The following is a 113,118-nucleotide window of genomic DNA, read 5'->3' as shown; positions in this document are numbered from 1 at the left end:
GTGGCGGCCGAGGTCGCGGCGCGGCTCACGGCGAACGGTGCCGACACCGTGATCCTCGGCCGGAGCCACCTCCTCACCGGGTCCGACGGCCCGGTGGACGGCGTCGTGTACCTCGGCGCGCTGCCCGGCCCGGACCTCCCCGTGCTGCCGGACGCTTTCCCGGTGCTCCGGGCGGCGCTCGCGCGCGGCCCGCGCACGCTGCTCGCCGTCCGGGCCGCCGATCCCGCGGGCGCACTGCGTGCGGCCGGACTGGACGGGCTGTTCCGCAGCGTCGGCCGCGAGTACCCGGACCTATCGGCCCGGGTCGTCGCCGTGGCGGACGCCAGCCCGGCGGCCGTCGCCGACGCCGTACTCGCCGAACTGCGCGCTCCCGGAGCGGACCCCGTGGTCCTGCGCACGGCGGCCGGGGCCCGGCAAGGGCTTGCGCTGCGGCCCGCGCCCCTCGGCCCGCTCGCCGCCACCGGCGCCGGACCCGCCGGGCCCGGCGCCGCCGAAGCGGCCGCGCTCGGCCTCGACCGGGACTCCGTCGTGCTGCTGGTCGGCGGCGCCCGGGGCATCACCGCGAGGTTCGCCGCCACGCTGGCCGCCGCCTGCCGGTGCCGTATCGAACTGCTCGGCCGCACCCCCGCGCCCACCGCCCCCGAGGACCCGCACACCGTCGCCGCCCGCACCCCCGTGGAACTGCGCGCGGCGCTCGCCGCCGGGCCCGGCGCGCCGAAGCCCGCCGAGATCAACCGGGCCGCCGAACTGATCCTCGCCCAGCGGGAGATCGCCGCGACCCTCGCGGAACTCGGCGCACTCGGCAGCGAGGCGCGCTACCGCTCGGTGGACTTCCGGCAGCGGGACGCCGTCCTGCAGGCGGTCAAGGAGATCCACGCCGAACACGGCCGGCTCGACGGAGTCGTCTTCGCCGCCGGGGTGATCGACGACCGGCTGATCGCGGACAAGACCCCCGAGTCCTTCCAGCGGGTCTACGGCACGAAGACGGCCGGGGCCGCCGCGCTGTTCGCCGCCCTGGACGACCTGCCCGGCACGCCCGCGTTCACCGTGCTGTTCGGCAGCATCGCCGCCGTCCTCGGCAACCGCGGCCAGGCCGACTACGCCGCTGCCAACGACGCCCTCGAAACACTCGGCGCCGACTGGGCCGCCCGCACGGGCGCCCGCGCGCTGACCGTCCACTGGGGCCCCTGGGCGCCGTCCGGCGCACACAGCGGCATGGTCGGCGCGGAACTCGGCCGCGCGTACGCCCGGCGCGGCATCGAGCTGATCGACCCGGACGAGGGCACCGCGGCCCTGCTCCGCGAACTCGCCTGGGGCGAGCCGTCGGCCCGGGCCGTCGTCTACACCGCGTCGGGCTGGTGACATGGCAGAACGTCAAACTCCGGTCGCCATCGTCGGGATGGCGGTGCTGCTGCCCGGCGCCCCCGGCCTCGACGCCTACTGGCGCAACCTGCGCGACGGCGTCGACGCGATCCGCGAGGTCCCCACGGACCGCTGGGACGCCGACTACTACCGGCCCGGTACGGCCGCCGGGCCCGCCGCCCCCGACCAGGTGTACTGCCGGCGCGGCGGATTCGTGGACGGCCTGGCCGAGGTGGACGTCACCCGGTACGGCATCATGCCCGCCTCGGTGCCCGGCACCGAGCCCGACCAACTGATCGCCCTCGACGTGGCCGCCGCCGCCCTCGCCGACGCGGGCGGCGAGGAACGGCTGCCCGAACGCCACCGGATCGGCGTCGCCCTCGGTCGCGGCGGCTACCTCACCCCGGGCCTGGTCCGGCTGGACCAGCGGGTGCGCACGGCCGGACAACTCACCCGGACCCTGGGCGAGTTGTTGCCCGACCTCTCCACCGCCCAGCTCGCCCGGATCCGCTCGGCGTTCACCGAACGGCTCGGCCCCGACAGCCCGGAGTCCGCGATCGGCCTGGTCCCGAGCCTCGCCGCCTCCCGTATCGCCAACCGGCTCGATCTGCGCGGCCCCGCCTACACCGTGGACGCGGCCTGCGCCTCCTCCCTGGTCGCCGTGGACCAGGCGGTCACCGAACTCACCACCGGCCGCTGCGACGTGATGCTCGCCGGCGGAGTGCACCACTGCCACGACATCACCCTCTGGAGCGTCTTCGCCCAACTGCGCGCCCTGTCCCCGACCGAGCGCATCCGCCCCTTCCACCGCGACGCCGACGGCATCCTCATCGGCGAGGGCACGGGCGTCGTCGTACTGAAGCGGCTCGCGGACGCCGAACGCGACGGCGACCGCGTCTACGCGGTGATCCGGGGCACGGGCGTGGCCAGCGACGGCCGTACGGCGGGGCTGGTCGCGCCGGACCCGGGCGGGCAGGCCAGAGCCGTGCGCCAGGCCTGGCGGGCCGCCGGACTCGACCCCGCCGCGCCGGACTGTCTCGGCCTGCTGGAGGCGCACGGCACCGCCACCCCGGCCGGTGACTCCGCCGAACTCGCCACCCTGGCCGAGGTGTTCGGGCCCGCGACGGGTGACGGCTGCCGCCCGGTGCTCGGCTCGGTGAAGTCGATGATCGGCCACACCATGCCGGCCGCCGGGGTCGCCGGCCTGGTCAAGGCCGCCCTCGCCCTCCACCACGGCACCCTCCTGCCCACCCTCCACTGCGACACCCCGCACCCCGCGCTCGCCGCCACCCGCTTCCGCACGCTGGACCGGGCGCGCCCCTGGGAGACCGATGCCCGGCAGCCGGTCCGCCGCGCCGCCGTGAACGCCTTCGGCTTCGGCGGGATCAACGCCCATGTGGTGCTGGAGGAGGCACCGGGCGCCCGTACGCTCCCACCCGCGCGCTCCGCGCCCGCCCCCCTCCAGGTCACCGAACCCGAGCGGATCCTGCTGCTCGCCGCCGACGGCGTCGCGGACCTCGCGGATCTTCTCGGCGCCGACGACTCGGCCGTGCTCGCCGCCGGGCTCGACCCGGCCCGGCCGCACCCCGGCGCCGGTCCGGTCCGGCTCGGCATCGCGGACCCGACCGCCAGGCGGCTCGCCCTGGCACGCCGCGCGGTCGCCAAGGGCCGCGCCTGGCAGGGCCGCAGCGACGTCTGGTTCCGGCCGGGCCCGCTGCTCGGCCCGGCCGCCCGCGGCAGGCTGGCGTTCGTCTTCCCCGGCCTGGAAGGCGACTTCACCCCGCGCACCGACGACATCGCCGCCCACTTCGGCCTCACCCCGCTGCCCGGCACGGACGTCCGGGTCGGCGACGTCGCACGGCACGGCTTCGGCGTCGTCGGCGTGGGCCGCCTGCTGGACCGGGCTCTGCGCCGCATGGGAGTCGTACCGGACGCCGTCGCCGGGCACAGCGTCGGCGAGTGGACGGCCATGGCGGCGGCCGGAGTGTACGCGCCGGACCAAGTGGACGCGTTCATGGCCGAGTTCGACCCGGACGCGGTCACCGTCCCCGGTCTCGCCTTCGCCGCCCTCGGCACCTCCGCCGCACAGGTCCGCACCGCGCTCGCCGAGTCCTGGGCGGACTCCGGGATCGTGCTGTCCCACGACAACGCGCCGCGCCAGTCCATGGTCTGCGGACCCGGCACGGCGGTCGAGGAGTTCGTACGGTCCCTACGCGCGCAAGGGGTGATCTGCCAGCTGCTCCCCTTCCGGTCCGGCTTCCACACGCCGATGCTGGAGCCGTACCTCGCGCCCATCAAGGAGGCCGCCGACCGCTTCCGGCTCCACCCGGCGACCGTACCGGTGTGGTCGGGAACGACCGCGCGGCTCTTCCCGCAGGCCGAGTCGGCGGTGCGCGAGCTGTTCGTACGGCACCTGCTGGAACCCGTGCGCTTCCGCGAGCTGACCGAGGCCCTCCACGCCGCCGGGCACCGCGTCTTCGTCCAGGCGGGGCCCGGCCGGCTCACCTCGCTGATCGGCGACACCCTCGGCGACCGCGACCACCTGGCCGTCGCCGCCAACGCGCCCGAACGCAGCGGTATGTCCCAACTGCGCAGGGTCGCCACGGCGTTGTGGGTGGCGGGCGCGTCCACAGCCCCCGCGGTGCCACCCGCTGCCGCAGCACCCGCGCAGGCCCGCCACCACCGGCACCGACCTCCCGTGCGGCTCGACCTCGGCGGCGCCCTGGTCTCCCTGGACGGCCCGGTCCTCGACGCACTCCGCACGGAACTGTTCCCGGACCCATGTGCGATGCCGCCGGCGGCCCCGTACCCACCGGGATCGCCCGCCGCGCCGCCCGCGCTCCCGCGCCCCCAGGCGTCGCCCGCCGCGCCCTACGCGTCCTCACGCCGCCCGGAGGAGCCTGGCCTGGCCGAACTGGACGGCCTCGCCGCGCGCTTCCCGGTCGCCGCCGAGCTGACCGCCCTGATGCGGGACACCGCCGGCACGGCAGCACAGCTGCTCACCGCGGCCCGCCGCACCCAGGTCACGGCCGGGCCCCCCTCTGCCGGTCCCTCCAGCGCCGTATCCCTCGCTACCCCGACCACCACCACCGTCCACGTCTCCCCGCACACCATGCCCCACCTCCTGGACCACTGCTTCTTCCCGCAACGGCCCGGATGGCCGGACCTCGACGACCGCTGGCCGGTGGTTCCCGCCACCACGATCGTCCGGCACCTGATGGACGCGGCGGAGGCGGCGGCCCCCGGTCTGCGGGCGGTGGCCGTGCACGAGGCCCGCTTCGACCGCTGGCTCACCGCCACGCCACCGGTCGACGTACCCGTCACCGTGACCCCGGACCCCGGCCGCCCGACCCGCGTCACCGTCGCCTTCGGACCCACCGCCCGCGCCACCGTCGAACTCGCCCCGCACCACCCCGCACCGCCCCCGCCCGTCCCGCTCCCCGACGCGCCCGAGCGCCGCCCCGAGCACACCGCCGCCCAGATCTACCAGGCGCGCTGGATGTTCCACGGCCCCGGGTTCCAGGGCCTGACCGACCTCACCGCGATCGGCGAGCGGCACATCCGGGGTGTGATCACCGCGCCCGCCGCGCCCGGTGCCCTGCTGGACAACGTGGGCCAGCTCCTCGGCTACTGGATCATGGCGACCCGCAGCGAACGGACCGTCGTCTTCCCGGTGCGCATGCGGCACCTGCGGTTCCACGGACCGCACCCGGCTCCCGGCACCGAGGTGAGCTGCGTGCTGCGGATCACCTCCCTCACGGACACCGTCCTGGAAGCCGATGCGCAGCTCGCCGTCGGCGGCCGGGTATGGGCCGTGATCGGCGGCTGGCAGGACCGCCGCTTCGACAACGACCCGACCACCCGGCCCGTGGAACGCTTCCCCGAGCGCCACACCCTGTCCGAGGCCATGCCCGGCGGCTGGGCGCTGGTGCACGAACGCTGGCCGGACCTCGCCTCGCGCGAGCTGATCATGCGCAACACGCTCGGCGGCGCCGAACGGGCCGAGTACGCCGCACGCCCGCCGCGCGGCCGCCGCCAGTGGCTGCTCGGCCGGATCGCGGTCAAGGACGCCGTACGGCAGTGGCTGTGGCAACACGGCGAAGGGCCCGTCTTCCCGGCCGAACTCAGCGTGAAGAATGACGAGTTGGGGCGCCCCTTCGTCACCGGTGTGCACGGCCGCGCGCTGCCCGCGCTGGACGTCTCGCTCGCCCACCGCGCCGAGGCGGGCGTGGCCATCGTCCGGCCGCACACTTCGCATCCCGGCCCGGGCATCGACATCGAAGAGGTCACCGCGCGCGATCCGGCCACGCTGACCACCGCGCTCGGCCCGGCCGAACTGCGCCTGATGCGGGCCCGGTCGGCGGACGGCGCCGGCGCGGAGGCCGAGTGGTTCACCCGGTTCTGGGCCGCCAAGGAGGCCGTGGCCAAGGCCGAGGGCGTCGGATTCCGCGGCAGACCAAGGGACTTCGCGGTGCTGGAGACCGACCCGGACGGCAGCCGGCTGCTGGTCTCGGGCCGCCTGGAACGCATCTACACCGTGCACTGCGCGTCGGTGGCCGCTCCGCCGGCCCTGCCGGGGCGCGCCTATGTGGTGGCCTGGACGACCGGGCCCGGAGCCGACGACGGACAACCCCACGAAGCAGCCGAGGAGCACTCCCGATGAACCCGACCCACCCGGCCCCGACGAACCCCGCCCAGCCGGCCCCGGCCCGGCCCACCGCCGACACCGTGCTCGCCGACGTCACCGCCATGCTTCGCACGGTGCTCGCGGAGTACGGCGACGACGACGTACTCATCGGCATGTCCACCACCTTCAACCGCGACCTGGAACTGGAGAGCATCGACCTCGTCACCCTGGCCGGGCTGCTGGAGGAGCGGTACGGGCAGCGGGTCAACCTCGCCGAGTTCCTCGCCGGCATGGAGTTCGACGAGATCATCGAGCTGACCGTCGGCCGGCTCGTGGAGTACGTGGTGTGGAGCCTCAAGACCACGCAGGCGGGCTGAGCCGTGGCGACGGTCGACGCCGGCGGGATCCGGCTCCACGTCCAGCGCATGGGCCCGGCCGACGGCTGCCTCCCGCACGCCACGGTCGTCCTGGTGCACGGGCTGCTCACCGACAGCCTGGCCAGCTACTACTTCACCGTCGCGCCCGCCTTCGCCGCGGCCGGACTCGACGTCGTCATGTACGACCTGCGCGGGCACGGCCGCAGCGAGCGCCCGCCCGACGGGTACACCCTCGACCACAACATCGACGACCTGGAGGCACTCCTCGACCGGCTGGCGGTCACCGGGCCCGTCCACCTGGTCGGCAACTCCTACGGGGGCACCATCGCCTTCGGCTTCGCCGCCCGCCACCCGGAGCGCACGGCCACGCTGACGCTGATCGAGTCCGAACCCGCGACCCCCGCCTGGGCGGCGAAACTCGGCGGCATCCTCGACCGGGTCATGGCCCAGCTCGCCCACAACGAACCCGACGCGATCGCCTGGATCACCGCCCACCGCGGCCACAACACCGCCCGGCTGGCCAAGGGCGCCGCCCGGCTCGCCCGCGAGACCACCCTCGGCCGGGACATCCCCGCCAGCCGAGTGCTGACCGAGCAGCGGATCAGCGCCGTACGCTGCCCGGTCCTCGGTGTGTACGGCGGTGAGTCGGACCTCGCGGACCTGGTGCCGTCGCACCGGGCGCTGCTGGCGGACTACCGGGCGGTCGTGCTGCCCGGGCACGAGCACTCGGTGCTGGTGGAGGCGCCGGCCGCCGTCGGCGGGCACATCCTGGACCTGATCGGCGCCGGGGCGGGCGTCGGATGAGCGTCTTCCTCTTCGTTGTGCCGCCGCTGACCGGGCACGTCAACCCGGCCGTCGGCGTCGCCGCCCGGCTGTCCGCGCGCGGGCACCGGGTGGCCTGGGTCTGCGCGGACCCGGCGCTGGTACGCCGGCTCGCGGGCGCGGACGCCGAGGTGTTCGCCTGCGCGGGACCGGTGCCGGGCGCCGGGGGCGCCGTACGACCGCCGGACCTGCGGGGCGCGGAGGCGCTGAAGTTCCTGTGGGAGGGATACCTGCTGCCGCTCGCCGACGCCATGGCACCGGGCGTCCGGGCCGCAGCCGAGCAGGTCCACCCCGACGTGGTCGTGGCCGACCAGCAGGCCTTCGCGGGCGCCCTGGTGGCCGAGCGGCTCGGGCTGCCGTGGGCCACGTCCGCCACCACCTCGGCCGAGTTCACGGGCGCGTACGACGGTCTGCCGAAGGTCGCCGAGTGGCTGCGGGGGAGCCTGGCCGGGCTGCGGACCCGGACCGGTGACCCGTCCGGCACCGCCGACCCGCGCTTCTCGCCGCACCTCCTTCTGATCTTCAGCACACCCGAACTCATCGGCCCCCAGGCACCGTTGGCCCCGCACATCCACTACGTCGGCCCGTCCGTCGCCGGCCGCCCGGCCGGCCCCGGCTTCCCCTGGGAACGACTGGACCAGGGCCGGGCGAAGGTCCTGGTGACCCTCGGCACGGCGAACGCCGACGTGGGCGGGCGGTTCCTCGCCGAATGCCGCACCGCGCTGCGGGAACGCGCCGACCGGGTGCAGGCGGTGATCGCCGACCCCGGCGGCCTCCTCGCGGCGCCGCCCGGTGACAAGGATGTCCTGGTCTTCCCCTCGGTGCCCCAACTCCCGCTGCTGGAACGGATGGACGCCGTCGTCTGCCATGCGGGACACAACACCGTGTGCGAGGCCCTGTGGCACGGCGTCCCGCTCGTCGTCGCACCCATCCGCGACGACCAGCCCCTGGTCGCCGGACAGGTCGTCGACGCCGGCGCCGGGGTCCGGGTCCGCTTCGGCCGGGTCCGCGCGGCCCAGCTCGGCGCGGCCCTCGACACCGTGCTCACCGACCCCGCCCACCGGGCCGCCGCCGCCCGGATCCGCACCGCGTTCCGCGCGGCGGGCGGCGCCCGGGCCGCGGCGGCCCACCTCGAACACCTCGCAGACCTCGCAGCGGAGAGCCGATGAGCGCCCACAACGACCAGAGCGAGAAGACCGGCAAGAGCGACAAGGGCGAGAGGAGCGAGAAGGGCGCCAAGACGGCGCGCGTCGCCGCCCTGCGGCCCGCCTACCAGGACGACCTGGCCGCCGGCACGGACCGCTTCTTCGCCGCCCCCCGACCCGACTGCCCCTGGTGCGGCTCGGCCCGGCTCACCACCCGCCTGCGCACCACCGACCTGCTCCAGCACAAGCCCGGCCGGTTCACCCTCGACCACTGCGCCGACTGCGGACACACCTTCCAGAACCCCCAACTGACCGCGGACGGGCTCGAGTTCTACTACCGGGACTTCTACGACGGCCTCGGCGAACAGCGCATGAGCGGCACCTTCGGCGGTCGTGACGCCATGTACCGGGGCCGCGCCGAATCCATGCTGCCGCACGACCCCGCCCCGAAGACCTGGCTGGACGTCGGCACCGGCCACGGCCACTTCTGCGCGGCCGCCCGGACCGTGCTGCCAGGCACCTCCTTCGACGGGCTCGACTTCACCGACGGCGTCGAACTCGCCGCCCGCGAGGGCCGCGTGGACCACGCCTACCACGGCGCCTTCCCGGACCTGGCCCCCGAACTCGCCGCCCGCTACGACGTGGTGAGCATGTTCCACTACCTGGAGCACAGCACCGACCCGGACCGTGAACTGCGCGCCGCCCACGAGGCCGTGCGCCCCGGCGGTCACCTCCTGATCGAGGTGCCGGACCCGCAGAGCCGCTACGCCCGGCTGCTCGGCCGCTGGTGGCTGCCCTGGCTCCAGCCGCAGCACCTGCACTTCATGCCGGTCGCCAATCTCCGGCGGCGGCTGGCCGAGCTGGGCTTCACGGTGGTCGCCGAGCAGCACGCCGAGGCACACGATCCGGTCGACCTGCTCGCCGCGGTCTGGCTGGCCCTCGACCACACCGCCCCGGGCGAGGACGCGCCCTGGCTGCCCGAGCCGCCCGGCGCCCTGCGCCGTACCGCCCGCACGGCACTCCTGCTCGCAGGGGTGCCCGCGCTGCTCACCGCGACGCTCCTCGACCGGTTCGCGATCCGCCCCCTGTCCCACCGCCTCCGCCTGGCCAACGCCTACCGCCTGGTGGCCCGCCGCGAGTGACCGCGGCTCAGAGCACCTTCGCGCGGATCAGCGCCGACAGCGTCAGCGTGCCCGGCAGCAGCGGCACCCAGTCGGTCAGTACCCGGTAGCCGATGACCGTCGCGGTGGCCACCGCCAGGGAGGAGCCGAAGGTCACGAGCGTCCACACCAGCGCCGCGTCGACCGCGAACCCGCCCGGCGCCGGCACCGCCCCGACCGCCGTGCCCGCCGCGAGATAGGCGAGCACCACGTGCGCCCAGGGCAGCCCCAGCCCGAGCGAGGCACCGACACAGGCGAGGGTGGTCCCCTGCACCAGCGGCATCGCGACCGCCCCGCCCCACAGCGCGGCCACCCGGGCGGGCCGCGTGTGCACCTCCCGCGCATCGGCGAGGGCGGAGCGCAGCAGCCCGGTCACCGGCCGCCGCAACGGCCGTACGACCGTCAGCAGCACCCCGGCCACCGCGAGCACTCCGCCGACGACCGCGGCGACCGGGACCAGCAGCCGGCCGTCCGGGACCAGATCACCGAGGCGCCGCCAGGCCGGCGACGCCGCCAGGAACACCAGGAGCACCACCGTCTTCGCGCCGGACTTCGCCAGCGAGTACAGCCCGATCGACGCGGTGGCCCGGGCGGGCGGCACCCCGCGGCCGCGCAGAAATCGCAGGGTGACGGCATGGGCGCCGAGTCCGCCCGGCAGCGCGTGATTGGCGGCACCGGCGGCGAACTGCGAGGCCAGCAGCAGTCCCGGCGGCACCCGGTCCGGCAGGGCGCCCTGCCGGACACACGCGGCCGCCACACAGTTCAGGCAGGTGAAACCGCCCCCGGCCAGCAGCCACCAGGGGTCGGCCGCGACGAGCCGCCGGATCCCCTCGGCCATCACGGGCCGGTTGGCGACGGCCCAGCCGGCGGCCAGCAGCACGGGAGCCAGGCACAGGACCAGCCGAATGTGCCGGGACGCGAGAAGGGACGAGGGCCGTGCGAGGGCCTCGGGCCCGCCGTCCCCCGGATCACCGGTCGCGGCGGAAGCGGAGGATGCGGCGGAAGCGGGGGACGCGGAGGGAGGGGAGGGCGGCAGATCCGCCGTCCGGGGACTCCGGGTACTCCGGGAGTCCCCGGAGCAGGGAGCGGACGAGAGCGAGGGGGACGGGGACACTGAGGACACGGGGACGTCGTCCTTCCGCAGCGGGCCCCGCGGCGGGGACCTGGGGGAGGCGGGTCGGGCGATACCGCGAGGAGCCTTCCCCTCCCGCGTGACACCTGGATGTCCGAAATCCGAAGGCCCGTGGGCGGGACGGTGCCACCGGCGGGTGCGGGCAAGCCGCCGTTCACCGCCGACCAGGTAGCCTTCCCTTGGGACGCTCTTTACATGCGGCGCCCCGGCAGACAAGGACGGCGACAGGGGAGGATCCGGCGGTGCACGTCCAGGAATGGCTCGACTCGGTACCGGCGGCCGCCGTCTATGCCGTGGTGGCCCTGGTGATCGGACTGGAGAGCCTGGGCATCCCGCTGCCCGGCGAGATCGTCCTGGTCTCGGCGGCGCTGATGTCCTCCCACCACTCCGGCATCAACCCGATCGTCCTCGGCGCGTGTGCGACGGCCGGTGCCGTCATCGGCGACTCCATCGGCTACGCCATCGGCCGCAAGGGCGGCCGCCCGCTGCTCGCCTGGCTGGGCGGGAAGTTCCCGAAGCACTTCAGCGAGGGCCATGTGGCCACCGCCGAGCGGTCGTTCGAGAAGTGGGGCATGTGGGCCGTCTTCTTCGGCCGCTTCATCGCCCTCCTGCGTATCTTCGCGGGCCCGCTCGCGGGCGTCCTCCACATGCCGTACTGGAAGTTCCTGATCGCCAACGTCCTCGGCGGCATCTGCTGGGCCGGCGGCACCACGGCCGTCATCTACTACGTGGGTGTCGTCGCCGAGGGCTGGCTCAAGAAGTTCTCCTACGTGGGCCTCGCGGCAGCGGTCCTGATCGGCCTGGCCTCCATGCTGATCATCAAGCGCAGGGCGAAGAAGGCCCAGCAGCAGTGCGAACGGGAAGCGGAACCGGTCAGTGCCGGGGAGTGAAACCCCCTCACGCGCCTACTGGTGCACATCCTTGTGCGCCTTCGCCAACTCCGCGTACATGGTGCCGTTGAGGGTGACCCCCTGGCGCTCCTCCTCGGAGAGTTCCCGCCTCACCTTCGCCGGCACCCCGGCCACCAGCGACCCGGGCGGCACCACCATCCCCTGCGGCACCAACGCCTGCGCGGCCACCAGCGACCCGGCGCCGATCACGGCCCCGTTGAGCACGGTCGCCCCCATGCCGATCAGACAGTCGTCCTCGACGGTCGCCCCGTGCACCACCGCGTTGTGCCCGATGGACACCCGCTCCCCGACGCTGACCGGAAACCCGGGATCCGCGTGCAGGGTGACGTTGTCCTGCACGTTCGCGTTCGCGCCCACGCTGATCTTCTCGACATCACCGCGCACGACCGCCCCGTACCAGACACTGGCCCCCGCCCCCAGCGTCACGTCCCCGATCACGGAGGCCGTAGGCGCCACAAAGGCCTCCGGATCGACCTGCGGCTCCCTGCCCCCTATGCCCACGATCAGCGCCTGCTGCGTCATCACCGTCTCCTCGCGTCCGTAAGTACCCCGCACGGTACGACACCGCGTGGGGCAAAGATCACAGCAGCCCGCTCTCTCGCCGAAGGCAACCGCTGAGTAACGTGAGCCCGTGCCGAAGCCCAAGAACACGTTCTCGTCCTGGCGCCGCAGCCTCGCCCAACGTGCGGTGCACGCGGCCTGGGCCTGGGCTCAGCGCACGGGATCCGTCACAGCCGACCACCCCGGCCGCCTGAGATTCGGCGCGATCGGCGAAGCCACCCGCCTCGCCTTCCCGCTCGGCACCGTCTTCGGCGAGCCCTGGATCCACCTCGGCTCCCACTGCATCATCGGCGAGCAGGTCACGCTGACCGCCGGCCTGATGCCGGACCTGGACCTCGGCCCGGACCCCATCCTGCGCATCGGCGACGGAGTGGTGCTCGGCCGCGGCACCCATGTCATCGCGGACACGACGGTCACCATCGGCAGCGACTGCTACTTCGGCCCGTACGTCTACGTCACCTCCACCAACCACTCCTACGACGACCCGCACGAGCCGATCGGCAGGCAGTGGCCGCGCATGGAGCCCGTGGAGATCGGCCCCGGCTGCTGGATCGGCACCGGCGCGGTGATCCTGCCGGGCGCACGGATCGGCCGGAACGTGGTCGTCGCGGCCGGCGCGGTGGTGCGCGGCACGGTGCCCGATCACGCCGTGGTGGCCGGCGCGCCCGCCCGGGTCGTACGGCGCTGGACGCCCGAGGAGGGCTGGCAGCCGCCGCTGCGGACCCCGGCACCGGTGCCCATACCGGACGGGACGACGCCGGACCAGCTGCGCGCGCTGGCGGAACTGGACGAGGACGCGGTGGCCCGGCTCGCCCAACTCGAAACCGAAGGGTGAGTAAAATCCTTCGTTCCCTGTATTGAACTCCGGACTCCCGGACTCCCGGACTTCCGGAGCCCTTCTCGATGGACGTGATGTGTCGGACCTCGATCTGCTGACCCAGTCCCTGGCGCGCAACGTCAAGCGCTGGCGCACCGAGCGCGGCTTCACCCTGGACGCGCTCGCCGCCCGCGCCGGAGTCAGCCGCGGCATGCTCATCCAGATCGAGCAGGCCCGGACGAACCCCAGCATCGGCACCGTCGTCAAGATCGGCGACGCACTCGGCATCAGCATCACCACCCTGCTCGACTACGGGCAGGGCCCCACCGTCCGCATCGTCCCCGCCGAGCAGGCCGTCCGGCTGTGGCACACGGACGCCGGCAGCTACAACAGGCTGCTCGCGGGCACGGAGGCCCCCGGTCCGGTCGAGATGTGGGACTGGCGGCTGATGCCGGGCGAGTCCAGCGCCTCCGAGCCGCACCCGGTGGGCACGGTGGAGCTGGTCCATGTCACCGCCGGCGAACTGACCCTCACCGTGGACGGGGTGAAACACCTCGTGCCGACCGGCGCGAGCGCCACGTTCGAGGCGAGCACCCAGCACACCTACGGCAACGAGGGCGACGTACCGATGGAGATGGTGATGGCCGTCTCGGTGCCACCCGTTCGCTGAACGGCACCGGGGCGGGCTGTTAGCGTGCGGCCATGCGCGCACCCATCGGAGACTTCGACACCGCCACGCCCGTCCCGGACTGCCTGGAGGAGCTGACCGTCCCGGTCGCCGACGCCGTACGCCACTGGCAGGGCACGGTCCCCGCCGACCGTGTTCTCTACGTCGAGACCGACCCGCGGTGGGCGGACACCGCCGTCTTCGTGGAGCACTACGGCCGCGAGCTGCTTCAGCAGTCGGCGAACTGCGTGGTGGTCGCGGGCAAGCGCGGCGGTGAGACCACCCTGGCCGCGTGCCTGGTGCTCTCCACCACCCGGGTCGACGTCAACGGTGTCGTCCGTCGCCAACTCGGCGCGCGCAAGGCCTCGTTCGCCTCGATGGACACGGCGACCGGCGAGACCGGCATGGAGTACGGCGGCATCACCCCGGTCGGACTGCCCGCCGGCTGGCCGGTGCTGATCGACGCGGCCGTCGTCGACCTGCCCTACGTCCTCGTCGGCAGCGGCCGACGCCGCGGCAAGCTCCTGGTCCCCGGCAAGGCCCTCGCGCAACTGCCGGGCGCCGTGGTGCTGGAGGGCCTGGGGGTCGCCTGAGACCGGGCGGCGGGGTCTCGGGGGAGGGCGGACCGGCCATGCCGCCTCGCGGCCGCCCGCGGTCAGGCCGTCAGATGATGGGCCAGCGCCAGATGCGGGTCCCGCTCGCCCGGCACCGGTGCCGGATCGGCGTGCACCAGGGCCGCCGTCAGCCCCGGTACGGCGTGCAGCAGGGCGTGTTCGGCCTCGACGGCGACGGCGTGCGCCTGCCGCAGCGTCGCCTCGCCGTCCACCACCACCGCGAGTTCGGCCCGCAGCCGGTGCCCGATCCACCGCAGCCGCAGCTCGCCCACCTCGCGCACGCCCGGCACCGCCCGCACCGTCCGCTCGGCCCGGTCCACCAGCGCCGGGTCGACGGCGTCCAGCATCCGCCGGAACACCTCCCGCGCCGCGTCCCGCAGCACCAGCAGGATCGCGACCGTGATCGCCAACCCGACGACCGGGTCGGCCGGTCGCCACCCCAGGGCCGACCCGCCCGCGCCCGCCAGCACCGCCAGCGAGGTGAGTCCGTCGGTCCTGGCGTGCAGCCCGTCGGCGACGAGCGCGGCCGAGCCGATCTCCCGGCCCACCCGGATCCGGTACCGGGCCACCCACTCGTTGCCGGCGAACCCGACCAGCGCGGCCACCGCGACCGCCGGCAGGTGCGTGACCGGGCGCGGATCGAGCAGTCGCCCCATGGCGGCCCACGCCGCGAAGGCCGCCGAGGCGGCGATGGTCAGCACGATCACCAGCCCCGCGAGGTCCTCGGCGCGGCCGTAGCCGTAGGTGAACCGGCGCGTCGCCGCCCGCCGCCCCAGTACGAAGGCGATGCCGAGCGGTACGGCGGTCAGGGCGTCGGCGGCGTTGTGCACGGTGTCCCCGAGCAGCGCCACCGAACCGGAGACGGCCACCACGGCCGCCTGCGCCAGCGAGGTCCCCCCGAGCACGCCCAGCGACACCCACAGCGCCCGCATCCCGCGCGCCGAGGACTCCATGGCCGGGTCCAGCTTGTAGGCGCTGTCGTGGGAGTGCGGGGTGAGGAGATGTGCGAGGCGGTGCCGCAGGGCGGCGGCAGGGGTGCGGGCATCGTGCGCGGGTTCATGCCCGGCCTCGTGCCCGTGGTGTTCATGCCGGCGAGGATGCTGGTCGTTCACGTGGGTCCCCCTTCCGGTGTGCGGGGGTGGGCGCGGGGCGCCCACGGGACCAGTATGTGCGCGTGAGCGCATGCATGCACCTGTCACCTGCACAGATGACCGGCGTACCCCCGCATCACGACGGTGTCCCGTCAGCCGGATCCGGCTGACGGGACACCAGAGGGGAGGGGGTGATCAGTGCGCCGGAGCGTCGGTGACCACGACCTCCTCGATGCTGCGCTCGATCGCCTCGGGGTTCGAGGCGGTCGCCTTGGCCCAGTAGTAGATGCCGAGCGAGAACGCGGCGACGACCAGGATGTCCCACCACAGCGGCAGGTCACCGTTGCCGCCGAAGGTGCTCAGGTAGGAGAGCACGCCGATGCCCACCAGGTAGGGCGGCATCCACTGCGCGGCCTTGAAGTCCAGCCGGGGGGCGTCGGGCAGGCCCTTGCGGATCGCGTAGGCGGCGTAGGAGCCGAGCAGCACGTAGCCGATCAGGATCGCGCAGCCCAGGCGCCACAGGGTGTCCCAGCCGGACCAGAAGATGATCAGGTTGGCGACCACGAACGACAGCGGCGAGATGATGTTGCCGAAGGGCAGCTTGTACGGACGGTCGTGGTTCGGCAGCCGGTCCTTGAAGACGCCGTAGGCCAGCGGGGCACCCGCGTACATCAGCACGCTCGCCGAGGTGATGAAGCCGACCAGCGTCTGCCAGCTCGGGAACGGCGCGAAGCAGATCACACCGGTCACGAACGACATGGCCAGGCCGAACCACGGCACACCGCGCGAGTCGGTCTTGGCGAAGATCTTCGGCGCGTAGCCGTTCTTGGCCAGGCCGTAGGAGATACGGGACGTGGCGGTGGTGTAGATCAGGCCGGTGCCGCCGGGGGAGATGATCGCGTCGGCGTACAGGACCCAGGCCAGCCAGCCCAGGCCGACCAGCGAGGCGAGACCCGCCCAGGGGCCGCTGATGCCGGCGTAGGCCAGGTTCGCCCAGCCCTTCGCGAAGGAGGCGTGCGGCAGGGCGGCGATGAAGACGACCTGGAGCAGGACGTAGATCGTGGCGCCGATGGCGACCGAACCGAGCGTCGCGCGCGGCAGGTCACGCTTCGGGTTGCGGCTCTCGCCGGCCAGCTGGATCGCCTGCTCGAAGCCGAGCAGCGCGAAGATGATGCCGCTGGAGCTGATCGCGGTGAGGACGCCCTTGGCGCCGAACGGGGCGAAGCCCTCGGAGGTGAAGTTCGACGGGTGGAAGTTACCGATGGCGATGATGAAGATCGCGGCGAGCGGGACGGCGATCTTCCACCAGGTGGCGGCGCTGTTGGTGTGCGCCAGGACGCGGACACCGAGGAAGTTGACGGCGACGAACACCGCCATGAGGAGGACCGCGACGACGATGCCGCTGGTCGTGAGCGTGCCGTTGGCGTTCTGCAGCCCGTCGGCGAAGCGCCAGTGCTTGGCGTAGCCGATCATGGCCTCGACCTCGATCGGGGCCACCGTCGCGGCCTGGAGCCAGGAGAACCAGCCGAAGGACATACCGGCCAGTCCGCCGAAGGCGTAGTGCGGGTAGCGCGCGGTACCGCCCGCCACCGGGAACATGCCGCCGAGTTCGGCGTGCACCAGTGCGAGCAGCACGATCGCCACCGCACCGATCATCCACGAGATGATCGCCGCGGGGCCAGCCGCCACGACCGCCTTCTCGGCACCGAAGAGCCATCCGGAGCCGATGATGGAGCCCACCGAGGCCCACATCAGACCGATGAGTCCGACGTCTCGGCGCAGACCACCACCGGTGTCGCTTGTGGCTACCGGTGCAGCCTGGTCGACGTTCGCCATGTCAAGGGGCCTCTCAGATCGTAAACGCAGGATTAACGAGCAAGGAGGCCACAGGCTAGGGAGCCTTTCCGAGTGAGCAAAAGAGTGTTAACCAAATTTTGACCTGGGATCTTAGGTGTCTTGGACGCACGCCCGGTCACCGTCTTGTCACAGCTCAGATGCCCACTCGGAATGTCAATATTCAGCGGCGAATTGTGAGTAGAAGGAGAGATTCGCTGAGTATCGCTACTGCAGAACGGGAATTTCGATGGCCGGGCAACGATCCATCACCATGTCCAGACCGGCTGCTCGGGTCCGCTCGCAGGCGGCCTCGTCCACGACGCCGAGCTGGAACCACACCGCCCGCGCCCCCTTCGCCACCGCCTCGCCGGCGACCGCTCCGGCCAGCTCGCTGTTGACGAAGACGTCGACCACATCGACGTCGAAGGGGATGTCCGCGAGGGAGGCGTACCCCCGCTCGCCGTGCACCGTCTCGGCCCTGGGGTGCACGGGCACGATCCGCTTGCCGTACCGCTGCAGCACCCGCGCCACCCCGTACGCGGCCCGGCCGCGGTTGGCGGACAGGCCCACCACGGCCCAGGTGTCGCCCAGCTCGGTCAGGATCCTGCGGATCGTCGCCTCGTCGCCGTACACGGCCGCCTCCTCGGGCTGCGGGGAACTGTTCCCCACGGCAACAGCACCCTGGCAGGTCCGGATTCCCGGCCCCGCCACCCCGCCACCGCGTCCGAATCGGCGCAAGGTGCCTGCGTACGGCCGTCCACGCGCCTACGCTCAGCCCGTGCTGCGCATCCTCGACGCCCGAACCGGTGAGCCCGTCCCCGCCGCCCCCGCCCGCCGCGGCCTGACCCGCATCGAGGCCCGTGCCTTCGGCCTCGACCCGACGGCCCTGCGGGTGCTGCTCACCGCCGACCTCCTCGTCCGCGCCCTGGAACTGGGCGGCACCCCGGTCTGGACGATCCTGACCGCGCCCCACCGCCACGCCGAACTCCGCGCGGCCGCGACAAGCCTGTCCATCCGCCCCTTCGAGGACGGCCGCGACCTCGCCTCGGGACTCGGGGAGGCGCAGGCCATCCACGTGACCTCCGAGACCGCGGACGTCCCCGGCGGCGGCCCGGTGGTGGGGGTGGCGCCGGTGGAGTGGACGGGCAGGCCGGCGGGAGACCGGGGCGCGGGCTCGTCCTCGGACGGGGCCGGGTGGTCCGGCGGCGATACGGAGGCCGGTCTTCCGGACCAGGCGCGGCCCTCCGCAGGAAACCCCGCCCTCTCGGTCCTGCTCGCCGACCCCGCCGCCCTCCGGCTCGCCCTGCTCTCCGTTCCGCGCGGTGAACCCGTCCGGTTGAGCCCCGTCACACTGGAGGAGGCCGGTCAGCGGCTGGCGCGCTGGCGGCGGGCCGTGGCCGGGTGGGCGCGGCGGCCGTCGCGGCCGGTGCCCGACGAGGTGCGGGCGCGGCTGCGCTCCGCGTGGGAGGACGACCTCGACCTGCCCGCCGTACTGGACGTGCTGCGGGCCGTGGAGAGGGCCCCGGACCTGCCCGACGGAGCCCGCTTCGAGACGTATGTCTACGCCGACCGCCTGCTGGCCCTCGACCTCGCGCGCGACCTCGGGAGGCTCGTATGATCACTCGGGCGGGCACCGGCCCGCTGCGCCGGCTGGTGGTGCTGCGGCACGCGAAGTCCGCCTGGCCCGAGGGTGTCGAGGACCACCGCAGGCCGCTCGCCCCGCGCGGTCTGCGCGACGCCCCGGCCGCCGGACGCGCCCTCGCCGAGGCCGACTGCCTGCCCGACCTCGCCCTGTGCTCCACGGCCGTGCGCGCCCGCCGCACCTGGGAGCTGGCCTCCGCCGAGTGGGGCACCCCGCCGCCGGTGCGCTACGACGAGCGGCTGTACGCGGCCGACGTGGCGGATCTGCTGGAGGTGGTCCGCGAGGCGCCGCCCGAGGTGGAGACGCTGCTGGTGGTGGGGCACAACCCCGGGCTGGAGGAGCTGGTCCTCGAGGTGGCGGGGGACGGGCTCGACGACACCCTGGACCGGGTACGGACGAAGTTCCCGACGTCCGCGATCGCCGTCCTCTCCTGGCACGGCCCCGGCTGGCCGGCCCTCGGTCCCGGCACGGCCCTCCTGACGTCGCTGACCGTGCCGCGCGGGAGCAAGAAGTAGCGCCACGCGCGCGTGGCCGCCCCTCCCCGTCACCACATAGGCTGACCGGATGCAGGACGAGTACCGCACAGTCGCCCACGCGGGCGTGCACGAGATCGAGATCAACCGCTCCCGCTTTCTGTGCGCCCTCGCCCCGGCCGCCACCGAGCAGGAGGCGCAGGACTTCATCGCCGCCGTGCGCAAGGAGCACGCCGACGCCACCCACAACTGCTGGGCGTACGTCATCGGCGCCGACGCCTCCGTACAGAAGGCCAGCGACGACGGCGAACCGGGCGGCACCGCCGGGGTCCCCATGCTCCAGATGCTGCTGCGCCGTGAGATGCGCTACGTCGTCGCGGTCGTCACCCGCTACTACGGAGGCGTCAAGCTCGGCGCCGGCGGACTCATCCGCGCCTACGGCGGCGCCGTCGGCGAGGCCCTCGACGCCCTCGGCACGCTCACCCGGCGCCGCTTCCGGCTGGCCACGGTGACCGTCGACCACCAGCGCGCGGGCAAGGTCCACAACGACCTCCGTGCCACCGGACGCGAGGTGCGGGACGTCCGCTACGGCGAGGCCGTCACCATCGAGATCGGCCTGCCCGACGCCGACGTGGACGCCTTCCGCGCCTGGCTGGCGGACGCGACGGCGGGCACGGCGGAGTTCGAACCGGGCGGGGAGGCGTACGGCGACGCGTGAGTCAGGACGGTGACGGATCCGGGGTCAGCTGCTCCTCGCCGATCTGCCTGCCCGACTCGTACACCGTCACGACGCCGTCGTGGATGACGTAGCGGTACTCGCCGTTGCGGGCCTCGTAACCGCTGCTCGCCGCTGTCGCCCTCATGGCGATCCCCTTCTCCCGGCCGTCGCTGAACTCGCCGTAGTAGTACAGCGAACCCGACGTCGTCCGGCACAGGGTGATCTGCTTGTTCTTCGTGTGGAACGCCTGGACCAGCTCGGCCCCGTCCCCGTCGGGCAGCTCCGCGGCGATCCGGTCCGGGCAGGACGGTGTGCTGCTGGTGCGGGCCGAGCCGCCGGTCTCCTTCGAGCTGTCGCAGCCCCGGGCCACCAGACCGAGCAGGAAGAGCACGACGAAGACCCCGATGCAGCCGCTCAGACAGCCGCCGGTCCTGGACCTCCTGGCGGGCGGGGTGTACCGCCCTCTGGCAGGCGTGGGGTAGACCGGCGCCGGACGCGGGGGCGGTGCGGCCGGGACACGCGGCGCGGCCGGCCGGTAGCCGGTGGTGGCGGACGACGGGAAGAAGACGCCTTCGTCCGTGCGCGGCCGGTAGGGGCCCGGTGCCGTCCCGCCCCGCCCGCCCGTCGTACCCGACGTGCCCGATGTGCCCGGACGGGACGTCCGCGGTGCGCTCCGGGGCGTCGAGGGGGAGGAGGGCGTGCTGCGCGTGGTCCAGGGCGAAGCGGGGGAGGTCGGGGTGCTGCGCGTGGTCCAGGGCGAAGAGGACGAGGTCGGGGCGCTGCGCGGGGTGGTCCGGGGTGTCGAGGACGACGGCGGCGGTGTGCTGCGGGGCGTGCTCTTCCTGGGCGGTGTCTTGCGGGGCGCCGGTTTCCCGGCGGCCGGGTCCCCGGACGGCGGCGGCTTCGGGGTGCGACTCCGCGCGGCCTTCCAGGCAGTGCCGCACGCGATGCACACCACATCCGTACGCGCGTTGTTCGTGTCGCACTCGGAGCAGCGCCAAGGACCCGGCGGGCGTCCGGCACCGCCGGGCCGCTTGGCGCCGGGGCGTGCGACACCCCCACCGGACCCCGACTTCTTCGCAGCCGGCCCGGTGCCCGGCTCCGGCCCCGGCTTCGCGGCCGGCTTCGGCCCGGACCCGCGCGGAGGCGGCGTGGTGGCACGCCGGGTCTCGCCACAGGTCGTGCAGGACCTCTCCGCGGGCGCGTTGAACGTGTCGCAGTCCGCGCAACGCCAGTTGGCCGATGCCGCCACGTCGTTCTGTCCCTCCTTCTCGTGCTCGTCCGGCGCGCGGTCAGCCCGTGTCGCTGTCGACGCGGGCCGTCACCGCGGCGAACAGCTCCTCCGACGCGGGGGACGCGGGCGCGTTCAGCCACCCCGGAGCGTCGAGCGGCACCCGCTGCAGCTCCGACTCCTCGGCGGTGTCGGGCGCGTGCTCCGGGATGCCGAAGCTCTGCTGCAGCTTCTCGGTGTACTCCGCTGCCTCCTCCTGCCGGTCCGCGGGGACGTCCACCCGGACCACCAGGAGTCCGGGTGTCGGCCCCTCGGGGAAGCGCAGATGGAAGACCCACTGGGACAGCCCGTCCGCGCCCTGCGGCACCAACCGCAGCTGGGAGCAACTGCGTACGTGCGACCTGACCTTGCCGTAGCGGAGCCAGTGGAAGACCAGATGGCCCGTTGGGTCGCACTCCAGCTCGAAATCGGGCCAGTCCAGCTTCACAGGCTGTTCGCGATCGTCTCGATGATCTCGTCCATCTCGAACTCCTCCAGGCCCTGGCCGGCCTTGGACGCGAAGTGCAGCGTGAGGTCCCACTCCTCGGCGATCGGATCGGACCACGGCGCCTGGTCCGGAGCGAACAGCACCAGCCGCTTCGCCGACTGCTCCATCACCGCGGTCTGGCTGCGCGCGTACCCCCACTGCTCGAACAGTTCGTCCAGGCTGCGCGGGATGCCCGCCGGATACGACGGCACGTCGGCGTGCCTGCCCAGCGGATGCGCCGGGGCGTCGGTGAACATCACGATGACATGACGCCTGCGGTCGAGGCCCTGTTCCCAGGGCGAATTGACGGCCAGCGCGAGCGCCTCCAGACCCGACTCGGGAATGTCGCCGCCACCGGAGGCGTCGATGCCGCGCACGAACTCCTCGAAGTCCCGGCCCTGTTCGGGCAGGTGGAGGAACCCGGTCTGCTGGATGGCGTTCGAGGCGTCGTCGCCGAAGTCACGGAAGGCGATGACCTTCAGCCGCAGCTGGCTGATCGCCTTGCCCTTCTTCGCCATCACGTCGTTGAGCCGGTCGTGGAACTGCAGCGCGCTCGACTTCACGTTGTCGAGGACGGGGAACATGCTGCCCGTCGCGTCGACGCACAGCACGATGTCGACGGCGTACTGCAGATTCCCCTGGTACTGCTCGATGTTGCTCATACGGAGTCTCCTGGGTGGTTCGGGCGGGGTGCGTCGGTCGACGGCGGCAGCGGGGTCAGGACGAGCCGGGGCGCGGACGCCGGTCACCGAGGTTGATGCGCACTCGGGAGGTGCGTTCCGCCGGGGCGTCGGTGGCCGGCGGTGGTGTGGGGGCCGCCGGCGGTGTGGGCGGTGCCGGCGTGGCCGGGGGTGAGGGGCTGTCGTCCGCGGAGGGAGTAGGGGGCCGCTCCGGCGGGGGCGTCTCGGCTCGGGGTACCGATGCCGAGGTGAGGTTCTTGGCCTTGATCCGGCTGGAGCGCGCACCCGGAGCGGAGGGCTTCGCGGCCCCCGGCGCCGCGGCGGGCGTGCCCGCCGGGGACTTGGCCTTCGCGGTCCCCGGGCGGCGATGCTGCAGGGTGCACACCTTCGGGTCGGTCAGCGCCTTGAGGAACGTCGTGATCCGCGGGCGGCTGCCCGGGGCGCGGGCGGTCATGGCGCGCAGCAGGCCGAGCAGGTCGTCCGACAGCCGGGTGTCCAGGTCGAGGTGCTCGCCCGCGTTGACGGCGTCGGCCGGCGAGCCGTACCGGCTGTCGTGGTGCGGCAGTTCGCCCGTCAGGTACAGATGGGTCATCAGCCCGAGCGCGAAGACGTCCACCGCGCAGGTCAGGTGCTGGGGGCCGACCGAGTCGTCGCGCTGCATGTAGCGGCGCCACTCCGGGGCCCCGTACACCGAGTCGCCCGCGATGTCGTCGGGCTCCGGCGGCTTCCCCGAGACATAGGAGTCGTCGAAGTCGATCAGCTTCGCCGTGTGGAACGCGGCCCCGTCGCGCTTCTGCACCAGCACGTTCAGCGGCTTGAGGTCCCCGTGCACGACGTCGATGTCGTGCAGCTGCTTCAGACTGTTGCCCAGCGTCTTGAGCAGCACCATCTTGTTGCGGGGCTCCAGGGCCTGCGGCTTCTCCAGGCTGGTGGTGTCGATCCGCTCGGTGACCTTGTAGTAGGTGCTGCCCTCGTGGAAGAAGTCGGTGGCCAGCACCAGGTTGCCGCCGCCGCGTGCGTCCGGGCGCAGCCGTTCCATGATCGTGCGGTGCCGGTCCTCGAACTCGCGGGCCACCTGGCGCCGGATCCGCACGCTCGGCGAGTCCGCCGCGTCGTCACGGGGCCGCTTGGGCTCCAGGAACCGCTTGACGAAGTACTGGTTGCCCCCCTTCTCGGCGAACGCCCATATGCATTTGCCGCCGTTGGCGTTCGTGGGCTCGCTGATGATGCGGTAGCCCCCGATGACATCGCCCTGTTTCATGCGTGCTCCTCGAGTGCCGGAGGCAGATGGGTCTCGTAGCCGGGGCGGTAGACGTGCCAGGTGCTGTCCTGCCAGGTGCGGACCCGGGCCGGCAGGTCCGCGGAATCGTCCGGCGCGGCCGCGGGGCCGGGCCCCGCCCCGCCGCCGGGGGAGAGGCGGTCCAGGCCGCGTGGCCGGGTACGGACATACCGAGCGGTCAGCTCGTCCAGGCGCGGGGCGAACTGCTCGCGTAAATGCTTGAAGCCGTGGTAGCCGAGTGCCACGAGGGCGAGAGAGGCGTCGTCCGCGGTGCAGGCCTGTACCGCCCGGCGGATGAGATCGGCCCACTCCTCGACCGTGCCGGCCTCGTGCAGGGTGCTCAGCAGCAGGTTCTCGAAGTCGGCCGGGGTGTGCACATAGCCGAAGAACCCGTCGGTCGCCGACACCAGCACACACGGGAACGGCTGGAACAGCCGCTGTCCGTCGATGGCGAAGTCCCGGTCCGCGCACACCAGATTGGTCATCGGCGGGTCCGTGCGCAGCAGTTCCAGGGCGTCGCTCTCCCGGGTGTGATCGCGGGTGAGTACGTGGAGTCCCGTGTCGGGACGCAGCACGTACGCGCGTGAGTCACCGGCCCACAGCGGTCGCAGCTCCAGCTCCGGCTCGGCCTGACGGCGCACCAGGCGGTAGTGCACGGCCGCGAGAGTGGTGGGCAGCTGGCGGCGCATGGTGCCGCTGATCTTGCTGCGGCGTTGCGGTGCATGGCCGAGGAAGTACTGGAGATAGCGGTGCAGGGTCTCCGGTGTGGCCGGTTCACCCTCCGCCGCGACATCGTGGAACCAGTGGTCCGTGGCCAGCCGGGCCACCCGCGCGCCCACCCAGGCGCCGGTGCGGCTCTCCCCGTCGGACGCCTGCCAGACGGGAGCGGCGCCGGCGCCGCCCGATCCGTCGAAGACCGCGAGCACGCCCTGATCACTGTCCATGTGGTGGGCGACGAACGGATCCGCGTCCTCGCCGCGCCCCGGGACCCGCTCGGTCCACACGGAGATCGCCAGCAGGCCCTCATGGTCCACGCACCAGATCCGCTGCGGCACCGGCCGGCCGTCCGGCGGGGCGGCGACGGACGGGGACAGCGCGTGCGCGGACGGGGGCGGTGGCTGCGCGGCGGCCCCTGCCCCCTGCCCGGGCGGGACGGCCGGATACCCCGCCGGTGCCCCGAGCGGGGCCGGGGGCTGCGCGGTGTGCTCCTGGTGGCCGGTCATCGGCGCTCCCCACTGCTGTCGGACGTGTCCGGGCGGTGCTTCTTGGCGGTCCCGCGTATGCGGCTCACCCGGGGGGCCGTGCCGTCCGTACGGCGCTCGGCCGCGCCGTGGTCGGCGCGGGTGCCGTCCCGGTCACCCGCCACCCGGCCTCCGGTGCCGCCTTCACCGGCGCGGTCCCTGGTACCCCCGTCGGTGCAGTGGTCGGCGCGGGAATCGGCTGCTGTACCGCGGTCGGTGCGGTGGTCGGCTCCCGGGCCGTGGCCGTCGTCCGCCCGTCCTCCCCCGGCGCCGGGCAGCGGCTCGTCCTCGGGTGGGCCCGCGGGCCTCTCCGGGCGGGGGCGACGGCCGCCGGTGCCGGAAAGCCGCGAACCGGACGTGCTCTCCTCGCGCGGCCGGGCACCGTCGGCGGCTCGGCCGCCGTCGTCGCCGTACCGGTCCCGCAGCACCTCCCCCTTGAGCGGCTCGCGCTCCCCGCCACGCCCTCCACGGTCCTCGTCGCGGTCGTCGGCACCGGGCTCCAGGGCGCGGGCGAGGCTGCCGCGCAGCCGACCGCGCCGGGCGGCCGTGTCGAACAGGCCGTCGCCGTCCCGCAGTACCTCCTCCAGTACGGCGCGCTCCAGTTCCGCCTGTTCGAAGGGTTCCCGGTCCGCGTCGCCGCGCTCCAGGACCATGCGCATGACCTCGCGCCGGACCTCCCGCTTCTCCGCCTCGGCCTTCTCGATCCAGGCGAGGGCGGCGCGCGGGCCCTCCTTCTCCATGATCCCGGCGATCAGCCCGTCGACGCCCTCCTCGCGGATCATGTCCAGGTGGCGTCTGCGGCGCATGCCCTCCAACCGGGTCTCGCGCACGACGTCCCGGTACTCGCGCCCGCTGGTGGCGATCTCCTCCTCGTCGACGAGGAGTTCGATCTGGATGTTGCGCAGCCGGATCGCGTCATCGCCGCTGAAGGGGGCCAGGGCCGCGTTGAGCGCCATCTCCGTCTCGTGGAACTCGGCGATGTCGTGGTTCCGGGCGACCGCCTGCAGCTGCTTGCGCAGATAGCCGTAGAGCGCGCCGCTCATGTCGCGGATGCCGCGCGCGACCACCTGGGCGGGGTCGGCGACCCGGCACACGAGGTCCACGCGGCTGCGGAACGAGAACGTGGGGTCGCGGCTGAGCAGCGGGATGTCCAGGATCAGCCGGTGCTCGGTCATGTCGACGGTGAACACGCTGCGATACGCCCCGAAGCGCGCCGAGGGGATCTCCTCGCCGCTGCGGATCGTCAGCGAGGGGCCGCTGCTCGGGACGAGGACCAGGGCCCGGCCGGGAGCCGGTGGCCGCAGCGGGTTCACCAACCGCCACTTGCGTATGTCGTCGCTGCTCAGGACCGGGTCGTAGGTCTCTTCCTGCATGTCTCCCCCTCTCCTTCGGGTGCTCTCGCGGACGGCGGCTGCGCGATGGCCGTCACCGGGCGCGGTCGAGTGTGCGCAGCAGGCGGGCGGCGCCCGCCGATGGCTTGTCGCGGTGGTGGGCCCACTTCTCCAGCCACCAGGTGAGCCGCTCGCCGTGCCGTCCGGGCCGGCGGGCGACGGATCTGAGCAGCGCGGCGATGGCGTCGAGGGAGTCCGGGCTCTTGTCGGCGTAGTCGTCGATCCATGTGCGCAGGGCTTCCAGTGCGGAGTCCTGCACCGGCCGGCGGGCCAGGGCACGCGCCCACAGCTCGACGAGCCGGTCGTGGTGCCAGGGCAGTTCGCTGAGCAGGACGGGCACGCCGGGCACGCGTGCGTGGCCGCGGTCGTCGGCGGTGTCGATGACCGGTTTCTCGTACGGCTGGGACACCGCGAACACGAACGCCGACAGCGACTTGACGACCATGGGGGACAGGTCCTGGGGTTCGGACCATTCCAGGTAGGCCTCCAGGACCGCCGCGGTCTGCCCCCGGTGGATGAGGTGGACACCGCCCCAGGCCACCGACGGCAGGGTGCCCCAGTCGTCCTCCCGGTCCAGCGCGCTGCGCAGGACGGCCACGGCCCGGTCCGGGGCGGCACGGCCGAGTAGCCCTCCCACCGTGTTCGCCGCCGTACCGGCCAGCCGGCGCCGGTACGCGGAGGCGTCGCCGCCCGCCCACTCGTGCAGCAGCTCCCACACCGCCTCCGCCGTCTCCGCTCGGCTGCCCGCCACTCCGAGGGCGGTGGCCGCGGCCTGGCGCAGCGGCCAGGAGGTGCTGCCCGCCCAGATCGTGAGGAAGCGGTGCACCGCGTACTGCGGATCGGTGCGCGCCAGCACGCCGGCCGCGACCGCGGCCCGGGCCCGCACCTCGAGGTCACGGTGGTTCAGCAGGCCGCGCAGCCAGCCGAGGACGGCCTCGCGGCGTCCGTCCAGCAGGTTCCAGGCGTAGGTCAGGATGGCCTGCCCCAGCAGCGCGCTGCGGAACCGGACGCGGGGGGCGGCGAAACCGCCCGCTTCGGGCACGTCGAGCCGGATCCACTGCTGCTCGTGGCCGAGCCGGTCCCCGAACCGGAGGTCGGGCGGGGCGACTTCGGGTTCGACGAGGGCTGCCCGCAGCTTCACCGCCGCGTCCGCGACGGTGAGGTAGCCGCACTCCTCCAGTACGGCGGCCGCCAGCGCGAAGGCCACCGCGTCCGGTGCGCGGTACCGGTTGAACCAGGACCGCACCTGTTCGCTCGGGTCGCGCAGCCGGGCCACCTCGGCGGCCACATCGCCGTCCGCGAGGATCACGGAGGCGAGCCGGGCGGCGTTGCGGGCCGCGGGCTGCTCCCGGAGCGCCGCCGCGGCACCGGTGCGCTCCAGCAGTCCGTGCAGATCCGCGTACGCGTCCGGGGTGCCGCCGTGGCCGAGCACCCGCCGTTCCACGATGGCCAGGGGGTCGACCGGGACGAGCGGGTGCCGGGCCACCTGGTCGAGGCCCGGTCCGGCCGCCAGGACGTTCAGGTCGTGGCCGCCGGTCAGGGCCAGGAAGCAGCCGGAGGCGCGCAGCGCGGCGACGATCGCGGCCCACTGGGCGGTGCCGTGGGTGTGCCCGCCGAGGAAGGCGGAGGTGAACGTGGCGTCGATGCCCGGCCCGTCGTCGAGTGCCGCCAGGTAGCCGGAATTCTTCACCGGTGGTTCCCAGCCCGCCTCCAGTACGGCCGCGGGTCTCAGCAGCCGGTGGCAGCCTCCGCCGCCGCCGTCCATGGCCAGCGCCTCGCCCAGCAGGTTCACGGCGACGGCCTCCCGGCCGCTGCCCGGCGCGGCGGTGAGCACCAGCACCCGCATCTCGAGCAGGGCGTCCAGCGCCTCGCCGTAGCCCTCGGGCGCGACGAACAGCTCGGTGTGATCGGCGATGTCGGTGGCATCCATGGCGAGCACGGACACACCGGCCGACCGGGCTGCGCCGGTTCGGCTGCCGTCGGTGTGGAAGCCGCCGCCGAAGCTCACGTCCGCGTTGAACAGGGCGAGCGTGCCGATACGGGTCCCGGAGGCGTCGGCGCTCAGCCGCCGGGCGATCTCGTCGGCGATGGCCCCGGCGCGCAGCGCCTCGGACCGCTCCGCGTCGTCCGGCCCGCTGCCTTCGACCAGGGAGCGCAGGGCGTCCTTCTCGCTGACCGGGCCGTCGTGCTCCTCGGCATCCGCGCGCGGGGGCTCGGTGTCCCGCGTCGCGGCGTCCTTCTTTTCGGGCTCCGCCGCGCCTGCCTCTGCATCCGGGCCCCGCTTGGAGGGTTCCCTGTCCTTGTGCCGGGGCGGATCCCCCGGGCGGTCCGCGGTGTCGGCTAAGGACCGGGGGCCCTCGGAAACGCTGTCCTCGCTCATGATCTGGTTTCTTCGGCCTTCGAATCAGCGGTGCGGTCGGTGCGGTGGCCGTCGTGCACAGGGCGGACACGGCACGCGCGCGTGCCGTGGGCCACGGGGGAGAGAAGTCGGACGTCCTGCCATGCGCCGGGCGTCCGGCCCGCCCGGCGCCAGCGTCGGCGCTACGACGTCGTCCAGTTCCCCTGTACGTCGATCTTGCCGTTGAACACCTGGGCGTTCTTGATGAGCGCGGCGCTGATCTGGGCCCCGGACCGGCCCTGCGCGGCGACGGCCTCGTCGACGAACCGGCGGATCTCCGCCTCGAAGTCCGGGTCGAGCAGCATGTGCGCGGCGAGCTGCCGCTCAAGGGCCTGCTGGGCGTTCTCGTCGTCGGGGGAGCCGGCGAGCCGGTCCAGGGCGCTCTCCGCGTCCGCGTTGCCCCGGAACCGCGCGCGGATCCGTTCGAGCAGGCGGGCACCGCCGGCCCAGCCCGAGCGGCCGGCCTCCTGCCCCGCCGTCTCCAGCGCTCCCTTGACCACGAGCGCCACACCCGCCGCTGCCACGGCTGTCACCGGATCCATCGCGTTCCCCCGAAATCCCGCCCGAACAGGGCAGTCAATTTAGGGGACGTCGACCGGCAACGGAGTGCTTTTTCTCACATTGGCCGAAAATAGCCCGAACCTGATCCGGCGCCGAGCTATCCGCCCCCCTCGGAGGATGCCCGCAAACGGCGAGCGGGGCCGCCGGAGCGGCCGCTGGGGCGGCCGATGGGGGAGGAGAGGGGCGAAGCGGCGAAGACGGGAGTAACCGCCCGTGATGTCAGACCCGGCCGTTAGTCTCGGGGATCATGAGACTCCTGCACACGTCTGACTGGCATCTCGGCCGGGCCTTCCACCGGGTGAACCTGCTCGGGGCCCAGGCCGAGTTCATCGGTCACCTCGTCACCACCGCGCGCGAGCGCGAGGTGGACGCGGTGGTCGTGTCGGGCGATGTGTACGACCGCGCGGTGCCTCCGCTCGCCGCGGTCGAGCTGTTCGACGAGGCCCTGCACCGTCTCGCCGGCCTCGGCGTGCCCACGGTGATGATCTCCGGCAACCACGACTCGGCCCGCCGCCTCGGCGTCGGCGCGGGCCTCATCGACCGCTCCGGCATCCACCTGCGCACCGAGCCGTCCGCCGCAGGCACCCCGGTCCTGCTGACCGACGCCCACGGCGACGTCGCCTTCTACGGCCTGCCGTATCTCGAACCGGCCCTGGTGAAGGACGAGTTCGCGGTCGACAAGGCCGGTCACGAGGCCGTGCTCGGCGCCGCCATGGACCGCGTCCGCGCCGACCTCGCCTCCCGTGCGCCCGGCACCCGCTCGGTCGTCCTCGCCCACGCCTTCGTCACCGGCGGCCAGGCCAGCGACAGCGAGCGGGACATCACCGTCGGCGGGGTCGCCGCCGTACCCGCCGGAGTCTTCGACGGCGTCGATTATGTGGCCCTCGGCCATCTGCATGGCTGCCAGACCATCACCGAGCGCGTCCGCTACTCCGGCTCCCCGCTCGCCTACTCATTCTCCGAGACCGACCACCGCAAGAGCATGTGGCTGATCGACCTCGGTGCCGACGGCTCCGTCGTCGCCGAGCGCGTCGACTGCCCGGTGCCCCGCCCGCTGGCCCGTATCAAGGGCACGCTGGACGACCTCCTCGCCGATCCGCACCTCGCCCGGCACGAGGACGCCTGGGTCGAGGCCACGCTCACCGACCCGGTCCGCCCCGCCGACCCCATGGCCCGGCTCACCGAGCGCTTCCCGCACACCCTCAGCCTCGCCTTCGCCCCCGAGCGTGCCCCGGGCGACCCCTCGGTGTCGTACGCCCGGCGCCTCGCGGGCCGCAGCGACCAGCAGATCGCCCAGGACTTCGTCGCCCACGTACGCGGAGCCGGGCCCGACGAGCGCGAGCTGGCCGTCCTGCGCGAGGCGTTCGACGCCGTCCGCGCCGACGACGCCGTACGGGAGGTGGCCCGATGAGGCTGCACCGGCTCGACATCACCGCCTTCGGGCCCTTCGGCGGCTCCCGGAGCGTCGACTTCGACGCCCTCGCCGCCGCCGGCCTCTTCCTGCTGCACGGCCCCACCGGCGCCGGCAAGACCTCCGTCCTGGACGCCGTCTGCTACGCCCTGTACGGCGCCGTCCCCGGCGCCCGGCAGAGCGGCCAGGGCATGCACCTGCGCAGCGACCACGCCGAGCCGCGCACCCGCACCGAGGTCCGCCTCGACCTCACCGTCGCCGGACGCCGGCTGGAGATCACCCGGCAGCCGCCCTGGGAGCGGCGCAAACTGCGCGGCAAGGGCACGACCGTCGACAAGGCCCAGACCTGGCTGCGCGAGTACGACAGCGCGGCCGGCGTCTGGAAGGACCGCAGCCGCTCCCACCAGGAGATCGGCGAGGAGATCACCCAGCTGCTCGGCATGAGCCGCGAGCAGTTCTGCCAGGTCGTGCTGCTGCCCCAGGGCGACTTCGCCCGCTTCCTGCGCGCCGACGCCGAGGCCCGCGGCCGACTGCTGGGCCGCCTCTTCGACACCCAGCGGTTCGCCGACGCCGAAAAGCGCCTGGCCGAACGCCGCCGCGCCACGGAGGCACGGGTGCGTGACGGCGACGCGGCGCTGCTCGCCGACGCTCACCGCATGCAGCAGGAGGCCGGCGACGCCATGGAGCTGCCCGAGCTGGCCCCCGGCGATCCCGGCCTCGCCGACACCGTCCTCGGCGCCGCCGCCGTCGCCCGCGCCACCGCCCGCGAACGCCTCACCGTCGCCCACTGCCGCCTCGCCGCCGCCGAGTCCGCCCACGCCACGAACCGGCGCACCCTGGACGACGTACGCGAACTCGCCCGGCTGCAGACCCGGTTCACCGAGGCCCGGCAGCGCGCCGAGCGGCTCCAGGAGCGGGCCGGCGCCCACCGCGAGGCCCAGCAGCGCATGGAGCGGGCCCGCAAGGCGGAGACCGTCGCGCCCGCGCTGGAGCTACGGCAGGCCGCCGAGGAGGAGCACCACAGGGCGGCCCGGGCCGAGGCACACGCGCGTGGCATGCTCCCCGACTCCTGTGCCGACGCGGGCGCGGGCGGACTCGCCGCCGCCGCCCGCCGGGCCGCGGAGGAGCTGGGCGGCCTGGACGCGGCCCGGCGCGCCGAGCAGCGGCTCGCCCAGCTGGCCGAGGAGCGCTCCGGACTCGACCGCCAGGAGCGCGCCGACGAGGACGTGCTGCGCGAGGCCGAGACCTGGCTCGCCGCATGGGACGCCACGCGCGCGGCGCTGCAGTCCCGCGTCGACTCCGCCCAGGAGGCCGCCACCCGCGCCGAACAGCTCGCCGTCCAGCGGGACCCGATGCGCGGGCGGCTCACCGCGGCCCGCACCCGGGACGCGCTGGCCGCGGACCTCGAGGACGCGCGGCGCCGAGCGCTCGCCGCCGGGCAGCAGGCCCTCGACGCCCGCGCCCACTGGCTCGACCTCAAGGAACAGCGCCTGACCGGCATCGCCGCCGAACTGGCCGCCCACCTCACCGACGGCGAGCCGTGTGCCGTCTGCGGAGCCACCGCACACCCCGCACCGGCCCGCAAGATCGCCGGACACGTCGACCGCGAGACCGAGGACCGCGCCCTCGCCGCCCACCAGCACGCCGAGGAGCGGCACACCGAGGCCGAGCGGCGGCTCGGCGTCGTCCGCGAGGCCCTGGCCGCCGCCACCGCCGAGGCCGGCGACCTGCCCACCACCCAACTCGAAGAGGCTGCTGCCGAGTTGGAGCAGGAGTACGCCCGCGCCCGCCGTGCCGCCTCCGCCCTGCACGCCGTCCACGAAGAGCTGCGGCGCGCCGAGCGCGAGCGCGAACAGCGCCTCACCGACCGCCAGCAGGCCGCCGTACGGGCCGCCTCACGGCTCACCCGGCGCGAGACCCTGGAGCATGAACAGGCCCAGCTGGACGCGGAGTTGACCAAGGCGCGCGGCGGCTCGGGCAGCGTGGCCGCGCGCGCCGCGCAACTGGAGCGGCAGGTGGCGCTGCTCACCGACGCCGCCGACGCCGCGCGCACCGCCGAGGACGCGGCCCAGCGGCTGAAGGACGCCGACGCCCGCCTCGCCGACGCCGCCTACCGCGCCGGCTTCGACACCCCGCAGGCCGCGACCGCCGCCCTCCTGGACGCCGCGGCCCACCGCGAGCTGCAGCACCGCCTGGACGCCTGGCAGACGGAGGAGTCCGCCGTCCGCGCGATGCTCGCCGAGGCCGACACCGCGGCCGCCGCCCAGCAGCCGGCCGCCGATCCGGTCACGGCTGAGCGCGCGGCGGCCGCGGCCGAACACCGGCTGCGCGAGGCCACGTCCGCCCGGGACGCGGCCGCCCGCTGCTGCGCCGAGCTGGACCGCCTCTCCGCGCGCGCCACCGAGGCCGTACGACGCCTCGCCCCGCTCCGCGAGGAGTACGACCGGGTCGCCCGCCTCGCCGCCCTCACCGCGGGCACCTCCGCCGACAACGAGCGCAAGATGCGCCTGGAGTCGTATGTGCTCGCGGCCCGCCTGGAGCAGGTCGCCGCCGCCGCGACCGCCCGGCTGCAGCGCATGTCCTCGGGCCGCTACACCCTCGTCCACTCCGACGACCGCACCGGACGCGGCCGCAGCGGCCTCGGGCTGCACGTGGTCGACGCCTGGACCGGACGCGAGCGCGACACCGCCACCCTCTCCGGCGGCGAGACCTTCTTCGCCTCGCTCGCCCTCGCCCTCGGCCTCGCGGACGTCGTCACCGACGAAGCCGGCGGCGTCGCCCTCGACACCCTCTTCATCGACGAGGGCTTCGGCAGCCTCGACGACCAGACCCTCGACGAGGTCCTCGACGTCCTCGACTCCCTGCGCGAACGCGACCGCACCGTCGGCATCGTCAGCCACGTCCCCGACCTGCGCCGCCGCATCCACGCCCAGCTGGAGGTGGTGAAGGGTAGAGGGGGGTCTACGCTGCGGCAGCGGGGGGTCTGACGGTTCGCGGACCGGACGTTGGAAGACCTGTTGGACCTGACGAAGGTGAAGGCCATAGCGGTCTCCACGGCCGTTGGCGCTGCGATCGGCGGGCTGTGGCTGATGCATCCCGCCGTCGGCGCCTGCGCGGCCGTCGCCGCGGTGGCGGGACACTTCGCCATCAAAACACTCTTACAGCAGCGGCACGGAAGACCCGACCCCTTCGACGGGCCGGCCGAACTCACTCACCGCGCCCGCCTGGAAGTAGATGATCTCGCCCACTGCGATCCGTGCTACCAGGAAGCCGCCGGGTACCTTGAACTTGCCGAAGAGGCCCTGAGCCGCGCGGCGACTCCACTACTGCCAGCGGCCTGATACTGCCTTGCCCAGACCCTGGCCCGCGCCATCACCGCTGGGGGCCTCGCCTTGCTCATGCGCGGGTCTCGCGGGCGTGCTGGGCTGTGCGCTGGTCGGCCTCATGAAGGAGGCGGCAGTTTTGATGAGACTCTTCGAATTTGGCTCTGTCCGCAGTTTCGTGAAGCCCTGAGCCGTGGCTGAACGTGGGGTCTGCCCTACCTCGCGCCGGGGGTTTGTCGGAGTGCCTGAGGTCGGCCGTGCATGATCTTCTGTTGGCACGTGAACCGTGCTGGAGAAGGTGGATAGTTGAAGACTCAGATCGGATACGTCGCGTGGGTTGCAGGTGTGGCGCAGTTCTTTGTCGCCCACGTGATCGTCGAGTCGGCCTGGGCCAGCCCATACAGTTGGGCAGGGAACAACATCAGCGACTTGGGTAACGCTCACTGCGCCATGCAGTCGGAACCCGAACTCCGCTATATCTGCTCGCCCGAACACGGCCTGATGAACGCCTCGTTCATCACGTTGGGAACGCTCCTCGTCGTCGGTGTCTTCTTGACCGGCGCTGTGTGGCGCGGAGGCGCGACCGCGCTCGTGGCCCGGTGGCTGCTGGCCTGCGGCGGCATGGGATTCGTGTTGGCCGGGCTAGCGCCTGCGGACGTCCACGAGAACCTGCATGTCCTGGGTGCGCTGCTCATCATGGCCATGGGCAACATCGGGCTGGTGCTGGCGGGCGTCGGCCTGGCAGACGATGTGCCGGGTCCGCTGCGCTGGGCGACCAGCCTGCTAGGAGTAATAGCGATCGCGGCCTTCGGGCTCTTCCTCTCCCACCGCTATCTCGGACTCGGGATGGGTGGCATGGAGCGGGTCGCGGCATTTCCCCTCTTGGTATGGGCATTGGCAGCCGGAGTCCGCGGCTTGTTCCACCAGGCGACTCACATGCAGGATGCGCCGCCGAGAAGGCATGGGGCGCAGGCCTCTCGTAGCTGATGCTGCTTCCTGCGGCCGGCTCGTTCGCGGTCTGGTGAGGTCATGATTGAGTGAGGGTTCCGGCCCGAAGGAGCGCGAAGGTGGCCCTGCCGTACGTGGCGGCAGAAGACACCGTGCCGAAACGACCCCACGTTCCCTGCGCTGACCTGGGGATTCACGGAACTGCGAACAGAGCCCTGAAAACGACCAGGGGTGCTCTTCGCCTCACTCGGTCCGGCTCTCAACGGACTGAGGAGGTTCAGTGAGCGGCGCGCGCAACAGACTGCGCGGCTTCTGCGGCCCGCCGCCGAGAGATGATCTCCGGGCCGGCTTGGAAACCGTGGCCCCGCTCAGAAGTCGTAGCAGACGTAGGAGCCCTCGGGCCCGCGGGCGATCCGCTCCGAGCCCCAGCAGTGGAGCATCGGCCCAACGCGGTACAGGGCGGCGCCACCGGCCAGCAGGACAAGGACGGCGAGCACGGCGGTCACGATCCGCATGGCCGTCATCCGCCGTACGAGCCACCAAGCCCCTGCGACCGCAAGCGCCCCCAGCCCCAGCATGACGGCCGATATCGGGGCGGTGTTGTTCTCGATTCCGGAAAAGCGGTCCGGGTGCGCGACGTGTTGGACGGCGGCGAAGGCGAAGAGAAACAGCAGCAGCCCCAGCAGCAACAGTCCTACAGAGCCAACCCCGCGGCCGACGGCCCGGCCCCGGTTCCGTGGGACTCCGGGCGCCTCGCCGTCGTCCGCGCGCACGAGCCGCCGGTCGAGGACCGCCCGGAGCCGGTCCACCTCCTCCGGGTCCGCCACGGCCCGCTTGGGCAGGACGGCGAAGCCGACGGCGGACTTGTCGGCGCTGAGAAGCACGAACAGCTCCGGCGTCTCGGCATAGCGCGAGTAGAGGTGCCAGTCGTGGCTGGCCGAGCTGTGCGCGGTGGTGAGCCGGACCCCGGTGTTGTCGACCGTCCCGCAAATGTCCCCCTGCCGTTCGGCGAGCCGGTGGAGGCGGCGCGCCTGCAACCACGGCACCGCAGTCATGAAGACGCCGAAGACCACCACCCCCGCATACAGCGGCCACGGTGTGTCCCGGTGGCCGGAGCCGGCCAACGACAGCAGGGCGCCGACGGTCGTGACCGCCACCGTCCAGACAAGCGCCCCGCGCTGAAAGCGTCCCGCGCCGGTGCTCCTCGCGCGTGCCCGCAGCGCGGACGCCAATTCGCCGACGGTCGGCCGGTAGGTCAGCTCCACCGGTCTCTCGGCGACCGCGTCCGTTTCCCGGCCCTCGGCCATGTTCCCTCCCCGGTTCGGTGATCAACCGGATCGTAGAGGCTTTCCCCGCCGCTCCGGCGACCTGGCGGTGGCCGGCGTCCGCGGTCGCAAAGTCCTGACCGCTACTTCGCGGCTGGTGCCTGCGGTAGGACCCCGGAGCCGCCAAGGGCGCCTACGGCGTCACTCACGCGATGCGCTGCGCGCACCCTGGACTGGCCACCACGGCTCTGATGCTGGCTGCCTATCGGGCGGGCCCCCCTTGCGGTGCCCGTCCGCAGGTCAGCGCGGGTCAGCCTGGGGAACCAAGCCGAGCAACTCCGAGGAGACCCCGAGCACCGGGTGGGGAAGTTCAACGTTCTGTCAGCGATCTCGTGCATGCCGAGGTCAGGGTCGTGCCAGGATGCGGGCTCGCAAGAGCGCGAAGGACCCGCGACCGTACATGCTTCTCTTGAGGAGCTTGACTCTGCAGACATGCCCTTCGACCACGCCCGAGCTGTAGGCCAGGGTCAGTCCGGCGGTGACGGCGTCGAGGTCCTGACGGAGGAAGCTGGCGAAGGACCTAGACATCCCCCATGACCAGGGCATTCCCGCCTACGCAGCCGCCTGACCTCGGCCTTCACGAGATCGCTGACAGAACCTCGAATTTCCCCACCCGCCGCTCAGGTGCTGGCCAGACATGCTCACTTGGATTCCCCACGCTGGAACAGGCGGTGGGTACACCGATGGCGAGAGCGGAGGTCGCCGCTGAGCGGGTTGGGGAAGAGAGCAGCTACCTATGGCCTACCTGACAAATGATCATCTGGAGGGTTCGTGGGACCAGGAGCGCGGCCAGGGGTCGGCCTCGACGCAGAACCGCCGGCTCGCTGGATACGGAGAGCGAGCCGGTCGGCGGTTGCCCGGCTATCGACGTGCTCGTCTCTGATCGCGCGGAGGTCGTGAGTTTGAGCTCTGACCAGGTAGACGGTCGGCTTGGTTGACGCCCCGAGGCCGCCTCGCGGGTTTGAGCCCGGTGCCGCGACTGACGAACCTGGCGAAGAGTCGTGTCCTACCGGATCGAGGCGCGACCAACGGCCCCCGCTACGTCCTACTCCTCCGGCTCCCAGGCGCGGAGCAGGTCGAGCAGCCCTGCGTCTCCGTCAACGTGCAAGGAGTCGGCCGGGATACGGTCGTACAAGTAGAGGACCAACTCACTGGCCGTGCCATGGATGGAGGCGCCGGCTGCGTCCGAGTCCTCGCCGGTCGCGGCCATGGGCGCGGGGATGCGGGTGGAGCGTGCGCCCTCGCCGTCGACCGTGAGGCGCCAGGAGGGGCCCTCGGCGGCGTGGAAGTCGAAGGCCGTGGGCTCGTGCGGCCATGCGCTGGGCGTCGCGACGCAGGTGAACAGGAACTCCTCGACACCGTCGAGGGCGACCTCGGCCGGCAGCGGCTGCGGGGCGCCCGCGGCGAGCTGGGCGTCGTAGGTGTGCACCGCGGTCTCCTGGGCCCGGTGCCGGGCGACTCCGCCGGAGGTCCGCGGCGTCTGCAGGGCACTCCACCACGCCCAGCAGCCGGCGTCCGGTCCTGCCTCGCGCAGGGCGCTCAGCAGAAGCTGCGTCGACGCGGCCAGCCAGGCCAGCAGGGCCTCACGCTCCCGCGGCACTTCCAGAGCGGCGCGCGCAGCGGTGGCCTCGGCCGGGGGAGCGTCGGCAGGCCCCGCGCCGACGATGGCGGCCCAGAAACGGTCTCCCCCACCCAGGTGCTTCACCAGATCGAACAGCGTCCACTCGGGGCAGCTCGGCACCTGTGCGTCGAGACTGGGCGCGGCGGCGACCGCGGCGCGGAAGGCGGTCGACCGTTCATCGATCAGTCGCAGCAGGTCAGGGAACTCAAGACTCTTTTCCACGCCGGATGTCTATCACCGTGCTCCGGTGATCGGACAGCGATTTTCACAGTCGCCGCCGGTTGGCCATTGCGGACGTCGTCCTCGCCTCCCACCGCTCGGGTGACAAGCTGCGCACTTCTGCGAGGATGCTGGTGGTCGCGGTACGCCCGGCGTCGTGCCTGTGGGTGCTCTGGCCTCGCCGCGCGGCCGGGCACCTCGGCGACGTGACGTCCACCCGGTGCGTGCGGTCATGCTGCCGTTCGAACCTTCAGCACCTGCTGAAGGCCCTTCGCAGACGGTGACGATCGGCCCGGAGCAAGGCCGTTCGGAAAGGGAGGCGGCGTGTACGCTCCACCGGTCGTCTTCGCCAGGATGGTGAGTTTCTGTCCCGGCTTGATGACGAGCGGAGCGGTGATCTTGTTGGCCTGGGCGATGAGCTCCCATCTGATGCCCGGCTTTGTGCCGATGCCAGCCAGCGAGTCGCCGCTCTCCACGACATAGGTCGAGGTGTCGGCTGCTGATCCGTCGCTCGAACTACCTGCGGACGGCTTGGACTTCAGCCGGGCGGTGACCTGGTCAACTGTGCACCCGGCACAGCGCCGCCGCCGTACGCTCAATTGCGTCGAGCTGCGCCTTGGGCCACGGGTCTCGGCCGTCGCCGAGGTTTGCGCACTCGAAGCCGTAGAAGTGCGTGTTGCCATCCGTATCGGCTTCGTTCGCCTTCGGCAGCGCGCGCTCCGCGACGACGACACGCAGCACGTCTCCGTCACCACGGCCGGCGTGATTGGCGCGGCCGTACCCGACCAAGTGCACCGTGCCGTCCTTGGCGATCACACCGTGGCACAGTGGCCCCGGCAGACCTTCGTAGCCGCGCTCGCAGATGCCAACCGTGGTGGCCGTGCCAGTGGTTACGGTGTGGTGGGTGATCACCCCGTTCACCGGGCCCCAAGGCCCCTTGTGATTCCTGTTGTGGGTTCTCCAGCCCGGCCGATCCACCACACGCACGCCATCGGCGCGCAGCGCGGCCACGAAACGGTCGGCACTGATAGGTGTCGCCACGTTCGGCGCCCACACTTCTCCCCGCGCCCGAACTGGAACTCAACTGCCCCCAACACCCCGCTATGGGGCCGCGCCTCGCGACGCGAGCCACAGCTGCAGCGCCATCAACAGCAGCGGCGACACGAATGAACTGAGCACCAGCCGCCGCGTCGCCGCGGCCTGCACTTGGTCCTCACGACGCTGCTGCTCGGCACGCTCCGTCGCCTGATCATGCTCGCCGCGCAGCCCAGCCGGCCTCGATCTGGCCGATCCGCTGATCGACCGCACGCTGATCAGCCCGGTACACGTCCTCGGTGACCACCTGGTCCAGGCGAGCGGCAAGCTGGGCGAGGTCACCGCGCAGCTGCGACACAGCGCGGTGCAGCTCCCACAGCGTGGGCTCGGCACTCGGCGGCACGGACACCTGCGAACACTCCCGGTGGCCCCGTGCCCTGCCGTGATCGTACGGGGGTGAGAGGGGGACGCGCTCACGGTCGATGTCCCCGAGCCGGGATTGATTGCTGGATTGCGAATGTGCCACCCCGCAGCGGAGGCCGAAGACCATCCGGTCGGGGAAGGGCAGTTCGCCGCGGCAGGCGGCGAGGCGGGCTTGGGCGTAGGTGTTGTGTCGGGTGCTGCCCCATTCTGATGCCGTCCACCAGGGGTAGATCTCGTTCAGTGCGCGCTGGTAGCGGAAGGGCAGGGTGCGCCGGCGTGCTTCGCTGCGGCGCTGGGCCGGCCGGCGGCCCAGGCGGATGCCGCCGTGGGCCTCGTCGTCACGGGGGACGAGGTGTCCGTGGCGGGCTGCGTAGTCGCGGGCGATCTGCAGGCGGTATTCGATGCTGCGGGGCGGATGAACGGGCGGCACCTGCCCGAGCGGCCCGCCGCGCGGATCACCGGCGCATTCACACCGTGTTCTGTCACCAACTACTGGTGCAGATGCGGCAGTTGATGAACACTCTCCCCCTGTTACGTGCGATACGCGCCATCGGAACGCTCTTCCACTCGTCGCGGGCCGGCGATCCCGGCCGCGTAAGGAGCCGTCCATGCGTAAAGGGAGATCCAGCGGGCTACGTACGGCAGCGATCGCGGTGCTCGCGGTCGCCGGGCTGCTGGCGCCGGGAGGTCATACCGCCTCGGCCAGGGGCCTGGAGGACGACGACGGGGGCGGCCCCGCCGCTCCCGCCGAGTACAGCTATCTGCAGAAGACGGTTCCCGGGCAGCCGCTGCCCCGGCACGCCTACGACACCGCGGCCGCACAGGCCGCCGCACTGCCCCAGGCCCCCGGCTCCTGGCAGCCGATCGGCCCCACGAACATCGGCGGCCGGGTCGTCTCGCTCGCCCTCGATCCCCGCCACGCCGACACGGTGTACGCGGCGGCCGCCAGCGGCGGGGTGTGGCGCTCGGCCGACGCCGGGCGGACGTTCACCTCGGCGTGGCCGGAGCGCGGCACCCAGGCGATGGGTGCACTCGCCACCGCCGCGGACGGCACGCTCTACGCCGGGACCGGCGAGCCCAACCCCGGCGGCGGCAGCATCACCTACGAGGGCACCGGGATCTACCGCTCCACCGACCAGGGCCGCAGCTGGCGGGCGGTCGGGCTGCGGGACTCGGGAGCGGTCGGCGCACTCGACGTGGACCCCCGCAGGCCGAGCCGGGTCCTCGCGGCGGCCACCGGGTCCCTCTACAACGCGGGCGGCGACCGGGGCGTCTATCTTTCCGAGAACGCCGGGGGTTCCTGGCGGCGGGTGCTCGACGTGCCCAACGGCTTCACCGGAGCCGTCGACGTCCAGCGCGACCCGGCAAACCCCGACCGGGTGTACGCCGTGCTCTGGGACCACCGCCGCGAGCCGGACAAACGCACCTACGGCGGCACGGGCTCCGGCGTCTACCGCTCCGACGACGCAGGCGCCCACTGGCACCGCCTCGGCGGCGGACTTCCCACCGCCGACTCGGGCCGCATCGGACTGGGCATCGCACGCTCCGAACCGGGCCGCCTGTACGCCCTGGTCGGTACCACCGGCGGAACGTTCGGCGGCTTCCTCACCTCGGCCGACGGCGGCGACAGCTGGTCGAGGCTGCCCGACGACGCGGCGCTCGCCGGCTCGCAGTCCAGCTACTCCTGGTGGTTCGGCAAGGTGTGGGTCGACCCGGCCGACGCCCGGCACGTGCACGCGGCCGGGGTGGCCCTGATGACCACCAAGGACGGCGGGGCGACCTGGACCGCCGAGGAGAACGCCGTCCACTCCGACCAGCACGCCATGGTCTGGGACCCGCACACGCCCGGCCGCGTCTACCTCGGCAACGACGGCGGCGTCTACCGCTCCGACGCACGCGGCGACGGAGGCTGGACCAAGGCGACGTACGAGCCGTGGACCCAGCTCTACACGGTGGCGGCGAGTCCGCAGGACACCACCCGGATCTCCGGCGGCGCACAGGACAACGGCTCGCTGCGCTCCTGGGGCGGCGACCGGTTCAACGAGTACCTGGGCGGCGACGGGCTGCAGAACCTGATCGATCCCACCGACAAGAACCGGGTGTACGCCTGCTCCCAGTACGGCAACTGCTCCCGCTCCACCGACGGCGGCGCCACGCTCACCGAGTACACCGACTCCACCACGGCCGACCGCCGCAACTGGCTCACCCCCGTGCAGTTCGACCCGGTGAACCCGAACGTCCTGTACTACGGCGGCAACCGGCTCAACCGGTCGACCGACGGCGGCGCCACCTGGCAGCCGATCAGCCCCGACCTCACCGGCGGTCCGGGCCACGACTCCTACTCCTACGGCACCATCACGACGGTCGCGGCCGCGCGGGACGGGCACACCGTCTGGGCGGGCACCGACGACGGCCGGGTGTGGGTGACCCGTGACCTCGGCGCCCACTGGACCCAGGTCCTGTCCGGACAGCCGTGGGTGACCCGTATCGCCGTGGACGCGGACGATCCGGCGACCGCGTACGTATCGCTGTCCGGGTACCGGTCGGGCTCGCCGCAGCCGCATCTGCTGCGGACCGGGGACGCGGGCGCGAGCTGGAGCGATCTGTCCGGAAACCTTCCGCAGGCGCCGGTGAACGATGTGGTGCCGCTCGACCGGAACACGCTCTGTGTGGCCACCGACCAGGGCGTGTTCGTCAACGGCCGGGGCGGCTGGCACCGGCTCGGCAGCGGCCTTCCCTTGGTGCCGGTGTCGGACATCGCATACGACCCCGGCCATCACCACCTGATCGCGGCCACCTTCGGCCGGGGTTTCTACAGTCTCCTTATAAGCTGAGGAAGCGGGATTGACCCCGTCCAGGTTCCTGCTGGAATCGAACGTGCAAGGGCGTTGCCGGAATGGGCTTATAGTCGTCGTTATGGCCCAGAAGGTAATCACGACATATGTGGATGATCTGACCGGCGAAGCGTCGTCGCATATCTCCACGCACAGCATTCTCGTCGACGGAGCTGGGGTCGAGATCGACCTCACGGACGACAACTACGAGAAGCTTCTCGAACTCCTCAACCCGTACCTTCATGCCGAGGGCGCCCGCAGGGTCCGCGGAGCTGCAAGGGCCAAGGGGAAGCCGAAGGCCGCCTCAGGCGGCAAGGACGACTCGTCGGCTATCCGGGCCTGGGCGCGGGACAACGGCTTCGACGTAAGTGACCGCGGCCGAGTACCGGCCTCCGTTCGCGAGGCGTACGAGAAGGCCAAGTAGCAGGCTGTCAGTGCCCCTCGCCGCCGGGTGGGGGGCACTGTTGCCTCATATCGGGTGCCACGCCAATGCTGAAGTCGCTTGCTGTGCGTGGGCGTGTTCATGGACTGAGGTTGGAAGGGCGTGAGGAATCTCCTCCAGCGGGCTCGCACGAGGACCTGTTGAAGGAATAGCTCATCCAGCTCCAACCGGATCACTGATTGGCGGCTACCTGTACTCGGCACCGCCGACCCCGATGGATGAGGGCACGCCGAGGCGTCGGCCTGCGGGGTTGCAGGAGTCGACGTGCTGTCCGTTCTCGTCCATGGCACCGTTGCCGTTACGGGATGTGTCGATCACGAACCGGGCGCCGCGCACGCCGAGGCCGGACAAGGCCGTGGCGACTTGCTGCCCGTAGGTGCTGGAGATGTCGGTGGCGTCGAAACTCGCAACCCCGACAGCGAAGCCACGCATTTTTTCAACACCTGCGGCAGCGAGGCGGTCAGCCATGACGGCAGGCTTGATCCAGGTGGCGTTTCCACCATCGAGGTAGCTGTGAACGAGCCGTCGGGTGGCTAGGACTTCGGTGGCGTACGCGATGAGGCTGGTTCGCTCGGAACGGGCGGAGCCTGTAGGCAGGCTGTCGAGCTGGGCGAGAGAGTCGGGTTCGACGATGACCTTTGGGCGGGGACTGCCTGGCCGACATTGGCCTGCTGAGGCCGAGCCCGCTCTGTTCGGGCCGGTGGCCTCGGATCCGACCGTCTCCGGCTCAGCGACGCACTCGCCGCGATCGGCGAACGTGCCCTGGCAGTGATCCGCACCGTCCGGGCCGAAGTGCGCAAACATGTCTGGCAGTTGGCCGGTGACACAGCGCCGGACGCCGACGGCAAGGTGACAGTGGACCTGGACGGGGTGCTCGTCGTCGCACACTCCGACAAGCAGGACGCTGCCGCCACCTGGAAGAAGACCCACGGCCACCACCCACTGATGGGCTTCGTCGACCACGGCCGGGGCGGACCCGGGGAACCAGTGGCGGGCCTGCTGGGACCCGGGAACGCCGGCTCCAACACCGCCGCCGACAACATCGAGGCCGCGAAACTGGCCTTGGCCCAGCTGCCGAAGAAGTACAGGCGCGGACGGCACGCGCTCATCCGCTGCGACTCCGGCGGCGGCACCCACGACCTCGTCGCCTGGCTCGCAGCCCGCGGACGGTGGCTGTCGCACTCGGTCGGCATGACCATCACCGACGCCATCCACCAGGCGGTTTTGAAGATCCCCGCGGCGGCGTGGACACGGCCCTCGAGCCGGACGGCGAGATCCGCGACGGCACCTGGGCCGCCGAGATCGACGCCGGCAGCGACTCCGGCTGACCCAAGGGGGGTACGACTGATCGTCCGCAAGGAACGCTCGCACCCAGGCGCTCAGCTGCGCTTCACCGACCGACGGGATGCGGCTGACCTGCTTCGCCAGCGACACCAAGCACACTCCGGTCGCCGAGCTGGAGCTGCGTCACCCCCGGGGGCCCGCGCCCATCTGACTGGAGATCATCCAGATCGTCCTCGACCTGCTGGCCTGGATGGCCCTGCTCGCCACCGGCGTCGCCCGGCTCCGGGAGCCACGCCGTCTGCGGCTGCGGCTGTTTTCCACCGCCGCCCAGCTTGTCACCACCGGTCGGCGCCGGATCCTCTGTCTCGCATCGGCGACTACCGCTACGACCCGCTCGGCGAACCCCAGACCCTGCGCACCAGCGCCGGCACCTTCTACGACCACCACGACCTGTCCGGCTCCATCACCGACCTGACGAGCTCAGCGGGCGTCGACCAGTACAAGTACACCTACGACGCCTATGGCACCACCACCGCGACCTCCCTCGTCACGGGCGCACCCGCCAACCCGTTCGCTTATACCGGCCAGTACAAGGACCCGGCCGGCACCGTCCTCGGCTATCAGTTGCGCGCCCGCACTTATGACTCCAGCACCGGCCGTTTCACCAGCACGGATCCCGCAGGTAGCCCGCTCACAGAGCCCTACGGGTCGCCCTACGCCTACACCGACGACGACCCGACCACCCTCACCGACCCCTCCGGCGCCTGCCCCGAGTGCGTCAGCGCGGCGATCGGCGGAATCATCGGCGGCGTCTTCGGCGGCATCAGCTACTCCCTGAGCCACCCACATGACTTCAGCTGGAGCGGCTTCGGTAAAGCCACCGGCAAGGGCGCGCTGTACGGCTTCGGCGCCGGGTTGCTCATGCCCGCAGCCGGCGCCAGCGCGGGTCGACCTCCTGGGGCTGGAGGAGGGCAGCACAGAGGCCACGGTGGCCTCCGCGGCCGTCAATGCGGGAGTGGGCGCCGGATACACCTGGGCCTTCAACTCCGCCTTCTGCGAACCGACCACCCCTGAAGACTTGCTGCTCGGCGCCCTGGGCGGAGCTTTCTCGGGACTCAGCGCGGGAGAATCACCCACCTCACTCTCGATGGTCGAGAACGGTGGCGAAGAGCCGCGTACTTTCCCGAATCTCTACGACGACCCGGAATGGCTCGCGCGCGAGCTGGCCGACGCGGAAGCGGCGGGGGTCGCTCCCATCGAGGTGGGCACCCAGGCGTTCGATGATGCAGTGTCCAACGGAGGAAACTATCTGTGGGCCGTCGGGCCGGACGGTAAGCTGCGCATCCTCTTCGAAGCTTCCGACAAGGTCAAGCACTCGGTGCGATCAGTCGTATCACGGACAAGAGTGGTCGCTACTATCCGATGGCTGAACTCGACGCCCCTGACTCATACCTCCAATCGGGCGTCAGTGCTTTCCGGAACGCGGGCATAGACGTCCCCGAAGACGCGATCCAACCGTTCGAGTGGTGATGAATTTGAACAGCCCGAGTGACCGGTACAACCCGATCGCTGACTACAGGTCGCTCATCAGGATCGAACCCCAGCAGCTACCTGAGGCCCTGCGTCGGCTTGCCCCGCCGGTGCCTCCGGGGCGACGGGCCCGATGGGTCCTTACCCTGGTCGACATCGCCTTCACCGACTACTATCCGGCCAATAAAGAGCAGGGTATTGACCTGGAATTGCGTCTCGCGTTTGCGTCCAGTCTGCTCGACTTCGTGGAGCAGGAACTGGACGTGCACGACCCGGTCACCATCACCCGGGAGTACATTAAGTTCGCTCGGCTAGTCGTGCAGAAAGGGGCTCGGGAGGCTCCCGCTTCCTTTCAAGTCGATGCCGTGGCAGCACGACTACTGGATGGCATTCCCTGCACACGTGAGCAGGCATTGAGGGCAGCCGGCGTCAGGCGGGGCCGCTATCGGAGGGCTCTGGAAGCGGGCCTGTCGCAGGGGCAGGAATTTGATCGTGCGGTCAGCTTCGAAGGTGGAGCCGAACTCCTTGCTGTAATTGTCCTCCTGGCGGAGTTGCCTTGGTTTCAAGAGAAGGTCACCGCCGGAGATTTAGCGCGTGAAGTAAGAGCTTGGCTCGATATCGCTCCGCAACTTGAACTCGGAGACGATGTGGAAGAGTTGCTGGCCAATCGGCGGAGAAGAAGGGCCGGGGGCCTGTGACCCGGAAGGATGTAGACGGCAACAGACATGACCCATTGCAGGGCTGACGGTCGAGCATGGCTGGTGGCAGGCCCTGCGCGGAGTCATCGAGCGCGGCGGGGAGTCGGCGGAGGAAGCGGCCGTCCGGGAGACGGGTGAGGAGACCGCCTGACGCTGTCTGCGGTCAAGCTCCTTGGCGAGCGGGTACACCTGAAGACGCAACCGCTCATGTCGTACACGGCGTGCGATGTCCTATCTGGGACCGCCTACGTAACGGACACCGAGGAACTCGCCGAACTCGCGTGGTGCGCCCACGCGGAGATCCCCGATTACGTGCCCTGCGGCCTCTACGAGCCGGTTCAGGAGTACATCGATGAGGTGCTGGCCAAGTAGGCCGGGAAGAGCACATTTGGTCTTGGTGGCGAGACGCTCCCGCCAAGCACGCACCCTGGCGGGCGCCCCGGCCGCAGGAACAGAGAGACAGTCCTGACGGATCGGGCACGCCGCACACATTCCCGCGGCATCACGCACATCGCTCCCGTCGCGCCCGAGCCGCGGAGCTTGCGGTGCCGCTTCTGCATGGCGAGCAAACCGACCAGGCCGGGCTGCGGGCTGAGTGGCGAGAAGATCCGGGTGCACGGATGGGCGTGGTCAGCCTCGGTCTCAGGGGGTGTCCGGAAAGCCCACTCGTGCGGGTGGTTTGGGCGACGCCGTAATCCAGCGGCGCATGAGCTAACTGGTAGCTCGGGAACTGGTGGGTACCCAGATTGTCGACTGATGGCGGTACTGAACGCCTACGGGCGCCAGTCCATTGAGGTTGATCACCTAGGAACATCCCAACCCGCAGCTGCTGCGCAAGGGGACCGCCCACGCAGCGAGGGCGCTCGGAATCCTTGCATGGCGCGCCGGGACCCCTCATGCCCTGCCTCGCCTGCCTCCGCAACAAACCCATCGGACAAGCCGTAGACCCCCTGCCCCCGCAGGCGTCGTCGGCCTGGACTGCTGTGTGCCGGGATGCGGCGGGTGTGGGTGAGGTGGGTCAGGCGGTGTGTGTCAGGTCGTTGTTGATGCGGACGAGAAGTTCGCGGGTGCGGGGGCCGTCGTGTTCGGCCAGCATGACCGCCTGCCACCGGCCGAGGTAGAGCGCACCGTCGGTGACGGGGACGTGCAGTTCCGGGTGGGTGGCCATCACAGCGCGCAAGTGGGCGTGGCCGTTGTCCCGCTCGCCGTGCCCGTGCAGGGCTCGTTCTTCGGCGGTGCGGTCCTTGTCGTGGCTATAGGGGTGGCGGCTGCTGTGCGGGAGGAGGCGTTCGAGGGCCTTGCTGGTATCGGTCTCCAGGCCGGTATCGAGTTCATTGACGAGCAGGCCGCAGGTGGTGTGCCCGCAGTACACGTGCACGGTCCCCTCGATCACACGGGCCTCGGCTACGAGCTGGTGCAGTTGCCCGGTCAGGTTCACCGTGCCTTCGGGGCGGTCGGTGGTCACCTGGAGCCGGGCCGTAAGAACGAGGCGGCTGCCGGGCGGCATGACTTGTCGGGAGGATACGTCGATGGCGGCATGTGACACGGTGGTCATGAAACCTCCATGGCAACGAGGCCTTGTCGGGAAGGACAACTGCACCATGCCCACCGAAGCCGTACCCCGGCAATGAACGTTCCAGCCGAAGAGACTGGCTCGAGGCGAGCAGGAAGCTCCGCCGGAAGCAGCGCAGCCACATGACCTATCGGACACTGCTCAGGTCCCAATTGCCCCGCGGCACTGGTACACCGCAGACTCCCAGACTGGATCACCCGGGTTGTGTGTTGTCTCCTGTGCCTGTTGGCCGTGTGCCACCAACCCGAGGCATGCGCAGGGCAGATCAGGTAGGGGTGCTCACCTCGACGTATGTCCTTGGCGGCGAATAGCGTGCGGCGTTGACCAGCAGGTGACTCAGGATGAGTCTGACCGGTCCGACCCTGCGGCTGATGACGGCTTGGTCGCCGGTGTACGGCTGAACGCGCGCGTAGTCGCGGATGGCGCCCTGGGCCGCGCCAACGACATCAGTCAGTGTGCTCGCCGACCACCTCTGCCCCGGCAGCCCTCCAGCCAGCACGACGTACGATCATGGAACCAGGTCCGCGCAACCCTCAAGGAAGCCCAAGCCTAGCCCCGCCAGGACACCGGCGCCGCCTCGTCGACTCCGGCTACGTCTTCACCCGGCCTGACGGCCGCCCCCACCACCCCAAAAATGTCTCCCAGGCCTTCGGTGGATTCTCCAACGCATCGGCCTTCCGTCGTTCCGCCTGCACGACCTGCGCCACTGCGCCGCATCGCTCAGCCTGACCGCCGGCCTGTCTATGAAGGCCATCCAAGCCCTGCTCGGCCACAGCAGTTACCAACTCACCGCCGACGCCTACACCAGCCTGCTGCCACAGTTCGAACAAGCCGCCGCCAACGCACCCGTTGACCTGGTGCCCCGCCGCAACGGCGTCGAGAAACCCATCGATCAGCAAGCCGATGCAGCCGAGGCGCACTCCATGCAGCTCCCGGCCCCAGTCCGCGACGGAGAAGAGATACAGCAGGAAGCGGCTACCGTCTCGATCTCGCTGTCCCCGCGCCGCCAAGAGAGCCCCTCCGAGATCACTCCGAGGGGCTTTTCACACCCTGTTTTGCCTGGTCAGAACTGATCCACCCCTGCGGGCAGGGACGCCGAGGAGGGGGGCGATGGCCACGTCCGTTAGCCCGAGGAGCCTCTCTGGCTCGTCGGGGACACCCTCTTCGCTAATACTCAAAGTGGCGAGCAATTACGTTCTGTAGTCATCTGTCGCCTCGCATCAGCAGGGAGAGTCCCAACCCATGACCGAAACCACGCCCCGTGCCCACCCGGTCCCACAGTTCCCGTTCGGCCCGGAAGGCGAGACCTGGGGTCAGATCCTGGAGGGCCAGGGCCTGACCCCCGACGGTCACGAGCCCTTCGTCAGCCCTCCGTCTGGGGATCCCGGTGCCATGTACCCTGGCGAACCGGGCCTGAACACCAGTGACTTCGAGATCCCGGCCGGCGGGTTGACGGACGCCAAGCGGCGCAAGGCCCTGAGCTCGATCGAGCTGTACCTGGCCGAGAAGCGCAGGAACATGCTCGGCTACCAGGTCACCCAGGACATGAACGGCTACCCGTTCGACCTGGCCCGCTTCATGGAAAACCACCTCAACAACCTCGGTGACCCGTTCCAGAGCGGCGGTTACAAGCCCAACTCCAAGATCGCCGAACGCGCGGTGCTCGACTACTACGCGTCGCTGTGGAACGCGAAGTGGCCGCACAGCAGGAACGACCCCGAGTCGTACTGGGGCTACATGCTCTCCATGGGATCCACAGAGGGCAGCATGTACGCGCTGTGGAACGCCCGCGACTACCTCAGCGGCAAGGCGCTGATCGTGCCCGACGAGGGGGTCGGCCCGTTCGGCGAGCCGCGCCTTCCCGGCGAGCTGATGCAGGTCCAGGCCGAGCCGCACCCGGACCGGCCCAACGAGTTCCGCCCCGTGGTGTTCTACTCCGAGGACACCCACTACTCGTTCGCCAAGGCGGTACGGGCCCTGAACGTCGAGACGTTCCACGCCGTCGGTGAACAGCTGTACGGCGGCCAGTGTCCGCTCACGGACAAGGACGGCCGCCCGCTGCGGGTCTGGCCGACGGAGGTGCCCTCCCGCAGCGGTCCCTCGGGGAGCTCCGCCGACGGCCCCGGCGACATCGACATCGACGCGCTCGCCACCCTGGTCAAGTTCTTCGCCGGGAACGGCCACCCGATCATCGTCAGCCTCAACTACGGCAGCACCTTCAAGGGCGCCCACGACAACGTACGGAAGGTCTGCGAGCGGCTGCTGCCGATCTTCGAGGCCAACGAGCTGGTCCGGCGCCCGGTGCACTACGTCGTCGACCGCAGGACCGGCGAGAAGAAGGTCGACTACCGGCGGGGCTTCTGGATCCATGTCGACGGGGCGCTCGGCGCCGGGTACGCGCCGTTCATGCGGATGGCCTACAAGGACCCGCGATTCGGCTGGAACCCCGAAGTGAACCTGCCCGAGTTCGACTTCGGCCTGAAGGTCCGCGCCAAGAAGCATGGCGCGGTCGACATGGTGTCGTCGATCGCGATGAGTGGCCACAAGTGGCCGGGCGCACCCTGGCCGTGCGGCATCTACATGACGAAGGTCAAGTACCAGCTCGAACCGCCGGCCCAGCCCCAGTACATCGGCGCCCCCGACACCACCTTCGCGGGGTCGCGCAACGGCTTCTCGCCGCTGGTGCTGTGGGATCACCTGGCCCGGCACTCGTACCAGGACCAGGTCAACAAGATCCGGAAGGCACAGGAACTGGCCGCCCTGCTGGAGGAGCGGCTGCGGAAGCTGGAGTTGAACAACGGGCTGGAGGTGTGGACCGCCCGCACCGACGGCGCGATCACGGTCCGTTTCCGCAAGCCCAGCCCGGAACTGGTGGCGAAGTGGTCGCTGTCCTCGGAGGACGTCGCCGTTCCTGACGAGGACGGAGGCTTCGTCCTGCGCCGGTATGTGCACGTGTTCCTCATGAGCTCGGCCACCCGGCAGAAGATCGAGGAACTCGTGGCGGACCTCGCCCGGGATCCCGCATTCCAGGCCTCGGCCCTGCCGGCCACCGTCCTCCCGGCGGCCGCCGAGTCCCAGGTCCAGCTGGCCGAGGGCAGCCATTCGCTGTCCGCGCTGCCCGCCACGGGCCGCGGCTTCCAGTAGACCGACCTGCCTCGCGGAAACGAGGGGCCGCCGACCGCCATACCGGTCGGCGGCCCCTCGCAGGCTGGAACGTGGCCGTCGCACGAAGACGTCGCAGGCTATGTGCCAGAACGCTCCGGCAGATTCATCCAGCGCATCGGACTTCCACCGGTCCGCCTGTACGACCTGCGCCGCATCGTTCAGCCTGGCCTCCGGCCTATCGATGAGGGTGATCCAAGCCCCGCTCCGCCACAGCAGCGGTGGCAGCCTCGACGACCAGACCCTCGACGAGGTCCTCGACGCAGAACGGGGTCGAGGCTGCGGCAGCGGGAGGTCTGACCCGGTCAGTGGCCCAGGGCGCGTCGGGGCAGGGGAGAGGAGTACACGACGCTGGTGGTCACGGAGCCCAGCGCACCGATCCGGCCGGAGATCTCCTCCAGGTGTGCCATGGACCGGGCGGCGACCTTGATGACGAAGCAGTCGTCGCCCGTCACATGGTGGGCCTCCAGGATCTGGGGCGTCGCGGCCACCAGGTCGTGGAACGGCTTGTAGTTGCCGTTCGGGTACCGCAGTCGTACGAACGCCAGGATCGGCAGCCCGAGCCGCTCGGGGTCGACGACCGCCGCGTACCCCTGGATCACACCCGCCTCCTCCAGCCGCCGGACCCGCTCGGTGACGGCGCTGGGCGACATGGAGACGGCTCGGGCCAGCTCGGCGTAGCTGGCCCGTCCCTCCCGCTGGAGGACCTCGAGAATGCGCCAGTCGGTGGCGTCCGGGGAATACACGGTCATCCCGGATGGATAGCAGGGAATTCCCCGCTCGGGCAAGGATGGCGCCGTGGATTCCCCCTTCAGGGAACCGGCCCCGGGCCGTAGATTTCCAGTCATGATCACCGAGACCACCCAGACCTCTGCGAACCCCGTCCTGCGGGTCGCCCCCGCCGCTCCCGCCGAGGCCGCCGCCTACTTCCGGGCGAGCCTGGCCTTCCACGCCGACGTCTCCGACGTGGCCGCCGCGCTCGCGGCCGGCGGCGACCCCGGCTTCGTCGTCGTCGACACGCGCTCGACCCAGTCCTGGGACCAGGGCCATGTCCCCGGCGCCGTCCATCTGCCCACCGCGCTCATCCCCGAGCAGGCCGAGCGGCTCCTGGACCGGTCCGTGCCGGTGGTGACGTACTGCTGGGGCCCCGGCTGCAACGGCGCCACCCGCGCCGCCCTCGCCCTCGCCGAACTCGGCTACCAGGTCAAGGAGATGCTCGGCGGCTTCGAGTACTGGGCCCGCGAGGGCTTCACCTACGAGACCTGGCAGGGCCCCGCCCGCCGCGACACCGATCCCCTGACCGCGCCCGTCGACGGCGAGTGCGGCTGCTGACGGACGCCGTGTAGGTTCTCTGCCCATGGCTCGATACGCGGATCCAGGCGCGCTGGAGTGGGTGGAATCGGGCGGCGGCCCGCTCATAGCCGTCCCGGAGACGGTGCTGCCGTTCTGGGCGGGCGCCGACAGCGAGGACCTCGACACCGACTACGACCGGGCGTGCGAGGTCGACGGGTACGTCGCCCTGCTGCCGGTCGGCGACAGCGCGGCCCTGGTGTTCGGCGACGAACCTGCCTCCACCTCGTTCCTGCCGGACCACGCCACCTTCGTGCGGTGGTCCGCCGCCAACTCCGAGGCGGAACTGCTCGCCACCGTGCCCGCCGCCCTCGACGCGGCCGTCTGGGGGAGCGAGGTGCACTGGCGGGTGCCCGGCCCGGTGCTGCTGTTCGACTCGGCCTGGCCGGGCCAGGCGGCCGGCCGTACCGAACACCTCCGGGTGCCGCTGGAGGCGGGAACGTACGCGGTGCGGGCCGCGTATGTGCAGGCGGGACCGGAGACCTGGGTCGGGCTGGTGCGGCTCACCCGGCTCGCGCACTGACGCGGCGCACGCACCTCGGCAGGGGGCCCGGGAGACGGCCGGCGGTGGCCGTCACCCGGAGCGGCGCAGCCCGTCGAAGGCGATCTCCAGATGCCGGGGTCCGCGCAGCACCGCGTTCTGCCGGTACGGCGGCGGGTCCTCGACCAGGCGGGGGTTCTCCAGCCGCCGGGCCAGTTCGGACAGCGCGATCTGGGTCTCCAGCCGGGCCAGCGGAGCGCCGAAGCAGCTGTGGATGCCGCTGCCGAAACCGAGATGCTGGATGTCCTCGCGGTCCGGGTCGAAGCGCTCGGGATCCTTGAACCGCTCGGGGTCGCGGTTGCCCGCGGCCAGCATCAGCCAGATGCGCGAGCCCTTGGGGATGGTCACCCCGCGCACCTCGATGTCGGCGATACAGGTGCGCTGCGGCACGATCTGCACCGGCGGCTCGAAGCGCAGCAGCTCCTCCACGATCCTCACCGACAGCCCCGGATCCTCGCGCAGCCGCCGCAGGACGTCCGGGTGCCGCAGCAGGGTGAGCATGCCGTTGGTGATGAGGTTGACCGTCGTCTCGTGACCGGCGATCAGCAGCAGCACCGCGGTGCTGAGCACCTCCATCATCGTCATGGCGCCGTCCGGACCCTGGCTGTTGACCAGGTCGGACAGCAGATCGTCGCGTGGCTCCTTGGTGCGCTGGTCGACCAGCCCGGCCAGATACATGCCGAGCTGCATCCGTGCCTCCTGCGCGTTCTTCCGGAAGGCCTCGTCCGCCTGCTCGCGCGTCTCGGGGTCGAGCGTGGCGACCAGGGGATCGACCCAGGCGCGGAACTTCGGCTCGTCCTCGCGGGGCACACCGAGGAGCCGGCAGATGACCGTCACCGGGAACGGGTAGGCGAACTGGTCCACCAGGTCGATCTGCCGGGAGTCCCCCAGGTCGTCGATCAGACCGGTGACGATCTCGCCCAGCTCACCGCGCATGTTCTCGATCCGGCGCGGCCGGTGCGGCGGGCCGAAGCCCCGGTTGGCGATGCGGCGGAGCCGGTCGTGCTCCGGCGGGTCGAGCCGGATGAAGGACGGCGGCAGCCCTCCCGTCTCCTCCGCCTGGGCCAGCGGGTCGTCCCCGGCGACCGCCAGGTTGGCGGCGTCGGAGCTGATCCGCGGATCGTGCAGCAGTGCCTCGATGTCCCAGTACGAGCTGACGACGTAGGGGCCGCCGTGCTCTTCGTGCAGCACCGGCGTCTTGCGTAGCTCCTCGTACAGCGGATACGGGTTCGCGCGGTTGGCGAAGTCGGTGATCTGGCTGAACAGCGAGGCCTGCGTCATGACAAGTCCTTGGAGCGTCGGGTGAGCGTCGAGCCGGGGCGGCGGTCAGTGCCGGGCGGGGTGGAAGACCAGCTGCTGGTCGGCCGGTGAGTAGCCGCTGAGGGTCACCATGGGGCCGTGCGTCGGCAGCGACGGGTCGGGGAAGTCGGCCGCCATCGGCTGCCGGCCCTCGGGACGCCGGTCCACCGTCGGGAACTCCACCGGGAACGGGGCACCCTGCTCGATCTGCCGCTGGTAGAACTCCAGCCAGCGGGTGTTGTCGAAGGTCACGGCGGCCACGATCCGGCCCTGGTAGCCGTAGACGCCGGCGAACCGGCGTTCGGCCAGCGAACCCTGGGTGATCATGAGTTGGTCACCCATGGGCGGCACGCCGACCGACTTGATGTTCACCCCGAACATCGACGACCAGAAGGCGGGCATCCACAGGTGCGGCCGCCGGCCGGCGCCGTGGCAGATCATGTTGTGCGCGGCCGTCTCCGCCTGGGCGACGGCGTTGCCCCAGTGCTCCAGCGAGAGGAACTGGTAGCCGAACAGCGCGTGCGGCGAACGCGCGACATCACCCGCCACGAACACGTCGTCGGTGACGATGCCCCGGAAGTCGAAGGCACGGCAGCCCGCGTCACAGGCGATGCCCCGGGGCCCCGCGCCCAGTCCCGACCCGGCCAGCCAGTCGGTGTTGCGCACCGAGCCCAGTGAGACCACGACCACGTCCGCCTCGACGACGCTCTCGTCGGACAGATGGACGGCACGCACCCTGCCGACCGGGTCGCCCTCCAGCGAGGTCACCGTGACATGGGTGCGCAGATCGACGCCGTTCTCGGTCTGCAGATCGGCGGCGACCGCGCCGATCACTCCGCCGAGCGCGCCCACCAGCGGTGCCCCCGCGCGCTCCGCCACGGTCACGGCGATGCCCATCTCCCGGCAGGCCGAGGCCACCTCGGAACCGGCGAACCCGGCGCCGATCACGAACACCCGGCGCGGCCCGGCCTTCAGCCGCTGGTACAGATCGGCCGCGTCGTCCCGCGTCCGCAGCACGCAGACGCCGTCCAGCCGGGCCTCCTCCGCCTTGGGCCAGGGCCGGGCGCGCACGCCGGTCGCGATGAGCAGCCGGTCGTACTCCACCTCGTCCCCGTCGGCCAGCCTGACCCGCTTGGCCGTCAGATCCAGGCCGGTCGCCGGGACGCCGAGCCGCCACTTGGCGTCGATCTCCCGGCGGTGCGGCAGTTCGGTGCGGTGCGGGGACGCCATCCCCAGCAGGACGGACTTGGACAGCGGCGGCCGGTCGTAGGGTTCGTGCGGTTCGTCGCCGATCAGGGTCAGCTCACCGGCGAAGCCCTCGGCACGCAGGGTCTCGGCGGCCCGCAGGCCCGCCAGCGAGGCACCCACGATCACGATCCGGCCTTCGCGCCTGAGCCAGTCGACGTAGTCAGCGGGCATCGGACGCCGCCCCCTGGACGCCTCCGCTGCCGTCCAGGCCGTCGGCCGTGATCGCCTGTACCGGACAGGCCGCGACCGCGCGGGCGAGCCGCTCCCGTTGCTCCTCCGGTGCCTGCGGGTTGTAGACCAGTGACTCCTCGCCGTGCATCGCGAAGACATCGGGAGCGAGGAACGCACACTGGGCGTACCCCTGACATTTGTTGAGATCGACGACGAGCCGCATCGACGCTCCGCCCTTCCGGTGGCCAGGTCCGGTGCGCGCCGGTCGTTTCGCGCGGCATTCCCGGACGGCGGTCATGTCCCGTTTGCCAGCATGAGCGCGGTGGAACAACATCGCCCGTCGGGAAACCCCCATTCGGGCTGTCAGCCGTTCGGGTGCACGGTGCCACCCTCATCCGCCCGTCACGCGTCCGCGGCGCCCGGCCGGGCGCGACCGCCCGCCAGGACGATGTGGACGCTGAGCACCAGCGACCAGCCGGGGAAGACCAGCTCCGCCCAGGGCACCGCGGACGCCACGAACAGCAGGGTGAGGGCGGTCAGCAGGCCCAGGGCCGACAGCCAGCGGGGCAGGACGTCCAGACGGTGGCCGATCATGGACAGGGAGCAGGCGAAGACGGCCGCCATGCGCATGGCGTACGTCGTCATCAGCGTGTACGCGAGATGCCGGCCGAAGTCCCAGGAGGCCGGCCCGGGCGCCGTACCGGCGGGGTGGGCGACGGAGAGCACGGCACCGGCCGCCGCGGCGGCGCCGAACATCGTGGCGGTGAAGACGAGTCCGCTGCCGAGGAAGACGGTGGCGAGGAACTTGTCCTCGCCGGTACCGATGTGTGCCCGCACCACGCCGACGAACCACAGGAAGAAGATGCCGGCGAACGGCACCAGCGAGAGAGCGGTGCGCAGCGCGGTACGGCGCCCGGAATCCGTGAATCCCTGGGCGGTGACCGCGTCGGCCCCTTCGGGAAGGCCCAGCCGCACCAGGACGATCGCCGCCGCCAGCAGCAGCGCGAACACGACTCCCGCCAGCCCGGCGGCCCGCGGTGTCTCCAGCGCCCGCTGCCCCTGCTGTTGCATGCCGCCCGGCCTCCTCCACATCGCCTCCGGCACCAGCTAGCCGCCGCCCGCGGTCTCACGCCACCGGGGCGGGGCCGTACGGCCGACCGACCCGGCGCTGCCGCTGCATGGGCGTGCCGCCCTCGTGACCGGGGCGAGCCGGCGGGCCGGGATCGGTTGTGCCGTGGCTGGCCGGGCGGCCGGCGGTGTACGTGCGTGAGGCGCGCGCGGGGAGCCGGCCTGATCCGGAGGTCGTCAACTCGGAAGGCGGCTCCCGGCGTTGACGTCGGGCGGTCAGAGCCGGGACAGCTCGTCCACCAGGTCGTCCAGGCCCAGCGAGCCCTGGGACAGGGCCGCCATGTGCCAGGCCTTGAGATCGAAGGCGTCGCCGTGCCGGGCGCGGGCGTTCTCGCGGCCCAGCAGCCAGGCCCGCTCACCGAGCTTGTAGCCGATCGCCTGGCCCGGAATCGTCAGATACCGGGTCAGCTCGCTCTCCACGAAGTCCGCCGGACGGCTGCTGTGCGCGCCGAAGAACTCCTGCGCCAGCTCCGGCGTCCACCGCTCACCCGGGTGGAAGGGCGAGTCCGCCGGGATCTCCAGCTCCAGGTGCATGCCGATGTCCACGATCACCCGGGCCGCCCGCATCATCTGCGCGTCCAGGTAGCCGAGCCGCTCCTCGGGGTTCGTGAGGTAGCCCAGCTCGTCCATCAGCCGTTCCGCGTACAGCGCCCAGCCCTCGGCGTTGGCACTGACGCCGCCGATCGTCGCCTGGTAGCGGGAGAGGTTCTCGGCCACGTGCGCCCACTGCGCGAGCTGGAGGTGATGCCCGGGCACGCCCTCGTGGTACCAGGTCGAGACGAGGTCGTAGACCGGGAAGCGGGTCTGGCCCATCGTGGGCAGCCAGGTGGTGCCCGGGCGGGAGAAGTCCTCCGACGGTGCCGTGTAGTAGGGGGCCGCGGCGCCGCCGGGCGGCGCGATGCGCGACTCCACCTTGCGTACCCGCTCGGCGAGTTCGAAGTGCGTGCCGTCCAGGTCGTCGATGGCCTTGTCCATCAGGCCCTGCAGCCACTCCCGGACCTCTTCCACGCCCTCGATGTGCCGGCCGTGCTCGTCGAGGTGCGCGAGCGCCACCCACGGGGTCTCGGCGCCGGGCAGGATCTTCTCCGCCTCCTGCTTCATCTCGCCGAGGATCCGGTGGAACTCCGCCCAGCCGTACCCGTACGCCTCGTCCAGGTCCAGGTCGGTGCCGTTGAAGTAGCGGGCCCAGCGCGCGTAGCGCTCGCGGCCGACCGTGTTCGGGGCGCCCTCGATCGACGGCGCGTACACGTCCCGCAGCCAGTCGCGCAGCTCCACCAGGGCGCCGGTCGCCGCGCGGGCCGCCTCGTCCAGCTCCGCGCGCAGCGCCTCGGGCCCGGCGGCGGCGAAGTCCTCGTACCAGCCGCGGCCCTGGCCGTCCGTGTCCGTCCACTCGGTGAGCTGCTGGATGTACGTCGCCGTCGGCCGCGGCGCCGCGAACAGCTTGCGGTCCAGGCCCAGTTGGAGCGACTCGCGATAACCCGCGAGCGCTCCCGGCACCGCGCGCAGCCGCTCGGCGATCGCCGCCCAGTCCTCGTCCGTCTGCGCCGGGGTGACCGTGAAGATGTCCCGCACCGAGTGGCCCGGCGTGCTCATGTTGCCGACCGCGCGCAGGTGCTCGTCCGCCTCGGACACGGCGAGTTCGGCGGTCAGCCGCTCCCGCAGCAGCCGCCCGCAGCGCCGCTCCACGTCACTGTCCGCTCCGGGCTGCCGCTCCGCCTCGTCCAGCTTCGCGAGGGTGGCCCGGGCCAGCTCCGCGAGGGCCTCCTGGCCCGCGGGCGAGTAGTCGGGCAGCCGGCTCGAACTCTCCTTCACGCCGAGGTAGGTACCGGTGACCGGGTCGAGGGCGATGAGGTCGTCCACATACGCGTCGGCCACCTGACGGGGCAGCGGGGTCTTGGTCTCAGACATGACGCCCATCCTTGTACGACGAGGATCTCCGCGTCACCCACGTATGGGGGGATTCAGCTCTGGGCGTGGCCGGGCGGCAGCAGCGGGCCGCACTCCCACTGCTGGAAGATCAACCGGGTCTCGACCCGCGCCACCTCGCGCTGCGCGGTGAACTCGTCGAGCACCAGCCGCTGCAGATCGGCCATGTCCGCGACGGCCACATGCACCAGATAGTCGTCCGGCCCGGTCAGATGGAACACCGTCCGCGCCTCCGGCAGTGCTCTGATCCGCTCGACGAACGGGCCGACCAGCTCCCGCCGGTGCGGCCTGACCTGCACCAGCAGCAGCGCCTGAAGCCCACGGCCCAGCTTGGCCGGATCGAGCCGCAGCTGATGGCCGAGGATCACGCCGGAGCGGCGCAGCCGGGTGACCCGGTCCAGACACGTCGACGGCGCCACGCCCACCTGCTCGGCGAGGTCGCGGTACGTGGTCCGGGCGTCGTTCTGCAGCAGCCGCAGCAGATGAAGATCCACCGGATCCAGTGCGACAGATTCGGCCATGGCTCGAACGTAACACGGTGTTCGAATTCAGTGAATCGTTCACTGTTCACCCTTCCGCCCATGGACACAGCGACCACCGGTGCCTACGACGGCGTACGCACCGCATCGAGAGCCCTGGCCACCGAGGCCGTGCACGCCGGCCGTGACGATCTCGCCCGCCAGGGCCTGCACGCCCCGCCGATCGACCTGTCCACCACCTACCCCTCCTACGACAGCCGCGCCGAGGCCGCCCGCATCGACGCCTTCGCCACCGACGGCGCCGACCCGGTCGGACCGCCCGTCTACGGCCGCCTCGGCAACCCGACCGTCGCCCGCTTCGAGACCGCCCTCGCCCGCCTGGAGGGCACCGAGTCCGCGGTCGCCTTCGCCAGCGGCATGGCGGCGCTCAGCGCGGTCCTGCTGGCTCGCTCTGCCATGGGCCTGCGCCATGTGGTCGCGGTGCGCCCCCTGTACGGCTGCAGTGACCATCTGCTCACCGCCGGGCTGCTCGGCACCGAGGTCACCTGGACCGACCCGGCCGGCATCGCCGACGCGCTGCGCCCGGACACCGGTCTGGTGATGGTCGAGTCCCCGGCCAACCCGACCCTGGCCGAGCTGGACCTGCGGGCCGTCGCGTACGCCTGCGGCTCGGTACCGCTGCTCGCCGACAACACCTTCGCCACGCCCGTGCTGCAACGCCCGGCCGAGCACGGCGCCCGCATGGTGCTGCACAGCGCCACCAAGTACCTCGGCGGCCACGGCGATGTGCTCGCCGGAGTGGTCGCCTGTGACGAGGAGTTCGCGGGCCGGCTGCGGCAGATACGGTTCGCCACCGGTGGTGTGCTGCATCCGCTGGCGGGCTATCTGCTGCTGCGCGGGCTGTCCACCCTGCCGGTGCGGGTGCGGGCGGCCTCCGCGAACGCCGCCGAACTGGCCCGCCGGCTCGCCGCCGACCCGCGCGTGGCCCGGGTCCACTACCCGCGGATCGGCGGCGCGATGATCGCCTTCGAGGTGCACGGCGACCCGCACGAGGTCATCTCCCGGGTCCGGCTCGTCACTCCGGCGGTGAGCCTCGGCAGCGTCGACACGCTCATCCAGCACCCCGCCTCCATCAGCCACCGCATCGTCGACGCCGACGACCGGCGCGGCGCGGGGGTGAGCGATCGGCTGCTGCGGTTGTCGGTGGGGCTGGAGGACGTGGACGACCTCTGGGCCGATCTGGACCAGGCGCTGGGGGAGCCCGCCCTGACGCCGGTGCCGCTGCGGGAAGCGGTGCGCTGAGCGGTACGCCGCCCCTGGTCGCGCCAGTTTCGGTACGGCTGTCTCGAAAGAGCGCCCGGGCCCGGCTCCCGCCCCGGCCCGGGCCGCGGATCAGTCCCGGCGGGCCGGGCCGCCGAGGTGCCGCTGGGCGGTGTCGTGCGACGGCCGGGCGGCGACCGGCGCGGCGTCCAGGCGGGCAGTGATGACCAGGGTGCCCTCCTCGATCTGGTAGTCCAGCGGCAGCCCGAGGCCGCGCATCGCCGCGACCATGCCGGTGTTGGACGCCTGCGTCACGGCGTACACGCTCTCGCAGCGGGCCTCCACGGCCATCGCCACCAGACGGCCGAGCAGCTCGCCGCCGATGCCGCGCTGCTGCCAGTCGTCCTCGATCAGCAGCGCGACCTCGGTCTCGTCGCCGTCCCACAGCAGATGCCCGAGGCCGACGATGCGGCCGGAGGCCGTCTGCGCGGCCAGCGTCCGGCCGAAACGGGGGCTGAGCAGATGGAGCAGATAGCGGTCCGCGTCGCCGACCGGGCCGTGGTAACGCATGCCCAGGGTGCGCGGCGAGCACCGCTCGTGCATCGCCTTCGCGGCGGGCAGGTCTTTGATGTCGACCCGGCGCACCGTGATGTCGTTGCCCTCGGGCAGCGTCAGCACGTCCTTGCCGCGCGGGATGCGCGGACCGAGCCGGTTGTCCAGCTCCACCAGGGCCCGGGCCCGCGCGAACTCGGTCGGCGTGAACGGCAGATACGGCCGCTCCAGGGTGAGCACTCCGCCCTCCGGCGCCCGCAGCCGCATCACGGTGTCCTCCAGCACGCCCTCGACCGGCACCGGCTCGGGCCCGCGGTCCCCGCCGACCGGTGTCCCGGGCAGCGAGCGGATCGTGCACCGGCCCAGCAACTGGCGTAGGGCCAGCGGCAGTTCGGCGGCATCGAGCGCGGTGCGCGCGGCCAGCCCGAGCACCCGGGTGGGGGCGTCGACCAGGTCGTGGGCGTCGGCGCGCTCGATCCAGGTGGACTCGCCGCCGGCCCGCGCGACCGCCCGGGTGATCTCGGCCGAGACCAGCGCGCCCGGCGCCCGCAGCAGGAACTCGTCCACCGTGCCGTCGGCCAGCGGGTGCGTCTGGAGGCTCAGGATGTCGACGCGCCGCTCGGCCAGCGCCGCGCACAGGGCCGCCAGCGAACCCGGCTCGTCCTTGACCGTGGTCCGCATCCGCCACAGGGCGCCGGCGCCGGTCACGTCGCCCGCCGGCCCGTCCGGCCGCTCGCGGGGCCCGGCCGTCCGCGTCTCGGCGGCCGGCCGGGCGCCGGTATCGTCGGCCGGCGGTGCGTGTCCGTGGTGCCGTGCCCACCAGGTGTGGAAGCCTGCCGTCGCGGCCAGCACCAGCGCCGAGATCACCAGCAGAGCGGGGCCGTCGGGACCGTGCCCGATCAGGTTCGCCACTCCGTCGGCCACCGCGACGGCGGTGAACAGGGCGGCCAGCTCCACGAGGTCGCGCCGCCAATGGTGCACGGGCCGGCCGTGCTTCGCTCGGGTCACATCAGAGATGTCTGCACTCATGCAACCACTGTGAAGGAACGGTGTTGCGTGATCACGAACTGATTGTGACCGATGGGTAAAGCATGCTCCGTCCTTTTTGTTCCATATTTGACGGTCGGTGGAGGGTGCGGGCCTACTGGCCGACCCGGCCGGGCTGGAGGGTCTGTGTGAACAGCACCGTGCCGTCGTACTCGCGCAGCCGGACCGTCAGTTCGCCGCTGTCGCCGTCGATGTCCACCTCGCCGAAGAACTGGTAGCCCACGGCCGGCGACACATTGGAAGCCGTCGGCGCCTTGACGAACACCCGGTCCGGGCCGAACGTGCCGTCCAGCGCGTTGGCCGGGAAGGCGCCGGCGTTGAGCGGGCCGGAGACGAACTCCCAGAACGGCTCGAAGTCCTTGAACGCGGCACGCGAGGGGTCGTAGTGCTGGGCGGAGGTGTGGTGCACATCGGCCGTCAGCCACACCGTGCCGGTGATCCGCCGGTGCTTGACGAAGCGCAGCAGCTCGGCGATCTGCAGCTCGCGGCCGAGCGGAGCACCCGGGTCGCCCTGCGCCACCGCCTCGAAGTCCGGCTTGCCCTCCACCGGGTCGGGCACGACCAGTCCGAGCGGCATGTCGTTGGCGATCACCTTCCACACCGCGCGGGACTTCGCCAGCTCCCGCTTGAGCCACTCCAGCTGCTCGCGGCCGAGGATGCCCACCGGGTCGGTGGTCTGGTTGTCGGGCGAGTTGGCGTTGCGGTAGGTGCGCATGTCGAGCACGAACACGTCCAGCAGCGGACCGTGGTGCACGACCCGGTAGATCCGGCCGTCCGGGCGCCCGCTGATCGTGGAGATCGGGAAGTACTCCGAGAACGCCTGCCGCGAGCGCAGCGCCAGGTCGTCGAGCCTGGTGCCGGCCGGGTAGGGGGTGCCGGTGCCGATGACCTCGCCCGGATACCAGTTGTTGCGGACCTCGTGGTCGTCCCACTGGATGATGTTCGGCACCTGGGCGTTGAACCGGCGCAGCGCCGAGTCCAGCAGGTTGTAGCGGAAGTTGCCCCGGTAGTCGTCCAGGGTGACCGCGACGTGCGACTTCTCCTCGGTGGTGAGGCTCCGGTAGACGCTGCCGTCGGGCAGGGGCGCGGTCGCGGCGATCGGGCCGTCGGCGTAGATGTTGTCGCCGCTGCACAGGAAGAAGTCCGGGTCGACCTTCGCCATGGCGTCGAAGATGCGGTAGCCGCCGATGGACTCGTTGATGCCCCAGCCCTGCCCGGCCAGGTCGCCCGACCACACGAACCGCACACCCCGGCGCCGCCCGGCCGGCGCGGTCCGGAAGGTGCCGGTCACCGGCTCGCCGGTGCGGCGCGGGTCGTCCGGGTCGGCGAGCAGTACCCGGTAGTGGATCTGCTCGCCGCAGGGCAGGCCGCGCAGCCTGGTGGTGCCGGTGAAGTCCGTGCCGGCGCCCAGCAGCGGCCCGTGCCATCTGCGCGGGTCGCGGAACGACTCGGTGGCCGAGGTCTCCACGATCATCCGGGCCGGCCGGTCCGAACGCACCCACACCAGGCCGGAGCCGGTGGTCACGTCGCCCGCCTGCACGCCCCAGCCGGCCTCGGGACGCCCGGAGCGGGCGAACGCCGGGGCCGCGCCGAGGCCGACGGGCAGGGTGAGGGCCGCCGACGCGGCGAGCGAGCCGCGCAGAACACTGCGGCGGGCGGGGAACGAACGGTCTGACATGGCTGCGCCTCCAGGGAAAGGATCCGGCCGGTGTGCCGAGCCAACACCTACGGGGACGCTGCGGCGCGCGCGGAAACCCGAAGTGAACAACGGACCTTGGGAAGACGGAGGGCCGCCGCCACCCGCAACTTGCACGCACGCGCGCGTACGGCGCCTCAGGCGACCGGGACCGGCCGCCGGCGAGCCGGGTTCGGCCGGTCCGTGGGTGGTGCCGCGTCCGTCGGCCGGTTCAGCGGCTGCCGTCCAGGATGACCCGTGCGACCAGGGCCGGGTCGTCGTTCATCGGGCAGTGGCCGCAGCCGGGCAGCCTCACCAGCCGGGCGTGCGGGATGAGCTGCTTGGCGCGCACGCCCTGCCGGCGTACGAGGAGCCGGTCCTGGGTGCCCCAGGCCACCGTGACCGGCAGGCCCGGCAGATGGTCGGTGAACCGGACGGTGGCGCCCGCCCGCAGCGTCGCGTCGAACCCGGTGGCGCCCACCAGCGCGAGCGTCTCGGCGACCACGGCCTGTGGGGCGCGGCGCGCGGGGCGTGCGTAGATGGTGCTCGTCAGCGCCGTACGGCCGGCCGCGGTGCGCGACAGGCGCTCCACCAGCGGCAGCGGGAGCCGCTGGGCGATGCCCCGCATCGCGAGCAGCACCGCGAAGGCGTACCGGCGTTCGGCGTCCGTCCAGAACCCGGCCGGGGAGAGGGCCGTGACGGACCGCACGAGCTTCTCCCGGCCCAGCTCCAGGGCGAGCAGGCCGCCCAGCGAGTTGCCCGCGACATGCGGGCGGTCCAGCTCCAGCGCCTCGAACAGGGCGCCGAGCACGGAGTCGGTGGTGGGCAGGTCGTAGGAGAGGCCGTCCGGCAGGCCCGGGGACGCGCCGAACCCCGGCAGATCCACGGCGATGACGTCGCGCTCGGTGGCGAGGATGTCCACGACCGGGTCCCAGGCCTGCCGGTGATGGCCGATGCCGTGCAGCAGGACCAGCGGTTCCCCGCGACCCACGCGCGCGTAGGACACGGTCACGTCCTTCGGGCCGTGTGGAGTGGGGACCTTGAAGGAGACGGTGGCGGACATGGGGTGCTCCTCGTCTGGGTGCTGACCGACGCTGTAGACAGCTTGTCAGCAATTGCTACCTGCGGGTAGCCCCCGATGGGCGTACGCCGCTCTGTGACGACGGTCAACCCGCCCGGCGCACCTCGATGTTGAAGTCCGCGGTCCCGAACTGCCGCATCATGGTGAGCCACAGCGGCAGATACATCTCCACCGTCCGCGCCGCGAGGATGCCGCCCAGGTCCAGCACCCGCTCCGCCGGCCACCCGAACTCCCCGAGCATGGCCGTCACCTGCTTCTTGGCCCCCGCGTCCTCCCCGCACACGAACAGATGGTGCGCGCCCGGCACCCGCCCCGGATCGACCATCACCTGACAGTTGACCGTGTTCAGCGTCTTCACCACGCGCGCGTGCGGGAAGGCCCGCTGGATCTGCTCGCCCACGCTGTCCGACTCAAGCGGATCCAGCCGCGCCTCCCCGTCCTCGAAGGCCAGCGGATTGCACACGTCCACCAGGACCTTGCCGTCGAGGTGCTCCGCGCCGGCCGCCCGCAGCGCGTCGAGAGCCACCCGGCCGCTCACCGCGTTGATGACCACCTCGGCCGCGGCTGCCGCCTCCGCGAACGTGCCCGCGCGGGCCCGCTCCGCCGCGGCCGTGGCCCACTCCACCGCCACCGGGTTGTCCCTGGTACGAGACCCGAGGGTCACCTCGTGCCCCAGCTCCACCAGCCTGCCGCCCAGCGTGCGGCCCACCTCGCCCGTGCCCAGCACCGCATACCGCATCGGCCACCTCCAGGTCACCGGCCGCCGACCCCCGGCGGCCCGCGGTCATTGTGATCCGCACCGGCGCCGGACGGGCCGATTCCGGCTGGACACACCCGGTGCGTGTCGGATGGGATGGGCCGGTGACCGCCGACACCGCGACCGACGTCTTCGAAGACCACCGTCCGCTGCTCATGGGCGTCGCCTACCGCATGCTCGGCCGGGTGGCCGACGCCGAGGACGTGGTCCAGGACGCCTGGCTGCGCTGGTCCGGCGCCGACCGCGCGAAGGTCCGCGAACCCCGCGCCTACCTGGTGCGCATCACCACCCGCCTGGCCATCGACCGGCTGCGCCAGGTGCAGGCACGCGGCGAGGCGTACGTCGGTCCGTGGCTGCCGGAGCCCTACCTCACCGAGTTCGGCGACACCGCCCCGGACACGGCGGACCGCGTCCTGCTCGCCGACAGCGTCTCCCTCGCCGTCCTGGTCGTCCTGGAGTCGCTGTCGCCGCTGGAGCGGGCCGTCTTCGTGCTCAGGGAGGCGTTCGGCTACCCGTACGCCGAGATCGCCGCCCTGCTCGACCGCGGCGAGGCGGCCGTACGGCAACTGGCCGGGCGGGCGCGGCGGCACGTCGACGAACGCCGGCCGCGCTACGAGGTCGACCCGGCCCGGCGACGCGAGCTGACCGACCGCTTCCTCGCCGCCGCGGCAGAAGGCGACCTGGACGGCCTCATGTCCCTGCTCGCTCCCGACGTCCGCCTGGTCAGCGACAGTGACGGCAAGGCCCGGGCGGCGCTGCGGATCGTGCACACCGCCGACAAGGTCGCCCGCTTCCTGGTCGGCGTCGCAGGGAAGCTCCCGCCGGCCCCGTCCCTCCGCCTGCTGGAGGCCAACGGGGGCCCGGCCGTGCTGATCCTTTCCGACGGCAAACCCGACAGCCTGTTCCAGCTGGACATCGCCGACGGCCGCGTCACGACCGTGTACGTCGTCCGCAACCCGGACAAGATGCGGCACCTCGCCGACTCCTGAGTCACCCGCGCCCCGCGAGCCCCTGTCCTGCGACGGGGGCTTTGCCGCGATGTCACACACACCGCCGCACACGAACGCCTCGTGAACGCTCCGCGGCAGGTCACGTCCGGGTTGCGCAAGGGATCGAGGATTGGTCTTGACCAAGGGTGAAGGCCGCCCTATGGTCGCAGAGAAGTGCAACAACCTTTAATAAACAAGGGCGCTAAAAACCGCCGGATCACGGCTCTTGCGGAGGACAGGGTGGGGACCACGCAGCTGGAATCGGTACCAGAACCGAAGTACTGGCATCTCAAGACCGTGCTCACCGAGGCACTGGACTCGGAGTTCTCGGTCGGCGAGATCCTGCCCAACGAGCGCGATCTCGCCGCCCGCTTCGGCGTGGCCCGCGCCACGCTCCGCCAGGCCCTCGAACAGCTGGAGCTGGAGGGCCGGCTGCAGCGCCGCCGCGGCGTCGGTACGACCGTCGCGCCCCCGCGCGTGGGCGTGGCCGTCGGCACCGAACAGCACACCTGGCCGGGCGCCGCCTCCGACGACTGGCAGCCCGTCGACTGCGACCAGGCCGCGCCGCCCGCGGCCGTCGCCACGGCCCTGGAGACCGGCGCGGACGAGCCCGTCCACACCGTGCGCCGCTCCCGCATGTCCCACGGCCAGCAGGTCGCCACCGAACTGCTCTACATCCCGGCCGCCGCCGTGCCCGACCTCACCGCGATCGACGCCCCGTCCGGCCCGGCACGCGCGCGTGCGGTGCTGCGCGAACTCCAGCACCTGACGCTCGAGGGCCAGGACCGCGCCGTCGAGCTGGGCTCCGCCCGCGCCGACGACGCCAGGGAACTCGACCGGCTGCCCGGCTCGCCCGTCCTGGTCGTCACCACCCGCTTCTTCGCCGAGGGCCGCACCGCCGCCCTGTCGGTCGCGACCTACCGCGCCGACACCTGCCGACTGACCTTCGGCGACTCACCCGACGTGGAGATACACCACGACCCGGAGCGCCGGGCTTCCTGATCCCCCCAAGGGGCGCGGGGCTGCATCAGATACGCGGCTCCGCCGCGCGGGCGCGACCAGCCACGACGCTGCCGCGGTCGCACGATCACCCCGCACCCCATGCCCTGCCCGGCGCCGGCTCAGCGCCGCGTCACCGCACCATCCAGGGCGAACAACTGCTCCTCCACATGGTCCAAGGCCAAGCGCAGCGCCCCCGTGGAGACGGCCGCCTCACCCAGCACGGACAGCGTCACCCGGGGCGGCCGCAGGCAGTAGCGGGCCAGTTCGCGGCGCAGCGGTTCCAGGACGCCGTCGAGACCGGCCGCCCAGCCGCCGATCACCACCAGCTCCGGATCGAGCGCCAGCACCAGCGCGGCCACATCGTGCACCAGCCGCTGGTTGAACCGCTCGACGGCCGCCCGCGCCCGCTCGTCGCCCTCCCGGGCCAGCGCGAACACCTCGGCCACCGCCTGCTCGTCCAGCGGGTGCAGCGGCTCGTCCGTCGTGGACAGCAGTGTCTCCGGAGTGGCTTCCCGGCCCAGCAGATGCAGCGCGCCGATCTCCCCGGCGGCGCCGCCGTAACCGCGGTGCAGCCGCCCGCCGATCAGCGAACCCGCCCCCGGGCTCAGCCCGGCCAGCACGAACACCACGTCGTCCGTGCCGGCCGCGGCGCCCTTCCAGTGTTCGGCGACGGCCGCCGCGTTGGCGTCGTTCTCCACCAGCACCGGGCACTTGAAGGAACGGCTGAGCCGCTCGCCCAGCTTCAGGCCCGTCCACTGCGGCAGCGCCGTGCTCAGCCGCACCGTGCCGTCGGTCTCCACGATCCCGGGCGTGCCCACGCCCACGGCCCGCAGCGAGCCACGCGCGACCCCGGCGCGCCGCAGCAGCTCGGCGACCACGCCGCGCAGCCGCTCCAGCCGCTCGTCCGCCGCCGCCGTCTCGGCGACCTCCTTGGCCTGGCTGCCCAGTACCCGCCCGTCCAGATCGGACAGCAGCGCGGCGACCCGGTGCGGACCGATCTCCAGGCCCAGCAGATGCCCCGCCTCGGCCCGGAACCGGAACCGGCGCGCGGGCCGCCCCTGACGGCGTGCACTGCCCTCGTCGGCCGCCGTCTCCACGACGAGCCCGCCCTCGATGAGCCCCTCGACGACACCCTCGACGGTCGGCCGGGACAGCCCGGTGACCCGGGTGATCTCGGTGAGCGTCGCGCACTCCGTGGCACGCAGCGCGTGCAGCACCACCGCGGAATTGATCCTTCGCAGCAGCGAGGGATCGCCGCCGGTCAGCTGCGCCACCGTCCGTCCTTCCAGCTCGCGGGCGTGTTGGCCGGATCGTACTCGGCCCGGCGCACCCCGGCGAGTGCCGGGCTGTGCACGGATGCCCGACCGGCAGGGCGCGACAGCAGCCGGCTCAGCGCGGCTCGACGAACCCCGACTCGTACGCGGTGATCACCGCCTGGGTGCGGTCGCGCGCGCCGAGCTTGGCCAGTACGGCGCTCACATGCGACTTGACCGTCTCCGTGCCCACGATCAACCGGGCGGCGATCTCCGCGTTCGACAGCCCCCGTGCCATGAGCCGCAGCACCTCCGCCTCCCGCTCCGTCAGCCGGGCCCGCTCCAGAACGGCGCGCGCCGGCCGGTCGCCGTCGCCGTACCGGGCGGCCAGGCGCCGTACGGAAGCCGGGAACAGCAGCGACTCGCCCTCCGCGACCAGCCGCACCGCATGCACGATCTCGGCCGGGCGGGCCCGCTTCAGCAGAAACCCGTCGGCACCCGCACGCAGCGACTCGTACACGAACTCGTCGTCCTCGAAGGTCGTCACCACGAGGATCTTCGGCGGCTCGGGCACGGTGCGCAGCACCACGCGCGTGGCCTCGATGCCGTCCAGCAACGGCATGCGCACGTCCATGGCGATCACGTCCGGCCGCAGTTGCCGCACAAGGGGGACGACCGCGGCCCCGTCGGCAGCCTCGCCCACCACCTCGATGTCGGGCTGCGCCTCCAGCACGGCCCGCAGACCCGCGCGGACCAAGGGTTCGTCGTCGACGAGGAGTACGGTGACCGGCATCCGGCCAGCCTAGATCAACGCAGCGGCAGCTCCGCGTGCACCTGCCAGTCACCCCCGTCCGGGCCGGTGCGGGCCTTGCCCCCGAGCAGGGCGGCGCGCTCGCGTATCCCGCGCAGGCCGCTGCCCCGCCCGGGGCCGGGTATCGCGCCCGGCAGGGGATTGCGCACTTCCAGGGCGAGCGCGCCGTCCTCGACGGCGACCCGGACCAGCACGGGCACGGCACCGGCGTGCCGCAGCACATTGGTGAGCGCCTCCTGCAGGATCCGGTACCCCTCGCGGGACACTGGCCCGGGCACGGCCGCGACCGGACCCGTCACCTCGGCGTCGACCTTCGCCCCGGAGGCCCGCGCCGACTCCAGGAGCCGGCCGGCCTCGGCCAGCGTGGGCCGGGCGCTCACCGGCCGACCGGCCTCGCGCAGCACGCCCAGCACGCGCTCCAGGTCCTCCAGGGCAGCCCGGCCGGTCTCCTCGATGGCGTCCAGCGCACGGTCGGTGAACTCCGGGTCGCCCGCCGCCCGCGCCGCACCGGCCTGCACCACCGCCACCGTCAGGGCGTGTCCGATCGAGTCGTGCAACTCCCTTGCGATACGGGTGCGTTCCAGCAACTGCTCGGTGCGCTCCTCCAGCGCGGCCAGCCGCTCGGCCGCGGAGGGGCCCAGCAGGCGGCGCGCGCAGACCGTGATCAGCATGCCGAGGCCCACGACCACGCCGTACAGGACGAGCAGCGGGAGCGGCGTCAGCAGTGCCCAGGCTCGGTGCGCCGGCAGTTGGCCCAGCACGGGAAGCCCGGACGGCGCCCGCCCCCAGGCGGCCCGCGCCAGCTCGAACGCGACGACGAGCAGCCACACCGTGACGAACATGCTGATCCAGCCCAAGACCCAGCGCAGCTCCAGCCACACCACCGTGCGCGTCCGGTCCCGCCATGTCGCCGACGGCGCCTCGGAGATGCCCGGCTCCTGCTCACCGGGCGTCAGCAACAGCCGCGCCTGCACCCCCTCGCCCCTGCGCACGGCGGGCACGAGGCCCAGCGGGACGAGCACCACGGCCGGGACCCAGGGCTTCGACATGTCGATGAACATCCACATGCTCTGGATCAGCATGGGCACCCACTGGTGCAGCAGGCGCGTGTACGTCGTCCCGCGCAGCAGCGGGCGCAGGAAGCGGACCATGGGGACATCGTCGCAGGCTGCACCGACAACGGTCCTCCCCCGCACGGGGGAGACGCTCTCCACGGACGGGGGAGGCCCCGAACTCCCCTGAACAGCAAGGCTGGTGCCATGACCAGCATCGACGTACGCGACCTCAGCAAGGAGTTCGGCGGACGGCGGGCCGTGGACCAGCTCACCTTCAGCGTGCGCCCCGGCCGCGTCACCGGCTTCCTCGGCCCCAACGGCGCCGGAAAGTCCACCACCATGCGCCTCGTCCTCGGCCTCGACCGGCCCACCTCCGGCACCGCCACGATCGGCGGCCAGGCCTACGCCACCCTCAGCGAGCCCCTGCGCCGGGTGGGCGCGTTGCTCGACGCGCGGGCCGCGCACGGCTCCCGTACCGCCCGCGACCATCTGCGCGCCCTCGCCGCGAGCAACCGGATCCCGGACCGCCGGGTCGACGCAGTCCTGGAGGAGACCGGACTGGCCGCGGTGGCACGGCGCCGGGTGCGGACGTACTCCCTCGGCATGCGCCAGCGGCTCGGCATCGCCGCCGCCCTGCTCGGGGACCCCGAGGTGATCCTGCTCGACGAACCCGCCAACGGCCTCGACCCCGAAGGCATCGTGTGGATCCGGACCCTGCTGCGGCGGCTCGCCGCCGAAGGCCGTACGGTCCTGGTCTCCAGCCACCTGATGGGCGAGACCGCCGCCTTCGCCGACCACCTCGTGATCCTGGGCCGGGGGCGCCTGCTGGCCGACACACCGGTCCGGGAGTTCATCCACGCGCGCGTACGGCCGCACGTCAGGATCCGCACCACCGAGCCCGGCGCGCTGGACGACCTGCTCGCCCGGCACGGCCTCGACGCCACCGCGGACCCCGACGGGGCTCGGACCGTGCGGCACGCGCGCGTGGACGACCTCGGCCGGCTCATGGCTGAGGCGGGCGTCCCCGTCCTGGAACTCACCGCACAGGACGCCACCTTGGAAGAGGCGTATCTCGATCTGACCGCGGCCGAGGCCGAGTTCACCACACTGCCCCAGGAGGCCTGACCATGCCCTTCGTACCCGTACTGCACGCCGAGTGGATCAAGATCCGCACTCTGCGCTCGCTCCTCTGCGGCCTGGCCGGGATCCTCCTCGCCACCACCGCCTTCTCGGCCGCCGAGGCCGGCGCAGGCGACCACTCGGACCCGCTGTACTCGGTGTTCTTCGGCGTCGGCCTCGGCCAGATCGCCGCGATCGCGTTCGGTACGACGGCCGTGGCGGCGGAGTTCCGGGGCGGCGCGCTGCGGCTGACGCTGTCGGCGGTGCCGGACCGACGGCGGTGGTTCGCCGCCAAGGCCACCGCGATCGCCCTGCCCGTGCTGGCCGTCGGCCTCCTCACCGGGCTGGTGACCCTACTGGTCGGCAAGGCGGTTCTCGGCGCGTCCGGGCCGACGTGGACCGAGGGCCTGCGCGGCGCCGTCGGCTGCGGCCTCCAGCTGACCCTGATGGCACTGTTCGCGGCCGGACTCGCCGCCGTGCTGCGCAGTGGCGTCGCGACCCTGTCCGTACTGATCCCGTTCGTGCTGATCGTGTCCTTCGTCGTCGGCGACCTGTCCGGCAGCGTCGCCGACTTCCTCCCCGACCGGGCCGGCCAGGTGGCCCTGCACAGCACCTGGGACGGCGCCCTCGGCCCGTGGAGCGGGCTCGCGGTGACCGCGCTGTGGGCGGCGGCCGCCCTGCTCGTGGGCGTCTGGCGCATCGACCGCGGGGACGCCTGACGGCCCGCCAATTGTCAGTGCCGCCCGCTTTACTGGATCACATGGACATCGCGACGTGCCTGACCGTCATCGATTCGCTGTGCGCAGGGGAGTTCCCCGCCGCGCACGGCAGAACGGAACACGGCGAGAGCGGGCCCGCGTTCCACATGGCCGCCTTAGAGACGAGCGGCGACTTCTCGGAGGACGACGGGCCCGGGCGGGAGGAGACGGCGGCGCAGTACGAGGCCGACCGGGACGCCCTGGCCGAGCGGATGGCGCAACGGTGGGGTCCCGCGCAGTACATCAGCCTGTACAGCGTTCTGGAGCGGACGACGCTCGGCGAGGACATACCGCAGCCGTGGGCAGGCCTCGGCGGGCACGTCCCGGACGTCATGCTCTGGCAGCCGCCCGGGACCGGCCGCTGGCTAGCGCTCGGGGTGTCCCAGTGGACCGGTCACGCGCCGTTCCAGCTGCTGGCGGTGGTCACCACCGTGGACCCGCCGTGACCCGTCCGGACCGGCGCGGCGGCCCGTATCCGGCCGACCTAGGCCGGCGCGGCGACCCGCAGCCGGGCGAACTCCTCCGCCATGGTCGCCGCCGTCCAGTGCGCGTTCAGCCCGCTGGGATTGGGCAGCACCCACACCCGGGTGTCCCCGATGGTCCGCTCCTGCGGCCCCACTCGCGCGTGCCGCTCGCCGAAGGCCGCCCGGTACGCGGTCACCCCGACCACGGCCAGCCATCCCGGCCGCAGCCGGGTCACCTTCTCGGTGAGCAGCCGGCCGCCCTCGACGTACTCCTCGGCGGTCAGTTCGTCGGCCCGCGCGGTCGCCCGCGCCACGACGTTCGTGATGCCCAGTCCGTACGACAGCAGCTCCCGCTGCTCGGTCGGCTTCAGCAGCCTCGGGGTGAAGCCGGACAGATGCAGCACCGGCCAGAACCGGTTGCCGGGGCGGGCGAAGTGATGGCCGGTCGCGGCCGTCATCAGCCCCGGATTGATGCCGCAGAACAGCACCTGGAGGCCGTCCGCGACGACGTCCGCCACGAGACGGTCGCGGGCGGCCTCAAGGTCCGCCTTGGTGAGGCGGGGAGAGCGGGGAGAGCCGGGCGTGCGGGTCAGAGGATCGCCCCGGGGGTGTAACCGGCGGCCTCCGGGTGCTGCTTGGCGATCTCCTCGATCCGGCCGACGACGAGACCCACCTGGTCGGCGGCGGCGCCCGTGAAGGACAGCTTGTCGGCCATCAGCGCGGCGAGCTGCTCGCGGTCGAGCGGCAGCCGCTCGTCGGCGGCGAGCTTGTCGAGCAGGTCGTTGCGTTCGGCGCCCTGCTCGCGCATCGCGAGCGCGGTGGAGACGGCGTTCTCCTTGATCGCCTCGTGCGCGACCTCACGGCCCACCCCGGCCCGCACGGCGCCCATCAGCACCTTGGTGGTGGCGAGGAAGGGAAGGTAGCGGTCCAGTTCGCGGGCGATCACCGCCGGGAAGGCGCCGAACTCGTCGAGAACCGTGAGGAAGGTCTCCAGCAGACCGTCGAGCGCGAAGAACGCGTCCGGCAGCGCGACCCGGCGTACCACCGAGCAGGACACGTCGCCCTCGTTCCACTGGTCGCCGGCCAGCTCGCCGGTCATCGAGGCGTAGCCACGCAGGATCACCATCAGGCCGTTGACGCGCTCGCAGGAGCGGGTGTTCATCTTGTGCGGCATCGCCGAGGAGCCGACCTGGCCCGGCTTGAAGCCCTCGGTGACCAGCTCGTGCCCGGCCATCAGCCGGATCGTCCTGGCCAGTGAGGAGGGGGCGGCGGCGAGCTGCACCAGCGCGGTGACGACCTCGTAGTCCAGCGAGCGCGGGTAGACCTGGCCGACCGAGGTGAACGCCTGCGAGAAGCCCAGGTGCCCGGCGATCCGGTTCTCCAGCTCGGCGAGCTTGGCCGCGTCACCGCCGAGCAGGTCCAGCATGTCCTGCGCGGTGCCGACCGGGCCCTTGATGCCGCGCAGCGGGTAGCGGCCCAGCAGCTCCTCGACGCGGCCATGGGCGACGAGCAGCTCGTCGGCGGCGGTCGCGAACCGCTTGCCGAGCGTGGTGGCCTGTGCGGCCACATTGTGCGAGCGGCCGGCCATGACCAGCTCGGCGTACTCGCCCGCCAGCTTGCCGAGGCGCGCCAGCACGGCGACCGTACGGTTGCGCACCAGCTCCAGCGAGAGCCGGATCTGCAGCTGTTCGACGTTCTCCGTGAGGTCGCGGGAGGTCATGCCCTTGTGCACGTGCTCGTGCCCGGCGAGGTCGTTGAACTCCTCGATCCGGGCCTTCACATCGTGCCGGGTGACCTTCTCGCGCTCGGCGATCGAGGCCAGGTCGACGGTGTCGAGGACACGCTCGTAGTCGGCGATCGCCTCGTCCGGCACCTCGATGCCGAGGTCCTTCTGGGCGCGCAGCACGGCGAGCCAGAGCTGCCGCTCCAGCTTCACCTTCTGCTCGGGGGACCAGAGCGTGGCGAGCTCGGCGGAGGCGTAGCGTCCGGCGAGGACGTTCGGGATGCGGGGCTTGGCGGGCGCAGGAGTCACGTGTCCAGAGTTTACCGTCCGTCCATACAGGGTCCGTACCGTCCATGCGCTGTACGAATCCACAGGTCAGCAGGCTGTCGCGCGGGTCTGCCGCGCCCGTTCGCGGGACGTGTGTGAGAGGGCGCCGCGCACGGTCCCCAGCCGCCGTTCCGCAGACATCGGACGCCGTGCGGTTTTTTCCAAGACGCCCCGCACCTTCCACAGGCAGGCTCACCTGGTCGCGCGTTCGGGGTCCCTTTGACCGCGGGATCTCGGTACGGCGCGATCCGCTTCCGCTGCCGCGAGGTGAGACAGGCAGCACGAGCGGCCACAACAGCGATCAGAATCACCGACGAGAAGGAGATTCCGGATGAAACGGGGCGGTTTCAAGCGGGGGCTCGTGGTTGGCGCCTCCCTCATCGGATTCGGCGTGGCTGCCCTGGCCGTGCCGAACACCGCGTCCGCGGCGGGGGAGCTTCAGGTCACCGTTCACACGAACTACGCGGACAGCATCCAGGTGTATGGCACGAACCAGTACGGGAATGAGGCGGAAACGGGCTGGATCCCGACGCCCAACGCCTGGACCCGTGTCCCCGACTACTGGTGGCGAGGAACAGTCACCGTGCACGGGATCGGCCGGCACAACGGCCGCACCGTCGAGTCGTACGCCACGTGCCGTGTCGTGCCTGGTGGCACGCCCAATTACGCGGATTGCTACGCCTTGTAGCCTGCCGCCTGCGAGGATCCGCGCAATCCGCTGACCTCGGGGCGCGACCGCTGCCGGCGCCTGTGAGAGGCCCCGGCAGCGGTCACGAGATGTGCGAAGGCCCGCTCGGAGTGAAGCAGGTGTTCGTGCTCGGCGTGGGCAAGCTTCGGCGGGGCTACGAGAGGCCTGTCACGCCTGGCCCTCGTACGGCAGCAGCTCCGGACGCTTCGGTGGGCGGCCGTCACCCGAGGAGCGGCCGGTCAGGCGGCGGCCGATCCAGGGCAGCAGATGCTGCCGGGCGAACCGGACGTCCGCCGCCCGGCGCGTCACCCAGCCCGGCGGGAGCGTGGCCGGCATCGGGACCCGCCACTCGGTGTCCTCCGGCTCGTACCCGAGCGTCTGCCACACCGCCTCGGCGACCCGGCGGTGCCCCTCCGCCGTCAGATGCAGCCGGTCCACGTCCCACAGCCGGGGGTCGCCGAGCGAGGGCGCCCCGTACAGGTCGGCGACGACCGCGCCGTGCTTGCCGGCCAGTTCTTCGACGCAGGCGAACAGCTCCTCCATACGCGGCCGGAACCGCTCCAGCACCGGTCCCTGGCGGCCGGGGCTGCGCATCAGCACCAGCTGCCGGCAGGACGGGGCCAGCCGCTCCACGGCCTCGGTCAGCAGGCCCTTGACCCGGCCCATGTCGCACTTGGGCCGCAGGGTGTCGTTGAGCCCGCCGACCAGCGTGATCACGTCGGGGTTCATGGCGGCAGCCACGTCCACCTGCTCGTCGACGATCTGCCCGATGAGCTTCCCGCGCACGGCAAGGTTGGCGTACCGAAAGCCCGGTGTGCGGGCGGCCATCCGCGTGGCGAGCAGGTCGGCCCAGCCTCGGTAGGAGCCGTCGGGCAGCAGGTCCGACATGCCCTCGGTGAAGGAGTCGCCGACCGCGACCAGGCTGCCGTACGGGGGAGGTGTGGGATTCATCTGCATGGCGTGAGCGATGGTATCCCGGCTCCATACCCGCCGGTCGGTCGCCCCGTGAACGCTCGGCGTCACCCCGGTGCAGGCTGTCCGAACAGCTCCCGCAGCACGTCCTCCATGGTCACCAGTCCGGCCAGCCGGCCGTCGTCGCCGAGCACCGCCGCGAGATGCGTACGGCTGCCCCGCATCGCGGTGAGCACGTCGTCCAGCGGGGTCCGCTCCCGTACCCGGGCGATGGGCCGCATGTCGCGCAGCCGGAACGGCACGTCCCGCGGCGAGGCGTCCAGTGCGTCCTTGACGTGCAGATAGCCCACGATCCGTCGGCCCACGTCGACCACCGGGAACCGGGAGAAGCCCGACTCGGCCGACAGCCGCTCCAGCTGCTCCGGAGTGACGCCCACGTGCGCGTACACCACGCGCTCCAGCGGCACCACGACGTCCCGCACCGGCCGGCTGCCCAGCTCCAGGGCGTCGTGCAGCCGCTCCCGTGCCCGGTCGTCGATCAGACCCGCCTCGCCGGCGTCCTTGACGATCTCGGCCAGCTCGGCGTCCGTGAAGGTCGCCGCGACCTCGCCCTTCGCCTCCACTCTGAGCAGCTTCAGCAGCCCGTTCGCGAAGGCGTTGATCGTGAAGATCACCGGGCGCAGTGCCCGGGAGAGCGCGACCAGCGGCGGGCCGAGCAGCAGCGCGCTGCGCACCGGTTCCGCGAGCGCGATGTTCTTCGGGACCATCTCGCCCAGCAGCATGTGCAGATAGGTCGCGAGGGTCAGCGCGATCACGAAGGACACCGCGTGGCCCGCGCTCTGCGGCACGCCGAGCGCGTGGAACACCGGCTCCAGCAGATGCGCGATCGCGGGCTCGGCGACCACGCCCAGGACCAGCGTGCACAGCGTGATGCCGAGCTGTGCGGCGGCCAGCAGCGCGGAGACGTGCTGCAGGCCCCAGAGCACGGCCTTCGCGCGCCGGTCGCCGTCCTGGGCCAGCGGCTCGATCTGCGAGCGGCGCACGGAGATCAGCGCGAACTCGGCGCCGACGAAGAAGGCGTTGACGACCAGGGTCGTCAGGCCGATCAGCAGCTGTACGGCGGTCATCGCGCCCCCTTTGCGGTCTCATGGGCCTGCTCGTCGTCCAGCGGCGCGTGCAGCAGCACCCGGGCCGCCCGGCGGCCCGTGGCGTCCACCACGTCCAGCCGCCAGCCGGCGACCTCGACCGTGTCACCGGTCCGCGGTATCCGGCCCAGCAGGGTCGCGACCAGTCCGGCCAGCGTCTCGTACGGCCCCTCGGGCACCCGCAGGCCCACGCGCGCGAGCTGGTCGGTGCGGGCGGCGCCGTCGGCCGAGTACAGGGCCCGGCCGTCCTCGTCCGCCCCGGCGGGGGCGAGGTCGGGCGTCTCGTGCGGGTCGTGCTCGTCCCGCACCTCGCCGACGACCTCCTCGACGATGTCCTCCAGGGTCGCGACGCCCGCCGTGCCGCCGTACTCGTCGATGACGACGGCCATGGTGCGCCTGCCGCCGAGCCGGTCCAGCAGCCGGTCGACGGTCAGGGACTCGGGGACGAGCAGCGGCTCGCGCATCTCCTGGGAGACGCGGCGGTGGCGGCGCTGTTCGGCGGGTACCGCCAGGATGTCCTTGACGTGGGCGACGCCGACGACCGAGTCCAGGCTGCCCTGGTAGACCGGGAACCGGGACAGACCGGTGGCCCGGGTCGCGTTCGCCACGTCCTCGCAGGTCGCCTGGGTGTCGAGGGCGATCACCTGGACGCGCGGGGTCATCACGTTCTCCGCCGTCAGGTCGGCCAGGTTCAGAGTCCGTACGAACAGCTCGGCGGTGTCCGCCTCCAGCGCGCCCTCCTTGGCGGAGTGCCGGGCGAGCGCGGCCAGCTCCTGCGGGCCGCGCGCGGAGGCCAGCTCCTCGGCGGGCTCGATGCCGAACCGGCGTACGACATGGTTGGCCGTGTTGTTCAGGTGCGTGATGAAGGGCCGGAAGGCCGCGCTGAACCAGCGTTGCGCGTTGCCCACCCGCTTGGCCATGGTCAGCGGCGTGGAGATCGCCCAGTTCTTCGGGACCAGCTCGCCGACGACCATCAGGAACACCGTCGACAGGGCCGTACCGACCACCAGGGCGACCGAACTCGCTGTGCCGCCCGACAGGCCCGTCGCCCGGAACGGGCCCGCGAGCAGCTTGGCGATCGACGGCTCGGCGAGCATGCCGACCACCAGATTGGTGACCGTGATGCCGAGCTGGGCGCCGGAGAGCTGGAAGGTCAGGTTCCGTACGGCCTTCAGGGCGCCCGCGGCGCCGCGTTCACCGCGCTCGACTGCTCGCTCCAGCTCGCCGCGCTCGACCGTGGTCAGCGAGAACTCCGCCGCCACGAAGGCGCCGCAGGCCAGTGACAGCAGGATCGCCACCAGGAGGAGGAGCACTTCGGTCATCGGGTCACCCCCGTCCCATGATCGGAGAGGGCGGGACGGGACGCGCGGTGGCGCGGACTGGGAGGCTCGCCCATGGGCGGACGCTCACAACCTTTCATAGCGGGCCGAGTACTCCCTCAATGGTAAAGGACGAGCAAAGCCTCTCTGCGGGGTCAGTCCGTGAGCGGCTTCACCCAGCGCCGCCAGTGCTCCTCCGGGCCGTACCCGGCCGCACTCCAGGCGTGGTGCGCGGTCTCGTTGCGGACCAGCACCATCGCGTCCGCGCGCCGCCCGCCGAGCCGCACGAAGCGCTCCTCGGCGGTGGCCAGCAGCGCCGAGCCGATGCCCTGCCGGCGCCGCCCCGGATGCACCGCGAGCCGGTACAGATGGCAGCGCCAGCCGTCGAACCCCGCGATCACCGTGCCGACCAGCTCACCCTCCCGCTCGGCGAGGATCAGCGCCTCGGGGTCGCGGGCGACGAGGCGCTCCACCCCGTCCCGGTCGTCGCTGATGCTGGTGCCCTCGGCGGCCGTCTTCCAGAAGGCGAGCACGGCGTCGAGGTCGGAGTGGGTCGCGGGGCGTATGCGTACATCGGTCATCTGATCATCGGACCATGCGATACGTGCCGCGCGCACGGATTTCCGTCAAGCGGACTCCTCGCGCAGCCTCTCCATCACCGGCGCGAACGCCTCCATGTGCGGCTCCAGCACGGTCAGATACGAGAACCCGTACCGCTCGCGCTGCGCCCGCACCCGCGCGACGACGTCCTCCAGCGGGCCGGCCAGCACGATGGGCAGGGCCAGAACGTCGTCCATGGTCAGCTGCGGCTGCCGCTCCAGCAGCGGCTTCAGCACGGGCTCCGGGTCGTCCGTGACGGCCACGAGCTGGAGGAGCAGATTCAGCTCCGCCGGCTCCGCCCGGCCCGCCGCCAGATCCCGGTACCGCGCCACCCGCTCGTCCAGCTCCCCGGCGGAGAGCGGCTCCAGCACACCCGGCGTCGACCCCGGCCGGGCTCCGGTGAAGGCCGCGATGTCCGCGTGCTCGGCGGCCAGCCGCAGCATCCGGTCGCCGTTGGCACCGATCAGCAGCGGCACCCGGGACTGCACGGGGCACGGCACGGGGGTCCCCCCGGTCGGGCGGAGCCGAGACGAGGGGAGTTCGGCGGAGCCGAGAAGCCGGTCCAACTCCCCGACCATGCGCGCGAGATGGTCCACCCGCTCGCGCGGCGAGCCGTACGGCAGCCCGGCCGTCTCGTGCTCGGTCGGCACATACCCGGTGCCCAGCCCGAGTTCGAGGCGCCCGCCGGTGAGCGCGTCCGTGGTCGCCACCTCGCGGGCGAGCAGGGCCGGGTTCCAGAAGCCCGCGTTGAGCACGAACGTGCCGAGCCGGGGCCGCTCGGTGGCCTCGGCCGCCGCGACCAGCGCCGGGAAGGGCGCGACCATCCCCAGATGGTCCGGGACGAGGATCACGTCGTACCCCAGCTCCTCGGCGCGCCGGCACTTCGCGCGCCACTCGGCGGCGGGCGCGGGCGTGAGCAGATTGACCCCGAAGCGGAACGGACGCGGCATGAAGTCTCCCCGGTTCGATGCGACTTGAGCCTGCATCATGATCCCATCAGGGCGGCCGCGCACGGTCACTCGTGGGCGATCGCCGCCAGCACATTCATCCGCGACGCCCGCAGCGCCGGCAGCAGCGCCGCCACCACGCCGACCACCGCCGAGCCGAGTACGACGGCGACGATCGTGGTCCAGGGGATCGCCAGCGCCGTCAGCCCGCGCAGGGCCAGCACCCGCTGCATGCACACCCCCCACACGAGCCCCAGCGCCAGCCCGAGCACCGCGCCGAACACCGCGATCACCACCGACTCCAGCCGGATCATCCGGCGCAACTGCCGCCGCCCCAGTCCGATCGCGCGCAGCAGCCCGATCTCCCGGGTGCGCTCCACCACCGACAGCGCGAGGGTGTTGACCACGCCGAGCACGGCGATGACGATCGCCAGCCCGAGCAGCGCGTACACCAGGTAGAGCAGGACGGCGATCTGGTCGTGGACCAGCTTCTTGTAGTCGGTCTGGTTGCGCACCTGGACCTGCGGGAACGGCGTGAGCGCGTGTTCCAGGCGAGGACGCAGGTCCTGCGGTTTCGTCCCGGCGGCGGCATTGACGTAGAGCACGGAGTCCTGTGCGTCCGGCACGTACTTCTCCACGGTGGCGAGGCCGAAGGAGAGACCGCCCTGCGCGCCGAACCCGTCCGCCGTGTCCTGGTGAGTGAGCGCTCCGACGGTCAGCTCCGCGTGCCGCCCGCCCGGGAACTCGACCGGTACGACACTGCCGACGCGCACGCCGTGGTTCTTCGCGAAGCCGGCGTCCATGGCGAGGTGCCCGTCCGCCAGCGCGGCCGCCGAACCGCCCTGCGCGTAGGTGATGTGCACGACGTCGTCGAGCCCAGGGCCGTACGCGGTGGCCGTCGTTCGGACCCGGTCGCCGTCCGGCAGCCGTACGGCGATCTGAGTGAGCCGCTGCGGTACGACGCGCCCCACGCCGTGCGTCGCCACCACGGCGTCCCGCACCTTCTTGGTGAACGGGATGAAGTTGGTGTTCTGGATGATGAAGTCGGCGCCGAGGTTCTTGTCGATCTGCTGGTCGAACGACGCGGACATCGAGGCGCTGGCCACCGACATCCCGCCGACCAGGGCCAGCCCCACCATCAGCGCGGCGGCCGTGGCTCCGGTACGGCGCGGGTTGCGCAGGGCGTTGCGCTGGCTCATCCGGCCGACCGGGCCGAACAGCGCGGGGAAGGCACCGCCGAGGACCCGGATCACCGGGCGCACCAGCAGCGGACCGGCGACGACGGTCGCGATCAGCGTCAGGGCCACGCCGAGCCCGAGCAGCGAGGCCGCCTGCGCGGTCCTCGTGGCCGCCGCGCACCCGGCCAGTGCCGCCGCGCCGACCGCCCCGATCACCGCACCGGCGATCGCCCGCGTCTTCAACGGCCTGCCCACACCGGCGACCTCGGCATCCGCGAGTGCCGCCATCGGCGACACGGCCGCCGCCCGTCGCGCCGGCAGATAGGCGGCCACGAAGGTGACGCCGAGACCGACGACGTACGCCGCGACGGGCGTACCCCAGCCGATGACCATCTCCGTGGCCTTCAGGTTCATCCCGAACGCGGTCATCAGCCGGATCAGCCCGAGCGCCAGCCCGATCCCGGCCGCGAGACCGAGCGTCGAACCGACCAGGCCGAGCAGCAGCGCCTCCGTGAGCACCGAGCGCCGTACCTGCCGCCGGTCCGCGCCGAGCGCCCGCAGCAGGCCCAGTTCCCGGGTGCGCTGGGCGATCAGCATCGAGAAGGTGTTGACGATGAGGAAGACGCCGACGAGGAGCGCGACACCGGCGAAGCCCAGCATCACGTACTTGATCACGTCGAGGAACGCGCCCAGGCTGGCCGCCGCCGACTTGGCCTGCTCGTTCGCGGTCTTCAGGTCGTAGCCGCCGGTGCCGATCGCCGCGCCGATCCGGCGCTTCAGCTCCGCGTCGGACACCCCCTTCGCGGCGTCCGCCGTGACGCTGGTCGCCTTCGCGGCCGAGCCCAGCAGTTCACGGCCCGCGACCGCCGGGTCCAGGAAGACCAGGGCCGCGCCGGGGTTGGTCGTGGTGAACGTGGCGATGCCGGTGACCCGCACCCGGAAGGTGCCCGGCTGTGCCTGCACGGTCAGCGTGTCGCCGGTCCGTACGTGCCGCTTGCCGGCCGTGTCGGCGTCCAGCAGCGCCTCGCCCGCACCGCGCGGTGCATGGCCCGAGGTGAGTCGCACCGGGCTGCGGTCGGTGAGGTGCCAGGCCATGACTATGGTCGGGGCGCCGGTGGTCGGGCCGACCGGCTTGTCGCGGCTGTCGACCACGACGGCGTTCTGCACCGACACCTCGGCGCGGGCCGCCACGACCCCCTCGACCTTCGCCACCCGGTCCCGCAGCGCGGCCGGCACGGTCTGCACCGCACCGCTCACCCGGGCCGCCCTCAGGTCCTGCTGTTTCGGCTGGACCGTCACATCGGCGGCCGTGGAGGCGAACAGCCGGTCGAACGTCCGCGTGACGGTGTCGGAGAAGATCAGGCTGCCCGCGACGAACGCCACGGACAGGATCACGGCCAGCGCGGACAGCGCGAGCCGTCCCTTGTGCGCGAGGAAACTGCGCAGGGTGGCCTTGAGCACGGGGTCAGTCCTCCTGGGCGGTGCCGTCGTCGCCGAGCCGGTCCCGGACGACGTCGAAACGCTTCATGCGTTCCAGTACGGCCTCCGCCGTCGGCCGCTCCATCCCGTCCACGATCCGCCCGTCGGCCAGGAAGAGCACCAGGTCGGAATGGGCGGCGGCGCCGGGATCGTGAGTGACCATGACGACCGTCTGCCCGAGATCGTCCACCGCTTCGCGCAGGAAGCCCAGCACCTCCAGACCGGCCCGCGAGTCGAGGTTGCCGGTCGGCTCGTCCGCGAAGATCAGCTCAGGCCGGGAGGCCAGCGCCCGCGCGCACGCGACGCGCTGCTGCTGACCGCCGGAGAGCTGGGCGGGCCGGTGCCGCAGCCGGTCGCGCAGGCCGAGCGTGTCGATGACCTGCTTCAGCCACCGCTCGTCGGGCCTGCGGCCCGCGATGTCCATGGGCAGGGTGATGTTCTCGGCGGCCGTCAGCGTCGGGATGAGGTTGAACGACTGGAACATGAACCCGACCCGGTCCCGGCGGAGCCGGGTCAGCTCCCGCTCCCTCAGCCCGGTGATCTCGGTGCCGCCCAGCCACACCTGACCGGCCGACACCGTGTCGAGTCCGGCCAGACAGTGCATGAGCGTGGACTTCCCCGACCCCGAGGGCCCCATGACGGCGGTGAAACGGCCGCGCGCGATGTCCACGTCCACCGAGTCCAGGGCGATGACGGCCGTCTCGCCGGAGCCGTACGCCTTGGTGAGCCCGCGGGCGCGGGCCGCGACGGCGCCCCCCGGCGCGTACTGCGCATCGGATGTGGACAAGACCGCCTCCCGGTCGCCTGAAGCCTTTCCGAACCGTCCGTGTGAACCGCCGTGCGGGGCGAGCGTAAGGGACACGCCGACTCGGCGCAGCACTCCGTGCGCCCTTGCTTTGCTAGCACCCCGGCGCTAGCGTCGAAGCATGGCGAAGACCCAGCTGAACGTGCGCGTGGACGAGGGCACCGCCCGCGCGGCTCGCGAACGCGCCCTGGCCCGCGGCATCAGCGTCAACCGCTATATAGAAGAGCTGGTCAGACAGGACACCGGCGAGGCCGGTCATACGTTCGTCGAGGCCGCCGCCGACTTCATGAAGCAGTACGAGTCCGTGTTCGCCGAGGAGTTCACCGAGACCCGCGGCACCCGAACCGGGGACGGCAACTGATCCCTTGAACGATGTCAGCATCGACCTTGCCTGGCTCCTCATGCTCGCCGAACAGAGAACCCCCGGAGATCCGCAGGTCACCGACTGGGGCGCGCTGGTCGCCGCCGTCGCGCGGCACCGCGCCGAGATATTCGGCGTGCCCGTCTACGACGACCCGCACACCCGCGCCGCCTCCCTGCTCCAGCTGCTGATCCACCTGCCGGCGCTGGAGCGGTCCAACGCGCTCTTCGCCTCCGCGGTCGCCTATGCCTACCTGGTCACCAGCGGCGTGAAGGTGGCCACCTCACCCGAGCAGGTGCGCGACCTCGCCCGACTGGTCAAGGAGGAAGCGGCCGGCGTGGACGACATCGCGCGCGAGCTGCGCCGCTGGAGCCTGTGATCAGCGCGCGCTCGGCTCGTCCGGCCGCCAGGCGACGCCGAGCGCGCAGTACGACGTCGGCAGCGCCGGCCCGTGCTCCGGCATGAGCACCGGGCGCTGGGGGCCGAGCGTGAACCCGGCCGCGCGCAGTGCGGCCACCGGCTGCCGGGCCAGATGGCAGCCGCCGGCCAGCGTGGGCCACACCGTCCGGTCCAGGGCGCGCTGGGTCAGCGTCATCAGGCGGCCGCCGCCCCGGCCGTGCTCGAAGAACCGCACCTGGCCGCCCGGCCTGAGGACGCGCCGTACCTCGCTCAGCGTCCGTGGTACGTCCCGCACGCTGCACAGCACCAGGGACAGGACGGCCGCGTCGAACGCCTCGCTCTTGACCGGCAGGGCCTCGGCCGTGCCCGGCACGACGTCGACCGGCACCTGGGCGCGCAGCGCCGACTCCAGCGCCAACTGCCTGAGCAGCGGTTCCGGTTCGATGGCGACGACCTCCGCGACGGTGCCGGGATAGTGGGCGAAGTTCAGCCCGTTGCCCGCGCCGATCTCGATGACCCGGCCCGAGAGTCCGGCGAGCAGCCGGTCCCGCAGCCCGGCCACGCCCATCCGGGTCTCGGCACGCACGCTGACGCGGGCGTAGCAGCGCGCGAAGACCGGATGGTGGACGGGACTCTGCGCCACCTTGCCGGAGGCGGAGGACAGCAGCCGCATGGGGAACCTCCCGGAGCAGGACGGCCTGGGAAGAGTTTCCCCCGTACGACGTCCCCGCACCCCCCGGCGCGGAGCCCCGTGCTCACAACGCCACCTGGATCCGGCCCCTACAGCGCCACCCGTACGCGGAACGCCTCCGCGTCCCACGTCCCGTCCAGCCGGGGTGCCAGCCAGCGCGGTGCCGCCGCACGGAAGTCGGCCGGCGGCAGTGCTCCCGCGCCGGAGGGGATCGCGCCCAGGAGCGGGGATCCCGCGACCTCGGGCAGGTCGGCCACGTTGCAGCGGGTGGCGAGGTCGGGGGAGTCGGGCCAGCTGCCGATGACCACGCCGGCCGGCTCCAGCTCCCGGCGGCGCAGTTCGCGCGCCGTCAGCTCCGTGGTGTTCAGGGTGCCGAGCCCGGCCGTGGCCACGACCAGGACGGGGGCGTTCAGCAGGCGCGCCGCGTCGGCGAGGGTTCCGCCCGTCGCGTCGAAGCGGACCAGCAGCCCGCCCGCGCCCTCCACCAGCACCAGATCGTGCTCCGCGGCCAGCTCGGCCGCCCGGTCGGCCACCTCGTGCGGGCGCACCGGGGCCATGCCCGCCCGCCGGGCCGCCGTGCCCGGTGCCAACGGCTCGGGATAGCGGGCGAGTTCGGTGGCCGTGACCGGACCCGCGAGCCGCGCGACCTCGTCGGCGTCCCCGCGCTCGTCCGGCCGTACCCCCGTCTGGGCGGCCTTGAGCACGGCCACCGAGCGCCCGGCCGCGAGCGCGGCGGCGGCGACGGCGGCCGTGGTGACGGTCTTGCCGACCTCCGTGCCCGTCCCGGTGATCACCAGTACCGGCATGTCATCCCTCCCGCGCCGCGGCGCACACCGCGCGCGCGATCCGTGCCACGTCCTCGTCCGAGGTGATGTACGGCGGCATCGTGTAGACCAGGTCGCGGAAGGGGCGCAGCCAGACGCCCTCCCGTACGGCGGCCGCGGTGGCCGCGGCCATGTCCACCTCGTGGTCGAGCTGGACGACGCCGATCGCCCCGAGGACGCGGACGTCCCGTACCCCGGGCAGTTCGCGCGCCGGTGCCAGGCCTTCCCACAGGCCCGCCTCGATCCGCTTGACCTCCGTCCGCCAGTCCTGCCCGAGGAGCAGGTCGAGGGAGGCACAGGCCACGGCGGCCGCCAGCGGGTTGCCCATGAACGTGGGGCCGTGCGCGAGCACCGGCACCTCGCCCCGCGAGATCCCCTCGGCGATCCGCGCGGTGCACAGCGTGGCCGCCAGCGTCATGTAGCCGCCGGTCAGCGCCTTGCCCAGGCACATCACATCCGGGGTGACACCCGCATGGTCCGCGGCGAACAGCTCACCCGTGCGGCCGAAGCCGGTGGCGATCTCGTCGAACACCAGCAGCACGTCGTGCGCGTCGCACGCCTCGCGCAGCACCCGCAGATAGGCGGGGGAGTGGAAACGCATCCCGCCCGCGCCCTGCACCACCGGCTCCACGATCACCGCGGCCAGCTCGTCCGCGTGCCGGGCGATCAGCTCGCGCAGCCGGTCGGCGTACGACTCCTCGTACCGGGTGGGCGGCGCGTCGGCGAACACCTGGCGCGGCAGCACGCCGGACCACAGCCCGTGCATCCCGCCCTTGGGGTCGCACACCGACATCGGCTGCCAGGTGTCCCCGTGGTAGCCGCCCCGCCAGGTCAGCAGCCGCTGCTTGCCGGACCGGCCGAGCGAGCGCCAGTACTGCAGGCACATCTTCACCGCGACCTCGACCGACACCGAACCGGAGTCGGCGAGGAAGACATGCTCCAGGCCATCGGGTGACATGTCGACAAGGTGCTTCGCGAGCCGTACGGCGGGCTCGTGCGTGAGCCCGCCGAACATCACATGGCTCATCCGCCCGAGCTGCTCGTGCGCCGCCTCGTTGAGGACCGGGTGGTTGTAGCCGTGGATCGCCGACCACCACGAGGACATGCCGTCCACCAGTTCGCCCGAGCCGTCGGCGAGCCGCAGCCGGACCCCGCTCGCCGACTCCACGACGAGCGGTTCGGCGCGTCCGGGCATCGGGCCGTAGGGATGCCAGACATGCCGCCGGTCCAGCTCCAGCAGTTCCGGGACGCTCAGGCCGGGCAGGTCAGGCATTGGGCGCGAGGTCCGTTCCGGCGCCCCGGCGGCGGACGGCGACGAGGTCGGGGCGCGCCTCCTGCGGGGCCGGCGCGACCGCCGTACCCGCGGTACCGCACCCCCCGGCCGTCGTACCGCACGTGTCGGCCGCCGCAGTCGTACCGCAGGCGTCCGCGTCCTCGTGCGAGCCGCAGCCCTCGTGCGAGCCGCAGACGGAGCCGCAGCCGCCCGCGGCATCGACCCGGTGCTGCGGCAGCGTCACCTCGCCCGCGCCCTCCACCTCGAAGCCGGCGTCCGCGATCATCTCCAGGTCGGCCTTGCCGGCCTGGCCCTCGCTGGTCAGGTAGTCGCCGAGGAAGATCGAGTTGGCGAGGTGCAGCGCGAGCGGCTGCATCGTGCGGAGGTGGACCTCGCGGCCGCCCGCGATCCGGACCTCCACGTCCGGGCAGACGAACCGGACCATCGCGAGGATCCGCAGACAGCGCTGCGGGGTGAGGTTCCACTCCTTGGCCAGCGGGGTGCCCTCGAACGGGATGAGGAAGTTCACCGGCACCGAGTCCGGGTCCAGCTCACGCAGCGAGAAGACCACGTCGACGAGGTCGGCGTCGCTCTCGCCCATGCCCGCGATCAGCCCGGAGCAGGCGGACAGGCCGGCCGCGTGCGCCTTGTTCACTGTGTCCACCCGATCGGCGTAGGTGTGGGTGGTGGTGATGTCCCCGTAGGTGGACTCCGAGGTGTTGAGGTTGTGGTTGTAGGCGTCCGCGCCCGCCTCGCGCAGCCGCTCGGCCTGGCCGTCGGAGAGCAGACCGAGGCAGGCGCACACCTCGACCTGCTCGTTCTGCTCCTTGATCGTCCTGATGGTCTCCGAGACCCGGTCCACGTCCCGGTCCGTCGGGCCGCGTCCGCTCGCCACCAGGCAGACCCGCTTGGCGCCGCCCGCGAGACCGGCGGCGGCCGCCTGGGAGGCCTCGTCGGGCTTCAGCCAGGTGTACTTCAGGATCTCGGCCTTCGAGCCGAGCCGCTGGGAACAGTAGGAGCAGTCCTCCGGGCACAGGCCCGACTTGAGGTTGACGAGGTAGTTGAGTTTCACCCGTCGCCCGAACCAGTGCCGGCGCACCTTTCCGGCCGCGGCCACCACATCGAGCACATCGTCGTCGGAGGTGGCCAGAACGGCGAGCGCTTCCTCGCGGGTCGGCAGCTCGCGCCGAAGCCCCTTGTCCACCAGCGTGTTCAGCAGGTCCATGAGGTCCGATCCTGTCCTACGGGACCGCCTCGGGCCAAGGAGAGTTTGCACAACGGAGACGGTTCACCGTGTGGGTATTGCCACACCCTGGGCGGCTGGTCGTACCGCTAGGGTCTGTCCGCTACCTACAAAAGCCCCGGAGGACCCATGGCGTTCGGCTGGATCGACGAGCAGGCCGAGGCGCGCCGCCGCGCCGGACTCGTACGGACCCTGCGCCCGCGCCCCGCCGACTCGCCGCTGCTGGACCTGGCGAGCAACGACTACCTGGGCCTCGCCCACCACCCCGAGGTCACCGAGGGGGCCGCCCGGGCCGCCCGGCTGTGGGGCGGCGGCTCCACCGGTTCCCGGCTGGTCACCGGCACCACCGAGCTGCACACTGAGCTGGAGCGCGAACTGGCCGCCTTCTGCGGTTTCGAGGCGGCGCTGGTCTTCTCCTCCGGTTACGCCGCCAACCTGGCCGCGGTCACGGCGCTCGCGCCGCACGGTTCGCTGATCGTCTCCGACGCCGGAAACCACGCCTCGCTCATCGACGGCTGCCGGCTCGCCCGGGGCGAGCGGCAGATCGTCGGGCACGCCGACCCGGAGGCGGTGCGCAAGGCCCTGGCCACGCACCAGGGGCCGGCGATCGTCGTCTCCGACACCGTGTTCTCGGTCGACGGCGACCGGGCCCCGCTGGCCGAGCTGGCCGAGGCATGCCGGGAGCACGGCGCGGGGCTGGTCGTGGACGACGCGCACGGGCTCGGCGTGCTGGGCGACGGCGGCCGGGGCACGCCGTACGCGGCCGGTCTCGCGGGTGCCGCGGACGTGGTGGTCACGGCCACCCTGTCCAAGTCGCTGGGCAGTCAGGGCGGAGTGGTGCTCGGCCCGGCGCGGGTGATCGACCATCTGGTCAACGCGGCCCGGACCTTCATCTTCGACACGGGCCTGGCCCCGGCGGCGGCCGGGGCCGCGCTCGCGGCACTGCGGCTGCTGGTCCGCGAGCCGGAGCGCGCGGCGCGCGCCCGCGCGGTGGCCGCGGAGCTGCACGCACGGCTGACCGCCGCGGGTCTGGAGGCGGTGCGTCCGGACGCCGCGGTGGTCTCCGTGCGGGCTCCGTCCCCGGAGCAGGCGGTGCAGTGGGCGGCCGACTGCCGTACGGCAGGACTGGCCGTGGGCTGCTTCCGTCCTCCTTCCGTGCCCGACGGCATCTCACGGCTGCGGCTGACCGCCCGGGCGGACCTGTCCGGGGCGGAGATCGAACGCGCTGTACGGGTGATCGGCGAGACGCGACCATGAGTCGGCGTGACACGGCCGTGCTTCGCGCCGGAGTGATTACGTGTGATCGGTTCTGATCACAGGGCGGTGAGGAAACCGGCCCAGCTCTGGGTGGAGAAGAGCAGCGCGGGGCCGGCCGGGCTCTTGGAGTCGCGCACGGCGAGCGCTCCGGCCCCGGGGCCGGAGCGCGGCCGGGCCGTCTCCACGCAGTTGTTGGCTCCTGTGCTGTAGCTGCTGCGCAGCCAGTGCACGTCGTGCAGATCGGTACTGGCAGGGACGTTCTGAGGCAGTGCTGACATGGTGCCTCCTTACGCGCCGTCACCTATCCCGGCGATGTAATCCAACGATTCCTCGGGTGAAAGGGCGTGCATCCGAAGGGTGTCGAAGGCCTCCGAGTAGGCCATGAGGTCTTCTTTCCGCTCCAGGTAGAGGCTACTCGTCAGCTGGTCGAGAACAACAACGTCCAGATCAGAAGTGCTCGGAAATGAGAAGATAACGAAAGGTCCGGTGAGGCCGACATGCGCTCCCGCGCCGAACGGCAGTACCTGGAGCCGGACTTGGGGCAGCAGGGCCGCCTCTGTCAGCCGCTCCAGCTGCCGGGCCATCACCCCGGCGCCGCCGATCTCGCGCCGCAGCACCGCCTCGTCCAGCACCGCGCACAGCTTCAGCGGCCGTTCGGTACGGAGCACGTCCTGCCGGGCCAGCCGCACCTCCACCAGCGCGTCGAGGTCCTCGTCGTCCAGGTCCTTCACGGCCGCCCGGGTCACCGCGCGGGCGTACTCGGGTGTCTGCAGCAGGCCGGGTACGACCGTGGTCTCCAGGGTGCGCATCGCACTCGCCTGCGACTCCAGGCTGATGAAATCCCGGTAGGCGGGCGGCAGCACCCCGCGGTAGGCGTGCCACCAGCGGTGCCGGTCGCCCGCGCCCTCGGAGCCCGCCAGCATCAGCAGCAACTCGCGCAGCCGCCCGTCCCGCACCCCGTAGGCGTCCAGCAGTAACCGTACGTCAGCTGGTTTCGCGCCGCTGGCGCCCGTCTCGATACGGCTGACCTTCGACTGGTGCCAGCCGACCAGCCGGGCCGCCTCACCGCTCGTGAGCCCAGCACCGGTACGCAGCGTGCGCAGTTCGGCGCCCAGTTTGCGGCGCCGCACCGCCGGCCCGTTCTGCATGGGCTCCTCCTTACTCCTTCAGGGCCGCCCAAATACGGTCTCGCGTCGTAGAGTTCACCGCTTCGGGCGACAGATATATGCATATGTTGGTGGATCGCTCCCCGTGACGGCCCCGTGGTGGCAGGCTGACGAGCAAGCACCAGTCCGGGACCGTACTCGAACCATCCGCTCCATGTCGGACCGCGGTCCCGTGGGAAAAGGACGGCGTCGCCATGGCAGACCATCTGGAAGCATCCGTCACTCTGCCGAGCGATCCAGCCTCGGTGTCCGCTGCCCGCTCCTATGTCGTGGGCACGCTCGTGGAGTGGGGCCTGCCGGCGGACACCGACGTGGCCGACACCGTGCGGCTCATCGTGTCCGAACTCGCCACGAACGCCGTACAGCACACCTTCGGCCAGTCACCCACCTTCACGGTCGACATCGCGCTGGAGCGTGACGAACATCTGCGCATCGGTGTCACGGACAGTCATCCGCGCTTTCCGAAGAGACTGCCTGCAGCCGTCCAGCAGGACAACGGCCGCGGCATGGTCATCATCCGCTTCCTCACCGCCGAATGCGGCGGCAGACTCCGCGTCCGTCCCACCCGCGAGGGCGGCAAGACGGTCTCCATCGAACTGCCTTGGACCCTCCCGACGGAGCCGGTGCCGGCAGTGCCCCAAAGGGCAGCGCCCGACCACGACGGCACCACGGACGAGCGACGCCACTAGCGCCCGTCCGGCCGCACAGGGGGGCCGCCGGTCAGGCCGAGGCGGCCTGCGCTGACGAGTGCGCACAGCATGGCGTATCCGGGCGTCGGTACCGGCAACGCCGGGGTGGCGCCCGCCTCGGCGAGCAGCAGGGCTTCGGTCGCGCGGCGGGCCGGATGGCGCGGTGCCATGCCGATCAGCAGCTGCCCGGCCCACGGGCGGCAGCCGCGAGGAGGCACCGCTCAGCGCATGCCCCGGCGCGGTCATCAGCACCGGTTCGTCCACCGGCACCGGCTCCGGACACACCGACGACGGCACGGGCCCGCTCCAGTTCGTCGAGCGCCCTTCCTCACCGGACCAGACGCCGTGCCGGGCGCCGGCTTCGCCGCGGTCGTACGCAACGCGCCGATCTCGTGCCGCGCGCCGATCTCGTGCCGCGCGCCAGCCCCGGGCCGCCCGTGGGCTTCAGGCGGGTACCGGGGTGGCGTTGACGGTGCTGGGAGCGGCCCTGCTGCTGGAGCCGCTCCCGGCCTGACGAAGGGTCAGCTGACCCGGCCGTACCAGACGCTCTTGGTCCAGATCTTCTGCAGCCGCACCACGTCCCCGGTCCTAGGTGCGTGCCAGATCTGCCCGTGACCGGCGTAGATGCCGACGTGGTAGACGTACGAACCCGAGTGGAAGAACACCAGGTCACCGGCCTGACGGCTGCCGGCTGAGATGTGGTGTGTCTTGTTGTACTGCTGGGCTGCGGTACGCGGCAGGGTCTTGCCCGCCTTCTTGAACGAGTAGAGCGTCAGCCCCGAGCAGTCGAACCTGCGCGGCCCGGTGGCCCCGTACTGGTACGGGGCACCCTTTTTGGAGGCCGCGACCTGCAGTGCTTTCGTCGCGAGGGTGGCGGCCGAGGCGTCGGTGGCGAGGCCTGGGACCGCGATCGAGCCGCCGACGGCGGCGAGGGTGAGGGCCGAGGCCGTGCCGGCCCGGGCCATGAGCGACGGGACACGATTGAGCGCAGTCATGCGCAACCCTTCGTCAGCCGCCTGTGAAGGATGACCTGTCGGATTCGGGCTGGCGAAGTTGCCCGGCCGCGTTGCCACGGCTTCACCCCAAGGGCTGCTCGGAACCTCGGCCCGTCTGCGCAGTACAGACGAACTTCCGTGCCGGCGACCCGTATTGCTTGGGTCCTCCACTCCTGCCGATCCACTCCTGTCGACCGGTCATCCAGGCGGCGGCAGGACTCGGCGTCCGCCCGGACCGCCCCGCCGCGGTGGCGGGGGCTTGTCGTCAGACAGGGATCTTCACCCACATCAGTCTGAAAATCCCAACGGAATCGTGGATTTGTGGTGTTACTCACCACTCACCCGTCCGGGTGGACAGTGCGATGTTCGAGACGTCGTCAGATCTCGGTCGTAGCCCCGGACCTGGGACGAAGCGTTCCGTTCCGAGCCTGGAACCCGCGCGGTGCGCAAGTCGGCAGGCCCGGAAAGCGGCCTGGATATCCCCCGGTCGGCGGTGCCCCGTTCGGAGCGTTTCGTGTCCGATCCGGGCGGTGCGCGTCGACAATATGATCATGTCCAGCCGGTCGGGTGTCCGGATCAGTGGACGCCGTCGGGCGGGAGCGCGACGCGCGCGGTACGACGTTCACCGTCCAGGACCCGCAAGGCCCGTGCCAGCGTGTCGCCGTGCAGCTCCGTCTCGCCCCGCTGATGCATCAACGCGAGGGCGTCACGCAGCTCTGCGGCCTTGCGCACCAGGGCCTGGGCCGCACGCAGAGCGCGATAGGTGTCCCCGCCGTGCGCCGGATTGGCGCGGCCCAGCAGGTCTGCCGCCTCCAGGTAACGGTCGATCAGATCGCCCTCGGCGCACGTCAGTGCGGGCAGCGGCGGCAGGTACGGCAGCATCGGCGGCTCACCTCGCCTGCGGTGCGCCGGGCATGCTCCGGCGGCTGGGCACGATGCCGTCCACCAGGCCGTAGGGCACCGCCGCGGGGGCGTCCAGGACCAGGTCCCGATCCAGATCCCGGTGTACCTGCTCGGCCGTGCGCCCGGTGTGCCGGATCAGCATCTCCTCGGTCAGCGCGCGCGTCCGGGCCAGCTCCTCGGCCTCGATGAGCAGGTCGCTGGGCTGGCCCTGCACCGGCTCGGCGAGCCGGGGTTGCGCGATCACCATGCGTGCGCCGGGCAGGGCGAACCGCTTGCCCGGTGTGCCGGCCGCGAGCAGCAGTGCGGCCTGGGACGCGGCCTGGCCCAGGCAGTAGGTGGCCACATCGCAACTGACGTAGCGCATCGTGTCGTAGACGGCCGTCAGGGCGCTGAACGTGCCGCCCGGGGAGTTCACATACAGCGTGATGTCCCGCTCCGGGGCCGCGTGTTCCAGGTACATGAACTGGGCCATCACGTCGTTCGCGGCCACGTCGTCGAGCGCGGTCCCGAGGAAGACGATCCGGTCCTCGAAGAGCTTGCCGTAGGGATCGAGCGTGCGCGCCCCGCTGCTGGTGCGCTCGGTGAACTCGGGCAGGACATGACGGGCAAAGGCTCGGGACATGGGACACCCCTTCTCGTCGCACGGCCTCCGATGGGCTCGGCTTCTGTAAAAAATGTACAGGACGTACGTGACGTTAGAATGGGGTCATGGCCTACGAGATTCCGGTGACGCAAGCGAGGGCTGAGCTAGCCGACCTGATCAACCGGGTGGTGTACGGCGGTGAGCGCGTCGTCGTGACACGGCATGGGAAGCCGCTGGTCGCGCTGGTCTCGGCCGCCGATCTGGAGCGGCTGGACGCGCTGGAGGAGCAGGCCGAGGAGCAGGTGATCAGCTCGGTCTCGGGGGTCCGCGAGGCCGGTTCCGCCGCGCGCGAACAGCAGCGGTTCGGGATCGCCGCCGAGCATCGGGGCCCCGGCGTGTCCTGACCCGAGCGGGTATCGGGGATCCCATTACACGGTCATTGCCGGATCAAGGTCTGGTTTAACGTCGATGAAACTCCGGCGAACTAACCTGCCGATCCACGCCATCAGGGGTTTTTCTGCCCGGATTGAAGACAATCCAGGGTTTTGTCTGTGTGTTACACCTATCCCGTCGTGATGGCTGCGGCAGCCGGACCCCGCACGGTCCGGAGCAAGGACTGTGAGGTGGGACGTGCAACTGACCCCGCACGAGCAGGAGAGACTGCTCATTCATGTGGCGGCCGACGTCGCCGAGAAGCGCCGGGCCCGCGGGCTCAGGCTCAACCACCCGGAAGCGGTCGCCCTCATCACGTCGCACATCCTCGAAGGCGCCCGTGACGGCCGTACGGTCGCCGAGCTGATGTCCTCCGGTCGCAAGCTCCTCAGCAGGGACGACGTCATGGACGGGGTCCCGGAGATGATCCACGACGTCCAGGTCGAGGCCACCTTCCCGGACGGCACCAAGCTCGTCACCGTCCACGAGCCGATCATCTGAAGGGGGCCGCGATGATTCCCGGAGAGATCCTGTTCGCGGACGACCCCGTCCACATCAACGAGGGCCGCGAGGTCACCCGTCTGACGGTCCTCAACGCCGCCGACCGGCCGGTCCAGGTCGGCTCCCACTACCACTTCGCCGAGGCCAACCCCGGCCTGCGGTTCGACCGTGCCGCGGCCCGCGGCAAGCGGCTGAACGTCGCCGCCGGCACCGCCGTACGCTTCGAGCCCGGCATCCCCGTCGAGGTCGAACTCGTCCCCCTCGCCGGCGCCCGGATCGTGCCCGGGCTGCGCGGCGAGACCGGAGGTGCCGTCGATGCCTGAGATCTCCCGCGGCGCCTATGCCGACCTGTTCGGTCCCACCACCGGTGACCGCATCCGGCTCGCCGACACCGACCTGCTGATCGAGATCGAGGAGGACCGCTCCGGCGGACCCGGTGCCTCCGGGGACGAGGCGGTCTTCGGCGGCGGCAAGGTCATCCGCGAGTCCATGGGCCAGTCCCGCGCCACCCGCGCCGACGGCACCCCCGACACCGTGATCACCGGGGTCGTCGTCATCGACCACTGGGGTGTCGTCAAGGCCGACGTCGGCATCCGCGACGGCCGGATCACCGCGCTCGGCAAGGCCGGCAACCCCGACACCATGGACGGCGTCCACCCCGACCTGGTCATCGGCCCGGAAACCGAGATCATCGCGGGCAACGGACGGATCCTCACCGCCGGCGCCATCGACGCGCACGTCCACTTCATCTGCCCGCAGATCGCCGACGAGGCGCTGGCCTCCGGCATCACCACCCTGGTCGGCGGCGGCACCGGCCCCGCCGAGGGCTCCAAGGCGACCACCGTCACGCCCGGCCCCTGGCATCTCGCCCGGATGTTCGAGGCGATGGAGGCCTACCCGGTCAACGTCGGTCTTCTCGGCAAGGGCAACACCGTCTCCCAGGAGGCGATGCTCTCCCAGATCCGCGGCGGCGCCGCCGGCCTGAAGCTGCACGAGGACTGGGGCTCCACCCCGGCCGTCATCGACGCCGCGCTCACCGTCGCCGACCGCACCGGCATCCAGGTCGCCATCCACACCGACACCCTCAACGAGGCCGGCTTCGTCGCCGACACCCTCGCCGCGATCGCGGGCCGGGGCATCCACTCGTACCACACCGAAGGCGCCGGCGGCGGGCACGCGCCGGACATCATGACCGTGGTCTCGCAGCCCAACGTGCTGCCCAGCTCCACCAACCCGACCCGGCCGTTCACCGTCAACACCGCCGAGGAACACCTCGACATGCTGATGGTGTGCCACCATCTCAACCCGTCGGTCCCGGAGGACCTGGCGTTCGCCGAGTCCCGGATCCGGCCCTCCACCATCGGCGCGGAGGACGTCCTCCACGACCTCGGCGCGATCTCGATCATCTCCTCCGACTCCCAGGCCATGGGACGCGTCGGCGAGGTGATCCTGCGCACCTGGCAGACGGCCCACGTCATGAAGCGCAGGCGCGGAGCGCTGCCCGGTGACGGGCGCGCGGACAACCACCGGGTACGGCGCTATGTCGCCAAGTACACGATCAACCCGGCGCTCGCCCAGGGCCTCGCCGCCGAGATCGGCTCCGTCGAGAGCGGCAAACTCGCCGACCTGGTGCTGTGGGAGCCGGCGTTCTTCGGTGTCAAGCCGCTCCTCGTGCTCAAGGGCGGCCAGATCGCCTACGCGCAGATGGGCGACGCCAACGCCTCCATCCCCACCCCGCAGCCGATCCTGCCCCGCCCGATGTACGGCGCGATCGGCCGGGCGCCGGCCGCCAACTCGGTCAACTTCGTCGCCGGGGCGGCGATCGAGGACGGGCTGCCGGAGCGGCTCGGGCTCGGCAAGCGGTTCGTGGCGATCGAGTCCACGCGGCAGGTCACCAAGGCCGACATGCGCGAGAACGACGCCCGGCCCGACGTCCGGATCGACCCCGACAGCTTCGCCGTGCACATCGACGGCGAACTCGTCGAGGCGACACCGGCCGCCGAACTGCCCATGGCCCAGCGCTACTTCCTCTTCTGATGGCGGCGTGATGTCACGGGCAGCACTACTCGTCCTGGCCGACGGCCGCTTCCCCGCCGGAGGGCACGCGCACTCCGGCGGGGCGGAGGCCGCCGTCAAGGCGGGGCGCATCAGCTCCGCCGCGAACCTGGAGGACTTCTGCCGGGGCCGGCTGCACACCGCCGGGCTGGTCGCGGGCGCGCTGGCGGCCGCCGCCGTACTCGGCGTGCGGCCCGGGGAGCTGGACGCGGCGGCGGACGCCCGTACGCCGTCGCCCGCCCTGCGCGCCGCCGCGCGCCGCCTTGGCCGGCAGCTGCTGCGGGCCGCCCGCGCGAGCTGGCCGTCGGCCGAACTCGACGCGCTGGCACGGGAGTTCCCCAAGGGTGCCCATCAGCCCGTCGTGCTCGGCATGGCCGCGCGGGCGGCCGGACTCGCCCCGCAGGACGCGGCCTACTGCGCGCTCTACGAGAGCATCAGCGGACCGGCCACGGCCACGGTACGGCTGCTGAGTCTGGACCCGTTCGACGCGACGGGGGTACTGGCCCGGCTGGCACCCGAGCTGGACCGCGTCGCGGACCGGGCCGTCGAGGCGGCGCGGAAGGCGGCCGCCGAGGGCGTCGACGCGCTGCCCGCCAGTTCGGCACCGCTGCTGGAGGTCATGGCGGAGGAACACGCCGCGTGGCCGGTGCGACTGTTCGCGTCATGACTGCGCCCACCCGCCGACCCGGATCGCCCGGCTCAAGGCCGACCGTGCTGGTCCACGCCCTCCCGAACACCTGATCCGGCCTCTCGCCCCCACAGGAGCCGTACCCATGCACCTCGACCACACCCACTTCGGCCCCGCCGCCGTCAGCGCCGACGCGCACCGGCCCGACGGCTCGCGGCGCGCCCTGCGCATCGGGCTCGGCGGGCCCGTGGGGTCCGGGAAGACCGCGACCGTCGCCGCGCTCTGCCGGGCCCTGCGCGACGAGCTGTCGCTCGCCGTCGTCACCAATGACATCTACACCCGTGAGGACGCCGAGTTCCTGCTCCGGGAGGCCGTGCTGCCGCCCGAGCGGATCACCGCCGTGGAGACGGGAGCCTGCCCGCACACCGCGATCCGCGACGACATCTCCGCCAACCTCGAAGCCGTCGAGGACCTGGAGGACGCGGTCGGCCCCCTGGACCTGATCCTCGTCGAGTCCGGCGGCGACAACCTCACCGCGACCTTCTCCAAGGGGCTCGTGGACGCGCAGGTCTTCGTCATCGACGTGGCCGGCGGCGACGACATCCCGCGCAAGGGCGGGCCCGGCGTCACCACGGCCGACCTGCTCGTCGTCAACAAGACCGACCTCGCGCCGCACGTCGGCTCCGACCTTGCCCGGATGGCCGCCGACGCCAAGGCGCAGCGGGCCGAACTCCCGGTGGTCTTCCAGTCGTTGCGTGGTGAGGCGGGTGTCACCGAGGTGGCCCGCTGGGTGCGCGAACGGCTCGTCGCGTGGACGGCGTGACCGCCACCGGGGTCCGGGCGGACGCCCGGATCGTCGCCCGTGCCGACGGACGCGGCGGCACCGTGCTGCCCGTGCTGGACGGCGACGGCCCGCTGGCCCTGCGCCGCACCCGGGCCGTCGGCACCGAGGCGAAGGTCATGGTGGTCGGCGCGATGAGCGGCCCGCTCGGCGGCGACCGCTTCTCGCTCACCGCCTGCGTGGCGGAGGGTGCCCGGCTGCACATCGGCTCGGCCGCCGCCACCCTCGCCCTGCCGGGCCAGGCCAAGGGCGAGGCCCGCTACGACGTACGGCTCGACGTGGCCGACGGCGCCGAACTCAACTGGCTGCCCGAGCAGTTGATCTCGGCCCGCGGCAGCGACCTGTACGTCACCACGCGGGCCGAACTCGCCGCCGGCGCCCGGCTCGTACTGCGCGAGGAGCAGGTCCTCGGGCGGGCCGGGGAGGAACCCGGACGGCTCACCAGCCGGCTGACCGTGCGGGTCGCGGGCCGGGCGGTGCTGGACCAGGAACTGGCCTGCGGCCCCGGCGCACCGGGCGGCTGGGACGGCCCCGCCGTGCTCGCCGGACACCGGGCGGTGGGCCAACTGGTCGTCGTACGGCCCGAGTTCGCCGAGCAGCCGCCCGAGGGGCGGGTGCTGGGGGGCTGCGCCGCGCTGGTGCCGCTCGCCGGGCCCGCCGTCCTCGTCAGCGCGGTGGCCCCGGACGCACTGCGCCTGCGACGCCTGCTGGACGAGGCACTCACCTCGCTCGGCTAGGGCGTGGCCGGGAGCATGTGCGGTCCGCCGCTGAAGTCGTCCAGCGCGGACTCATTCTCGGCCATCCCCGTGGCGGTGCCCGCGTCGCTCCGCCCAACTGGACATGATCGTCCGGTTATCGGATTGGTAAAGATGGGCGGCTACCCCTGTTCCCAGGCCGCTCACAGCCGAGAGGATCCCCGCCTGACCACTCGCAGCGATCCTGATGTAGGGGGAGGGCCACTTGAGGGAGAACAGACCGAAGAGCCGTCTGATGGCGCTCGGTTCGGCCGGAGCGCTCGTCACCGCAACCCTGGTCGCCGGTGCCGTCTCGGCGCCCGCGGCCAGCGCCGCCGGCGGGCCCGGCCCGGACCGGGAGGCCAAGGGCGCCGCGACAGCCGCCGCCCGCGCCGCCAAGGCCGGCATCGACTGGCAGGACTGTCCGGCCGACTGGGGGCTGGCCAAGCCCATCCAGTGCGGCTGGGTCAGCGTGCCCGTCGACTACGCCCACCCGTACGGCAAGCAGATCAAGCTCGCCGTCGACCGTATCGGCAACACGGGGACCAAGGAGGAGCGTCAGGGCTCGCTCGTCTACAACCCCGGCGGCCCCGGCGGTTCCGGGATGCGTTTCCCGAACCGGGTCATCAACAAGAACCCCGTCTGGGCGAACGTCGCCAAGGCCTATGACTTCGTCGGCTTCGACCCGCGCGGCGTCGGCCACTCCGCCCCGATCTCCTGCGTCGACCCGCAGGAGTTCGTCAAGGCACCGAAGATGGACCCGGTGCCGGACACCGAGGCGGACAAGACCGCGCAGCGCAAGCTGGCCCGCGCGTACGCGGACGGCTGCCTGGAGCGCACCGGCCCGGCGATGCTCCGGCAGATGACCACGCCGAACACCGCCCGCGACCTGGACGTCATCCGCGCGGCCCTGGGCGAGAAGAAGCTCAACTACCTCGGCGTCTCCTACGGCACCTACCTCGGAGCCGTCTACGGCACGCTCTTCCCGGGCCACCTGCGCCGCATGATCGTCGACAGCGTGGTCAACCCCGCCCGCGAGAACATCTGGTACCAGGCCAACCTGGGCCAGGACATAGCCTTCGAGGGCCGCTGGAAGGACTGGGAGGACTGGGTCGCCGCGAACGACGCCGCCTTCCACCTCGGCACCACCCGCGCCGCCGTCCAGGACAAGTGGCTCCAGCTGCGCGCCACCGCGAAGAAGAGCCCCATCGGCGGAGTCGTCGGCCCGGCCGAGCTGATCTCCTTCTTCCAGAACGCGCCGTACTACGACTCCTCCTGGGTGCCGACCGCCACGGTGTTCAGCAAGTATGTCGCCGGTGACACCAAGGCGCTGGTCGACGCGGCAGCCCCCAACCCGTCCAACACGGCCGGCAACATCTCCGCGGAGAACGGCAACGCCGTCTACACGGCCGTCGAGTGCACCGACGCCAAGTGGCCCACCAGCTGGCACAAGTGGGACCGGGACAACACCCGGCTCAACAAGGACTACCCGTTCATGACCTGGGCGAACGCCTGGATGAACCTGCCCTGCGCCACCTGGCCGGTCAAGCAGCAGAACCCGGTCGACGTGCAGACCCACAAGGGCCTGCCGCAAGTGCTGATCGTGCAGTCCACCCGGGACGCCGCCACCCCGTACGAGGGCGCCGTCGAACTGCACCAGCGCTTCCAGGGCTCCCGTCTGATCACCGAGAAGGACGCGGGCTCCCACGGAGTGACCGGCCTGGTCAACCCGTGCATCAACCAGCGCGTCGACGCCTACCTGATCGACGGCAAGCTGGACGGCGCGGACGTGACCTGCGGCCCGCACGCCACGCCCAAGCCGTAACCGGGACCATACGGTGACGAGGGGCGGCCGGACACTCCGGCCGCCCCTCGCTCATGCCGTGAACCAGGCGTCCTCGGCCGCGTAGTCGAACATCTCCGGATACACCCGGCCGAGGAACGGGAAACGCTCCCGCCAGTCCTGCCCGGCGGCCACCACCTCGGTCAGCCACGCGACCGTCTCCGGCAGGCTCTGCGCGTACGACACCACCGGTCGGTAGCCCAACTCCCGCTCCGCGGCGGACATGTCGGCGACGATCGGCAGCGACCCCGACCAGGGAGTCCGCCCGACCCCGCCCTCGGGCGGACCGTCCAGGAACGCCGTCTCCGTCTCCATGCCCATCACCGCGTCGACGGCCGCGCCGATCTCGGCCACCGTCGGCGCCTCGCCGTCACAGGCGTTCAGCACCCGGGCGCCCGGCCGGGCCGCCGCCGCCCGGATCAGCTCGGCGATGTTCCGGGCACTCGCCGTGTGGAACCGGCTCTCACCGCGGTACGCGAGCACCCGCCTGCGCCGCCCGTCCAGATTCCGCTTCACGAAGTACAGTTCACGGGGCATCGGACTGTACGGCCCGTGCACCGCGCCCGGCCGCACCACCGTGACCGGCAACGCGTCGGCCGCAGCGAGGAGTTCACGCTCCAGCGCCACCTTGCGGGTGCTGTACGACGCCTCGCCCGGAGCGACCGTCGGCTGCGTCTCGGGGATCGGCACCGGGTAGGCGGGAACGCCGTCCGGCTCGTTCTGCGTGTCGAAGTTCCGGCCCGAGCCGTCGTCGTACACGGCCACACTGGAGGCCACCACCGCCGAGCCGATCCGGTCCGCCAGGGACGTCAACTGCCGGGCGTGCGCGGCGTCGTAGGCGACGATGTCGACCACCAGGTCGCAGCCGTCGCCGACCAGCGCGGCCAGGGCCTTGTCGTCGGAGCGGTCCAGCCGGACCGTGCGTACCGCGTCGTCCCACCCCTCGTCCCGGCCGCCGCCCCGCGAGGCGGCCGTCACCTCCCAGCCGTCCCGCACCAGCGCGTCCACGGTCGGACGGCCGATCTGCCCGCTCGCTCCGATCACCACAGCTGTCTTCATACGGCGACCCTAGGCGACCGGACCGCCGGTGCCGCGGCGCCTTGGCCGACGGCAGAAGCACGCACCGGCCAAGGCGTCAACCGAGCGGCGCCCAGGGGAACCTGCGCTCCTTCGCACCCTTCTGCGCGGCCTGCCGTTCCTTGGCGACGGCCGCGTACTCGTCGACGTACTCCTGCTGGGACAGCATCAGGATCGCGTACATGATCTCGTCGGTGACGGCCCGCAGGATCGCCTTCTCCTGCTCCATGCCCGCATAGCGGGAGAAGTCGAGGGGCTTGCCGAAGCGGATGCTCACGGGGTGGATGTTCGGGACGACCTTCCCGGGCGGCTGGGCCTCGAACGTGCCGATCATCGCGCACGGCACGACCGGCACCCCCGCCTTCAGCGCCATCACGGCGACGCCGACCTTGCCCTTGTAGAGCCTGCCGTCGTGCGACCGGGTGCCCTCCGGGTAGATGCCGAGCAACTCGCCCCTGCCCAGCACCTTCAGGCCCTCACGGATCGCGGCCTGCCCCGCCTCCTTGCCCGAGCGGTCCACCGGGATCTGCCCGGCGCTGCGGAAGAAGAACGCGGTGAGCCGGCCCTTCAGCCCCGGGCCGGTGAAGTACTCGGCCTTCGCGAGGAAGGTGATCCGGCGCTTGAGCATCGCCGGCATCAGGAAGTGGTCGGAGAACGACAGATGGTTCCCGGCGACGATCGCGGGGCCGGAGGCGGGCACGTTCTCCAGGCCCTCGATCCGGGGCCGGAAGACCAGTCTCAGCAACGGGCCCAGCAGCACGTACTTGAGAACGTAATAGAACACGGCTCGCCCTTCACGTCGTCCAGGCCACCCCAGCGTGTGCCTGTCGTCATCTGTAACCGCAACGGGCCTCAGTCATGCCGCCTCGCAAGGGCGTTGGGGTGCCGCAGGGTCCTCGCGCCGGGCGGCCGGATCGTGCTCCAGGTCATAGCCGTACGATGACCAGCGCCGTGTCGTCGGTCGCGCCCCCGGGAGGGAGCAGCTCCAGCAGGACGGCGTCCGCGAGGCTCTCGGGGTCCTCCTCACGATGGCGGCCGAGGGAGTCGGCCAGCCGGGCCAGCCCGGCGTCGATGTCCTCACCGCGGCGCTCGATCAGACCGTCGGTGTAGAGGACGAGGGTGGCGCCCTCGTCGTACGTCGTGCTGGCCTCGGGCCGGGGGACCGGGTCGGGGCGGGCGTCCAGCGGCGGGTCGGTGGCCTGGTCGAGGAATTCCATGCGGCCGTCGGGACGGACGAGGACGGGCGGTGGATGCCCGGCGCTGCTGTACGTGATCGTGTGACGGTCGAAGTCGATGAACGTGGTGACGGCGGTGGCCGATTCGGCGCCGTCTACGACATGCGCGTACCGCCCCAGCACGTTCAGGGCCTCGCTCGGCCCCGCGGCGACCAGGGAGGCGGCGCTCAGCGCGCTGCGCAGCTGCCCCATGACCCCGGCGGCCTCCAGGCCGTGCCCGACCACATCACCCACGGCCACGCAGATGCGGTGGCCGCCCACCAGGTCGACGAGGTCGTACCAGTCCCCGCACACGTTCAGCGCGCCGACCGCCGGCCGGTAGCGCACCGCGGCGTGCTGATGGCCGACCTGCCGGCGGGCGGGCAGCATCGCCTTCTGCAGGGCGAGGGCCACCTCGCGCTCGCGGGCATGGGCCTGGCGCAGCCGCTCGTTCAGCTCCTGCAGTTCGCGGGCGCGCGTGTACAGCTCGGCCTCCAGGACGCGGGCCCGGCCGCCGGTGGGGCCGCCGCGGGCCCGGATCAGCTCCGTGACCTCCTCGACCCGGTGCACCAGCAGTACGACTTTCCCGTTCGCGTCGAACACCGGCGCGTTGACCGGGCTCCAGTAGCGCTCCTCCCACTCCCCGGGCCGCTCGGTGCTCTCGACGTCGTAGCGCTGCAGGGCCATGGCATCGCGCTCGCCGGTGGCCATGACCCGCGCCAGCGAGGCGGCCAGATTGCGCATGCCGGACGCACCGGAGTCGTTCGGGTTGTCCGGGAAGACGTCGAAGAGGTAGCGGCCCACCACCTGCTCGCGGGTGCGTCCGGCCAGCCGCAGGAACTCGTTGTTGGCGTCCGCGTAGACCAGGTCGGGCGTCAGCAGCGCCACCATGCCAGGCAGCGCCTGGAACACCCCCGCGTAGTCGACGGCCGTGTCGTTCATGGCTACCGCCCATCCGCCGGAATCACACCATTTTCCCATGTCATGCGTGGTATGTGGGCATTGCGTGGGTCAGGCCGGCGGATCCGTCAGGGACTGCTCCGCCCAGATGACCTTTCCCTTGGGGGCGAAGCGGGTTCCCCACCGCTGGGTGAGCTGGGAGACCAGCAGCAGTCCCCGGCCGCCCTCGTCCATGGCGCGCGGATGGCGCAGATGCGGTGCGGTGGCGGCGCCGTCGGACACCTCGCAGATCAAGGCCCGTTCCCGGATCAGCCGGAGCCGGATGGGGCCCTCCGCATGCCGGATGGCATTGGTGACCAGCTCGCTCACGACGAGTTCGGTGGTGAACGCCAGTTCCGCGAGGCCCCACTCGGTCAGCTGCCCGGAGACCAGCTTGCGGGCCTCGGCGACCACGGCCGGGTCGGCGGGCAGGTCCCAGTCGCCGACCTGCCCGGCGCCCAGCAGCCTGGTCCGGGCCATCAGCAGGGCCACGTCGTCATGCGGCCGGGCCGGGACCAGGGTGTCGATGACGGACCGGCAGCACGCGTCGAGCGAGGAGACGCGCCGCTCCAGGGCGCGGCACAGCCGGTCGCGGTCCATGCCGCCGGCCCCGCCCTCCCCGTGGGCCAGCAGCCCGTCGGTGTGGAGGGCCAGCGTGCTGCCCTCGGCGAGGGCCAGCTCGACCGCCTCGAAGGGCCGGCCGCCCGCCCCGAGCGGCGGCCCCTGCGGGAGGTCGACGAAGCCGACGACGCCGTCGGGCGCGACGACCGCGGGCGCGGGATGGCCCGCGGCGGCCATCGTGCACCGCCCGTCGACCGGGTCGTAGACGACGTACACACACCCGGAGCCCAGCGCCTGGGCGTCGGCGGCCTCCGGGGTCTCGGGCACGCCCTCCTCGTCGGCCGTCCGCGCCACCAGGTCGTCGAGGTGCGCGAGGACCTCCTCGGGCGGCAGATCGAGCGCCGCGAGGGTGCGTACGGCGGTGCGCAGCCGCCCCATGGCCGCGGCGGCGTCGATCCCGTGCCCCGGCACCTCGCCCACGACCAGGGCCACCCGGGCACCGGAGAGCGGGATGAGGTCGTACCAGTCGCCGCCGAGGCCGGTCAGCTCGTCGGCCGGCCGGTAGCAGGCGGCCACCTCCACCGCGTCCTGCTCGGGCAGCCGGTGCGGCAGCAGGCTGCGCTGCAGGACCAGGGCCGCGTCCCGCTCACGGGTGTAGCGGCGGGCGTTGTCCACGCAGACCTCCGCCCGGGACACCAGGTCCTCGGCGAGGCTCAGGTCGTCCTCGTCGAACGGTTCCTGACGGCGGCGCCGGAAGAAGGTGGTGACGCCCATCGTGACGCCCCGGGCCTGGAGGGGCACGATCATCACGCTGTGCAGGCCCAGCTCAAGGAAGGTCGCCTCCCGGCCGTGCGGGATGTCCGCGGCCCACGACACGGACAGCGGGTCCAGCCGCTCCTCGCGCCAGGACCGGCCCGTGGTCAGACAGCGGATCGGGGGCGATCCGGCGGGATAGGCGGCCACCTCGCCGATCTCGACCACGGCCTCCGGGACCCCGGGGTTCACCGACTGGTGTCCGGCCCGGCGCAGCGGCACCTGATCCGTGTCGCCCGGCGGCTCGGGCTCGGCACCGCGCAGCACGGACTCCAGCAGGTCCACGGCGACGAAGTCGGCGAAGCCCTGCACGGCCACGTCGGCCAGTTCCTGCGCGGTCCGCATGATGTCCAGGGTGCGTCCGATCTGCTCGCCGGCCCGGTCGAGCAGGGCCAGCCGCTGCCGGGCGCGGTGCCGCTCGGTGACGTCGACGACGGTGTAGTACACACCCATCGGGTGACCCAGGTCGTCCTCCAGACGGGTGAACGACATCATGTGCGCCGTCTCGCGGTGCGGCGCCGACCGTATCTGGCCCACGTGCTCGTACCCGACCACCGGCCGGCCGGTCTTCAGCACCCGCAGCATCTGCACCTCGATGTCCGCGGAGTCGATCCCCGGCTGGATCTCCGCCAGCCGCCGCCCGAGCCGCTCCCGCGGCGAGCCGCCGCCGTAGCCCTCCAGGGCCGCGTTCGACCAGACGCACCGCAGATCGGTGTCCACGATCGCGATGCCGACGGGGGAGTCGGCCACCATCCGCTCCAGGACCCCACGGCTCATGTCCCAGCCGCGCGCCCCGGACAGCTCGGACAGCAGCACCAGCCACCGCGGCGCCCCGCCGGGTTCGACCGTCGGAGTGATCCGCGCCATCAGCCGGACCGGCCGCCCGTCCTTGCGCCGCGCGGTCAGCAGCCCCGACCAGCCGCCGTCCCTGCGGCACCGCACGGCCAGCTCGGGCGCCCGCGCGGCGTCCTCGGAGGCGAGCAGGCCGGCCGCGCCGGTGCCCACCACCTCGGCGGCCGTGTACACAAGCAGCCGCTGGGCGTCGGGCGTCCAGCCCGTCACCATGCCCTGTCCGTCGAGCAGCAGGGGCGCGGCATCGGCCACGTCGAACCGCCGCCCGGCCAGGTCCTGCTCCTCGTGAGTGCTCACGGCCGACCTCTCTGTAGCTGAGAGTGCTCTACCCCCTCCTGGCTCAATCGTCACTCTTCGGGCATCGGGTGGGGGCGTACGGCCGAGCGGGGAGCGGCGCATCGCCGCTCCCCGCCGAGATCCACCGACGTCAGGAACCCAGCGCCTGCTCCAGCGCCGCCAGCGCCGAACGCAGCTCCTGGGCCGTGATGGTCAGCGGCGGCGCCAGCCGGACCGTGGAACCGTGGGTGTCCTTCACCAGGATCCCCTCCCGCATCAGCCGCTCGCTGATCTCACGGCCGGTGCCGATCGCCGGGTCGATGTCGACGCCCGCCCACAGCCCGCGCGCCCGGAAGCCGACCACACCCCTGCCGACCAGCTCGGTGAGCCCGTCCCGCAGGATCACGCCCAGCTGGGCCGCCTGCCGCTGGAACTCGCCGGTCTCCAGCAGCTCCACCACGGCCGTGCCGACCGCCGCGGCGAGCGGGTTGCCGCCGAACGTCGAGCCGTGCTCGCCCGGGTGCAGCACCCCCAGCACCTCGCGCCGGGCCACCACGGCCGACACCGGCACGATCCCGCCGCCGAGCGCCTTGCCGAGCAGCAGCACGTCCGGCACGACGTCCTCGTGCTCGACGGCGAGGGTGCGGCCGGTGCGGCCGAGACCCGACTGGATCTCGTCGGCGATGAACAGACAGCCCTTGCGGCGGGTCAGCTCCCGGACCCCGGCGAGATAGCCGTCCCTCGGGATGATCACGCCGGCCTCGCCCTGGACCGGCTCGATCAGCACGGCCGCCGTGGTCTCGTCGACGGCCTCCTCCAGCGCGGCCAGGTCGTCGTACGGCACGACCTTGAAGCCGGGCGTGAAGGGGCCGAAGCCCGCCCGGGCCGTCTCGTCCGTGGAGAAGCTGACGATCGTCGTCGTACGGCCGTGGAAGTTCTCCGCCGCGACCACGATCGTCGCCCGGTCGGCGGGGACGCCCTTCACGTCGTACGCCCACTTGCGGGCCACCTTGATGGCGCTCTCCACCGCCTCGGCGCCGGTGTTCATCGGCAGCACCATGTCCAGGCCGGTCAGCTCCGCGAGCCGCTCGGCGAACTCGGCGAGCCTGTCGTTGTGGAAGGCGCGGGAGGTCAGCGTCAGCTGGTCGAGCTGGCGGTGCGCGGCCTCGATCAGCGCCGGGTGCCGGTGGCCGAAGTTCAGGGCCGAATAGCCGGCGAGCATGTCGAGATAGCGGCGGCCCTCGACGTCCTCCACCCAGGTGCCCTCGGCGCGGGCCACCACCACCGGCAGCGGGTGGTAGTTGTGCGCGAGGACCGGCTCCTCCGCCCGGATCAGCTCGGCGGACGTACGCGTGCGCGCTGGTGCGGTCATCAGCGGATCTCCTGGGTGCAGCACTTGATGCCGCCGCCGGCCTTGTGGAACTCGGACAGGTCGACGGGGACGGGGACGTAACCGTGGCCGGCGAGGTTCTCGGCCAGCGCCTCGGCCTGCGGCGCGATGAAGACGTTGCGGCCGTCGGACACGGAGTTCAGGCCGAACGCCAGCGCGTCCTCGCGGGTGGCGAGCACCGCGTCCGGGTACAGCCGGCGCAGCACCTCGCGGCTGCCCGCCGAGAACGCCTCCGGGTAGTAGCAGATGTTGTCGTCGTCGAGGACGAACAGCGCCGTGTCCAGGTGGTAGAAGTACGGGTCCACCAGGGTCAGGCCGATCACCGGATGACCGAGGAACTCCTGAGCCTCCCGGTGCGCCTCCCGGGTGGTGCGGAACCCGGTGCCGGCGAGCACGTACCGGCCCGTCCACACCAGGTCGCCCTCGCCCTCGGTCACCGACTCGGGGCGGTACACGTCGTAGCCGGCCGCCTTGAACCAGGTGTCGAAGTGCACCGACTCCGGGCGCCGCTCGGGCGCGTGGAACAGCGAGCCGAAGACCCGGCCGCCGACCACGAACGCGGCGTTCGCGGCGAACACCATGTCCGGGAGGCCGGCCACCGGCTGGACCGAGTCGACGGAGTGGCCGTGGGCGCGGTAGGCGCGGATCAGTGTCTGCCACTGGTCCTGGGCGAGGTCCACGTCGACCGGCTTGTCGGGATGCATCCAGGGGTTGATCGCGTACTGCACCGCGAAGTGTCTGGGTTCACAGACGAGAAAGCGCCGAGGGCGCTGTACACGGCTTTCGGACACAGAGGGTTTCCTCCGCTTTGCTGTGTGTCACTGGGGATGACATCAACGGTAGAAAGCGAGGTGGACGCCCGACAAGAAACGAAAGCTGCGTAGATACGCAGCATCGCTGCGTTGTTCAAGGTGTTCGCGCACTGGTCCTGCGCATACTCCGCGTCATTCCGGCGCCACGTGGGTCGCACCGGCCTCCGGGCTCTCCGGGAGGAGGTGGGACAGCACCATCACGCTGATCGTCTTCCGGATGAACGGCTCGGTGCGGATCCGCTCCAGCACCTCCTCGAAGTGCTCCACGTCCCGTGCCCGCACATGCAGCAGCGCGTCCGCGCCACCGGTCACCGTCATGGCCGCCGTGATCTCCGGGTGGTTCCGGACGACCTCCGCGAGGCGCCGGGGCGGGGCCGCGCCCTCGCAGTACACCTCGACGTACGCCTCCGTGCGCCAGCCGAGCGCCGAGGGCTTCACCGTCGCCGTGAAGCCGGTGATCACCCCGGTCTCCCGCATCCGGTCCACCCTGCGTTTGACCGCCGTCGCGGACAGCCCGATGCCCGCGCCGATCTCGGCGAAGCTGGTCCGGGCGTTCGCCATCAGCGCCGTGACGATCTTGCGGTCGAGGTCGTCGAACGAGGAGGTCCTGCTGTTCATGCGGGCACTGTAATCAGCCACGCCCGCGTCAGGGGCACTAGGACTGGCTGACGACCATCGCGAGGGTCAGCAGTCCCAGCACGACCCAGCCGAACCACAGCCAGCCGTTGCTGCCGAGCGCGACGGTGTAGGCGGTCACGACGACGAGTCCGCCGACCGTGAGCGCCGCCATCGCCTTGGTGGAGCCATTCGTGGAACCGTTCGTGGAACCGGGCATCGCGACACCCTCCTCGTGGTCCGTCCACGACCATGGTGCCCCGGATCCCGCCCGGAGGGGACGGCTCCGCCAGGTCCTGGTGACCGCCAACCCCTGCGTGCGCTCAGCTCTCGCGGGCGTTCAGCGAGGCCAGGTAGGCGTTGTACGCCTCCAGTTCCTTGTCGCCGTCCCGGTCGGCGGCCCGGTCCTTGCGCTTGGCCTGCCGCTGCTCGGAGCCGTACCACTGGAACAGCAGCGCGATCAGCACCAGCACGGACGGGATCTCGCTGAACGCCCAGGCGATACCGCCGGCCGCGTTCTGGTCGGACAGCGCGTCGATGCCGAGCGAGGCCGGCGGGTGCTCGAAGGTGCTCACCATCGGCGTCGACGCCATCATCAGCGCGATACCGAAGAACGCGTGGAACGGCATGCCCGCGAACAGCTCCAGCATCCGCAGCAGATGCCCCGGCCGGTGCGGGCCCGGGTCGACGCCGATGATCGGCCAGAAGAACACCACGCCGACCGCGAGGAAGTGCACCATCATCCCGATGTGCCCGGCCCTGGAGCCCATCAGGAAGTCGAACATCGGGCTGAAGTACAGCGCGTACAGGCTCGCGATGAACAGCGGGATCGTGAACGCCGGGTGGGTGATGATCCGCATGTAGCGGCTGTGCAGCAGCGCCAGCAGCAGCTCGCGCGGGCCCTTGCGGCCCCGGCCGGCGGCCGACAGCGCCCGCAGCGCCAGGGTGACCGGCGCGCCGAGCAGGATCAGGATCGGCGACAGCATGCTGATGATCATGTGCTGCACCATGTGCACGCTGAACATCACCATGCCGTAGTCGTTCAGCTTGGTGCACATCACCAGGGCGACGGTCAGCACACCGACGACGTACGACACCGTCCGGCCGACGGGCCATGCGTCCCCGCGCCGCCGCAGCCGCAGCACACCCCAGCCGTACAGCCCGAGCCCGAGCAGGCAGGCGACGAGGAAGAACGGGTCAGCGGACCACTCCAGCCCCCGTCCCAGCGTGAACGGCGGCAGATCCATCATCATGCCGTGCCCGCTGTGGTCCATCCGGCGGCTCCTGATTCGTGGGGGTTGTACGAGTTGTCCGCCCCCCAGAGTAGAACCGCCCCCGGTCACGACCGTGACCGGGGGCGGGTTGTTCTCGGGTGAACTAGAGGACGCACTCGGCCTCGTCGTAGCGCTCCACCGGAACGGTCTTCAGGGTCTCGACCGCCTCGGCCAGCGAGACCATCACGATGTCCGTGCCGCGCAGCGCCGTCATCTTCCCGAACTCACCGCGATGCACGGCCTCCACCGCGTGCCAGCCGAACCGCGTGGCGAGCACCCGGTCGTACGCCGTCGGCGTACCGCCCCGCTGCACATGGCCGAGGATCACCGGCCGTGCCTCCTTGCCGAGCCGCTGCTCCAGCTCGACCGAGAGCTGCCGGGCGATCCCGGCGAAGCGCTCGTGGCCGTAGATGTCCTTGCCGCCCTCGTCGAAGTCCATGGTGCCGGCCTTCGGCTTGGCGCCCTCGGCCGCGACCACGATGGCGAACCGCTTGCCGGCCTCGAACCGCTCGCCGACCCTCGCCGTCAACTCCTCGATGTCGAAGGGCCGTTCCGGGACGACGACGGCGTGGGCGCCGGCCGCCATGCCGGAGTGCAGCGCGATCCAGCCGGTGTGCCGGCCCATGACCTCCACGATCAGCACGCGCTGATGCGACTCGGCGGTGGTCTTCAGCCGGTCCAGCGCCTCCGTCGCCACGGTGACGGCCGTGTCGAAGCCGAAGGTGACGTCGGTGACGGCGATGTCGTTGTCGATGGTCTTGGGCACGCCGACGATCGGCAGCCCGCCCGCCGACAGCAGCTGGGCCGCCTTCAGCGTGCCCTCACCGCCGATCGGGATGATCGCGTCCAGGCCGAGTTCCGCGACATGCCCCTTGGCCCGCTCGACACCGTCGCGCAGATGCTCCGGGCGGACCCGGGAGGAGCCGAGGATGGTGCCGCCGCGCGCCAGGATGCCGCCCACGGCGTCCAGGTCGAGTTTGAGGTAGTCGCACTCCAGGAGGCCCTTCCAGCCGTCCCGGAAACCGATGACCTCGTCGCCGTGGTCGGCGACGGCACGGTGCACGACGGACCGGATGACGGCGTTCAGGCCGGGGCAGTCGCCGCCGGACGTGAGGACACCAATGCGCATAGCCCGAAATACCTTCTCAACGTGGGCCGGGTAGACCGGACCACGTTGTCCGGCGGATTCCCGGCCACCCTACCGGCGTGAGGGGGTCGCTCCGTAGCGGGCGTCCGCCTGCTGGACGCGCCCGCACATGTGAGCGGACGGCCTGTCAGGCGGGCCCGTGAGGAGCATGCCGGACCACGCTGAGATCTCGCTGAGACGCTGCTTACGCGGGCTGCTGGGCCGACGCGATGCGCTCGTCGCGCAGCGCCTCGTACCAGCGGTCGTCGACCGGCGGCAGCGCGTTGACGTCGAGCGCCAGCTTCAGCAGCAGGTCGGCGATCTGCGGGTTGCGGGCGAGGACCGGGCCGTGCATGTACGTGCCGAAGACGGTCCCGTTGTACGCGCCCTCCGTGCCGTCCCCGGTGCCGTTGCCCTTGCCGATCTTCACCCGGGCGAACGGGCGGGCGGTCTGGCCGAGGTGGGTGACGCCCTGGTGGTTCTCGAAGCCGGTCAGCTGGGGCAGCCCGAGCTGCGGGTCGATGTCGGCGAGCACATCGCCGACGCAGCGCTCGCCCTCGCCGCGCACCGAGA

The 113,118-nt window shown here is 72.1% G+C and carries 108 protein-coding genes, 4 pseudogenes and 1 riboswitch (2 of these 113 cut by a window edge); of the genes and pseudogenes, 47 read left to right on the top strand and 65 right to left on the bottom strand.

Features of this window, described 5'->3' with window-relative positions:
• The 6 genes from AB0L75_RS11725 to AB0L75_RS11700 all read left to right on the top strand — a co-directional run.
• Positions 1-1,362: the 3' portion of an SDR family NAD(P)-dependent oxidoreductase gene (locus AB0L75_RS11725; RefSeq protein WP_365178887.1), read on the top strand. It extends 4,575 nt beyond the left edge of the window; only the last 1,362 of its 5,937 coding nucleotides appear in the window; its start codon lies beyond the left edge, outside the window; it ends in the stop codon at positions 1,360-1,362.
• Between the two features lies 1 nt (position 1,363).
• Positions 1,364-6,025 (top strand): beta-ketoacyl synthase N-terminal-like domain-containing protein, encoded by a 4,662-nt coding sequence (locus AB0L75_RS11720; RefSeq protein WP_365178884.1) that lies wholly within the window; start codon positions 1,364-1,366, stop codon positions 6,023-6,025.
• A gap of 86 nt (positions 6,026-6,111) precedes the next feature.
• Positions 6,112-6,366, top strand: coding sequence for an acyl carrier protein (locus AB0L75_RS11715; protein WP_365178933.1), 255 nt, complete (start codon positions 6,112-6,114; stop codon positions 6,364-6,366).
• Between the two features lie 3 nt (positions 6,367-6,369).
• The gene (locus tag AB0L75_RS11710) at positions 6,370-7,170 is read left to right on the top strand and encodes an alpha/beta hydrolase (RefSeq protein WP_365178881.1); all 801 of its coding nucleotides are present in this window, start codon (positions 6,370-6,372) and stop codon (positions 7,168-7,170) included.
• A complete protein-coding gene (locus AB0L75_RS11705) occupies positions 7,167-8,357 on the top strand; it encodes a glycosyltransferase (RefSeq protein ID WP_365178879.1) in 1,191 nt (396 codons plus the stop codon). Before AB0L75_RS11710 ends, AB0L75_RS11705 begins: the two co-directional genes overlap by 4 nt.
• Entirely contained in the window at positions 8,354-9,475 is a 1,122-nt protein-coding gene (locus AB0L75_RS11700) for a class I SAM-dependent methyltransferase (RefSeq protein WP_365178876.1), read from the top strand. Before AB0L75_RS11705 ends, AB0L75_RS11700 begins: the two co-directional genes overlap by 4 nt.
• 7 nt (positions 9,476-9,482) lie before the next feature.
• On the opposite strand, the gene AB0L75_RS11695 is transcribed toward AB0L75_RS11700, so the two are convergent.
• Positions 9,483-10,373, bottom strand: coding sequence for a lysylphosphatidylglycerol synthase transmembrane domain-containing protein (locus tag AB0L75_RS11695; protein ID WP_365178873.1), 891 nt, complete (start codon positions 10,371-10,373; stop codon positions 9,483-9,485).
• Positions 10,374-10,867: 494 nt separating this feature from the next.
• Here AB0L75_RS11695 and AB0L75_RS11690 point away from each other — a divergent pair, with 494 nt between their 5' ends.
• On the top strand, positions 10,868-11,515 hold the full coding sequence (locus AB0L75_RS11690; protein ID WP_365178870.1) for a DedA family protein: 648 nt from the start codon (positions 10,868-10,870) through the stop codon (positions 11,513-11,515).
• Between the two features lie 15 nt (positions 11,516-11,530).
• On the opposite strand, the gene AB0L75_RS11685 is transcribed toward AB0L75_RS11690, so the two are convergent.
• Complete coding sequence (locus AB0L75_RS11685) at positions 11,531-12,058, bottom strand: gamma carbonic anhydrase family protein (protein ID WP_365178867.1); 528 nt, start codon at positions 12,056-12,058, stop codon at positions 11,531-11,533.
• A gap of 109 nt (positions 12,059-12,167) precedes the next feature.
• Here AB0L75_RS11685 and AB0L75_RS11680 point away from each other — a divergent pair, with 109 nt between their 5' ends.
• From AB0L75_RS11680 to AB0L75_RS11670, 3 genes are all read left to right on the top strand, one after another.
• Positions 12,168-12,932 (top strand): acyltransferase, encoded by a 765-nt coding sequence (locus AB0L75_RS11680; RefSeq protein ID WP_365178864.1) that lies wholly within the window; start codon positions 12,168-12,170, stop codon positions 12,930-12,932.
• A gap of 79 nt (positions 12,933-13,011) precedes the next feature.
• Positions 13,012-13,584 (top strand): XRE family transcriptional regulator, encoded by a 573-nt coding sequence (locus AB0L75_RS11675; protein WP_365178862.1) that lies wholly within the window; start codon positions 13,012-13,014, stop codon positions 13,582-13,584.
• A gap of 32 nt (positions 13,585-13,616) precedes the next feature.
• On the top strand, positions 13,617-14,174 hold the full coding sequence (locus AB0L75_RS11670; RefSeq protein ID WP_365178859.1) for a YbaK/EbsC family protein: 558 nt from the start codon (positions 13,617-13,619) through the stop codon (positions 14,172-14,174).
• Positions 14,175-14,236: 62 nt separating this feature from the next.
• Here the strand turns inward: AB0L75_RS11670 and AB0L75_RS11665 are convergent, their stop codons facing one another.
• The 3 genes from AB0L75_RS11665 to AB0L75_RS11655 form a co-directional block, all read right to left on the bottom strand.
• Positions 14,237-15,307, bottom strand: a complete 1,071-nt coding sequence (locus AB0L75_RS11665) for a cation diffusion facilitator family transporter (protein WP_365178856.1) — start codon at positions 15,305-15,307, stop codon at positions 14,237-14,239.
• Between the two features lie 174 nt (positions 15,308-15,481).
• Positions 15,482-17,122 (bottom strand): APC family permease, encoded by a 1,641-nt coding sequence (locus AB0L75_RS11660; RefSeq protein WP_365178853.1) that lies wholly within the window; start codon positions 17,120-17,122, stop codon positions 15,482-15,484.
• 225 nt (positions 17,123-17,347) lie between these two features.
• Entirely contained in the window at positions 17,348-17,755 is a 408-nt protein-coding gene (locus AB0L75_RS11655; RefSeq protein WP_365178930.1) for a CoA-binding protein, read from the bottom strand.
• A gap of 145 nt (positions 17,756-17,900) precedes the next feature.
• Here AB0L75_RS11655 and AB0L75_RS11650 point away from each other — a divergent pair, with 145 nt between their 5' ends.
• From AB0L75_RS11650 to AB0L75_RS11640, 3 genes are read left to right on the top strand one after another with little or no spacing between them, the layout of a single operon-like run.
• Positions 17,901-18,740, top strand: a complete 840-nt coding sequence (locus AB0L75_RS11650) for a hypothetical protein (protein WP_365178851.1) — start codon at positions 17,901-17,903, stop codon at positions 18,738-18,740.
• Entirely contained in the window at positions 18,737-19,279 is a 543-nt protein-coding gene (locus tag AB0L75_RS11645) for a histidine phosphatase family protein (protein ID WP_365178848.1), read from the top strand. Before AB0L75_RS11650 ends, AB0L75_RS11645 begins: the two co-directional genes overlap by 4 nt.
• Positions 19,280-19,328: 49 nt before the next feature.
• Complete coding sequence (locus tag AB0L75_RS11640; protein ID WP_365178845.1) at positions 19,329-19,955, top strand: YigZ family protein; 627 nt, start codon at positions 19,329-19,331, stop codon at positions 19,953-19,955.
• 1 nt (position 19,956) lies between these two features.
• Here the strand turns inward: AB0L75_RS11640 and AB0L75_RS11635 are convergent, their stop codons facing one another.
• The 8 genes from AB0L75_RS11635 to AB0L75_RS11600 all read right to left on the bottom strand — a co-directional run bounded on the left by AB0L75_RS11635 (position 19,957) and on the right by AB0L75_RS11600 (position 29,243).
• On the bottom strand, positions 19,957-20,346 hold the full coding sequence (locus tag AB0L75_RS11635) for a hypothetical protein (protein WP_365178842.1): 390 nt from the start codon (positions 20,344-20,346) through the stop codon (positions 19,957-19,959).
• 901 nt (positions 20,347-21,247) lie between these two features.
• Positions 21,248-21,673, bottom strand: a complete 426-nt coding sequence (locus AB0L75_RS11630; protein ID WP_365178839.1) for a hypothetical protein — start codon at positions 21,671-21,673, stop codon at positions 21,248-21,250.
• The gene (locus AB0L75_RS11625; protein WP_365178836.1) at positions 21,670-22,374 is read right to left on the bottom strand and encodes a vWA domain-containing protein; all 705 of its coding nucleotides are present in this window, start codon (positions 22,372-22,374) and stop codon (positions 21,670-21,672) included. Before AB0L75_RS11625 ends, AB0L75_RS11630 begins: the two co-directional genes overlap by 4 nt.
• Positions 22,375-22,429: 55 nt before the next feature.
• Entirely contained in the window at positions 22,430-23,653 is a 1,224-nt protein-coding gene (locus AB0L75_RS11620; RefSeq protein ID WP_365178833.1) for a lipopolysaccharide kinase InaA family protein, read from the bottom strand.
• Positions 23,650-24,894: a serine/threonine protein phosphatase gene (locus tag AB0L75_RS11615; protein WP_365178830.1), complete on the bottom strand. Its 1,245-nt coding sequence runs from the start codon at positions 24,892-24,894 to the stop codon at positions 23,650-23,652. The genes AB0L75_RS11620 and AB0L75_RS11615 overlap by 4 nt, the downstream gene beginning before the upstream one ends.
• Complete coding sequence (locus tag AB0L75_RS11610) at positions 24,891-26,285, bottom strand: hypothetical protein (protein WP_365178827.1); 1,395 nt, start codon at positions 26,283-26,285, stop codon at positions 24,891-24,893. The genes AB0L75_RS11615 and AB0L75_RS11610 overlap by 4 nt, the downstream gene beginning before the upstream one ends.
• Before the next feature lie 52 nt (positions 26,286-26,337).
• A complete protein-coding gene (locus AB0L75_RS11605; protein ID WP_365178824.1) occupies positions 26,338-28,683 on the bottom strand; it encodes a hypothetical protein in 2,346 nt (781 codons plus the stop codon).
• Positions 28,684-28,844: 161 nt separating this feature from the next.
• Positions 28,845-29,243, bottom strand: coding sequence for a hypothetical protein (locus AB0L75_RS11600; protein ID WP_365178821.1), 399 nt, complete (start codon positions 29,241-29,243; stop codon positions 28,845-28,847).
• A gap of 266 nt (positions 29,244-29,509) precedes the next feature.
• On the opposite strand from AB0L75_RS11600, the gene AB0L75_RS11595 reads away from it, so the two are divergent.
• The 4 genes from AB0L75_RS11595 to AB0L75_RS11580 all read left to right on the top strand — a co-directional run bounded on the left by AB0L75_RS11595 (position 29,510) and on the right by AB0L75_RS11580 (position 34,983).
• A complete protein-coding gene (locus tag AB0L75_RS11595; RefSeq protein WP_365178818.1) occupies positions 29,510-30,673 on the top strand; it encodes an exonuclease SbcCD subunit D in 1,164 nt (387 codons plus the stop codon).
• Positions 30,670-33,660: an SMC family ATPase gene (locus AB0L75_RS11590; protein WP_365178815.1), complete on the top strand. Its 2,991-nt coding sequence runs from the start codon at positions 30,670-30,672 to the stop codon at positions 33,658-33,660. The genes AB0L75_RS11595 and AB0L75_RS11590 overlap by 4 nt, the downstream gene beginning before the upstream one ends.
• Positions 33,661-33,678: 18 nt before the next feature.
• Positions 33,679-34,014, top strand: a complete 336-nt coding sequence (locus tag AB0L75_RS11585; protein ID WP_365178813.1) for a hypothetical protein — start codon at positions 33,679-33,681, stop codon at positions 34,012-34,014.
• A 288-nt stretch (positions 34,015-34,302) separates the two neighbouring features.
• Positions 34,303-34,983, top strand: coding sequence for a DUF998 domain-containing protein (locus AB0L75_RS11580; RefSeq protein WP_365178810.1), 681 nt, complete (start codon positions 34,303-34,305; stop codon positions 34,981-34,983).
• Between the two features lie 329 nt (positions 34,984-35,312).
• Here AB0L75_RS11580 and AB0L75_RS11575 read toward each other — a convergent pair whose 3' ends face one another.
• The 6 genes and pseudogenes from AB0L75_RS11575 to AB0L75_RS11550 form a co-directional block, all read right to left on the bottom strand.
• Complete coding sequence (locus tag AB0L75_RS11575) at positions 35,313-36,251, bottom strand: YcxB family protein (RefSeq protein WP_365178807.1); 939 nt, start codon at positions 36,249-36,251, stop codon at positions 35,313-35,315.
• Positions 36,252-36,614: 363 nt separating this feature from the next.
• Positions 36,615-36,788: pseudogene (locus tag AB0L75_RS11570) on the bottom strand (ISL3 family transposase); the annotation flags it as partial.
• A gap of 526 nt (positions 36,789-37,314) precedes the next feature.
• Complete coding sequence (locus AB0L75_RS11565) at positions 37,315-38,112, bottom strand: maleylpyruvate isomerase N-terminal domain-containing protein (protein WP_365178804.1); 798 nt, start codon at positions 38,110-38,112, stop codon at positions 37,315-37,317.
• A gap of 227 nt (positions 38,113-38,339) precedes the next feature.
• On the bottom strand, positions 38,340-38,585 hold the full coding sequence (locus AB0L75_RS11560; protein ID WP_365178801.1) for a LysM domain-containing protein: 246 nt from the start codon (positions 38,583-38,585) through the stop codon (positions 38,340-38,342).
• Positions 38,586-38,673: 88 nt separating this feature from the next.
• Positions 38,674-39,150, bottom strand: a pseudogene (locus tag AB0L75_RS11555) (N-acetylmuramoyl-L-alanine amidase); the annotation flags it as partial.
• 208 nt (positions 39,151-39,358) lie between these two features.
• Positions 39,359-39,997 (bottom strand): helicase associated domain-containing protein, encoded by a 639-nt coding sequence (locus tag AB0L75_RS11550; RefSeq protein ID WP_365178799.1) that lies wholly within the window; start codon positions 39,995-39,997, stop codon positions 39,359-39,361.
• A gap of 178 nt (positions 39,998-40,175) precedes the next feature.
• Between AB0L75_RS11550 and AB0L75_RS11545 the strand changes: the two genes are divergently transcribed.
• Both AB0L75_RS11545 and AB0L75_RS11540 read left to right on the top strand, forming a co-directional pair.
• On the top strand, positions 40,176-42,401 hold the full coding sequence (locus AB0L75_RS11545) for a sialidase family protein (protein ID WP_365178796.1): 2,226 nt from the start codon (positions 40,176-40,178) through the stop codon (positions 42,399-42,401).
• An 82-nt stretch (positions 42,402-42,483) separates the two neighbouring features.
• Positions 42,484-42,825 (top strand): Lsr2 family protein, encoded by a 342-nt coding sequence (locus tag AB0L75_RS11540; RefSeq protein ID WP_365178793.1) that lies wholly within the window; start codon positions 42,484-42,486, stop codon positions 42,823-42,825.
• 204 nt (positions 42,826-43,029) lie between these two features.
• Here AB0L75_RS11540 and AB0L75_RS11535 read toward each other — a convergent pair whose 3' ends face one another.
• On the bottom strand, positions 43,030-43,647 hold the full coding sequence (locus AB0L75_RS11535) for a glycoside hydrolase family 6 protein (RefSeq protein ID WP_365178791.1): 618 nt from the start codon (positions 43,645-43,647) through the stop codon (positions 43,030-43,032).
• On the opposite strand from AB0L75_RS11535, the gene AB0L75_RS11530 reads away from it, so the two are divergent.
• The 4 genes and pseudogenes from AB0L75_RS11530 to AB0L75_RS11515 all read left to right on the top strand — a co-directional run bounded on the left by AB0L75_RS11530 (position 43,636) and on the right by AB0L75_RS11515 (position 46,727).
• Entirely contained in the window at positions 43,636-45,201 is a 1,566-nt protein-coding gene (locus AB0L75_RS11530; protein ID WP_365178788.1) for a transposase, read from the top strand. The genes AB0L75_RS11535 and AB0L75_RS11530 overlap by 12 nt on opposite strands.
• 4 nt (positions 45,202-45,205) lie before the next feature.
• A complete protein-coding gene (locus AB0L75_RS11525; RefSeq protein ID WP_365178785.1) occupies positions 45,206-45,619 on the top strand; it encodes a hypothetical protein in 414 nt (137 codons plus the stop codon).
• Between the two features lie 34 nt (positions 45,620-45,653).
• Positions 45,654-46,355, top strand: coding sequence for a hypothetical protein (locus AB0L75_RS11520; protein ID WP_365178782.1), 702 nt, complete (start codon positions 45,654-45,656; stop codon positions 46,353-46,355).
• Positions 46,356-46,389: 34 nt separating this feature from the next.
• Positions 46,390-46,727 (top strand): annotated as a pseudogene (locus AB0L75_RS11515) (NUDIX hydrolase).
• 646 nt (positions 46,728-47,373) lie between these two features.
• Here AB0L75_RS11515 and AB0L75_RS11510 read toward each other — a convergent pair.
• Positions 47,374-47,910, bottom strand: coding sequence for a secondary thiamine-phosphate synthase enzyme YjbQ (locus AB0L75_RS11510; protein ID WP_365178779.1), 537 nt, complete (start codon positions 47,908-47,910; stop codon positions 47,374-47,376).
• Between the two features lie 674 nt (positions 47,911-48,584).
• Between AB0L75_RS11510 and AB0L75_RS11505 the strand changes: the two genes are divergently transcribed.
• Entirely contained in the window at positions 48,585-49,001 is a 417-nt protein-coding gene (locus tag AB0L75_RS11505; RefSeq protein ID WP_365178927.1) for a tyrosine-type recombinase/integrase, read from the top strand.
• Positions 49,002-49,170: 169 nt separating this feature from the next.
• Complete coding sequence (locus AB0L75_RS11500; protein ID WP_365178777.1) at positions 49,171-51,072, top strand: histidine decarboxylase; 1,902 nt, start codon at positions 49,171-49,173, stop codon at positions 51,070-51,072.
• Positions 51,073-51,395: 323 nt separating this feature from the next.
• On the opposite strand, the gene AB0L75_RS11495 is transcribed toward AB0L75_RS11500, so the two are convergent.
• Positions 51,396-51,842, bottom strand: coding sequence for an Lrp/AsnC family transcriptional regulator (locus tag AB0L75_RS11495; RefSeq protein ID WP_365178774.1), 447 nt, complete (start codon positions 51,840-51,842; stop codon positions 51,396-51,398).
• Between the two features lie 94 nt (positions 51,843-51,936).
• Between AB0L75_RS11495 and AB0L75_RS11490 the strand changes: the two genes are divergently transcribed.
• Both AB0L75_RS11490 and AB0L75_RS11485 read left to right on the top strand, forming a co-directional pair.
• Entirely contained in the window at positions 51,937-52,422 is a 486-nt protein-coding gene (locus AB0L75_RS11490) for a rhodanese-like domain-containing protein (RefSeq protein ID WP_365178771.1), read from the top strand.
• Between the two features lie 25 nt (positions 52,423-52,447).
• A complete protein-coding gene (locus AB0L75_RS11485) occupies positions 52,448-52,963 on the top strand; it encodes an immunity 21 family protein (RefSeq protein WP_365178768.1) in 516 nt (171 codons plus the stop codon).
• A gap of 51 nt (positions 52,964-53,014) precedes the next feature.
• Here the strand turns inward: AB0L75_RS11485 and AB0L75_RS11480 are convergent, their stop codons facing one another.
• From AB0L75_RS11480 to AB0L75_RS11465, 4 genes are all read right to left on the bottom strand, one after another.
• Positions 53,015-54,262, bottom strand: coding sequence for a cytochrome P450 (locus AB0L75_RS11480; protein WP_365178766.1), 1,248 nt, complete (start codon positions 54,260-54,262; stop codon positions 53,015-53,017).
• Between the two features lie 45 nt (positions 54,263-54,307).
• Positions 54,308-55,699 (bottom strand): FAD-dependent oxidoreductase, encoded by a 1,392-nt coding sequence (locus AB0L75_RS11475; protein WP_365178763.1) that lies wholly within the window; start codon positions 55,697-55,699, stop codon positions 54,308-54,310.
• Positions 55,689-55,922: a ferredoxin gene (locus AB0L75_RS11470; RefSeq protein ID WP_365178760.1), complete on the bottom strand. Its 234-nt coding sequence runs from the start codon at positions 55,920-55,922 to the stop codon at positions 55,689-55,691. The genes AB0L75_RS11475 and AB0L75_RS11470 overlap by 11 nt, the downstream gene beginning before the upstream one ends.
• Positions 55,923-56,101: 179 nt before the next feature.
• Positions 56,102-56,770, bottom strand: coding sequence for a hypothetical protein (locus AB0L75_RS11465; RefSeq protein WP_365178757.1), 669 nt, complete (start codon positions 56,768-56,770; stop codon positions 56,102-56,104).
• Positions 56,771-56,867: 97 nt separating this feature from the next.
• Here AB0L75_RS11465 and AB0L75_RS11460 point away from each other — a divergent pair.
• Positions 56,868-56,951 (top strand): annotated as a pseudogene (locus AB0L75_RS11460) (3-ketoacyl-ACP reductase); the annotation flags it as partial.
• A gap of 92 nt (positions 56,952-57,043) precedes the next feature.
• Here AB0L75_RS11460 and AB0L75_RS11455 read toward each other — a convergent pair.
• Positions 57,044-58,735 (bottom strand): DUF885 domain-containing protein, encoded by a 1,692-nt coding sequence (locus tag AB0L75_RS11455; RefSeq protein ID WP_365178754.1) that lies wholly within the window; start codon positions 58,733-58,735, stop codon positions 57,044-57,046.
• A 53-nt stretch (positions 58,736-58,788) separates the two neighbouring features.
• Positions 58,789-59,274, bottom strand: a complete 486-nt coding sequence (locus AB0L75_RS11450) for an Lrp/AsnC family transcriptional regulator (protein WP_365178751.1) — start codon at positions 59,272-59,274, stop codon at positions 58,789-58,791.
• Between the two features lie 60 nt (positions 59,275-59,334).
• On the opposite strand from AB0L75_RS11450, the gene AB0L75_RS11445 reads away from it, so the two are divergent.
• Positions 59,335-60,534 carry a PLP-dependent transferase gene (locus AB0L75_RS11445; protein WP_365178749.1) on the top strand — a complete coding sequence of 400 codons (1,200 nt, stop codon included), beginning with the start codon at positions 59,335-59,337 and terminating at the stop codon, positions 60,532-60,534.
• Between the two features lie 90 nt (positions 60,535-60,624).
• Here the strand turns inward: AB0L75_RS11445 and AB0L75_RS11440 are convergent, their stop codons facing one another.
• From AB0L75_RS11440 to AB0L75_RS11425, 4 genes are all read right to left on the bottom strand, one after another.
• Entirely contained in the window at positions 60,625-62,073 is a 1,449-nt protein-coding gene (locus AB0L75_RS11440; RefSeq protein ID WP_365178746.1) for a GNAT family N-acetyltransferase, read from the bottom strand.
• A gap of 112 nt (positions 62,074-62,185) precedes the next feature.
• Positions 62,186-63,769: an alkaline phosphatase D family protein gene (locus AB0L75_RS11435; protein WP_365178743.1), complete on the bottom strand. Its 1,584-nt coding sequence runs from the start codon at positions 63,767-63,769 to the stop codon at positions 62,186-62,188.
• A 229-nt stretch (positions 63,770-63,998) separates the two neighbouring features.
• Positions 63,999-64,829, bottom strand: coding sequence for an alpha/beta hydrolase (locus tag AB0L75_RS11430; RefSeq protein WP_365178740.1), 831 nt, complete (start codon positions 64,827-64,829; stop codon positions 63,999-64,001).
• A 103-nt stretch (positions 64,830-64,932) separates the two neighbouring features.
• A complete protein-coding gene (locus AB0L75_RS11425; RefSeq protein WP_365178738.1) occupies positions 64,933-65,586 on the bottom strand; it encodes an NAD(P)-binding domain-containing protein in 654 nt (217 codons plus the stop codon).
• A gap of 122 nt (positions 65,587-65,708) precedes the next feature.
• Between AB0L75_RS11425 and AB0L75_RS11420 the strand changes: the two genes are divergently transcribed.
• Complete coding sequence (locus tag AB0L75_RS11420; RefSeq protein ID WP_365178736.1) at positions 65,709-66,593, top strand: RNA polymerase sigma-70 factor; 885 nt, start codon at positions 65,709-65,711, stop codon at positions 66,591-66,593.
• 240 nt (positions 66,594-66,833) lie between these two features.
• Positions 66,834-67,595, top strand: coding sequence for a GntR family transcriptional regulator (locus AB0L75_RS11415; protein ID WP_365178733.1), 762 nt, complete (start codon positions 66,834-66,836; stop codon positions 67,593-67,595).
• A 119-nt stretch (positions 67,596-67,714) separates the two neighbouring features.
• On the opposite strand, the gene AB0L75_RS11410 is transcribed toward AB0L75_RS11415, so the two are convergent.
• From AB0L75_RS11410 to AB0L75_RS11400, 3 genes are all read right to left on the bottom strand, one after another.
• On the bottom strand, positions 67,715-68,869 hold the full coding sequence (locus AB0L75_RS11410) for an ROK family transcriptional regulator (RefSeq protein ID WP_365178730.1): 1,155 nt from the start codon (positions 68,867-68,869) through the stop codon (positions 67,715-67,717).
• A 115-nt stretch (positions 68,870-68,984) separates the two neighbouring features.
• Positions 68,985-69,641 (bottom strand): response regulator transcription factor, encoded by a 657-nt coding sequence (locus tag AB0L75_RS11405; RefSeq protein WP_365178727.1) that lies wholly within the window; start codon positions 69,639-69,641, stop codon positions 68,985-68,987.
• Positions 69,642-69,655: 14 nt separating this feature from the next.
• On the bottom strand, positions 69,656-70,810 hold the full coding sequence (locus AB0L75_RS11400) for a histidine kinase (protein ID WP_365178724.1): 1,155 nt from the start codon (positions 70,808-70,810) through the stop codon (positions 69,656-69,658).
• 108 nt (positions 70,811-70,918) lie between these two features.
• Here AB0L75_RS11400 and AB0L75_RS11395 point away from each other — a divergent pair, with 108 nt between their 5' ends.
• The 3 genes from AB0L75_RS11395 to AB0L75_RS11385 are packed head-to-tail and all read left to right on the top strand — an operon-like array spanning position 70,919 to position 73,037.
• Positions 70,919-71,839: an ABC transporter ATP-binding protein gene (locus AB0L75_RS11395; RefSeq protein WP_365178721.1), complete on the top strand. Its 921-nt coding sequence runs from the start codon at positions 70,919-70,921 to the stop codon at positions 71,837-71,839.
• 2 nt (positions 71,840-71,841) lie between these two features.
• Positions 71,842-72,552: an ABC transporter permease gene (locus AB0L75_RS11390; protein ID WP_365178718.1), complete on the top strand. Its 711-nt coding sequence runs from the start codon at positions 71,842-71,844 to the stop codon at positions 72,550-72,552.
• A 41-nt stretch (positions 72,553-72,593) separates the two neighbouring features.
• Entirely contained in the window at positions 72,594-73,037 is a 444-nt protein-coding gene (locus AB0L75_RS11385; RefSeq protein ID WP_365178716.1) for a hypothetical protein, read from the top strand.
• Between the two features lie 38 nt (positions 73,038-73,075).
• Here AB0L75_RS11385 and mug read toward each other — a convergent pair whose 3' ends face one another.
• Positions 73,076-73,573: a G/U mismatch-specific DNA glycosylase gene (gene mug / locus AB0L75_RS11380; protein WP_365178713.1), complete on the bottom strand. Its 498-nt coding sequence runs from the start codon at positions 73,571-73,573 to the stop codon at positions 73,076-73,078.
• A gap of 71 nt (positions 73,574-73,644) precedes the next feature.
• Positions 73,645-75,087: an adenylosuccinate lyase gene (purB, locus tag AB0L75_RS11375; protein ID WP_365178710.1), complete on the bottom strand. Its 1,443-nt coding sequence runs from the start codon at positions 75,085-75,087 to the stop codon at positions 73,645-73,647.
• 349 nt (positions 75,088-75,436) lie between these two features.
• Between purB and AB0L75_RS11370 the strand changes: the two genes are divergently transcribed.
• Positions 75,437-75,793, top strand: a complete 357-nt coding sequence (locus tag AB0L75_RS11370) for a hypothetical protein (RefSeq protein ID WP_365178707.1) — start codon at positions 75,437-75,439, stop codon at positions 75,791-75,793.
• Positions 75,794-75,961: 168 nt separating this feature from the next.
• Here the strand turns inward: AB0L75_RS11370 and AB0L75_RS11365 are convergent, their stop codons facing one another.
• From AB0L75_RS11365 to AB0L75_RS11335, 7 genes are all read right to left on the bottom strand, one after another.
• The gene (locus AB0L75_RS11365; protein WP_365178705.1) at positions 75,962-76,750 is read right to left on the bottom strand and encodes an SGNH/GDSL hydrolase family protein; all 789 of its coding nucleotides are present in this window, start codon (positions 76,748-76,750) and stop codon (positions 75,962-75,964) included.
• Between the two features lie 62 nt (positions 76,751-76,812).
• Positions 76,813-77,832 (bottom strand): hemolysin family protein, encoded by a 1,020-nt coding sequence (locus tag AB0L75_RS11360; RefSeq protein ID WP_365178702.1) that lies wholly within the window; start codon positions 77,830-77,832, stop codon positions 76,813-76,815.
• Positions 77,829-79,172: a hemolysin family protein gene (locus AB0L75_RS11355; protein ID WP_365178699.1), complete on the bottom strand. Its 1,344-nt coding sequence runs from the start codon at positions 79,170-79,172 to the stop codon at positions 77,829-77,831. The genes AB0L75_RS11360 and AB0L75_RS11355 overlap by 4 nt, the downstream gene beginning before the upstream one ends.
• Before the next feature lie 152 nt (positions 79,173-79,324).
• Positions 79,325-79,750: a GNAT family N-acetyltransferase gene (locus AB0L75_RS11350; protein ID WP_365178696.1), complete on the bottom strand. Its 426-nt coding sequence runs from the start codon at positions 79,748-79,750 to the stop codon at positions 79,325-79,327.
• Positions 79,751-79,795: 45 nt separating this feature from the next.
• Complete coding sequence (locus AB0L75_RS11345; protein ID WP_365178694.1) at positions 79,796-80,719, bottom strand: LLM class F420-dependent oxidoreductase; 924 nt, start codon at positions 80,717-80,719, stop codon at positions 79,796-79,798.
• Positions 80,720-80,784: 65 nt separating this feature from the next.
• The gene (locus AB0L75_RS11340) at positions 80,785-83,355 is read right to left on the bottom strand and encodes an ABC transporter permease (RefSeq protein WP_365178691.1); all 2,571 of its coding nucleotides are present in this window, start codon (positions 83,353-83,355) and stop codon (positions 80,785-80,787) included.
• A gap of 4 nt (positions 83,356-83,359) precedes the next feature.
• Positions 83,360-84,160 (bottom strand): ABC transporter ATP-binding protein, encoded by an 801-nt coding sequence (locus tag AB0L75_RS11335; protein ID WP_365178689.1) that lies wholly within the window; start codon positions 84,158-84,160, stop codon positions 83,360-83,362.
• 139 nt (positions 84,161-84,299) lie between these two features.
• Between AB0L75_RS11335 and AB0L75_RS11330 the strand changes: the two genes are divergently transcribed.
• On the top strand, positions 84,300-84,539 hold the full coding sequence (locus tag AB0L75_RS11330; protein ID WP_365178686.1) for a toxin-antitoxin system HicB family antitoxin: 240 nt from the start codon (positions 84,300-84,302) through the stop codon (positions 84,537-84,539).
• A gap of 4 nt (positions 84,540-84,543) precedes the next feature.
• Entirely contained in the window at positions 84,544-84,918 is a 375-nt protein-coding gene (locus AB0L75_RS11325; protein ID WP_365178684.1) for a fic family toxin-antitoxin system, toxin component, read from the top strand.
• Here the strand turns inward: AB0L75_RS11325 and AB0L75_RS11320 are convergent, their stop codons facing one another.
• From AB0L75_RS11320 to bioB, 4 genes are all read right to left on the bottom strand, one after another.
• Complete coding sequence (locus AB0L75_RS11320) at positions 84,919-85,611, bottom strand: class I SAM-dependent methyltransferase (RefSeq protein WP_365178682.1); 693 nt, start codon at positions 85,609-85,611, stop codon at positions 84,919-84,921.
• Positions 85,612-85,718: 107 nt separating this feature from the next.
• The gene (bioD, locus tag AB0L75_RS11315; protein ID WP_365178679.1) at positions 85,719-86,435 is read right to left on the bottom strand and encodes a dethiobiotin synthase; all 717 of its coding nucleotides are present in this window, start codon (positions 86,433-86,435) and stop codon (positions 85,719-85,721) included.
• Position 86,436: 1 nt separating this feature from the next.
• A complete protein-coding gene (locus AB0L75_RS11310) occupies positions 86,437-87,726 on the bottom strand; it encodes an adenosylmethionine--8-amino-7-oxononanoate transaminase (RefSeq protein WP_365178676.1) in 1,290 nt (429 codons plus the stop codon).
• Positions 87,719-88,951 carry a biotin synthase BioB gene (bioB, locus tag AB0L75_RS11305; protein ID WP_365178673.1) on the bottom strand — a complete coding sequence of 411 codons (1,233 nt, stop codon included), beginning with the start codon at positions 88,949-88,951 and terminating at the stop codon, positions 87,719-87,721. The genes AB0L75_RS11310 and bioB overlap by 8 nt, the downstream gene beginning before the upstream one ends.
• A gap of 147 nt (positions 88,952-89,098) precedes the next feature.
• Between bioB and AB0L75_RS11300 the strand changes: the two genes are divergently transcribed.
• The gene (locus tag AB0L75_RS11300; protein WP_365178670.1) at positions 89,099-90,226 is read left to right on the top strand and encodes an 8-amino-7-oxononanoate synthase; all 1,128 of its coding nucleotides are present in this window, start codon (positions 89,099-89,101) and stop codon (positions 90,224-90,226) included.
• Between the two features lie 56 nt (positions 90,227-90,282).
• Here the strand turns inward: AB0L75_RS11300 and AB0L75_RS11295 are convergent, their stop codons facing one another.
• Together AB0L75_RS11295 and AB0L75_RS11290 are read right to left on the bottom strand one after the other, a co-directional pair.
• Complete coding sequence (locus AB0L75_RS11295; RefSeq protein WP_365178667.1) at positions 90,283-90,504, bottom strand: DUF397 domain-containing protein; 222 nt, start codon at positions 90,502-90,504, stop codon at positions 90,283-90,285.
• Between the two features lie 9 nt (positions 90,505-90,513).
• Positions 90,514-91,374, bottom strand: coding sequence for a helix-turn-helix transcriptional regulator (locus tag AB0L75_RS11290; protein ID WP_365178664.1), 861 nt, complete (start codon positions 91,372-91,374; stop codon positions 90,514-90,516).
• Positions 91,375-91,586: 212 nt separating this feature from the next.
• On the opposite strand from AB0L75_RS11290, the gene AB0L75_RS11285 reads away from it, so the two are divergent.
• Positions 91,587-92,081, top strand: coding sequence for an ATP-binding protein (locus AB0L75_RS11285; protein WP_365178661.1), 495 nt, complete (start codon positions 91,587-91,589; stop codon positions 92,079-92,081).
• Here AB0L75_RS11285 and AB0L75_RS11280 read toward each other — a convergent pair.
• The 4 genes from AB0L75_RS11280 to AB0L75_RS11265 all read right to left on the bottom strand — a co-directional run bounded on the left by AB0L75_RS11280 (position 92,078) and on the right by AB0L75_RS11265 (position 94,601).
• Complete coding sequence (locus AB0L75_RS11280) at positions 92,078-92,299, bottom strand: hypothetical protein (RefSeq protein WP_365178658.1); 222 nt, start codon at positions 92,297-92,299, stop codon at positions 92,078-92,080. The two genes, AB0L75_RS11285 and AB0L75_RS11280, sit on opposite strands and share 4 nt — an antisense overlap.
• 303 nt (positions 92,300-92,602) lie before the next feature.
• Positions 92,603-93,076, bottom strand: coding sequence for a C40 family peptidase (locus AB0L75_RS11275; RefSeq protein ID WP_365178656.1), 474 nt, complete (start codon positions 93,074-93,076; stop codon positions 92,603-92,605).
• Between the two features lie 3 nt (positions 93,077-93,079).
• A riboswitch (cyclic di-AMP (ydaO/yuaA leader) is annotated at positions 93,080-93,298 on the bottom strand.
• A gap of 354 nt (positions 93,299-93,652) precedes the next feature.
• Entirely contained in the window at positions 93,653-93,958 is a 306-nt protein-coding gene (locus AB0L75_RS11270) for a hypothetical protein (protein ID WP_365178653.1), read from the bottom strand.
• 7 nt (positions 93,959-93,965) lie between these two features.
• The gene (locus AB0L75_RS11265) at positions 93,966-94,601 is read right to left on the bottom strand and encodes an ATP-dependent Clp protease proteolytic subunit (protein WP_365178651.1); all 636 of its coding nucleotides are present in this window, start codon (positions 94,599-94,601) and stop codon (positions 93,966-93,968) included.
• Positions 94,602-94,687: 86 nt separating this feature from the next.
• Here AB0L75_RS11265 and AB0L75_RS11260 point away from each other — a divergent pair, with 86 nt between their 5' ends.
• The 8 genes from AB0L75_RS11260 to AB0L75_RS11225 all read left to right on the top strand — a co-directional run bounded on the left by AB0L75_RS11260 (position 94,688) and on the right by AB0L75_RS11225 (position 101,578).
• Positions 94,688-94,966, top strand: coding sequence for a type II toxin-antitoxin system Phd/YefM family antitoxin (locus tag AB0L75_RS11260; protein WP_365178648.1), 279 nt, complete (start codon positions 94,688-94,690; stop codon positions 94,964-94,966).
• A gap of 226 nt (positions 94,967-95,192) precedes the next feature.
• Positions 95,193-95,495, top strand: a complete 303-nt coding sequence (locus AB0L75_RS11255; RefSeq protein ID WP_031160134.1) for an urease subunit gamma — start codon at positions 95,193-95,195, stop codon at positions 95,493-95,495.
• A gap of 11 nt (positions 95,496-95,506) precedes the next feature.
• Entirely contained in the window at positions 95,507-95,818 is a 312-nt protein-coding gene (locus AB0L75_RS11250) for an urease subunit beta (protein ID WP_365178644.1), read from the top strand.
• Positions 95,811-97,532 carry an urease subunit alpha gene (locus tag AB0L75_RS11245; RefSeq protein WP_365178641.1) on the top strand — a complete coding sequence of 574 codons (1,722 nt, stop codon included), beginning with the start codon at positions 95,811-95,813 and terminating at the stop codon, positions 97,530-97,532. Before AB0L75_RS11250 ends, AB0L75_RS11245 begins: the two co-directional genes overlap by 8 nt.
• Positions 97,533-97,542: 10 nt before the next feature.
• The gene (locus AB0L75_RS11240) at positions 97,543-98,217 is read left to right on the top strand and encodes an urease accessory UreF family protein (RefSeq protein ID WP_365178924.1); all 675 of its coding nucleotides are present in this window, start codon (positions 97,543-97,545) and stop codon (positions 98,215-98,217) included.
• Positions 98,218-98,323: 106 nt separating this feature from the next.
• Complete coding sequence (gene ureG / locus AB0L75_RS11235) at positions 98,324-99,001, top strand: urease accessory protein UreG (protein WP_365178639.1); 678 nt, start codon at positions 98,324-98,326, stop codon at positions 98,999-99,001.
• Positions 98,998-99,756, top strand: coding sequence for an urease accessory protein UreD (locus tag AB0L75_RS11230; RefSeq protein WP_365178637.1), 759 nt, complete (start codon positions 98,998-99,000; stop codon positions 99,754-99,756). Before ureG ends, AB0L75_RS11230 begins: the two co-directional genes overlap by 4 nt.
• A gap of 253 nt (positions 99,757-100,009) precedes the next feature.
• Positions 100,010-101,578 carry an alpha/beta hydrolase gene (locus AB0L75_RS11225; protein ID WP_365178921.1) on the top strand — a complete coding sequence of 523 codons (1,569 nt, stop codon included), beginning with the start codon at positions 100,010-100,012 and terminating at the stop codon, positions 101,576-101,578.
• 51 nt (positions 101,579-101,629) lie between these two features.
• Here the strand turns inward: AB0L75_RS11225 and AB0L75_RS11220 are convergent, their stop codons facing one another.
• The 11 genes from AB0L75_RS11220 to AB0L75_RS11170 all read right to left on the bottom strand — a co-directional run.
• Positions 101,630-102,643, bottom strand: coding sequence for an NAD-dependent epimerase/dehydratase family protein (locus AB0L75_RS11220; protein WP_365178918.1), 1,014 nt, complete (start codon positions 102,641-102,643; stop codon positions 101,630-101,632).
• An 88-nt stretch (positions 102,644-102,731) separates the two neighbouring features.
• Entirely contained in the window at positions 102,732-103,457 is a 726-nt protein-coding gene (locus AB0L75_RS11215) for a lysophospholipid acyltransferase family protein (RefSeq protein ID WP_365178634.1), read from the bottom strand.
• 142 nt (positions 103,458-103,599) lie between these two features.
• Positions 103,600-104,829: a SpoIIE family protein phosphatase gene (locus AB0L75_RS11210; RefSeq protein ID WP_365178631.1), complete on the bottom strand. Its 1,230-nt coding sequence runs from the start codon at positions 104,827-104,829 to the stop codon at positions 103,600-103,602.
• A gap of 69 nt (positions 104,830-104,898) precedes the next feature.
• Positions 104,899-107,349 carry a SpoIIE family protein phosphatase gene (locus AB0L75_RS11205; RefSeq protein WP_365178628.1) on the bottom strand — a complete coding sequence of 817 codons (2,451 nt, stop codon included), beginning with the start codon at positions 107,347-107,349 and terminating at the stop codon, positions 104,899-104,901.
• Between the two features lie 130 nt (positions 107,350-107,479).
• Positions 107,480-108,700 carry an ornithine--oxo-acid transaminase gene (rocD, locus tag AB0L75_RS11200; protein ID WP_365178625.1) on the bottom strand — a complete coding sequence of 407 codons (1,221 nt, stop codon included), beginning with the start codon at positions 108,698-108,700 and terminating at the stop codon, positions 107,480-107,482.
• Positions 108,700-109,509 (bottom strand): dimethylargininase, encoded by an 810-nt coding sequence (gene ddaH / locus AB0L75_RS11195; protein WP_365178622.1) that lies wholly within the window; start codon positions 109,507-109,509, stop codon positions 108,700-108,702. The genes rocD and ddaH overlap by 1 nt, the downstream gene beginning before the upstream one ends.
• A 153-nt stretch (positions 109,510-109,662) precedes the next feature.
• Positions 109,663-110,148 (bottom strand): Lrp/AsnC family transcriptional regulator, encoded by a 486-nt coding sequence (locus AB0L75_RS11190; RefSeq protein WP_365178619.1) that lies wholly within the window; start codon positions 110,146-110,148, stop codon positions 109,663-109,665.
• A 37-nt stretch (positions 110,149-110,185) separates the two neighbouring features.
• Positions 110,186-110,365, bottom strand: coding sequence for a hypothetical protein (locus AB0L75_RS11185; RefSeq protein WP_365178616.1), 180 nt, complete (start codon positions 110,363-110,365; stop codon positions 110,186-110,188).
• Between the two features lie 103 nt (positions 110,366-110,468).
• Entirely contained in the window at positions 110,469-111,419 is a 951-nt protein-coding gene (locus AB0L75_RS11180; protein WP_365178614.1) for a cytochrome c oxidase assembly protein, read from the bottom strand.
• Positions 111,420-111,522: 103 nt separating this feature from the next.
• Complete coding sequence (locus AB0L75_RS11175) at positions 111,523-112,548, bottom strand: 6-phosphofructokinase (RefSeq protein ID WP_365178612.1); 1,026 nt, start codon at positions 112,546-112,548, stop codon at positions 111,523-111,525.
• Positions 112,549-112,750: 202 nt separating this feature from the next.
• Positions 112,751-113,118, bottom strand: partial view of a glutamine amidotransferase gene (locus tag AB0L75_RS11170; RefSeq protein WP_365178609.1) — the 3' portion only. The gene runs 361 nt beyond the window's last position; the window shows 368 of its 729 coding nt (coding positions 362-729); its start codon lies off the right edge, out of view — the gene reads right to left on this strand; the stop codon is at positions 112,751-112,753.

The organism is Streptomyces sp. NPDC052101 (genome assembly GCF_040680235.1).
Classification (GTDB): Bacteria; Actinomycetota; Actinomycetes; order Streptomycetales; family Streptomycetaceae; genus Streptomyces.
This window is presented reverse-complemented; position numbering and strand designations above follow the sequence as displayed.

Coding starts and splice junctions, on each gene's coding strand:
- AB0L75_RS11390 (WP_365178718.1), top strand. CDS start 71,842: ATGCCCTTCGTACCCGTACTGCACGCCGAGTGGATCAAGATCCGCACT.
- AB0L75_RS11430 (WP_365178740.1), bottom strand. CDS start 64,829: ATGTCCGCCACCGTCTCCTTCAAGGTCCCCACTCCACACGGCCCGAAG.
- rocD (WP_365178625.1), bottom strand. CDS start 108,700: ATGACCGCACCAGCGCGCACGCGTACGTCCGCCGAGCTGATCCGGGCG.
- AB0L75_RS11395 (WP_365178721.1), top strand. CDS start 70,919: ATGACCAGCATCGACGTACGCGACCTCAGCAAGGAGTTCGGCGGACGG.
- AB0L75_RS11345 (WP_365178694.1), bottom strand. CDS start 80,719: ATGCCGCGTCCGTTCCGCTTCGGGGTCAATCTGCTCACGCCCGCGCCC.
- AB0L75_RS11275 (WP_365178656.1), bottom strand. CDS start 93,076: ATGACTGCGCTCAATCGTGTCCCGTCGCTCATGGCCCGGGCCGGCACG.
- AB0L75_RS11365 (WP_365178705.1), bottom strand. CDS start 76,750: ATGCAGATGAATCCCACACCTCCCCCGTACGGCAGCCTGGTCGCGGTC.
- AB0L75_RS11245 (WP_365178641.1), top strand. CDS start 95,811: ATGCCTGAGATCTCCCGCGGCGCCTATGCCGACCTGTTCGGTCCCACC.
- AB0L75_RS11185 (WP_365178616.1), bottom strand. CDS start 110,365: ATGCCCGGTTCCACGAACGGTTCCACGAATGGCTCCACCAAGGCGATG.
- AB0L75_RS11290 (WP_365178664.1), bottom strand. CDS start 91,374: ATGCAGAACGGGCCGGCGGTGCGGCGCCGCAAACTGGGCGCCGAACTG.
- AB0L75_RS11510 (WP_365178779.1), bottom strand. CDS start 47,910: ATGACCACCGTGTCACATGCCGCCATCGACGTATCCTCCCGACAAGTC.
- AB0L75_RS11250 (WP_365178644.1), top strand. CDS start 95,507: ATGATTCCCGGAGAGATCCTGTTCGCGGACGACCCCGTCCACATCAAC.
- AB0L75_RS11180 (WP_365178614.1), bottom strand. CDS start 111,419: ATGGACCACAGCGGGCACGGCATGATGATGGATCTGCCGCCGTTCACG.
- AB0L75_RS11470 (WP_365178760.1), bottom strand. CDS start 55,922: ATGCGGCTCGTCGTCGATCTCAACAAATGTCAGGGGTACGCCCAGTGT.
- AB0L75_RS11540 (WP_365178793.1), top strand. CDS start 42,484: ATGGCCCAGAAGGTAATCACGACATATGTGGATGATCTGACCGGCGAA.
- bioD (WP_365178679.1), bottom strand. CDS start 86,435: ATGCCGGTACTGGTGATCACCGGGACGGGCACGGAGGTCGGCAAGACC.
- AB0L75_RS11495 (WP_365178774.1), bottom strand. CDS start 51,842: ATGACCGTGTATTCCCCGGACGCCACCGACTGGCGCATTCTCGAGGTC.
- ureG (WP_365178639.1), top strand. CDS start 98,324: ATGCACCTCGACCACACCCACTTCGGCCCCGCCGCCGTCAGCGCCGAC.
- AB0L75_RS11350 (WP_365178696.1), bottom strand. CDS start 79,750: ATGACCGATGTACGCATACGCCCCGCGACCCACTCCGACCTCGACGCC.
- AB0L75_RS11425 (WP_365178738.1), bottom strand. CDS start 65,586: ATGCGGTATGCGGTGCTGGGCACGGGCGAGGTGGGCCGCACGCTGGGC.
- AB0L75_RS11480 (WP_365178766.1), bottom strand. CDS start 54,262: ATGACGCAGGCCTCGCTGTTCAGCCAGATCACCGACTTCGCCAACCGC.
- AB0L75_RS11175 (WP_365178612.1), bottom strand. CDS start 112,548: ATGCGCATTGGTGTCCTCACGTCCGGCGGCGACTGCCCCGGCCTGAAC.
- AB0L75_RS11285 (WP_365178661.1), top strand. CDS start 91,587: ATGGCAGACCATCTGGAAGCATCCGTCACTCTGCCGAGCGATCCAGCC.
- AB0L75_RS11360 (WP_365178702.1), bottom strand. CDS start 77,832: ATGACCGCCGTACAGCTGCTGATCGGCCTGACGACCCTGGTCGTCAAC.
- AB0L75_RS11715 (WP_365178933.1), top strand. CDS start 6,112: ATGCTTCGCACGGTGCTCGCGGAGTACGGCGACGACGACGTACTCATC.
- AB0L75_RS11620 (WP_365178833.1), bottom strand. CDS start 23,653: ATGAAACAGGGCGATGTCATCGGGGGCTACCGCATCATCAGCGAGCCC.
- AB0L75_RS11260 (WP_365178648.1), top strand. CDS start 94,688: ATGGCCTACGAGATTCCGGTGACGCAAGCGAGGGCTGAGCTAGCCGAC.
- AB0L75_RS11535 (WP_365178791.1), bottom strand. CDS start 43,647: ATGTTTGCGCACTTCGGCCCGGACGGTGCGGATCACTGCCAGGGCACG.
- AB0L75_RS11645 (WP_365178848.1), top strand. CDS start 18,737: ATGATCACTCGGGCGGGCACCGGCCCGCTGCGCCGGCTGGTGGTGCTG.
- AB0L75_RS11705 (WP_365178879.1), top strand. CDS start 7,167: ATGAGCGTCTTCCTCTTCGTTGTGCCGCCGCTGACCGGGCACGTCAAC.
- AB0L75_RS11440 (WP_365178746.1), bottom strand. CDS start 62,073: ATGAGTGCAGACATCTCTGATGTGACCCGAGCGAAGCACGGCCGGCCC.
- AB0L75_RS11370 (WP_365178707.1), top strand. CDS start 75,437: ATGAAACGGGGCGGTTTCAAGCGGGGGCTCGTGGTTGGCGCCTCCCTC.
- AB0L75_RS11500 (WP_365178777.1), top strand. CDS start 49,171: ATGACCGAAACCACGCCCCGTGCCCACCCGGTCCCACAGTTCCCGTTC.
- bioB (WP_365178673.1), bottom strand. CDS start 88,951: ATGGACCTGCTGAACACGCTGGTGGACAAGGGGCTTCGGCGCGAGCTG.
- AB0L75_RS11450 (WP_365178751.1), bottom strand. CDS start 59,274: ATGGCCGAATCTGTCGCACTGGATCCGGTGGATCTTCATCTGCTGCGG.
- AB0L75_RS11405 (WP_365178727.1), bottom strand. CDS start 69,641: ATGCCGGTCACCGTACTCCTCGTCGACGACGAACCCTTGGTCCGCGCG.
- AB0L75_RS11455 (WP_365178754.1), bottom strand. CDS start 58,735: ATGTCTGAGACCAAGACCCCGCTGCCCCGTCAGGTGGCCGACGCGTAT.
- AB0L75_RS11295 (WP_365178667.1), bottom strand. CDS start 90,504: ATGTCAGCACTGCCTCAGAACGTCCCTGCCAGTACCGATCTGCACGAC.
- AB0L75_RS11600 (WP_365178821.1), bottom strand. CDS start 29,243: ATGGATCCGGTGACAGCCGTGGCAGCGGCGGGTGTGGCGCTCGTGGTC.
- AB0L75_RS11660 (WP_365178853.1), bottom strand. CDS start 17,122: ATGGCGAACGTCGACCAGGCTGCACCGGTAGCCACAAGCGACACCGGT.
- AB0L75_RS11670 (WP_365178859.1), top strand. CDS start 13,617: ATGCGCGCACCCATCGGAGACTTCGACACCGCCACGCCCGTCCCGGAC.
- AB0L75_RS11320 (WP_365178682.1), bottom strand. CDS start 85,611: ATGCGGCTGCTGTCCTCCGCCTCCGGCAAGGTGGCGCAGAGTCCCGTC.
- AB0L75_RS11545 (WP_365178796.1), top strand. CDS start 40,176: ATGCGTAAAGGGAGATCCAGCGGGCTACGTACGGCAGCGATCGCGGTG.
- AB0L75_RS11445 (WP_365178749.1), top strand. CDS start 59,335: ATGGACACAGCGACCACCGGTGCCTACGACGGCGTACGCACCGCATCG.
- AB0L75_RS11300 (WP_365178670.1), top strand. CDS start 89,099: ATGGCGTTCGGCTGGATCGACGAGCAGGCCGAGGCGCGCCGCCGCGCC.
- AB0L75_RS11485 (WP_365178768.1), top strand. CDS start 52,448: ATGGCTCGATACGCGGATCCAGGCGCGCTGGAGTGGGTGGAATCGGGC.
- AB0L75_RS11240 (WP_365178924.1), top strand. CDS start 97,543: ATGTCACGGGCAGCACTACTCGTCCTGGCCGACGGCCGCTTCCCCGCC.
- AB0L75_RS11615 (WP_365178830.1), bottom strand. CDS start 24,894: ATGACCGGCCACCAGGAGCACACCGCGCAGCCCCCGGCCCCGCTCGGG.
- AB0L75_RS11310 (WP_365178676.1), bottom strand. CDS start 87,726: ATGCCTGACCTGCCCGGCCTGAGCGTCCCGGAACTGCTGGAGCTGGAC.
- AB0L75_RS11605 (WP_365178824.1), bottom strand. CDS start 28,683: ATGAGCGAGGACAGCGTTTCCGAGGGCCCCCGGTCCTTAGCCGACACC.
- AB0L75_RS11490 (WP_365178771.1), top strand. CDS start 51,937: ATGATCACCGAGACCACCCAGACCTCTGCGAACCCCGTCCTGCGGGTC.
- AB0L75_RS11265 (WP_365178651.1), bottom strand. CDS start 94,601: ATGTCCCGAGCCTTTGCCCGTCATGTCCTGCCCGAGTTCACCGAGCGC.
- AB0L75_RS11465 (WP_365178757.1), bottom strand. CDS start 56,770: ATGCAACAGCAGGGGCAGCGGGCGCTGGAGACACCGCGGGCCGCCGGG.
- AB0L75_RS11610 (WP_365178827.1), bottom strand. CDS start 26,285: ATGCAGGAAGAGACCTACGACCCGGTCCTGAGCAGCGACGACATACGC.
- AB0L75_RS11435 (WP_365178743.1), bottom strand. CDS start 63,769: ATGTCAGACCGTTCGTTCCCCGCCCGCCGCAGTGTTCTGCGCGGCTCG.
- AB0L75_RS11720 (WP_365178884.1), top strand. CDS start 1,364: ATGGCAGAACGTCAAACTCCGGTCGCCATCGTCGGGATGGCGGTGCTG.
- AB0L75_RS11475 (WP_365178763.1), bottom strand. CDS start 55,699: ATGCCCGCTGACTACGTCGACTGGCTCAGGCGCGAAGGCCGGATCGTG.
- AB0L75_RS11595 (WP_365178818.1), top strand. CDS start 29,510: ATGAGACTCCTGCACACGTCTGACTGGCATCTCGGCCGGGCCTTCCAC.
- AB0L75_RS11225 (WP_365178921.1), top strand. CDS start 100,010: ATGGCGCTCGGTTCGGCCGGAGCGCTCGTCACCGCAACCCTGGTCGCC.
- AB0L75_RS11385 (WP_365178716.1), top strand. CDS start 72,594: ATGGACATCGCGACGTGCCTGACCGTCATCGATTCGCTGTGCGCAGGG.
- AB0L75_RS11590 (WP_365178815.1), top strand. CDS start 30,670: ATGAGGCTGCACCGGCTCGACATCACCGCCTTCGGGCCCTTCGGCGGC.
- AB0L75_RS11625 (WP_365178836.1), bottom strand. CDS start 22,374: ATGAGCAACATCGAGCAGTACCAGGGGAATCTGCAGTACGCCGTCGAC.
- AB0L75_RS11640 (WP_365178845.1), top strand. CDS start 19,329: ATGCAGGACGAGTACCGCACAGTCGCCCACGCGGGCGTGCACGAGATC.
- AB0L75_RS11400 (WP_365178724.1), bottom strand. CDS start 70,810: ATGGTCCGCTTCCTGCGCCCGCTGCTGCGCGGGACGACGTACACGCGC.
- AB0L75_RS11700 (WP_365178876.1), top strand. CDS start 8,354: ATGAGCGCCCACAACGACCAGAGCGAGAAGACCGGCAAGAGCGACAAG.
- AB0L75_RS11190 (WP_365178619.1), bottom strand. CDS start 110,148: ATGAACAGCAGGACCTCCTCGTTCGACGACCTCGACCGCAAGATCGTC.
- AB0L75_RS11330 (WP_365178686.1), top strand. CDS start 84,300: ATGGCGAAGACCCAGCTGAACGTGCGCGTGGACGAGGGCACCGCCCGC.
- AB0L75_RS11575 (WP_365178807.1), bottom strand. CDS start 36,251: ATGGCCGAGGGCCGGGAAACGGACGCGGTCGCCGAGAGACCGGTGGAG.
- AB0L75_RS11685 (WP_365178867.1), bottom strand. CDS start 12,058: ATGACGCAGCAGGCGCTGATCGTGGGCATAGGGGGCAGGGAGCCGCAG.
- AB0L75_RS11270 (WP_365178653.1), bottom strand. CDS start 93,958: ATGCTGCCGTACCTGCCGCCGCTGCCCGCACTGACGTGCGCCGAGGGC.
- AB0L75_RS11355 (WP_365178699.1), bottom strand. CDS start 79,172: ATGACCGAAGTGCTCCTCCTCCTGGTGGCGATCCTGCTGTCACTGGCC.
- AB0L75_RS11210 (WP_365178631.1), bottom strand. CDS start 104,829: ATGAACGACACGGCCGTCGACTACGCGGGGGTGTTCCAGGCGCTGCCT.